102 protein-coding genes, 2 tRNA genes and 1 riboswitch (2 of these 105 running past the window's edge) are annotated in these 114,335 nt (G+C 72.3%); of the genes, 63 read left to right on the forward strand and 41 right to left on the reverse strand.

The annotated features are described in order from the left end of the window. From UIS43_RS13950 to UIS43_RS13985, 8 genes are all read left to right on the forward strand, one after another. Positions 1 to 847: the 3' portion of a Gfo/Idh/MocA family protein gene (locus UIS43_RS13950; RefSeq protein ID WP_370013251.1), read on the forward strand. Its footprint begins 296 nt before the window's first position; 847 of the gene's 1,143 nt are visible here — the last part of the coding sequence; its start codon lies off the left edge, out of view; its stop codon occupies positions 845 to 847. After that, a complete protein-coding gene (locus UIS43_RS13955; protein WP_370010246.1) occupies positions 844 to 2,463 on the forward strand; it encodes a sugar ABC transporter ATP-binding protein in 1,620 nt (539 codons plus the stop codon). The genes UIS43_RS13950 and UIS43_RS13955 overlap by 4 nt, the downstream gene beginning before the upstream one ends. Further along, the gene (locus tag UIS43_RS13960; protein WP_370010248.1) at positions 2,460 to 3,569 is read left to right on the forward strand and encodes an ABC transporter permease; all 1,110 of its coding nucleotides are present in this window, start codon (positions 2,460 to 2,462) and stop codon (positions 3,567 to 3,569) included. The genes UIS43_RS13955 and UIS43_RS13960 overlap by 4 nt, the downstream gene beginning before the upstream one ends. Then, positions 3,566 to 4,663 carry an ABC transporter permease gene (locus tag UIS43_RS13965; protein WP_370010251.1) on the forward strand — a complete coding sequence of 366 codons (1,098 nt, stop codon included), beginning with the start codon at positions 3,566 to 3,568 and terminating at the stop codon, positions 4,661 to 4,663. The genes UIS43_RS13960 and UIS43_RS13965 overlap by 4 nt, the downstream gene beginning before the upstream one ends. 2 nt (positions 4,664 to 4,665) lie before the next feature. Then, positions 4,666 to 5,865 carry a substrate-binding domain-containing protein gene (locus UIS43_RS13970; protein WP_013155061.1) on the forward strand — a complete coding sequence of 400 codons (1,200 nt, stop codon included), beginning with the start codon at positions 4,666 to 4,668 and terminating at the stop codon, positions 5,863 to 5,865. Then, positions 5,866 to 6,738, forward strand: coding sequence for a sugar phosphate isomerase/epimerase (locus tag UIS43_RS13975; protein ID WP_013155062.1), 873 nt, complete (start codon positions 5,866 to 5,868; stop codon positions 6,736 to 6,738). 202 nt (positions 6,739 to 6,940) lie between these two features. Next, on the forward strand, positions 6,941 to 7,669 hold the full coding sequence (locus tag UIS43_RS13980) for a hypothetical protein (protein WP_013155063.1): 729 nt from the start codon (positions 6,941 to 6,943) through the stop codon (positions 7,667 to 7,669). A gap of 34 nt (positions 7,670 to 7,703) precedes the next feature. After that, positions 7,704 to 8,708 (forward strand): sugar phosphate isomerase/epimerase, encoded by a 1,005-nt coding sequence (locus tag UIS43_RS13985; protein WP_013155064.1) that lies wholly within the window; start codon positions 7,704 to 7,706, stop codon positions 8,706 to 8,708. A gap of 64 nt (positions 8,709 to 8,772) precedes the next feature. Here the strand turns inward: UIS43_RS13985 and UIS43_RS13990 are convergent, their stop codons facing one another. The 4 genes from UIS43_RS13990 to UIS43_RS14005 form a co-directional block, all read right to left on the reverse strand. Next, the gene (locus UIS43_RS13990) at positions 8,773 to 9,018 is read right to left on the reverse strand and encodes a hypothetical protein (RefSeq protein ID WP_013155065.1); all 246 of its coding nucleotides are present in this window, start codon (positions 9,016 to 9,018) and stop codon (positions 8,773 to 8,775) included. A 106-nt stretch (positions 9,019 to 9,124) separates the two neighbouring features. Continuing rightward, a complete protein-coding gene (locus UIS43_RS13995; RefSeq protein WP_013155066.1) occupies positions 9,125 to 9,496 on the reverse strand; it encodes a hypothetical protein in 372 nt (123 codons plus the stop codon). 95 nt (positions 9,497 to 9,591) lie between these two features. Then, on the reverse strand, positions 9,592 to 10,080 hold the full coding sequence (locus UIS43_RS14000; protein ID WP_370010257.1) for a hypothetical protein: 489 nt from the start codon (positions 10,078 to 10,080) through the stop codon (positions 9,592 to 9,594). A gap of 407 nt (positions 10,081 to 10,487) precedes the next feature. Beyond that, positions 10,488 to 11,186 (reverse strand): carbonic anhydrase, encoded by a 699-nt coding sequence (locus UIS43_RS14005; RefSeq protein WP_013155068.1) that lies wholly within the window; start codon positions 11,184 to 11,186, stop codon positions 10,488 to 10,490. Between the two features lie 522 nt (positions 11,187 to 11,708). On the opposite strand from UIS43_RS14005, the gene UIS43_RS14010 reads away from it, so the two are divergent. The 3 genes from UIS43_RS14010 to rsgA all read left to right on the forward strand — a co-directional run bounded on the left by UIS43_RS14010 (position 11,709) and on the right by rsgA (position 14,712). Then, entirely contained in the window at positions 11,709 to 12,242 is a 534-nt protein-coding gene (locus UIS43_RS14010; RefSeq protein ID WP_049800319.1) for a TetR/AcrR family transcriptional regulator, read from the forward strand. Between the two features lie 208 nt (positions 12,243 to 12,450). Further along, a complete protein-coding gene (locus UIS43_RS14015) occupies positions 12,451 to 13,320 on the forward strand; it encodes an MHYT domain-containing protein (protein WP_013155070.1) in 870 nt (289 codons plus the stop codon). Between the two features lie 228 nt (positions 13,321 to 13,548). Then, positions 13,549 to 14,712, forward strand: coding sequence for a ribosome small subunit-dependent GTPase A (gene rsgA / locus UIS43_RS14020; RefSeq protein ID WP_370010260.1), 1,164 nt, complete (start codon positions 13,549 to 13,551; stop codon positions 14,710 to 14,712). Positions 14,713 to 14,838: 126 nt separating this feature from the next. Here rsgA and UIS43_RS14025 read toward each other — a convergent pair whose 3' ends face one another. After that, the gene (locus UIS43_RS14025; protein WP_013155072.1) at positions 14,839 to 15,762 is read right to left on the reverse strand and encodes a TatD family hydrolase; all 924 of its coding nucleotides are present in this window, start codon (positions 15,760 to 15,762) and stop codon (positions 14,839 to 14,841) included. Positions 15,763 to 15,841: 79 nt separating this feature from the next. Next, positions 15,842 to 17,659, reverse strand: coding sequence for a methionine--tRNA ligase (gene metG, locus UIS43_RS14030; RefSeq protein WP_013155073.1), 1,818 nt, complete (start codon positions 17,657 to 17,659; stop codon positions 15,842 to 15,844). 271 nt (positions 17,660 to 17,930) lie between these two features. Here metG and UIS43_RS14035 point away from each other — a divergent pair, with 271 nt between their 5' ends. Then, entirely contained in the window at positions 17,931 to 18,377 is a 447-nt protein-coding gene (locus tag UIS43_RS14035) for a hypothetical protein (RefSeq protein WP_013155074.1), read from the forward strand. A gap of 76 nt (positions 18,378 to 18,453) precedes the next feature. Next, complete coding sequence (gene secD, locus UIS43_RS14040; protein ID WP_370010262.1) at positions 18,454 to 21,111, forward strand: protein translocase subunit SecD; 2,658 nt, start codon at positions 18,454 to 18,456, stop codon at positions 21,109 to 21,111. A gap of 138 nt (positions 21,112 to 21,249) precedes the next feature. Here the strand turns inward: secD and UIS43_RS14045 are convergent, their stop codons facing one another. Together UIS43_RS14045 and rsmI are read right to left on the reverse strand one after the other, a co-directional pair. Further along, on the reverse strand, positions 21,250 to 21,912 hold the full coding sequence (locus UIS43_RS14045) for an AIM24 family protein (RefSeq protein WP_013155076.1): 663 nt from the start codon (positions 21,910 to 21,912) through the stop codon (positions 21,250 to 21,252). A gap of 88 nt (positions 21,913 to 22,000) precedes the next feature. After that, a complete protein-coding gene (rsmI, locus tag UIS43_RS14050; protein WP_013155077.1) occupies positions 22,001 to 22,879 on the reverse strand; it encodes a 16S rRNA (cytidine(1402)-2'-O)-methyltransferase in 879 nt (292 codons plus the stop codon). On the opposite strand from rsmI, the gene iscB reads away from it, so the two are divergent. From iscB to UIS43_RS14070, 4 genes are all read left to right on the forward strand, one after another. Next, on the forward strand, positions 22,815 to 24,647 hold the full coding sequence (iscB, locus tag UIS43_RS14055; protein ID WP_370010264.1) for an RNA-guided endonuclease IscB: 1,833 nt from the start codon (positions 22,815 to 22,817) through the stop codon (positions 24,645 to 24,647). The two genes, rsmI and iscB, sit on opposite strands and share 65 nt — an antisense overlap. A 28-nt stretch (positions 24,648 to 24,675) precedes the next feature. Then, complete coding sequence (locus UIS43_RS14060; protein WP_370010267.1) at positions 24,676 to 26,310, forward strand: dolichyl-phosphate-mannose--protein mannosyltransferase; 1,635 nt, start codon at positions 24,676 to 24,678, stop codon at positions 26,308 to 26,310. 310 nt (positions 26,311 to 26,620) lie between these two features. After that, a complete protein-coding gene (locus tag UIS43_RS14065; protein ID WP_013155080.1) occupies positions 26,621 to 26,824 on the forward strand; it encodes a cold-shock protein in 204 nt (67 codons plus the stop codon). A 255-nt stretch (positions 26,825 to 27,079) separates the two neighbouring features. Beyond that, positions 27,080 to 27,388 carry a sec-independent translocase gene (locus UIS43_RS14070; protein WP_013155081.1) on the forward strand — a complete coding sequence of 103 codons (309 nt, stop codon included), beginning with the start codon at positions 27,080 to 27,082 and terminating at the stop codon, positions 27,386 to 27,388. Positions 27,389 to 27,432: 44 nt separating this feature from the next. Here the strand turns inward: UIS43_RS14070 and UIS43_RS14075 are convergent, their stop codons facing one another. After that, positions 27,433 to 28,035 carry a hypothetical protein gene (locus UIS43_RS14075; protein WP_013155082.1) on the reverse strand — a complete coding sequence of 201 codons (603 nt, stop codon included), beginning with the start codon at positions 28,033 to 28,035 and terminating at the stop codon, positions 27,433 to 27,435. 1,130 nt (positions 28,036 to 29,165) lie between these two features. On the opposite strand from UIS43_RS14075, the gene UIS43_RS14080 reads away from it, so the two are divergent. Beyond that, complete coding sequence (locus UIS43_RS14080; protein WP_013155083.1) at positions 29,166 to 29,891, forward strand: response regulator transcription factor; 726 nt, start codon at positions 29,166 to 29,168, stop codon at positions 29,889 to 29,891. A 216-nt stretch (positions 29,892 to 30,107) separates the two neighbouring features. On the opposite strand, the gene UIS43_RS14085 is transcribed toward UIS43_RS14080, so the two are convergent. From UIS43_RS14085 to galU, 8 genes are all read right to left on the reverse strand, one after another. Next, positions 30,108 to 30,728, reverse strand: a complete 621-nt coding sequence (locus UIS43_RS14085) for a TetR/AcrR family transcriptional regulator (protein WP_019609854.1) — start codon at positions 30,726 to 30,728, stop codon at positions 30,108 to 30,110. Between the two features lie 354 nt (positions 30,729 to 31,082). Then, positions 31,083 to 31,156 (reverse strand) — tRNA-Ala (locus UIS43_RS14090). A 112-nt stretch (positions 31,157 to 31,268) separates the two neighbouring features. Next, positions 31,269 to 31,913, reverse strand: coding sequence for a hypothetical protein (locus UIS43_RS14095; protein ID WP_013155085.1), 645 nt, complete (start codon positions 31,911 to 31,913; stop codon positions 31,269 to 31,271). 395 nt (positions 31,914 to 32,308) lie between these two features. Next, on the reverse strand, positions 32,309 to 33,031 hold the full coding sequence (locus tag UIS43_RS14100) for a GNAT family N-acetyltransferase (RefSeq protein ID WP_013155086.1): 723 nt from the start codon (positions 33,029 to 33,031) through the stop codon (positions 32,309 to 32,311). A gap of 250 nt (positions 33,032 to 33,281) precedes the next feature. Beyond that, positions 33,282 to 33,794 (reverse strand): molybdenum cofactor biosynthesis protein B, encoded by a 513-nt coding sequence (locus UIS43_RS14105; protein ID WP_026338439.1) that lies wholly within the window; start codon positions 33,792 to 33,794, stop codon positions 33,282 to 33,284. Beyond that, complete coding sequence (gene moaC, locus UIS43_RS14110; protein WP_013155088.1) at positions 33,787 to 34,296, reverse strand: cyclic pyranopterin monophosphate synthase MoaC; 510 nt, start codon at positions 34,294 to 34,296, stop codon at positions 33,787 to 33,789. Before moaC ends, UIS43_RS14105 begins: the two co-directional genes overlap by 8 nt. A 138-nt stretch (positions 34,297 to 34,434) precedes the next feature. Next, the gene (glp, locus tag UIS43_RS14115) at positions 34,435 to 35,667 is read right to left on the reverse strand and encodes a gephyrin-like molybdotransferase Glp (RefSeq protein WP_013155089.1); all 1,233 of its coding nucleotides are present in this window, start codon (positions 35,665 to 35,667) and stop codon (positions 34,435 to 34,437) included. A 137-nt stretch (positions 35,668 to 35,804) separates the two neighbouring features. Next, on the reverse strand, positions 35,805 to 36,743 hold the full coding sequence (gene galU / locus UIS43_RS14120; RefSeq protein ID WP_013155090.1) for a UTP--glucose-1-phosphate uridylyltransferase GalU: 939 nt from the start codon (positions 36,741 to 36,743) through the stop codon (positions 35,805 to 35,807). 157 nt (positions 36,744 to 36,900) lie between these two features. Here galU and UIS43_RS14125 point away from each other — a divergent pair, with 157 nt between their 5' ends. The 4 genes from UIS43_RS14125 (at position 36,901) to UIS43_RS14140 (ending at position 39,492) form a co-directional block, all read left to right on the forward strand. Continuing rightward, positions 36,901 to 37,545, forward strand: coding sequence for a 5-formyltetrahydrofolate cyclo-ligase (locus tag UIS43_RS14125; RefSeq protein ID WP_358456012.1), 645 nt, complete (start codon positions 36,901 to 36,903; stop codon positions 37,543 to 37,545). A gap of 216 nt (positions 37,546 to 37,761) precedes the next feature. Continuing rightward, complete coding sequence (locus UIS43_RS14130; protein ID WP_013155092.1) at positions 37,762 to 38,124, forward strand: FmdB family zinc ribbon protein; 363 nt, start codon at positions 37,762 to 37,764, stop codon at positions 38,122 to 38,124. A 198-nt stretch (positions 38,125 to 38,322) separates the two neighbouring features. Further along, positions 38,323 to 38,979, forward strand: coding sequence for an SAF domain-containing protein (locus tag UIS43_RS14135; protein WP_013155093.1), 657 nt, complete (start codon positions 38,323 to 38,325; stop codon positions 38,977 to 38,979). Between the two features lie 105 nt (positions 38,980 to 39,084). Next, positions 39,085 to 39,492 carry an MscL family protein gene (locus tag UIS43_RS14140; RefSeq protein ID WP_013155094.1) on the forward strand — a complete coding sequence of 136 codons (408 nt, stop codon included), beginning with the start codon at positions 39,085 to 39,087 and terminating at the stop codon, positions 39,490 to 39,492. 62 nt (positions 39,493 to 39,554) lie between these two features. Here the strand turns inward: UIS43_RS14140 and UIS43_RS14145 are convergent, their stop codons facing one another. Further along, positions 39,555 to 40,661, reverse strand: coding sequence for a M15 family metallopeptidase (locus UIS43_RS14145; RefSeq protein WP_013155095.1), 1,107 nt, complete (start codon positions 40,659 to 40,661; stop codon positions 39,555 to 39,557). 420 nt (positions 40,662 to 41,081) lie between these two features. Between UIS43_RS14145 and UIS43_RS14150 the strand changes: the two genes are divergently transcribed. After that, positions 41,082 to 41,154 (forward strand) — tRNA-Arg (locus UIS43_RS14150). Between the two features lie 140 nt (positions 41,155 to 41,294). Here the strand turns inward: UIS43_RS14150 and UIS43_RS14155 are convergent. Then, the gene (locus UIS43_RS14155; protein WP_071622779.1) at positions 41,295 to 41,897 is read right to left on the reverse strand and encodes a TetR family transcriptional regulator; all 603 of its coding nucleotides are present in this window, start codon (positions 41,895 to 41,897) and stop codon (positions 41,295 to 41,297) included. Positions 41,898 to 42,033: 136 nt separating this feature from the next. Between UIS43_RS14155 and UIS43_RS14160 the strand changes: the two genes are divergently transcribed. Beyond that, positions 42,034 to 43,275: an FAD-dependent oxidoreductase gene (locus tag UIS43_RS14160; protein WP_013155097.1), complete on the forward strand. Its 1,242-nt coding sequence runs from the start codon at positions 42,034 to 42,036 to the stop codon at positions 43,273 to 43,275. A gap of 182 nt (positions 43,276 to 43,457) precedes the next feature. Next, positions 43,458 to 43,676 (forward strand): hypothetical protein, encoded by a 219-nt coding sequence (locus tag UIS43_RS14165; RefSeq protein WP_013155098.1) that lies wholly within the window; start codon positions 43,458 to 43,460, stop codon positions 43,674 to 43,676. Between the two features lie 63 nt (positions 43,677 to 43,739). On the opposite strand, the gene UIS43_RS14170 is transcribed toward UIS43_RS14165, so the two are convergent. Together UIS43_RS14170 and UIS43_RS14175 are read right to left on the reverse strand one after the other, a co-directional pair. Next, entirely contained in the window at positions 43,740 to 44,981 is a 1,242-nt protein-coding gene (locus UIS43_RS14170; protein WP_013155099.1) for a phosphatidylserine/phosphatidylglycerophosphate/cardiolipin synthase family protein, read from the reverse strand. A gap of 143 nt (positions 44,982 to 45,124) precedes the next feature. Then, a complete protein-coding gene (locus UIS43_RS14175) occupies positions 45,125 to 45,922 on the reverse strand; it encodes a class I SAM-dependent methyltransferase (RefSeq protein WP_358456018.1) in 798 nt (265 codons plus the stop codon). A gap of 362 nt (positions 45,923 to 46,284) precedes the next feature. Here UIS43_RS14175 and UIS43_RS14180 point away from each other — a divergent pair, with 362 nt between their 5' ends. The 9 genes from UIS43_RS14180 (at position 46,285) to UIS43_RS14220 (ending at position 55,223) form a co-directional block, all read left to right on the forward strand. Continuing rightward, the gene (locus UIS43_RS14180; RefSeq protein ID WP_370010277.1) at positions 46,285 to 47,301 is read left to right on the forward strand and encodes an STM4015 family protein; all 1,017 of its coding nucleotides are present in this window, start codon (positions 46,285 to 46,287) and stop codon (positions 47,299 to 47,301) included. 99 nt (positions 47,302 to 47,400) lie between these two features. Then, entirely contained in the window at positions 47,401 to 48,450 is a 1,050-nt protein-coding gene (locus UIS43_RS14185; RefSeq protein ID WP_071622781.1) for an STM4015 family protein, read from the forward strand. A 75-nt stretch (positions 48,451 to 48,525) separates the two neighbouring features. Then, positions 48,526 to 49,551: an STM4015 family protein gene (locus UIS43_RS14190; protein ID WP_013155104.1), complete on the forward strand. Its 1,026-nt coding sequence runs from the start codon at positions 48,526 to 48,528 to the stop codon at positions 49,549 to 49,551. Further along, a complete protein-coding gene (locus UIS43_RS14195; protein WP_013155105.1) occupies positions 49,548 to 50,663 on the forward strand; it encodes an STM4014 family protein in 1,116 nt (371 codons plus the stop codon). The genes UIS43_RS14190 and UIS43_RS14195 overlap by 4 nt, the downstream gene beginning before the upstream one ends. Beyond that, on the forward strand, positions 50,660 to 51,520 hold the full coding sequence (locus tag UIS43_RS14200) for an STM4013/SEN3800 family hydrolase (protein WP_013155106.1): 861 nt from the start codon (positions 50,660 to 50,662) through the stop codon (positions 51,518 to 51,520). Before UIS43_RS14195 ends, UIS43_RS14200 begins: the two co-directional genes overlap by 4 nt. Continuing rightward, positions 51,517 to 52,863 carry an STM4012 family radical SAM protein gene (locus tag UIS43_RS14205; RefSeq protein ID WP_013155107.1) on the forward strand — a complete coding sequence of 449 codons (1,347 nt, stop codon included), beginning with the start codon at positions 51,517 to 51,519 and terminating at the stop codon, positions 52,861 to 52,863. Before UIS43_RS14200 ends, UIS43_RS14205 begins: the two co-directional genes overlap by 4 nt. After that, complete coding sequence (locus UIS43_RS14210; RefSeq protein WP_370010282.1) at positions 52,860 to 53,792, forward strand: STM4011 family radical SAM protein; 933 nt, start codon at positions 52,860 to 52,862, stop codon at positions 53,790 to 53,792. Before UIS43_RS14205 ends, UIS43_RS14210 begins: the two co-directional genes overlap by 4 nt. 43 nt (positions 53,793 to 53,835) lie before the next feature. Beyond that, positions 53,836 to 54,654, forward strand: a complete 819-nt coding sequence (locus UIS43_RS14215) for an HAD family hydrolase (RefSeq protein WP_013155109.1) — start codon at positions 53,836 to 53,838, stop codon at positions 54,652 to 54,654. 71 nt (positions 54,655 to 54,725) lie between these two features. Further along, positions 54,726 to 55,223 (forward strand): DUF2087 domain-containing protein, encoded by a 498-nt coding sequence (locus UIS43_RS14220; RefSeq protein WP_013155110.1) that lies wholly within the window; start codon positions 54,726 to 54,728, stop codon positions 55,221 to 55,223. A 34-nt stretch (positions 55,224 to 55,257) separates the two neighbouring features. Here UIS43_RS14220 and UIS43_RS14225 read toward each other — a convergent pair whose 3' ends face one another. Then, complete coding sequence (locus UIS43_RS14225; RefSeq protein ID WP_013155111.1) at positions 55,258 to 55,941, reverse strand: GntR family transcriptional regulator; 684 nt, start codon at positions 55,939 to 55,941, stop codon at positions 55,258 to 55,260. 67 nt (positions 55,942 to 56,008) lie between these two features. Then, on the reverse strand, positions 56,009 to 57,097 hold the full coding sequence (locus tag UIS43_RS14230) for a molybdopterin-binding protein (protein ID WP_071622784.1): 1,089 nt from the start codon (positions 57,095 to 57,097) through the stop codon (positions 56,009 to 56,011). Between the two features lie 204 nt (positions 57,098 to 57,301). On the opposite strand from UIS43_RS14230, the gene UIS43_RS14235 reads away from it, so the two are divergent. The 5 genes from UIS43_RS14235 (at position 57,302) to fdhD (ending at position 64,491) form a co-directional block, all read left to right on the forward strand. Continuing rightward, positions 57,302 to 58,312 (forward strand): 2-dehydropantoate 2-reductase, encoded by a 1,011-nt coding sequence (locus UIS43_RS14235; RefSeq protein ID WP_370010287.1) that lies wholly within the window; start codon positions 57,302 to 57,304, stop codon positions 58,310 to 58,312. A 117-nt stretch (positions 58,313 to 58,429) separates the two neighbouring features. After that, on the forward strand, positions 58,430 to 60,373 hold the full coding sequence (locus UIS43_RS14240; protein ID WP_013155114.1) for a molybdopterin oxidoreductase family protein: 1,944 nt from the start codon (positions 58,430 to 58,432) through the stop codon (positions 60,371 to 60,373). 224 nt (positions 60,374 to 60,597) lie between these two features. Further along, positions 60,598 to 62,568, forward strand: coding sequence for an NAD(P)H-dependent oxidoreductase subunit E (locus tag UIS43_RS14245; RefSeq protein ID WP_013155115.1), 1,971 nt, complete (start codon positions 60,598 to 60,600; stop codon positions 62,566 to 62,568). Continuing rightward, positions 62,565 to 63,506 carry a 2Fe-2S iron-sulfur cluster-binding protein gene (locus tag UIS43_RS14250; RefSeq protein ID WP_013155116.1) on the forward strand — a complete coding sequence of 314 codons (942 nt, stop codon included), beginning with the start codon at positions 62,565 to 62,567 and terminating at the stop codon, positions 63,504 to 63,506. The genes UIS43_RS14245 and UIS43_RS14250 overlap by 4 nt, the downstream gene beginning before the upstream one ends. Before the next feature lie 103 nt (positions 63,507 to 63,609). After that, entirely contained in the window at positions 63,610 to 64,491 is an 882-nt protein-coding gene (fdhD, locus tag UIS43_RS14255) for a formate dehydrogenase accessory sulfurtransferase FdhD (RefSeq protein WP_013155117.1), read from the forward strand. A 173-nt stretch (positions 64,492 to 64,664) separates the two neighbouring features. Here the strand turns inward: fdhD and UIS43_RS14260 are convergent, their stop codons facing one another. From UIS43_RS14260 to sucC, 3 genes are read right to left on the reverse strand one after another with little or no spacing between them, the layout of a single operon-like run. Beyond that, positions 64,665 to 66,212 (reverse strand): aldehyde dehydrogenase family protein, encoded by a 1,548-nt coding sequence (locus UIS43_RS14260; RefSeq protein ID WP_071622785.1) that lies wholly within the window; start codon positions 66,210 to 66,212, stop codon positions 64,665 to 64,667. Next, positions 66,209 to 67,147 carry a succinate--CoA ligase subunit alpha gene (gene sucD, locus UIS43_RS14265; protein WP_013155118.1) on the reverse strand — a complete coding sequence of 313 codons (939 nt, stop codon included), beginning with the start codon at positions 67,145 to 67,147 and terminating at the stop codon, positions 66,209 to 66,211. The genes UIS43_RS14260 and sucD overlap by 4 nt, the downstream gene beginning before the upstream one ends. 38 nt (positions 67,148 to 67,185) lie before the next feature. After that, positions 67,186 to 68,373, reverse strand: a complete 1,188-nt coding sequence (gene sucC / locus UIS43_RS14270; protein WP_071622786.1) for an ADP-forming succinate--CoA ligase subunit beta — start codon at positions 68,371 to 68,373, stop codon at positions 67,186 to 67,188. Between the two features lie 152 nt (positions 68,374 to 68,525). Between sucC and UIS43_RS14275 the strand changes: the two genes are divergently transcribed. The 6 genes from UIS43_RS14275 (at position 68,526) to UIS43_RS14300 (ending at position 77,564) form a co-directional block, all read left to right on the forward strand. Then, positions 68,526 to 69,944 carry an MFS transporter gene (locus UIS43_RS14275; protein WP_370010292.1) on the forward strand — a complete coding sequence of 473 codons (1,419 nt, stop codon included), beginning with the start codon at positions 68,526 to 68,528 and terminating at the stop codon, positions 69,942 to 69,944. A gap of 101 nt (positions 69,945 to 70,045) precedes the next feature. Further along, on the forward strand, positions 70,046 to 71,752 hold the full coding sequence (locus UIS43_RS14280) for a thiamine pyrophosphate-binding protein (protein WP_013155122.1): 1,707 nt from the start codon (positions 70,046 to 70,048) through the stop codon (positions 71,750 to 71,752). 23 nt (positions 71,753 to 71,775) lie between these two features. Next, positions 71,776 to 73,005 (forward strand): formyl-CoA transferase, encoded by a 1,230-nt coding sequence (gene frc / locus UIS43_RS14285; protein WP_013155123.1) that lies wholly within the window; start codon positions 71,776 to 71,778, stop codon positions 73,003 to 73,005. A 4-nt stretch (positions 73,006 to 73,009) separates the two neighbouring features. Further along, positions 73,010 to 75,169 (forward strand): acetate--CoA ligase family protein, encoded by a 2,160-nt coding sequence (locus UIS43_RS14290; RefSeq protein ID WP_358170408.1) that lies wholly within the window; start codon positions 73,010 to 73,012, stop codon positions 75,167 to 75,169. Between the two features lie 236 nt (positions 75,170 to 75,405). Further along, a complete protein-coding gene (locus UIS43_RS14295; RefSeq protein ID WP_370010296.1) occupies positions 75,406 to 77,004 on the forward strand; it encodes an Nramp family divalent metal transporter in 1,599 nt (532 codons plus the stop codon). Between the two features lie 35 nt (positions 77,005 to 77,039). Further along, the gene (locus UIS43_RS14300; RefSeq protein WP_019609889.1) at positions 77,040 to 77,564 is read left to right on the forward strand and encodes a hypothetical protein; all 525 of its coding nucleotides are present in this window, start codon (positions 77,040 to 77,042) and stop codon (positions 77,562 to 77,564) included. 210 nt (positions 77,565 to 77,774) lie between these two features. On the opposite strand, the gene UIS43_RS14305 is transcribed toward UIS43_RS14300, so the two are convergent. Beyond that, on the reverse strand, positions 77,775 to 78,089 hold the full coding sequence (locus UIS43_RS14305; protein WP_013155127.1) for a multidrug efflux SMR transporter: 315 nt from the start codon (positions 78,087 to 78,089) through the stop codon (positions 77,775 to 77,777). Between the two features lie 36 nt (positions 78,090 to 78,125). Beyond that, a riboswitch (guanidine-III (ykkC-III) riboswitch) is annotated at positions 78,126 to 78,192 on the reverse strand. Between the two features lie 412 nt (positions 78,193 to 78,604). Between UIS43_RS14305 and UIS43_RS14310 the strand changes: the two genes are divergently transcribed. The 7 genes from UIS43_RS14310 (at position 78,605) to UIS43_RS14340 (ending at position 85,930) form a co-directional block, all read left to right on the forward strand. Further along, positions 78,605 to 79,003: a DUF485 domain-containing protein gene (locus tag UIS43_RS14310; RefSeq protein ID WP_013155128.1), complete on the forward strand. Its 399-nt coding sequence runs from the start codon at positions 78,605 to 78,607 to the stop codon at positions 79,001 to 79,003. Further along, positions 79,000 to 80,685 carry a cation acetate symporter gene (locus UIS43_RS14315; protein WP_117198556.1) on the forward strand — a complete coding sequence of 562 codons (1,686 nt, stop codon included), beginning with the start codon at positions 79,000 to 79,002 and terminating at the stop codon, positions 80,683 to 80,685. The genes UIS43_RS14310 and UIS43_RS14315 overlap by 4 nt, the downstream gene beginning before the upstream one ends. A gap of 377 nt (positions 80,686 to 81,062) precedes the next feature. Further along, on the forward strand, positions 81,063 to 82,079 hold the full coding sequence (locus UIS43_RS14320; protein WP_013155130.1) for a sensor histidine kinase: 1,017 nt from the start codon (positions 81,063 to 81,065) through the stop codon (positions 82,077 to 82,079). After that, positions 82,076 to 82,891, forward strand: coding sequence for a LytTR family DNA-binding domain-containing protein (locus tag UIS43_RS14325; RefSeq protein ID WP_013155131.1), 816 nt, complete (start codon positions 82,076 to 82,078; stop codon positions 82,889 to 82,891). The genes UIS43_RS14320 and UIS43_RS14325 overlap by 4 nt, the downstream gene beginning before the upstream one ends. Beyond that, complete coding sequence (locus UIS43_RS14330) at positions 82,888 to 83,346, forward strand: hypothetical protein (protein ID WP_071622791.1); 459 nt, start codon at positions 82,888 to 82,890, stop codon at positions 83,344 to 83,346. Before UIS43_RS14325 ends, UIS43_RS14330 begins: the two co-directional genes overlap by 4 nt. Next, a complete protein-coding gene (locus UIS43_RS14335; protein ID WP_013155133.1) occupies positions 83,340 to 84,995 on the forward strand; it encodes a cation acetate symporter in 1,656 nt (551 codons plus the stop codon). The genes UIS43_RS14330 and UIS43_RS14335 overlap by 7 nt, the downstream gene beginning before the upstream one ends. Positions 84,996 to 85,162: 167 nt before the next feature. Beyond that, the gene (locus UIS43_RS14340; protein ID WP_370010304.1) at positions 85,163 to 85,930 is read left to right on the forward strand and encodes a hypothetical protein; all 768 of its coding nucleotides are present in this window, start codon (positions 85,163 to 85,165) and stop codon (positions 85,928 to 85,930) included. 224 nt (positions 85,931 to 86,154) lie between these two features. Here UIS43_RS14340 and UIS43_RS14345 read toward each other — a convergent pair whose 3' ends face one another. From UIS43_RS14345 to UIS43_RS14355, 3 genes are all read right to left on the reverse strand, one after another. Then, entirely contained in the window at positions 86,155 to 86,928 is a 774-nt protein-coding gene (locus tag UIS43_RS14345) for a DUF4239 domain-containing protein (RefSeq protein WP_013155135.1), read from the reverse strand. 159 nt (positions 86,929 to 87,087) lie between these two features. After that, positions 87,088 to 87,858, reverse strand: coding sequence for an enoyl-ACP reductase FabI (gene fabI / locus UIS43_RS14350; protein WP_013155136.1), 771 nt, complete (start codon positions 87,856 to 87,858; stop codon positions 87,088 to 87,090). 175 nt (positions 87,859 to 88,033) lie between these two features. After that, the gene (locus UIS43_RS14355; protein ID WP_013155137.1) at positions 88,034 to 88,600 is read right to left on the reverse strand and encodes an ATP-binding protein; all 567 of its coding nucleotides are present in this window, start codon (positions 88,598 to 88,600) and stop codon (positions 88,034 to 88,036) included. Between the two features lie 181 nt (positions 88,601 to 88,781). Here UIS43_RS14355 and UIS43_RS14360 point away from each other — a divergent pair, with 181 nt between their 5' ends. From UIS43_RS14360 to UIS43_RS14375, 4 genes are all read left to right on the forward strand, one after another. Next, a complete protein-coding gene (locus UIS43_RS14360; protein WP_013155138.1) occupies positions 88,782 to 89,561 on the forward strand; it encodes a Scr1 family TA system antitoxin-like transcriptional regulator in 780 nt (259 codons plus the stop codon). After that, positions 89,558 to 89,734, forward strand: a complete 177-nt coding sequence (locus UIS43_RS14365) for a DUF397 domain-containing protein (protein ID WP_013155139.1) — start codon at positions 89,558 to 89,560, stop codon at positions 89,732 to 89,734. The genes UIS43_RS14360 and UIS43_RS14365 overlap by 4 nt, the downstream gene beginning before the upstream one ends. 338 nt (positions 89,735 to 90,072) lie before the next feature. Next, positions 90,073 to 90,600 (forward strand): hypothetical protein, encoded by a 528-nt coding sequence (locus UIS43_RS14370; protein ID WP_370010309.1) that lies wholly within the window; start codon positions 90,073 to 90,075, stop codon positions 90,598 to 90,600. After that, positions 90,597 to 91,079 carry an ATP-binding protein gene (locus UIS43_RS14375; RefSeq protein ID WP_013155141.1) on the forward strand — a complete coding sequence of 161 codons (483 nt, stop codon included), beginning with the start codon at positions 90,597 to 90,599 and terminating at the stop codon, positions 91,077 to 91,079. The genes UIS43_RS14370 and UIS43_RS14375 overlap by 4 nt, the downstream gene beginning before the upstream one ends. A gap of 54 nt (positions 91,080 to 91,133) precedes the next feature. Here UIS43_RS14375 and UIS43_RS14380 read toward each other — a convergent pair whose 3' ends face one another. From UIS43_RS14380 to UIS43_RS14405, 6 genes are all read right to left on the reverse strand, one after another. Continuing rightward, on the reverse strand, positions 91,134 to 91,352 hold the full coding sequence (locus tag UIS43_RS14380) for a hypothetical protein (RefSeq protein WP_013155142.1): 219 nt from the start codon (positions 91,350 to 91,352) through the stop codon (positions 91,134 to 91,136). A 318-nt stretch (positions 91,353 to 91,670) separates the two neighbouring features. Beyond that, complete coding sequence (locus tag UIS43_RS14385; protein ID WP_156910857.1) at positions 91,671 to 91,811, reverse strand: hypothetical protein; 141 nt, start codon at positions 91,809 to 91,811, stop codon at positions 91,671 to 91,673. 366 nt (positions 91,812 to 92,177) lie between these two features. Then, a complete protein-coding gene (locus tag UIS43_RS14390) occupies positions 92,178 to 92,591 on the reverse strand; it encodes an RHS repeat-associated core domain-containing protein (RefSeq protein WP_370010312.1) in 414 nt (137 codons plus the stop codon). Positions 92,592 to 92,943: 352 nt separating this feature from the next. Then, positions 92,944 to 96,105, reverse strand: a complete 3,162-nt coding sequence (locus UIS43_RS14395; RefSeq protein ID WP_370010315.1) for an RHS repeat-associated core domain-containing protein — start codon at positions 96,103 to 96,105, stop codon at positions 92,944 to 92,946. 500 nt (positions 96,106 to 96,605) lie between these two features. Beyond that, positions 96,606 to 98,414, reverse strand: a complete 1,809-nt coding sequence (locus UIS43_RS14400) for a phosphoenolpyruvate carboxykinase (GTP) (protein WP_041552886.1) — start codon at positions 98,412 to 98,414, stop codon at positions 96,606 to 96,608. 391 nt (positions 98,415 to 98,805) lie between these two features. After that, positions 98,806 to 99,729, reverse strand: a complete 924-nt coding sequence (locus UIS43_RS14405; protein WP_013155146.1) for a universal stress protein — start codon at positions 99,727 to 99,729, stop codon at positions 98,806 to 98,808. A 220-nt stretch (positions 99,730 to 99,949) separates the two neighbouring features. Between UIS43_RS14405 and UIS43_RS14410 the strand changes: the two genes are divergently transcribed. Further along, entirely contained in the window at positions 99,950 to 100,669 is a 720-nt protein-coding gene (locus UIS43_RS14410) for a hypothetical protein (protein ID WP_013155147.1), read from the forward strand. Between the two features lie 43 nt (positions 100,670 to 100,712). Here the strand turns inward: UIS43_RS14410 and UIS43_RS14415 are convergent, their stop codons facing one another. Next, complete coding sequence (locus tag UIS43_RS14415; RefSeq protein WP_370010318.1) at positions 100,713 to 102,866, reverse strand: ATP-binding domain-containing protein; 2,154 nt, start codon at positions 102,864 to 102,866, stop codon at positions 100,713 to 100,715. A gap of 291 nt (positions 102,867 to 103,157) precedes the next feature. Here UIS43_RS14415 and UIS43_RS14420 point away from each other — a divergent pair, with 291 nt between their 5' ends. Further along, positions 103,158 to 103,754, forward strand: coding sequence for a hypothetical protein (locus UIS43_RS14420; protein WP_013155149.1), 597 nt, complete (start codon positions 103,158 to 103,160; stop codon positions 103,752 to 103,754). Between the two features lie 44 nt (positions 103,755 to 103,798). Here the strand turns inward: UIS43_RS14420 and coaA are convergent, their stop codons facing one another. Next, on the reverse strand, positions 103,799 to 104,704 hold the full coding sequence (gene coaA, locus UIS43_RS14425; protein WP_041552888.1) for a type I pantothenate kinase: 906 nt from the start codon (positions 104,702 to 104,704) through the stop codon (positions 103,799 to 103,801). 332 nt (positions 104,705 to 105,036) lie between these two features. Here coaA and glmS point away from each other — a divergent pair, with 332 nt between their 5' ends. Further along, positions 105,037 to 106,884 (forward strand): glutamine--fructose-6-phosphate transaminase (isomerizing), encoded by a 1,848-nt coding sequence (gene glmS / locus UIS43_RS14430; RefSeq protein ID WP_013155151.1) that lies wholly within the window; start codon positions 105,037 to 105,039, stop codon positions 106,882 to 106,884. Positions 106,885 to 107,033: 149 nt separating this feature from the next. Here glmS and UIS43_RS14435 read toward each other — a convergent pair whose 3' ends face one another. Next, complete coding sequence (locus tag UIS43_RS14435; RefSeq protein WP_013155152.1) at positions 107,034 to 107,402, reverse strand: STAS domain-containing protein; 369 nt, start codon at positions 107,400 to 107,402, stop codon at positions 107,034 to 107,036. A 151-nt stretch (positions 107,403 to 107,553) separates the two neighbouring features. Next, positions 107,554 to 108,105, reverse strand: a complete 552-nt coding sequence (locus tag UIS43_RS14440; protein ID WP_013155153.1) for an ATP-binding protein — start codon at positions 108,103 to 108,105, stop codon at positions 107,554 to 107,556. A 370-nt stretch (positions 108,106 to 108,475) separates the two neighbouring features. Between UIS43_RS14440 and UIS43_RS14445 the strand changes: the two genes are divergently transcribed. Beyond that, the gene (locus UIS43_RS14445; RefSeq protein ID WP_071622799.1) at positions 108,476 to 109,312 is read left to right on the forward strand and encodes a helix-turn-helix transcriptional regulator; all 837 of its coding nucleotides are present in this window, start codon (positions 108,476 to 108,478) and stop codon (positions 109,310 to 109,312) included. A 528-nt stretch (positions 109,313 to 109,840) separates the two neighbouring features. Beyond that, positions 109,841 to 110,077, forward strand: coding sequence for a DUF397 domain-containing protein (locus tag UIS43_RS14450; protein WP_013155155.1), 237 nt, complete (start codon positions 109,841 to 109,843; stop codon positions 110,075 to 110,077). A 271-nt stretch (positions 110,078 to 110,348) separates the two neighbouring features. Here UIS43_RS14450 and UIS43_RS14455 read toward each other — a convergent pair whose 3' ends face one another. Then, positions 110,349 to 111,695 (reverse strand): KamA family radical SAM protein, encoded by a 1,347-nt coding sequence (locus UIS43_RS14455; protein ID WP_071622800.1) that lies wholly within the window; start codon positions 111,693 to 111,695, stop codon positions 110,349 to 110,351. Between the two features lie 346 nt (positions 111,696 to 112,041). Here UIS43_RS14455 and plsX point away from each other — a divergent pair, with 346 nt between their 5' ends. Then, positions 112,042 to 113,166 (forward strand): phosphate acyltransferase PlsX, encoded by a 1,125-nt coding sequence (gene plsX, locus UIS43_RS14460; protein ID WP_013155157.1) that lies wholly within the window; start codon positions 112,042 to 112,044, stop codon positions 113,164 to 113,166. A 214-nt stretch (positions 113,167 to 113,380) separates the two neighbouring features. Continuing rightward, on the forward strand, positions 113,381 to 114,335 hold the 5' portion of the coding sequence (argS, locus tag UIS43_RS14465; RefSeq protein ID WP_013155158.1) for an arginine--tRNA ligase. The gene runs 791 nt beyond the window's last position; 955 of the gene's 1,746 nt are visible here — the first part of the coding sequence; its start codon is at positions 113,381 to 113,383; its stop codon lies beyond the right edge, outside the window.

A 114,335-nucleotide genomic window follows, 5' to 3' on the forward strand; every position in this document is an offset into this window, starting at 1 on the left:
GGCCGCCCTGGCCGCCGGCAAGCACGTCGTGTGCGAGAAACCCCTGGCCACCGACGCCGACACCGCCCGCGAGCTGGTCCGGGCCGCGGAGGAGGCCGACCGGGTCGCCGTCGTCCCCTTCGCCTACCGCTTCCACCCCATGGCCCGCGAGGCGCGCGCCCGCGTGGCCTCGGGCTCCATCGGCCGCGTCAGCCTCGCCCACGGCGGCTACCTCCAGGACTGGCTCCTGTACCCGGACGAGGACAACTGGCGGGTGGACCCCGAACTGGGCGGCCCCACCCGCGCGTTCGGGGACATCGGCTCGCACTGGTGCGACATGCTGGAGTTCGTCACCGGCGACCGCATCACCTCGGTCAGCGCGCAGACCTCGCGGGTCAACGACACCCGCGCCGGACGCTCGGTGGCCACCGAGGACCTGGTGGCCTTCCAGTTCTCCACCGTGGGGGGCGTGGTCGGCGGCGCCGTCATCAGCCAGGTCTCCCCCGGCCGCAAGAACCGGCTCGTGCTGGAGGTCTCCGGCACCGAGGGCACCCTGCTGTTCGACCAGGAGCGGCCCGAGACCCTCTGGGCGGGCGGCCGGGGCCGCAGCTGCACCATCAGCCGCGACGACCCCGAGCTGAGCGCCGACGCCGCGCGCCTGTCCACGACCCCCGTCGGCCACCCGCAGGGCTACCAGGACTGCTTCAACGCGCTCGTGGCCGACACCGGAGCCGCCATCGCCGGGCAGACCCCCGAGGGCCTGCCGGTGTTCGCCGACGGTTTGCGCGCCGCCGTGCTGGCCGAGGCCGTCCTGACCTCGGCGCGGGAACGCCGCTGGGTCGACGTGCCGGAGGTGGACGGGGCATGAGCGGCCCGCCCCTGCTCCGGATGAGCGGCATCACCAAGTCCTTCCTGGGCGTGCGCGTCCTGCACGGGATCGACCTGGAACTCCACCCCGGCGAGCTGCACGCCCTGGTCGGCGAGAACGGGGCGGGCAAGTCCACCCTGATGAAGGTGCTGGCCGGGGTGCACCGCGCGGACGGGGGCACGGTCGAGCTGGAGGGCGGCACCGTCTCCTTCGAGCACCCCGTCCAGGCCCAGCGCGCGGGCGTGACCACGGTCTTCCAGGAGTTCAACCTCCTGCCCGACCGCACCGTCGCCGAGAACGTCTTCCTCGGCCGCGAGATCCGCCGCCGCGGCCTGGTGGACGCCCGGGCCATGGAGCGGGCCACCGCCGAACTGCTCGCCGAACTCGGCCTGGAGGGCATCGACCCCCGGGCCCGGGTGCGGTCGCTGTCGGTGGCCGAACAGCAGATCGTGGAGATCGTCAAGGCGCTCTCGCACGACGCGCGCATCATCTCCATGGACGAGCCGACCGCCGCGCTGGCCGACCACGAGGTGGAGGTGCTCTACCGGATCATCGGCCGCCTGCGCGAACGCGGCGTGGCGGTGCTGTACGTGTCGCACCGCATGCGGGAGATCTTCGACTTGGCCGACACCATCACGGTGCTCAAGGACGGCCATCTCGTGGACACCGTCCCCGCCGGTGAGATCGGTCCGGCCGAGCTGGTCCGCAAGATGGTCGGGCGTCCGGTCTCGGCGGTCTTCCCCGAGCCCCTGGAGCCGCACGGCGAGCACGTGGGACGGGTGCGGCTGTCGGTCACCGGAGGCGGCAACACCCAGCTGGACGGGATCGGCTTCGAGGTGCGCGGCGGCGAGATCCTGGGCCTGGGCGGGCTCCAGGGCAGCGGGCGCACCGAGGTCGCCCACGCCCTCTTCGGCGTCGAGCGCTTCACCCGGGGCGAGGTCCGCGTGGACGGGCGGCGGGTGGACCCGCGCTCGCCGCGCACGGCGGTGCGGGCGGGCCTGGTGCTGGTCACCGAGGACCGCAAGGCGCAGGGGCTGGCGCTGAACCAGTCGGTGGCGGCCAACGGCCGCCTGGTCCTGGACGCGGTCTGGCCCCTGGGCTCGGCGCGCGGGGCCCGGCGGCTGCCCGGCATCCTCTCCTCCCTGGAGCTGGTGGCGCGCGGCGGCCAGGACCAGGAGGTCCGGTACCTGTCCGGCGGCAACCAGCAGAAGGTCGTGCTGGCCAAGTGGCTGGCCGCCGAACCCGGCGTGATGGTGCTCGACGAGCCCACGCGCGGCATCGACGTGGGCGCCAAGCAGGCCGTCTACCGGCTCATGCGCGAGCTGGCCGCGGCCGGTGTGGCGATCGTGCTCATCTCCTCCGAGCTGCCCGAGCTGATCGGCATGTCCGACCGGCTGGTCGTCCTGCGGGACGGCCGGGTGGCGGGCGAGCTGCCCGGCGGGGCCGCCGAGGAGGCGGTCATGGCGATGGCCACCGGATCGCCGCACCCGGGCGGGTCCGCCGCACCGGTTCCCGGGCAGGACCCGGCCGCCGCTCCACCGGCCGCCGGGGGCGACCCGGCCGCCGGAACCGACAACGGCGGCTCCCCCGCACGGCACGAGGAGGCCGCCCCGTGACACCCCCACCGACCTCCGTCCTCCGGAGCCTGCGCGCCCGGACGGGCACCACCGGGCTGGTCTACCTGGCCCTGGTGCTGCTGCTCGCGGTCAGCGCGGCCTTCGTGGCCGCCCGGGGCGGCAACCTGTTCACCACCGCCAACACCGTCGACCTGCTCACCCGCAGCAGCCTGCTGGGCTTCCTGGCCGTCGGGATGACCCTCGTCATCCTGTGCCGCTCCCTGGACCTGTCGGTCGGCTACGTGGCCGCCCTGTCCACCGTGGTCGCGGCCACCACCATGGCGGGCGACCCCTCCCGGATCGTCCTCGGCGTGGCCGCGGCGCTCGGCCTGGCCGCGCTGATCGGCCTGGTCAACGGGCTGGTGGTCACGGGGCTGCGGGTCAACCCCTTCATCGCCACCCTGGGCATGGGGCTGGTGATCAAGGGCTACCTGGACACGAACTTCCAGGGCCCGGCCGGGGCGGTGCCCGCCGCCTTCCAGGCCTTCGGCTACACCCGGATCGGTGTGCTGCCCGTCTCCACCCTGGTCATGCTGGGCGTGGCGGTGGCGGCGGTGCTGTTCCTGAGCCGCACACGGATGGGCTACCACATCTACGCCGTCGGCGGCGACGCCGACGTGGCCCGGCTCTCCGGGGTCCGCTCCGGGGTGCCCACGGTCACCGCGCACGTGTTGTGCTCGGTCACCGCCGGTGTGGCCGGTCTGCTGCTGGCCGCCCGGTTCGGGACCGGCAGCGCCACCGTCTACTCCGGGGGCTACGAACTGGAGGCCATCGCGGCCGTGGTGCTGGGCGGGACCTACCTGCTCGGCGGGCGCGGCGGCGTGGCCGGGACGGTGGCGGGGGTGCTCATCCTCGCCACGCTCGACACCGTGTTCAACGTGCTGGCGGTCGACCCGTTCGTCAAGGACGTCCTGCGCGGCGTCATCGTCATCGCCGCCGTGGCCGTCTACGCCCGCGGCGGGCGCTCCGCCGTGCGGACGCGCTTCCCCTCCGGCGGCGCGCCGCCGTCCTCCCCCGTGCCGCGGCCCGCCCCGGACACCGGGACCGCCCCCGATCCGGACCCCGGGACGGGATCCGCACCGCAACCCCTCGGAGGCCGCCGATGACCCCGACCCCCACCCAGGACGCGCGCGGCCCGGTCGGGCCGCGCGGACCCGAGTCGCGCGGCCCGGGCCCGCTGGCGGCGCTGGCCGCGCTGGGCCGGGGCGGCACGGCGACCGTCGCGCTGCTGCTGGCGCTGATCTTCGTGGTGATCGCCACCCAGAACCCCTCGTTCTTCGAGGGGCCGCCGCTGATGGCCTTCGCCAAGAAGGCCGCGCCGCTGGTGATCCTGGCCATCGGCCAGTACCTGGTGATCGTCTCCGGGGAGTTCGACCTGTCGGTGGGGTCCCTGGTGGGCGCGCAGGTGGTGATCGCTGCCCGCCTCATCGACGGAGACGAGGCCATGACCTGGCCGGTGATCGGCCTCATGCTGGTCTTCGGCCTGGTCGTGGGCCTGGTCAACGGCCTGGTGACCACGCTGCTGCGGGTGCCGTCGATCATCACCACGCTCGGCACGATGCTGATCCTGTTCGGCGCCGTGCGCTACTGGACCGGCGGAGCGCCCACCGGGGCGCTGACGGAGTCCTTCCGCGTGTTCGGCCGGCAGGGGATCGAGGGCGTGCCCGTCCTCGGCGAGATCCCGTGGGCGCTGCTCATCGCCCTGGCGCTGGCGGCGGGCGCGGTGGTGCTCATGCGCTCGCCCTACGGCCGCTCCCTCGTGGCGACGGGTGACAACGACATCGCCGCCGCGTTCTCGGGGGTGCGGGTGTGGCGGGTGCGCACGATGGCCTTCGTCGGCTCCTCCCTCATGGCCACCGTCGCCGCCGTCCTCATCGGCGGCTACGCCGGGGTCACCGCGCAGGTCGGCGACGGGCTGGAGTTCACCGCGATCACCGCCGTGGTCCTGGGCGGGGTGGTGCTGGGCGGCGGGCGCGGCACCGTGGTCGCCGCCGTCCTGGGAGCCCTGACCGTGGAGGCCCTGTTCACGCTGTTCAACCAGCTGTACCTGCCCTCGACGCTCCAGCCCACGGTGCAGGGGCTCATCATCATCGCCGCGGTGGCCTACGCCGCCCGCCGGGGCGACCTTCGACTGCCGGAGCGCCTGCGACGGCGACCGGACCATCCGACCGAGCGGCCGCTCGGCACTTCCAGGAGGTAACCATGCGCGTCCCCCGCGTGCTGCTCGCCGGCGCCGCCGGCCTGACCCTGACGCTCACGGCGTGTACGACGGACGCCCCCACCGACGCCCCTGAGGAGGCGGGCTCCGAACTCACCCCCGACGGGGAGTGGTTCGACGAGGCCGAGTTCGAGGCGCAGCTGGCCCAGCGCGAGATCACCCCGGAGGGCCCCGAGGACCAGCCCTGGCTCCAGGCGATCGAGCCCGAGTGGATCGACACCTCGGAGTTCACGCACGACGCGCCAGAGGACGCGACGCTGTGCTTCTCCAACGCCTCGGTGTCCAACCCCTGGCGCGTCACCGGCTTCATCACCATGGAGCAACAGGTGGAGGCGCTCCAGGAGGAGGGGCGCATCGGCGAGTTCCGCGTGTCGGACGCCGCCGACGACGACAACCAGCAGATCTCCGACATCCAGGCCTTCGTGGACTCCGGGGACTGCGACGTCATCATCATCTCCCCCTCCACTACCGCGACCCTGACCCCGGCGGTGGAGACCGCCTGCGAGAGCGGCGTCCCGGTCGTGGTCTTCGACCGCGGCGTGAACAGCGACTGCATGGTCACGTTCATCCACCCGATCGGCGGCTACGCCTACGGCGCGGACGCGGCCGAGTTCCTGGTCGATGAGCTGGAGCCCGGCTCGACCGTGCTGGCGCTGCGCATCCTGCCCGGCGTGGACGTGCTCGAACACCGCTGGGCGGCGGCCCAGGAGGTCTTCGCCGACAGCGAGCTGGAGGTGCTCGGCCACGAGTTCACCGAGGGCGACGGCGCCATGATCAAGGACCTGGTCTCCCAGCACCTCCAGCGCGGCGAGGTCGACGGCATCTGGATGGACGCCGGGGACGGCGCCGTGGCCGCCCTGGAGGCCTTCGAGGACGCGGGCCAGCCCTACCCGGTGATCTCCGGTGAGGACGAGCTGAGCTTCATGCGCAAGTGGCAGGAGGAGGACCTCACCGCGATCGCGCCCGTCTACTCCAACTTCCAGTGGCGGACCCCGGTCCTGGCCGCCGGCATGATCCTCGCCGGCGAGGAGGTGCCCTCGGAGTGGATCCTGCCGCAGGAGCCGATCCGTCAGGACGAGCTGGACGAGTACCTGGAGCGCAACGCGGAGATGCCGTCCCTGCACTACGCGAAGTTCGGCGGCGAGGACCTGCCGGGCTTCCCCGAGGCCTGGACGGACCGGTAGGTGCGCGCGCTGGGGGTCAACACCTGGGTGTGGACGTCGCCGCTGACCGACGCCGCGTTGGAGCGGATCGCGCCCCGCGTGGCGGAGTGGGGGTTCGACGTGATCGAACTCCCCGTGGAGGACACGGGCGACTGGGACCCCCGGCGCGCCCGGGCCCTGCTGGACGGGCTGGGCCTGACGGCCAGCGTCGTGCTGGTCATGGGGCCGGGCCGGGAACTGGTCGCGACCGACGCGGCCACCCGCTCGGCCACGCAGGACTACCTCAGGCGGGTCGTGGACGCGGCCGCGGCGGTGGGCTCCCCCGTCGCCGCCGGTCCTGCCTACGCCTCGGTCGGCCGCACGTGGCGGATGTCCCCGCGTGAGCGGGCGGGGATCGGCGCGGAGCTGACCGAGGCGCTGGCCCCCGTGGTCGGGCACTGCTCGGCCGCGGGGGTCCGGCTGGCGGTGGAGCCGCTCAACCGGTACGAGACGAGCGTGCTCAACACGGTGGACCAGGGGCTGGAGATGCTGGCCGACCTGCCCGCGGAGCACTGCGGGCTGGCCCTGGACGTGTACCACATGAACATCGAGGAGCGGGACGTGGCGGCGGCCGTGCGGCGCGCGGCGGGCAGAGTGGCGCACGTGCAGGTGTGCGCGAACGACCGCGGCGCCCCCGGGGCCGACCACCTGGACTGGAGCGCGATCCTCGGCGCGCTCGGCGACGCGGGGTACGGAGGACCCCTGGTGATCGAGTCGTTCACGGCGGACAATGCCAGCATCGCCACGGCGGCCTCCGTCTGGCGACCGTTGGCGGCGACCCAGGACGCGATCGCCGTCGACGGCCTGGCCTTCCTTCGCGCCCTGAGCCGACGAGAGGAGCCGCCGTGCAGGTAGGCAGCGCTCCTCGGGAGCCGCGGTCCGCCCGTACGGGCGCGGCCGGGCTCCACGGGGGACGGGAGCCGGCCGCCGTGTCCGCACCACGGCCGCCGGTGCCCCCGGGCCAGGAGGAAACGTCCACCACCCCCGCTCGGTGCCGCGCTCGCCGGAAAGCGCTGACTGAGGTAGGGCGGCTCCATCCCCACGAGGAGACGTCACCATGCCCGCTCACAAGACCCCCTCCGCCGCCGGATCCGAGTTCCCGGACCCGGTGGCGGACACCCCCGCCACCTGGTGGCTGACCGGGGTGTCGTTCGCGGTGGCCGGTGCCGCCGTCGCCTCCGCCGTGTTCCTCGGCGGTGACGGCGCGAACGGCGCCTCCGCCGCGCCGCAGGCCCCGGCGGACCACCCCGACGCCGAACAGGTCGGTTCGCTGCTCACCCACACCCGCACGGCCCACGAGGGACTCGTCCCCGTGGTGGAGGACATGGAGGAGTTCCTGCCCACCGACGGATCACACCCGCCCCTGGAGTTGACCGAGGCCTCGGTGGTCAACTCCTGGCGCACCGAGGTGCAGGCCGCCTCGGTGCACTTCGGGGAGGTTCCCGAGTCCGGCGGCGCCCACCGGACCGCGCACGCGGGCCTGGTGTCCTCCGTCCGGCTGCTGTCCATGTCAGTCGACACCTACGCCAAGGCCGCCCTGGTCGAGGACGAGGACCTGCGCATGGACGTGCTGCACATCGCCATGGAACTGCGCGACGAGGCGGTCGTGTCGTGGTCGGTGGCGGCCACGCACCTGGACGCGGTGAGCGTGGACGCCGGGCACGGCCACGTCCACCTGTACCTGCCCGCCGCCCCCGACAGCGGCGCCCTCGCGCCCGACGGCGCCGGGGCGGACGCGGGACCGGAGGGCGCCGGGGAGGGCCCCGGCGGCGGACACGACCACTGACCACGAAACCCCCCTACTCCAGGAGGAGACGAACATGCCGCGACCAGTCACCCTGTTCACCGGACAGTGGGCCGACCTGCCCTTCGAGGAGGTGTGCTCCCTGGCCTCCTCGTGGGGCTACGACGGTCTGGAGGTCGCCTGCTGGGGCGACCACCTCGACGTCACCCGGGCCGCCGTGGACGACGACTACGTGCGCGACCGGCTGGACACGCTCAAACGCCACGGGCTGGGCCTGTGGGCGATCTCCAACCACCTGCTGGGCCAGGCCGTCTGCGACGACCCGATCGACCACCGCCACCGCGACATCCTGCCCGCGCGTGTGTGGGGCGACGGCGAGCCCGAGGGCGTGCGCCGGCGGGCCGCCGAGGAGATGAAGACCACCGCCCGCGCGGCCGCCAGGCTCGGCGTGTCCACCGTGGTGGGCTTCACGGGCTCGGCCGTCTGGAAGTACGTGGCGATGTTCCCGCCGGTGGGCGAGGACGTCATCGAGGCCGGGTACCGCGACTTCGCCGACCGGTGGAACCCGATCCTGGACGTGTTCGACGAGGTGGGGGTGCGTTTCGCGCACGAGGTGCACCCCTCCGAGATCGCCTACGACTACTGGTCAACCCAGAGGGCGCTGGAGGCGGTGGGGCACCGTCCGGCCTTCGGCCTGAACTGGGACCCCAGCCACATGGTGTGGCAGGACATCGACCCGGTCGGGTTCCTGTGGGACTTCCGGGACCGGATCTACCACGTGGACTGCAAGGACGCCCGCAAGCGGGTGGGCAACGGCCGCAACGGGCGGCTGGGCTCCCACCTGCCGTGGGGTGATCCGCGCCGGGGCTGGGACTTCGTCTCGACCGGGCACGGCGACGTGCCCTGGGAGGACTGCTTCCGCACGCTGAACTCGATCGGCTACCAGGGGCCGATCTCGGTGGAGTGGGAGGACGCGGGCATGGACCGGCTGGTCGGGGCGGCCGAGGCGGTGGAGTTCGTGCGCTCCCACGCCTACGACCCGCCGGAGGCGTCGTTCGACTCCGCCTTCGGGTCGGACTGACCCGGCTGCAGGCGCGGCGGCGGGGCGGCGCGTACCGGGGATCCCCCTCAACAGGGAGGCGGGGTCAGATCATCGGGGCGATGACCACCCGGTAGTGCCCCCCGTCCTCGGTGGAGACGTCGCAGCGGAAGTCGTTGACCCGGTTGACGGAGCCCTGCACCGCGCTGTCGCCGAAGGCCGCGGTGTCCACCCCGGGCAGGTGTTCGCGGATGAAGGACACCGCCTCCTGGACGGACATGGCGGTGTCCTTCTGCTCTGGGGTGACACGCAGTCCGTTGTCGGTGAGACGGCTGATAACGACCCGGAACATGTGCTGTCTCCCTAGGGTGCCGGGGGGCGGACACCGGCATTCTGCCCCATCGCCTCCCCGGCTGGGAATCCTCCGGGCGGGCGGGGCGCCGGGGCGGCCCGCCCGGTCAGACCTCCAGGTCCGCCTCGATGCCCTTGAGGCGGTGCCTGGCCAGGGCGAGGTTGCCCCGGGAGCGGTCCAGGGCCAGGTAGAGGAAGAGCCCCTGCCCCTTGCGGCTGGTGAGGGGCCGGATGATGTGGTACTGCCCGGACAGGGTGATGAGGATGTCCTCGATCACGTCGTTGATCCCCAACTGGTCCATGGTGCGCATCTTCGCGCGGACCACCTCGGTGTTCCCGGCGGCGGCCACGGTGAGGTCGAGGGTGTTGGTGGAGGCGAGGGTGCCCAGCGCCATCCCGCTGCTGTAGTCGACGACGGCGGCGCCCACAGCCCCCTCGATCTCCATCATCTCCTTGAGCCCGGCTTCGATGTTCGGCATGTCCTTCTCTCTCCTTGACGTGGGTCGGCGCGGCGCCCTGCGGTCGGCGATCCAGCGGCGCAGGCCGGAGGCGCCTCGGCGGGGCTGCCCACCGGTCACGCGGCCACCGGCCGGGGGCGGACGACGGACAGCGTCCGCAGCGCGGTGAGCACGCGTTCCAGCACCTTGCGGTCCACGGACGCGACCGCCGGCGCGGCGGGGCGGGGCAGGTCCCGCCGGGGCGGGCGGTCGGTGTCGTCGCGGGGAGGCGGCACCCTCGCCGTGCGCACCAGGTCGCGCAGCCGCCGCAGGGTGAAGCCGAGGCTGCCCTCCGTGCGGCCCATCCGCACCCGTACGCACAGGTCGGAGCCCTCCAGGACGGCGAACAGCACGTGGTGGTCGGCGTCGGTGACGACGACGTCCTCCACCCGCTGGTCGGCGCACAGGGGACCCTCCCTGACGGCTCTGAGGATCGCCGCCGCGTCCGCGGCCGGATCGTCGGCGCCGGCGTGGGCGAGGACGCGCCCGCGCCGCCAGTCCACGAGGCAGGCACTGCGCACCCCCGGCGTCTGGAGCATCTCCCGCAACTGCTGCTCGAAGCGCACGTCGGTCCTTTGCGAAGGCTGGGGCCGGGACTCGCGTCGGCCCGCGACGAATCAGGCTAACTGTCCTTTGCGGACATCACGAGAATAGGCGTCATGCGTTCGCAGCGCAGCCTTTTCAGTGATTTATTGTGTTATGCCTGACCGGAGGGGGTGGCGGAAAGCCGAAAGGAGGACGAGGGGGCACCGGAGCGTGTTTCGCCCCGCCGGGAAAGGTGATCGTCCCCGGTGTCGCGCGAGGTCACTTTTTCTCCCTTTCGGGAGTTTCGGGACCTCGGACCCGGGTGGTGTCGGTGCGGGGGGCGGGCGGAGCGGCCGCCCGGGGAGGGACGGGGGAAGGGGGCGGAGTGGTGAGCAGGGTTGACCGGGGGCACGGGTCCGTGGTGCGGCGAACGCGCGGCGGCGCGGGATCAGAGCCAGCTGACCTCGGAGGTCTCCAGGTCGTAGCGGGCGGGGACCACGTCCAGGCGGCCGGACTCGACCAGCTCGCGCAGGTCGGCGTCCACGCGGAGCTGGTCGGCGATGTACTCGGCGTTGGCCCGGACGCAGGCGTCCACGAAGTCGCCGCCCTCGTCGGGGGTGGCCTCGACCACCGGCAGGATCCCCTCCACCAGGTAGCCGACGTGGCCGTGCGGGACCTCCCCGGTCTCGTGGGCCTCCACGGCGGCGCTGACCGCGCCGCACGAGGAGTGCCCCAGGACGACGATGAGCGGGACCGCCAGGTGCTCGGCGGCGTAGCTGATGCTGCCCAGGACGGACTCGTCCAGGACCTGGCCCGCGGAGCGGATGGTGAACAGGTCGCCGAGCCCGCGGTCGAAGACCAGCTCGGGCGCCACACGGGAGTCCGCGCAGCCGAGGATCACGGCGAAGGGGCTCTGGCCGCGGGCCATCTCCTCCCTGCGGGCGGGGCCCTCGTTGGGGTGGCGGGAGTCGTACCGGCGCCAGCGCCTGTTGCCCCGCTTGAGGAGGCGCAGCGCCTCCGCGGCGTCCCCCGGCTGGGGCGCGGGCATGGGAGCCGACCAGGCTGGGGCGGAGACGGCGGTGGCGACCGCGGCCCCGACCCCTCCGGCGAGGGAAACGCGCAGGGCGTTACGACGGGTGATGGCCATGTGGGGTCTCATTCTTGACGTCGACAAATGTGGACTTTTGCCGCCAAACGAGGGCCAAATTACTCTTGCTCCACGAACCAGTTCAAGGGTTTTTAACGCGCTCCTAACGCCCTTCCCGGAGGCGCACACTCGGAACGGATGCGAAAAAAATCCCTTTCCGTGCCGCTGAACTCGCACAACGCCGCGCGCGGACGTTTTCCCGCGATTCGGCCCGCCCTCTCCGGGCGTGACGAGACGTGCTTCTCGCAGCACTCCGCGCGACCGGTCGGCGGGTGCGGTCCGGGGGCGTCCCGGGCCCGGGATAGGATGTATTACCAACCGACCGTTCGTTAAGAAATCCTCGTGGAACCCGGCGACGGCGGACGCGCCCGCGGCCGTCCCCACCCACGGAGCCGCTCCCACCAGGTAGATTCGACAACCGTGTCCAGATCTTCCCCTGTCGAACCAGCGCCCTCCCGCCGCGGGGCAGCGGGGCGGCGACGCTCCGGCCGCCCCGGCCACGACGCCGACTCCGTCCTGCGCGTGGCCGCGCGCGTGTTCAACGAACGCGGGTACGACGGCACGAGCATGGAGGACCTGGCGCGCGCCCTGGGCGTGACCAAGTCGGCCATCTACCACCACGTCACCGGCAAGACCGAGCTGCTGCGCCGCTCCCTGGACCTGGCCATGGACGCCCTGTTCGCGGTCACCCGCGAGGAGGCCTCGACCACCGGCCCGGCCATCGACCGCCTGGAGCACGTGCTGCGCGGCAGCGTCCGGGTGCTGGTCGAGGAGCTGCCCCACGTGACCCTGCTGCTGCGGGTGCGCGGCAACACCGAGGTGGAGAAGCGCGCGCTGGAGCGGCGCCGGGCGTTCGACCACCTGATCGCCGACCTGGTGCGCGAGGGCGCCGCCGACGGCGACATCCGCCCGGACGTGGACCCCGCCGTCGCGGCCCGCCTGCTGTTCGGCATGGTCAACTCGATCTCGGAGTGGTACAAGCCGGACCGCGGGCTGGACTCCGACGAGATCGCCGACACCCTGGCCAGGATCGCCTTCGCGGGTCTGCGTGCCTGAGGGCCTGAGAGCCTGAGGGCCCGGACGGAGCCGCCGCCGACGCGAGGGCCCGGCGGAACTGAGGGTCGCACCCCTGTTCCCTTGCGTTGCCGCTGGCCACATCAGGCCACACACGTTGGAAAACACCCCTGGCGCATCAGTCTCAGGCCTCCCTACTATCCATGGAACCCGTCCGAAATGGGACCAAGGTCATGGAAAGTAGTGCGCCGTGCTCGACCACCTCGCCCAGGACTGGCTGACCCCCTCCATCGCCTTCGCGGTCTCGGTGATCGGGTCGTTCCTCGGCTTGTCCTTCGCCTCACGCGCGCGCCGGACGAGCGGACTCGTCCGGTGGCAGTGGCTGTCCCTGGCCTCCCTCGCCCTGGGCGGGGTGGCCGTGTGGTCGATGCACTTCATCGCCATGATGGGCTTCTCCCCGCCCGGCACGGCCATCCGCTACGACGCCGCGCTCACCGTGGTCAGCGGGGTCATCGCCATCGCGGTGATGGCCGTGGCGCTCACCCTGACCATCCGCGGGAGGACGACCCCCCGGCTCCTGCTGGGCGGTCTCATCGCCGGGACCGGCATCATCGCGATGCACTACCTCGGCATGCTCTCGATGAACGTGCACGGGCAGATCCACCACGACCCGCTCTACGTCGCCCTGGCCTGCGTGATCGCGCTGGCGGCCGCCACCGCCTCCCTGTGGTCCGCCTCCCGGCTGCGCGGTCTCCCCGCGATCACCGCCGCCTCCGTGGCCATGGCCGTCGCGGTGACCACCATGCACTACACCGGCATGATGGGCGTCCACTTCACGCAACCGCGCTTCTCCCGGCACAGCCCCCCGGACGGTTCCAGCGCGCCGGACCTGGTTCTGCCCCTGCTCGCCGGCCTGTTCGTCTTCATGCTGATCTGCAGCCTCTTCCTCCTGCTGGGGGTGGAGGAGGAGCGCCCGGACTACTCCCGGCGCGCGCCCGCCCCCGCCGCGCCCGCCTCCGGGAGCGCACCGGAGGAGCCCGCCGCCGGGGAGTACGTGCCGCGGCACGCCACCGTCCCGAGGACCGTGCCGTCCGACGACGTGTGGACCAGGCGCCGCTGAGCCGCCCCGGCCCCGCCCCAGGGCCGGCGCCCGGAAAACCCGTGGTGCGCTCCGCCCCGGCGGTCCTACACTCGCGGAGGCGGAGCGCGCCGTGTCCTCGGCGCCGACGACGGAGAGGAAGCAGTGATGACCGTTCCTGCGCATGGTTCGAACCCGACCTTCCCGACCGTTCGCGAGCCCTGAGGGGCGCCTCCCCTCCTGACGGCTCGCCGCTCCAGAGAGTCCGTCGTGAACACGTACGACAGCACAGACACACCCGCCGCCTCCCCGCTGACCGCGCTGGGATGGAACCGCCGCGTCGAGCGGGCCTTCGACGCCGTCGCCGCGGCGAGCCCCCACCCGCTGCTCCCCGCGCGCGTCTCCTCCTCCCGCCGGGGCGGGGCGGTGATCCGCCTCCCCCGCGAGGCCGCCGCCGACTACTCCCCCGCCGTCACCAGGGCCGCGCAGGCCGACCCGTCCTCCGCCCCGTGCGGCGGCGACTGGGTCGCGGTGCGCCGCTCCGGCGACACCTGGGTCGTCGAGGCCGTCCTCGAACGCTCCGGCAGCCTCGTCCGCCAGGGCGTGGCCCGCGACTCCCACGACCAGGTCCTGGCCGCCAACATCGACGGCGTCCTGGTCTGCGAGGCCGCCGACCAGGGGCCCAACGTGGGCCGCCTCGAACGCTTCCTCAGCCTGGCCTGGGCGAGCGGGGCGACCCCGGTCGTGGCGGTCACCAAGGCCGAACTGGCCGGGGACCGCCTCCCCGAGGTACTCGAACTCGTCGGCTCGGTGACCGCGGGCGCCGACGTGCACACCGTCAGCGCGCACACCGGCCTCGGTGTGGAGGAACTGGCCGCGCGGTTCCTGCCCGGCACCACCTGGGTCCTGCTCGGCACCTCCGGAGCGGGCAAGTCCAGCCTGGTCAACGCGGTGGCCGGGCGGAAGCTGATGGACACCGGCGAGATCCGCCACGACCGGCGGGGGCGGCACACCACCACCCGCCGCCAGCTCCTCCAGCTGCCGGGCGGAGCGCTGGTCCTGGACATCCCCGGGGTGCGGCGCATCGACGTGCCCGGCGACGCGCGGGGCGTGGACCGGACCTTCGCCGACGTCTCCGACCTCGCCGAACAGTGCCGCTTCCGGGACTGCCGTCACGGCAGCGAGCCCGGCTGCGCGGTCACCGCCGCCGTGGACGAGGGCGAGCTGGACGCCCGGCGGCTGGAGCGCTGGAACCGGCTCCGGCGCGAGTCCGAGTGGAACCGCTCCCGGGGCGACGCGCGACTGCGCGCCGAGCGCCGCAGGCAGTGGAAGGCCGCCGACCGGCAGGGCCGGGAGAACTCCCACCCGTCACCCGCCACCACCCTCAACGGACGCGCTTCGCGCGCAGCCTTCCCGCGCAAGCGGGGCGGCTAGAGCTGGCGCGCCGCCTGCGGCGTGGGCGGCGCGCGGTCGCCAGGGCGGGGTCCCCGCGTTCCCGGCGGGACGCGCGGCCCCGCCGCCGTTCGTGACGGCGGGGGTCCGGATCCGCGGATCCCGGGGTCAGAACCCGAAGGCGCGTCCCGCGTTGCCCGCGATGATCCCGGCCAGTTCGTCCTCGTCCATGCCCTTGACCCCCGCCAGCGTCCGCAGCGTGTGCGGGATCAGGTAGGGGGCGTTGGGACGGCCCCGGTAGGGCTTGGGGGTGAGGAAGGGCGCGTCGGTCTCCACCAGCATCAGCTCCGGCGGCGCCGCCGCGGCGGCCTCGCGCAGGGATTCGGCGCTGGCGAAGGTGACGTTGCCCGCGAAGCTCATGAAGTACCCGTGCTCGGCGCACACCTTGGCCATGGCCGCGTCGCCGGAGAAGCAGTGGAAGACCACCCTGTCCGGCGCGCCCTCCTCCTCCAGGATCCGCAGCACGTCCTCGTGGGCGTCGCGGTCGTGGATCATCACGGCCTTGCCGTGGCGCCTGGCGATGTCGATGTGGCGGCGGAAGGACTCCTCCTGGGCCCGCGCGCCCTCGGGACCGGTGCGGAAGGTGTCCATGCCGGTCTCGCCGACCGCCACCACCTGGGGCAGAGCGGCCAACTCGTCGACGGCGGCCAGCTGCGCCTCCAGCTCCGCCGTCCCGCCGGGCTCGCGGAGCTTGCCCGCCCAGTCGGTGTCGTCCACCTCCACGCCCGGGGCGCCGTCACCGTGCACGATGCGCGGCGCCTCGTTGGGGTGCAGGGCCACCGCCGCCCACACCCGGCCCGGGTGCGCGGCGGCCACCTCGGCCGCCCACCGCGAGGAGGCCAGGTCCACGCCCACCTGGACGAGCGGGGTCACCCCGACGCCCTCGGCGGCGGCGATGATCTCCTCGACCTCCGGGGTCTGCATGTCCATGTGGGTGTGGCTGTCGGCGACCGGTACGCGCAGGGGTTCGGGTACCGGAGGGGGCGTCTGGTCGTTGCGCTCCCTGACCGCTCTGCCGCTGCGCTTTCCCATGCTCACGTTCCTCCACGAAGAAGCGCCGACGGGCGGTGCCCGCCGGCGCGGTCGTCCTTCTCCCCGCCGCGGCCGGGGCCTACCCGGCGGCGCCCTCCAGGCGGGCCAGCTCCTCGTCCACGACCGACTGGTCGAGCTTGGCGAACAGCGGCTCCGGACGGCCGAGCGGGGTGCCCACCGCGATCGGCCGCGACTCCCAGCGCGCCTCGTTGTCGGCGTAGTCCCCGGTGATGACCGGGTACTCCACCTCCTCCTCCGAGCCGCCGATCGTGTCGCGCCCGGCGTCGATGCGCGGCATGCCCGTCCAGGTGCCGGTGCCGCCGAGCATCGCGTACACCTTGTTAGCCGACTCGGGCAGGTACGGGGTGAGCAGCGTGTTGGCGTCCTGGACCAGCTGGAGCGCCACGTGCAGCACGGTGGCCATCCGCTCGGGGTCGGTCTTCTTCAGCGCCCACGGGGCCTGGTCGGAGATGTACTTGTTGGCCTCGGCCACGGTGCGCATGGCCTCCTGCAGGCCCGCCTTGAACTGGGACCGCTCCAGTCGCTCCCCCACCCTGGCGAACGCGGCCCGCGAGTCCTCCAGCACCCGGCGGTCCTCGTCGGTCAGCTCACCGGCCGCCGGGATCTCGCCCAGGTTCTTGGCCGCCATCGAGATGGAGCGGTTGACCAGGTTGCCCCACGCCGCCACCAGCTCGTCGTTGTTGCGGCGCACGAACTCGGCCCAGGTGAAGTCGGTGTCCTGCGTCTCGGGACCGGCGGCCATGATGTAGTAGCGCAGCGCGTCGGCGGAGTAGCGCTCCAGGAAGTCGCGCACGTAGATCACCACGCGCCGCGAGGAGGAGAACTTGCGCCCCTCCATGGTGAGGAACTCGCTGGAGACCACCTCGGTGGGCACCTTCAGCTCGCCCAGCGGGCCGGGCTCGCCGCCCCGGTCCCCCTCGCCGTTGTGGCCCAGCAGGATCGCGGGCCAGACCACCGAGTGGAAGACGATGTTGTCCTTGCCCATGAAGTAGTAGGACCGGGCCTCGTCGCCCTGCCACCAGCGGCGCCAGGCCTCGGGCTCACCGATGCGCCGGGCCCACTCCACCGACGCCGACAGGTAGCCGATGACCGCGTCGAACCACACGTACAGGCGCTTGTTGGCGTTGTCGCTCCAGCCCTCCAGCGGGACGGGCACGCCCCAGTTGAGGTCGCGGGTGACCGCGCGCGGCTGGAGGTCCTCCACCAGGTTCAGGGAGAACTTGAGGACGTTGGGGCGCCACTGCCCCTCCTTGCCCTTGAGCCAGGTGGTCAGGGCGTCGGCGAAGGCGGGCAGGTCGAGCATGAAGTGCTCGGTGTCCACGAACTCCGGCTTCTCGCCGTTGATCCGCGAACGCGGCGAGATGAGGTCGATCGGGTCGAGCTGGTTGCCGCAGTTGTCGCACTGGTCGCCGCGCGCGCCGTCGTAACCGCAGATGGGGCAGATGCCCTCGATGTAGCGGTCGGGCAGCGTACGGCCGGTGGACGGGGACACCGCGCCCTTGGTCGTGTGGGCGAACACGTACCCGTTCTCGTGCAGCGCGGTGAACAGCTGCTGCGCGACGGCGTAGTGGTTGCCGGTGGTGGTGCGGGTGAAGAGGTCGTAGGACAGACCCAGGCCCACCAGGTCCTCGGCGATGATCCGGTTGTAGCGGTCGGCCAGCTCCCGGGGGGTCACGCCCTCCTGGTCGGCCAGGACCTGCACCGGGGTGCCGTGCTCGTCGGTCCCGCTGACCATCAGCACGTGGTTGCCCGACATTCGCTGGAAGCGGGAGAAGACGTCGGAGGGGACTCCGAAGCCGGACACGTGACCGATGTGGCGCGGTCCGTTGGCATAGGGCCAGGCGACCGCGGTCAGGATGTGACGATTCGACGACATGACCCAAGCCTAAAGGTACTGCCGCGCCGTGCTGAACTCCATTTCCCGCGCACGGCCCCGGGGCGCGCACGCGGCGCCGCACGCGCCGCGCCGGGCCCGGCTTCCCCGCGCGCGGTCCGGGGCACGGCGGCCCGGCGGTGCGACAGGGGCCGAAGGGACATTCCCCGGGGCTTGCCCCTACCCGTATGCTCTGCTGGACGAGCCGTGCGCCACCGGGACGCACGGTCGGGCAGCACTTCCCTCCCGGTCCTTCCCCGAGGCGGTGGTCACCATGGTTACCGGTGCCCTACCCCGCCCTGCCCGGCACACGACCGCCCTGCTGACCAGCGTGGTCCTGCTCGTCATCCTGTCCTTCCCCGTCGCCTCCGGCGGCGGGCGGCCGGCCGGACCGCCCCTGCCTCCGCACGGCCTGCTCAGCGCCCCCGAGGGCGCCGTGGCCGCGGCGGCGGACCAGGAGCGGGTGACCCCGCGCGAACGCGCGGACCTGGCCGAGAACCCGATGGTCACCGTCGGGCCGCCCGCCTCCACGTGCGACCACCGGTCGGTGCTGCGCGACCTGCCCGACACCGTGCCCAGCAGCGCACTGCGCCTGGCGGTGTGGGACCAGCCCTGGTGGCCGCTCTCTCCCCCCGCGCCCGTTCCCGTCCCGGACCTGGACGCCCCCGGGGAGCTGCCGCCGACACGGGCTCCCCCTCCCACCGCGAACACCGCCATCTGACCATCCCCGCGCGTACCCCCCTGTCTCCGGCGTGCGTCGGGATCACCCGTATTCGCAGTGAAGAGGTACCAGGTCCTTGTCCAGTCAAACGGGAGCGGGCGCGCGTTGGACACGCGCCCTCATCTCCCTTCTCGTCATCCTCGTCGCGTTCGGCGCGGCGTGGTTCATCCCGCCGCGCCTGGGGCTCGACCTCAGCGGCGGCACACAGATCGTCCTGGAGACCCAGGACGGCCCCGAGGGCACACCCGCCAACTCCGAGAACACCGACCAGGTCGTCGAGGTGCTGCGCCAGCGCATCGACCGCCTGGGCGTGTCCGAGGCGACCATGTCGCGCTCGGGCGAGAACCGGATCATCGTCGAACTGCCCGGTGTGCAGGACCCGGCGGAGGCCGCGCAGATCATCGGCCAGACCGCCCAGTTGTCCTTCCACCCCGTGCTGGGCGTGGGCCAGGCCGGCGGCCAGGGCGTGCAGGCGCCCGCCCCGGGCGACTCCGCCAACGCCCCGCAGGCCACCGCGGACGAGGCGCGCGCCCCGTCCGACGCCGCGGCCGAGGGCGGTGACGAGGCCGCCGAGGGCGGCGGCGGGGAGATGACCCAGGAGCAGCTCGAAGAGCTCATGGCTCAGCAGGGCGGCATGGGCGGCCAGCAGCCCCCCGCCGGCCCCAGCGCGGAGAACCCCGAGGACGTCGTGATGACGCTCCCCGACTCCGACGGCACCCAGCTCCAGCTCGGCGAGACCGCCATCAAGGGCGACCAGGTGGCCAGCGCCGAGGCCGCGCTGGACAGCGTCAACCGCGCGCAGTGGACGGTCAACGTCAACTTCCGCGGCGAGGGCGCCGACCAGTGGACCGCGCTGACCGCCGACGCCGCCTGCTACGAACAGGGCGACCCGCGCCGCCGCGTGGCCATCGTGCTGGACGGGCAGATCATCTCCGCCCCGGAGGTGAACCCGGAGTTCTCCTGCGACGTGGGCATGCCCGGCAACACCACCACCATCACCAGCCCCGACTTCACCAGTGAGACCGCCAACGACCTGGCCGTGCTGATCGAGGGCGGCTCGCTGCCGCTGCCGGTCACCGAGGTCCAGCGCCAGACGGTCGGCCCGACCCTGGGCGCCGAGGCCATCCAGGCCAGCGCCGTCGCCGCGATCCTGGGCCTGGTCTTCACCACGCTCTACATCACGCTGGTCTACCGGCTGGTCGGCTTCCTGGCCGCCCTGGCCCTGGGCTTCTACACGCTCATCGCCTACGGCGCCCTGGTCGCCATCAACGCCACACTGACGTTGCCGGGCCTGGCGGGTTTCGTGCTGGCGATCGGTATGGCCATCGACGCCAACGTGCTGATCTTCGAACGCACACGTGAGGAACACCAGCGCCAGGCGAAGGTCTACGAGGCCAACAAGTCCGCCGGGCTGCGGGACGCCACCGAGGACGAGGCGGCCAAGGCCGAGTCCGGGGTGCTCACCCGCAAGCGGCGCCGGGCGGTGCCGCCGAGCCTGGAGAAGGCGTTCGTCGTGGGCTCCCGCAAAGCGTGGAGCGCCGTCCTCGACACCAACATCACCACGCTCATCGCCGCCGCCCTGCTGTTCTTCTTCGCCTCGGGCACCGTGCAGGGCTTCGGCGTGACCCTGAGCATCGGCACCCTCGTCTCGATGTTCTCCGCGCTGGTCATCGCGCGCGTGTTCGTCGAGTGGGCGGTGCGGCGCGCGGTCGTGCGCAAGCACCCGGCCGTCAGCGGCCTGAACCGCATCGGCGGCGTCCGCATCTGGCTGGTCGAGAAGAACCCCGACCTCATGGGCCACCGCGCCAAGGGTCTGATCGTGGCGGGTCTGATCGTGGCGGCCGCGGTCGCCGCGCCACTGATCCGCGACACCAACCTCGGTGTGGAGTTCACCGGCGGCCGCGTGCTGGAGTACGAGGTCACCAGCGGGGAGGGCGTCTCGGTCGACGAGGCCCGCTCCGTCATCTCCGCGCTGGACTTCCCCGGCTCGGACACGGCCGTGGTCCAGGAGTCCGGTGACGGCGACATCTCGGTGCGCACCGGCAGCATCTCCGACGACGACGCGGCCCGGATCGCCGACGCCCTGGGCGAGCAGACCGGCGGCGTGGAACTGGTCAGCGACGAGCTGATCGGCCCGAGCATGGGCGACGAGCTGCGCAACCGCGCGCTGATCGCCCTGGGCGCGGCCCTCGCGCTCCAGATGGTCTACCTGGCCTGGCGCTTCCGCTGGTCGTTCGGCGTGTCCACCATGCTGTCGCTGGCCTTCAACCTGGTCCTGGTGATCGGGCTGTTCATCTGGCTGGGCAAGCCGATCGACGGCGTGTTCCTCGCCGCGCTCCTGAGCGTCATCGGCTTCTCCGTCAACGACACGGTGGTGGTGTTCGACCGGGTGCGCGACGAGTGGGCCCGGGACGAGAGGTCGAAGTTCTCCGAGATCGCCAACCGCGCGGTGCTCAACACCCTGCCGCGTACCGTCAACACCTCCATCGGCGCTCTGATCATCCTGGGCTTCCTGACCTTCCTCGGCGGGTCCTCGCTCCAGGACTTCTCGATCGCCATGCTGGTGGGTCTGGTGACGGGCGTCCTCTCGACGATCTTCGTCGCCGTCCCGCTGGCCATCTGGCTCCAGAGGTGGGACAGGACCGACCCGCCGCACGTGGTCAAGGAGCGCAAGGCCAAGCAGAAGGTGGCCGCCAAGGCCGCCCGCGAGGCCGACGACGGCGCCGTCGTCTAGCGCCGCCCAGGATTCCCGGCCCCGCGGCCGGGAACCCGCCGCGTCTCACACGGCCCGCCGCGCCGCCCCCGGGTGGCGCGGCGGACCGGAAGGCGAAGGGCCCCGGGACACACGTCCCGGGGCCCTTCGCCTGTCGGGTCAGGCCGTCTGGGCCGCGACCGGCGCGCCCTCGGAGGCCTGCACCAGGACGAAGCCCTGGCCCTCGAAGGAGAGCTGGAGCGCCTCTCCGCTGCCCCGGCCGATGAGCGCGCCCGCCTTGACCGTGCGGCGCACGCCCGTGCTCAGCGAGCTGGACCAGGCGACCGCGGAGTCGGTGTCCACGAAGGTCGGCTGGTCGACGTTGATCAGCACCGGGGCGCCGTGGCAGGCGATGGCCACCCTGCCCCGGCCGCTGAAGACCGTGTTGAAGAGGCCGCCGGCGGCCATGCCCGCGCCCTCCACACGGCGGATGTCCCAGTTCAGCCCGGCCTCGAAGGCGAGCACGTTGTCGCCGTTGACCGTGAGGTGGTCGTCCTCCAGGTCCACCAGGTGCACGTCCCAGGCGTCGCGGGCCAGGAACACGTCGCCGCGCCCGGACACCTTCATCAGCGGCAGCCCCTCGCCGGTGAAGGCCTTCTTGAAGAACTTGCTGACGCTGCCGGACCCCTCGTAGGAGAAGTCGACCTGGCCCTGGTAGGCGACCATGGCGCCCTGACGCGCGAAGAACTCGCCGTTGAGGCCCACCCGGAGCATCTTGTGGTTCTGCAGGTGCATACCCGGCTGGCTGGTCTCCTGGGCCTGCTGGAAGAGGTGGCTTCGCATGAACGTGTTCCCCATCGACGGTCTGGCTGGTTCACCTGGTCAGACGCTCCAGAACCGGAAAGGTTCCGCCGCGGGCCGCCGTTTTCGGTCAGTCGGCGGACACGACCCCGTGCACCAGGTCGTAGACCCGGCGCTTGGGAACACCGAACTCCCTGGCCACACGGGTGATCGCCTCCTTGCGGCGCACGCCCTCCTCCTCCAGGTCCGAGACCGCGGCGACCAGGTCGGCGTCCCCGACCGTCCCTGGGTCGCGGCGGGCGCCCTCCACCACGAGGGAGATCTCGCCCCGCACGCCCTCGGCGGCCCAGGCCGCCAGCTCCCCGAGGCCGCCCCGGCGCACCTCCTCGTAGGTCTTGGTCAGCTCCCGGCACACGGCGGCGCGCCGGTCGGCGCCGAAGGCCGCGGCCATCGCCTCCAGGGTGGCGGCGACGCGGTGGGGGCTCTCGAAGAACACCATCGTGCGGCGCTCGGCCGCCAGGTCGGCCAGGTAACCCGACAGGCCCTTGCGGGGCGGGAAGCCCTCGAAGCAGAAGCGGTCGGTGGGCAGGCCCGAGACCACCAGCGCCGTGGTGACGGCGGACGGCCCCGGGATGGCGGTCACCGGGATGCCCTCTCCCGCGCAGGCGGCGGCCAGCCGGTAGCCGGGGTCGGACACCCCCGGCATACCGGCGTCGGTGACGACGAGGACGTCGCTGCCCGCGCGCAGGTCGCCGAGCAGCTCGTCCGTGCGGCGGCTCTCGTTGGCGTCGTAGTAGGACACGACCCGGGCGCCCGCCTCCCCGCCCAGGCGCACGTCCGCGCGGGAGGCGAACTGGCGTAGCCTTCGGGTGTCCTCGGCCGCGATGACGCGGGCGCCCTCCAGTGCGCGCAGCAGCCTGGGCGGCGCGTCCTCCACGTTCCCGATGGGCACACCGGCGAGCGTCAGGGTCCCCGTCCCTCCACTCGTCCCAGCTCCACCCTCAACCACTGTGATCCCCGTCCTGTCGCGCTACGGTTGGCTCGTCACGCCATCCGAAACCTGGTTTCGTGGTCCGTCCGCAAAGGACAACCATCTCCGACCCCAACCTACGAGCCGAGGTAACGCGTTCCCCGCTCGAAGGCGGGGCTTTCGACCCCCGGGTCGAGGGCCTGGCGTCACCAGCACCAGCCAACACCAGGGAGGTGACCAGTTGGCTACGTTCCACACAGGTGAGAAGACCCACCAGGCCGTGCTTCCTCAGCGGCCTGCTCTGGAATCCGCGTCAGCGGACATTCCAAGGAACGGGAACGAAACGGGGCGCGGAAGCCACGTGCGCGGGGCACCCGGTGTGGAACATGTGCGAGGGGAGACCACCGGCGGTTCACCTACCGCTGGTGGCGTCGCCCCCGTGTCCCCGGGGGCCGGGGAGCAGGCCCGTGAGGACCGTCCACCGAAGACCACGCCCCGCGAGGGGCACCCGTACGTGTTCGTGCCGGACCGCCACGGCACACCACTACAACCCACCCACCCCGCGCGGGCCCGCCGGCTCCTGGCCAGGGGCCGGGCGATCGCGGCCCGGCACACCCCCTTCGTCATCAGGTTGAAGGATCGCACCACCGCCGAGTCCGGGGTCGACGGGGTCGAGACAGGCATTGACCCAGGCAGCAAGCGCGCCGGCACCGCCGTGTTCACCGACCGGCGTGGAGAACGCCGAGGCCGCTGTGCGATACGGCCGGACCACCGAGGCGGTCAGATCGCCAAGAGGATGCGCCAACGCGCCGCCTACAGAAAGGGGCGCCGTTCTCGTAACCTGCGTTACCGGACGGCCCGGTTCGACAACCGCACCCGTCCACGCGGTTGGCCGCCACCCTCGCTCCGGCACCGGGTGGACACCACCCTGGCCTGGGTGGGTCGTCCGGCCCGGTGGGCTCCGGTCCTGGAGCGGGTCGCCTTCGACGTCCACGCCCTGGGCGCGGGGCGTCCTGCGGAAGGGGTGGAGTACCGACACGGCACCCTGCACGGCTACGAGGTGCGCGAGTACCTGCTGGCCAAGTGGGGACGGGCGTGCGCCTACTGCGGTGCCACCGGCACCCCGCTCAACGTCGACCACGTCCGTCCCCGTTCCCGAGGCGGATCGGACCGGGTGGCCGACCTCGCGCTGGCCTGTGTCCCGTGCAATCGGGCCAAAGCCGACCAGCCCGTCGAGGAGTTCGTGACCAACCCCCGCGCTCTCGCCGGGATCAGCGCGCAGACCAAGGCGCCGCTGCGCGATGCCGCAGCGGTCGACGCCACTCGGTGGGCGCTGTGGCGGCCCCTGGACGAGTGCCCGCCCACCCGTGTGGGATCGGGAGGTCGGACGAAGTGGAACCGCACCCGCGACCACCTGCCCGAGTCCCACACCCTGGACGCCCTGGCCGTGGGCAGGGTCGAAGCCGTCACCACGGCTGTTTCAACGGTCCTGGTCGTCGGGGCCGCTGGGCGCGGCCCCTATGCCCGTACCCGGGCGGACAGGCACGGTTTCCCCCGGTTGCGTCTGCCCCGCCGCAAACGGTTCTTCGGTTTCCAGACCGGGGATCTGGCCCGAGCGGCCGTGCCGTCGGACATGAACGCGGGGACGCGCACAGGCCGGGTGGCGGTGCGCAGCAGCGGGAGACACACCCTGCAAACCTCGTATGGGCCGATCAAGACCTCATGGAAGAACCTGTGTCTGCTCCAGCGAGCGGACGGTTACGGCTACACCACCCAGAAGGAGGCAGGGGCTCCCTCCACCGCCTGAGGGCGGGAGTATCCACCCCGTACACCCGATGACCACCACCGCACCTTTCTCCGAGGCAGAGCCCTCGCCCCCGCCGCGGTCGGCGCGGATACGCGCCCGCTTCCTGCCCGTCAACCCCGCGCCCCGCTGGCTGGGCTGGCTGGGCGCCTTCGCCGTCGCGCTGTTCGCCGGGGTGCTGAGGTTCTTCAACCTCGGCCAGCCCGACCGGATCTACTTCGACGAGACCTACTACGCCAAGGACGCCTACGGGCTCTGGAACTTCGGCTACGAGCACGAGACCGTCGAGGAGCCCGTCGAGGCCGACGACCTGCTCGCCCAGGGGTACCAGGACATCTTCACCGGCACGGGCGACTTCATCGTGCACCCGCCGGTGGGCAAGTGGATGATCGCCCTGGGCGACTGGCTGTGGTCGCTCCTGCCGTTCGGCACGACCATGACCCCCGAGGCCTGGCGGTTCGCCTCCGCCGTGGCCGGGGTGCTCTCGGTCCTCATCCTGGTGCGGCTGGCCACGCGGATGACCCGCTCGGTGCTGCTGGGCTGCACGGCGGGGCTGATCATGGCGCTGGACGGCCTGCACTTCACGCTGAGCCGCATCGCCATGGTGGACATCTTCCTGACCCTGTGGATCCTGGCCGGATTCGCGTGCCTGGTGATCGACCGGGACAGCACCCGGGAGCGGATGGCCCGCCTGGCGGAGGCGGGAGGGGACCTGGCGTCGGTGGGCTGGCTGGGGATGCGCTGGTGGCGGCTGGCGGCCGGTCTGTGCTTCGGCCTGGCGGTGGGCACCAAGTGGTCGGCCCTGTTCTTCGTCGCGGCGTTCGGCCTGCTCACGGTGGCGTGGGACTACGGGGCCCGCAGCAGCGTCGGCCAGCGCGGCTTCTTCTGGCGGTGGCTGGGCGTCGACGCCGTCCCGGCGTTCGTGCAGACCGTGGTGGTCGCGGGGGTCGTCTACCTGGTCTCGTGGTCGGGGTGGCTGTTCACCCGCGGCGGCTACAACCGCGACTTCGCGGACGGCATGGCGCCCGAGTGGGTGCCCGGGTTCCTGCGGGCGCCGGTGGAGGCGCTGTGGAGCCTGGTGGACTACCACCAGCGGATGATGACCTTCCACACCGACCTGACCAGCGACCACGCCTACATCTCCGCGCCGTGGGAGTGGCTGGTCATGCGCACCCCGGTGATGTTCCACTACAACGGCGAGGTCGCCTCGTGCGACACGGGCGACTGCGTCACCTCCGTGGTCTCCATCGGCACGCCGGTCATCTGGTGGTCCAGCCTGCTCGCGCTGGCGGTGATGCTCGGCTGGTGGGTGACCTTCCGCGACTGGCGGGCCGGGGCGGTGCTGCTGGCCGCGGCCGCGGGGTGGCTGCCGTGGTTCGCCTACCCGGACCGGCCCATGTTCCTGTTCTACGCCGTCCCGCTGCTGCCCTTCCTGGTCCTGGCGATCGTGCTGGCGCTGGGCCTGGCGATGGGGGCCGGGGAGGACAGTCCGCGCTTCGCCCCCTACACGCGTGCGGTGGGCGGCATCGTCTACGGCGTGGTCCTGCTGTTGATCGTGGCCAATTTCGCCTACTTCTACCCGGTGTTGTCGGCGTATCCGATCGACGAGGGTATGTGGCGTGAACGCATGTGGTTCGACGTGTGGATCTACGGCAGCGGCGGTTAGTGAACGGCGCCCCGGCGCATCCGTGTTCGGCCGCGCCCCATTAGTGGCCCGGCGAACGGAAATCAACAGTTGCGAGTAGCCGAAACAGGACAGGGAAAGAGCGCGATTCCCGTGTGGAAGGCCTCGGCAGGGCAGCACCCTCCCTGGTACTGTCAGCAACTGGTTGCTGTTGTAGTTTCCATGGATGCCCGGGGCGCCTCGCGGAACTTCACGTGGGCGCTCGCCGGTGCGGGATTCACCCGTCGGTCAGGCGCCCGGCGGCCCGGGGCCAGCAGGGTGCGGCCCCGCAGTAGTCCCCAAGGGAGTGCACATGGCTCAGGGCACCGTGAAGTGGTTCAACTCTGAGAAGGGTTTCGGGTTCATCGCCGTCGAGGGCGGTCAGCCCGACGTGTTCGTCCACTACTCGGCGATCTCGGGCACCGGCTTCCGGAACCTGGAAGAGGACCAGAAGGTCACCTTCGACATCATCCAGGGCCCCAAGGGCCCGCAGGCCGCTGACGTCAAAGCGGTCTAGAGCCGTCCTTTCCACGCGGTCGACGGAATTCCCGGTCGCCCGACGGCACCTTCCGCGTCCGCGTTCCCTTACTTGACGGCGCACCCGAGCAGCCGGGACCGGGTGGAGCGCCCGCGCCCAGCCCTCCGCTCGCAGAGCGGGGGGCTGGCCCGTGTCCACCCCCTTTGCGGACGACCGGGGTGAGGTTACCCAAGCCCCCCGATACCGGTTAACCTGCTTGAAGCCGGTCGGTACACCGAAGGACTGAGGTCGCGCATGTTCAACATCAGCGGAGGAGAGTTCGTCGTCCTCCTCCTGCTCGCGCTGCTGATCTTCGGTCCGGACCAGCTGCCCAAGGCGGCCCAGCAGGTGGGCAGGGTGCTGCGCCAGCTGCGGACGATGGCCAACTCCGCCTCCAACGACATCCGCGAGGGGCTGGGCCCGGAGTTCAAGGACTTCGACGTGCAGGACCTCAACCCCCGGCGCTTCGTGCAGAAGCACTTCTGGGAGGAAGAGGAGCAGGAGAGCAAGCCCGTGGCCCGGCTGAACGGCAAGCGCCCTCCCTTCGACGACGAGGCCACCTGACGCGGGCCCCGGCCCGCGCCCCTCCTCCGCCCCGGCCCGCGGCCTCAGCCCACGAGCATGAGCACGAACAGGGCCAGGCCCAGCAGGATCACCGAGCCCACGATGATCGCGGGCGACCCGAAGGCCAGCACCAGGACCTCCACCGCCAGCGCTCCGCCGAAGGCCCCGGCCAGCCAGGGCCAGCGCGGGCCCGGCTCCCAGCCGTGGCGGCGCTCGCGGTTGAGCGTGACCAGGAACGCGCCCCCGATGAGCAGCCAGAACACCAGGTGGGCGAGCGCGCGGGTCTGCGGATCGACGTAGTCCGCCATCCCGCCGACCACCATCACGTAGGTCGTCGTTCCCGCGAGCAGCCGCCAGTGCCCGCCGGTCCTGCGGGCGGGGATGACCTTGCGCCGGGCCGGTGTGGTGCGCCGGAAGCGCTCCGCCGCGACCGCGGGCTCCTCCTCCACCGGTTCGACCGTGGTCTCACGCGGCCCGGGAGGCGGGGGTTCGGGGGGCGGGGGCTCGTATCCCCCCACGGGTGCGGCCTCCGGCGGTGGCCGGTGCTCCTCCGTCGGGAACGCGGGGTCCCCCGGCGTGGCCGGGGGGTCCTGCGGCGGGAACTCTTCGGGGTGGTATCCGCCGGGGTACTTCGGGGAGTCGGACACGGTCCGCCCCTTCACGGTCGCGCGGTGGGCCCCTGCCGGGGCCGGGGTTCGGTGTCCGGATCCCTACCCGGTGCCGCGCTCGGTCAAATCCCCGCCCCGGTGCCTTCCGGGGGCGGTGCGGGCCGGGCGGCGGAGGCGGGGGACGAAGAAAGGACCCGACCGGTCCTCGGGGGTCCGGTCGGGTCCCTGTGCCGGGGTTCGGCGGAACCCTTTCGGCGGACTGGTTACAGCCAGGCCCACCCGTTGTCACGGGCAGTAATCACGCGCGTGGTCATGGCATCTACCTTTCGTGTGGCTTCCAGCCCATCCCACGACCACGATGGCGCAGAGCGCTCTCGGTCCGCAAGTCCCATGGGCGAATGTTCATCATTTTATGGCACGGGCACCACCGAAGCCCGCTGAAGCATGGTCCGAATAGCCGAATCCTGGCTCGTTTCCCCAGATCAGAAGGACTTTCATTACCGCAGACACAACAACTGCCAGCTTGGCGGCCTGCCAAAACAAGACATCAGCCAGGTCAAATCAACACCATGAATATAACGGAGAGCGACGGCGTTCGCATTTCCCCGGGACGGGAAATCGGGATATCCGGAGGCGCGTTTGGGCGCACCCCCGGAGATCAACACGGGCTGTTACCAGGGAGAACCTACTGAACCGAATGTCGGAAAGCAGAGCTATGCCAGCTTTGCACCATCACATCCGTTCTGTCTGAACGTGACTCTGCGTCATGGCGTCTTCGTTCCGGTCCCGCGGGCGCGCACACGGAGGGGGAGCCCCCAGAGCACCTGTTTCGGTCATGCACAAAACCACATATCCTACTTCCCTCTTCCCGGGCTCATGGTGGTGGCACCCTTCCACGCCGTTCCCGCGGTGTCGTTCGCACCGTTTCCCGCGGGTGCGCGCGGGGTACCGGGCGGTGCGTTCGTCCGTTACCACTCCGCTCACCGAGCGCACATGAGACAATGGGCAGCCCCAGCAGGAGGTCTCCATGCGCATCCGTCTCCCCCGGTCGGCCCTTCTCCTCCTGGCCGGCGGTTGGACACGCCCGCACCGCGTCCGCCCGGACAGACCCGGGTCCCCGGTGCGCGAGAGCCCGTCACACGGCCAGGGACGGGACGGGTAGGAGATCCATGAGCGCACACCCCCTCTTCCCCGCCCAGGCCCCCTGTCCCGGGGAGCCCGCCGCTCCGGCCGCCCCGATCCGCGCCATGGTCGTGGACGACCACGCGCTCTTCCGCCGGGGCCTGGTGTCGGTCCTGGACGAGGAGCCCGACATCGACGTGGTCAGCGAGGCCAACGACGGGGAGGAAGCCGTCCGCCTGGCCGCCGAGCTGCGTCCGGACGTCGTCATCATGGACGTGATGATGCCGCACACCAGCGGCATCGACGCCTGCTCGCGCATCCGCGAGGCGGTGCCGCACACCAGGTTCATCATGCTGACCATGAGCGACGACGAGAGCGACCTCTTCGACGCGCTCAAGGCCGGGGCCACGGGCTACCTGCTCAAGGCCATCTCGGTGACCGAACTCGCCGAGGCGGTGCGCGCCATCGTCAAGGGCGACTCGTTCATCAACCCGGCGATGGCGACCAAGCTCATCGGGGAGTTCGCCGAGCTGGCCAAGCAGGAGAGCGCGCCGCCCAGCCGCACGACCATCCCCGAGCTGACCCGGCGCGAGACCGAGGTGCTCAAGCTGCTGGCCCGCTCCCTGAACAACCGGGAGATCGGGGAGCGGCTGTTCATCACCGAGAACACCGTCAAGAACCACGTCCGCAAGATCCTGGAGAAGCTCCAGGTGCACTCGCGCACCGAGGCCGCCATCTACGCCGTCCGGGCCGAGTACGTCTCCGGGCGCTGAGGCCTTCCGGCCGGGTCGGGCTCCAGTGTCCGACGGACGGCCGCCAGCCGGACGCTGGAGCCCGTCCGGCACCAGCAGCACCACGAGTCCCAGGAGCACCGAGAACGCCCGCGTGGACGCGTCCTGCGCGTCACGGGCCGCACAGGGGCGCCGGGAGGGGGCGCGGCACCGTTCGGCGCACGCCCCGCGGCCGGTCGGGAGCCGCGCCGGGCGGACCTACTCCCCCGCGGAGGGGCCCCGGCCCGCGGCGGAGGGGCCGAAGAGCAGCCCGGCGCTGCGGCGGGTCACGGTGAGCAGGTCGGCGTCGCGGAACAGGTCACCGAACCCCGAGCCCTCCAGGTTCCCCGTGAGGGAGAGCGTGGCGATGCCGTGCACGACCGACCAGCCCGCGACCATGGCGGCGGCCGCGTCCTCGACCTCCCGGCCCTCCTCGGCCAGGGACTCCACACCGGCGCGGAGCTCGTCGAAGGCCGCCGTGCGCGCCGCGTTCAGCTCGGCGTCGTCGTCGCTCAGCAGGCTGGGGGTGAACATCACGTCGAAGTGCGCCGGGTGGCCGGTCGCGAAGCGCACGTACTCCACACCCGCCTCCAGGAAGCCCCCGCCGGACTCGCGGTTGGCCCGCAGCCGCGCGGCCAGTTCGCGGAAGCCCTCGGTGGCCAGGGCGTTGAGCACGCCCTCACGGCTGCCGAAGTGGTGCCGGGGGGCGGTGTGGCTGACCCCGAGTTCGAGTGCCAGAGAGCGCAGGCTGAAGGAGTAGGGCCCCTCCCTGGCGATGACCTCGGCCGCCTTCTCCAGGACGGCGGCCCGGAGGTTCCCGTGGTGGTATCCGTGTGCCATGGCTCCGCACCCTACGACGGGGGGTTGCCACTGTAAAGATTGCGGAGGCCTGCCCCGCCGCGAAGGCGGGGAGTACGCTGGACGGGTACCGGCCGCCCCGCGACAGGGGATAGCCGCTTCGCCGGTGACACTCGGGGCTCCGGTCCGGAAACGACCTCCCGCCGCAGGGAACAGCAGCACCGCCTCCGGACCGGAGCCCGCCCGGCTGTGCGCGCCGGGGCGCCGTGCGGGCCCCTCCGCGCCGGGGACGAGCACGGGTCCACCACCGGAGATCTCCCGGAAGCCTCCCGGGGATGTCCCTCAGAACACGGCGAAGGCCCCTCCCGAACCCGGGAGGGGCCTTGCTGTCTGCGGTGGAGCTATGGGGATTTGAACCCCAGACCCCCTCGATGCGAACGAGGTGCGCTACCGGACTGCGCCATAGCCCCGAAGACGAGATCCACATTAGCAGGAAACCCGGAGTGGTCCGAACCGGCTTCTCCCGGTTCGGTCCCGGAGCGGGCGCGGCCCCGGCCCGGACCGTTCCCGGTCCGGACCGGATCAGTCCCCGGCCGCCCGCAGCCGGGCGTCCGCGTACTGGTCGTAGACCTGGCTGCGCCGCTCCTTGAGAGCGATCACCTCGGCCTCGCGCTCGGCCTCGCGCCGCCGCTCCGCCTCGTCGCGGCGGGCGCGCAGGACCTCACGGCGGCGGGCCCGCAGGGCCGCCTCCCTGCGCTCGGCGTCGGCCTTGGCGGCCTCACGGAGCAGGACCAGGTGTCCGGCGAACAGCAGCGCCGGCGGGGCGGCCACCCACCAGGGCCCCAGCCCGAGGGCCACGGCCACGAGGGTGGCGGCGTTCACCAGGATCAGCGTCGTGGTGCGACGGCGGCGGCGGGCGATGACGCGGGCGCGCGGCCCGGACTCGGCGCGGTAGCGCCCCGGGCGCGGCGCGTCCCCGGCGGGCCCGGGGGCGTCCGCCGGGGCGATGCCGTGGTCGTCACGGCGCAGGACCCGGGTCTCGGTGGCGTCCGGGTCCTCCGCACGCCCCTCGGCGTCCTCCCCGGCCTCGTCGGCCTCGGTCCCCGCGGGTTCCTCGTCCTCCCGCGGGTCCTCGTGGAAGGTGTCGGGGTCCTTCCGCAGCAGCATCGGCACCAGGACTATGAGCCACACCACCACGATGGCCAGGTACAGAGGAGAGCTGCTCATCACCCCTCCTCACGATGACGGCCACTGGACGTTGATCGACACCTCGTCGACACCGCGCCGCGTGGTGCTCCCGGGGACGGAGACGTCCCGGCGGGGAGCGCCGCACCCGTCCCTCCCCGGACCCGGGGAGTTTCCGGTGCGCCATATCCACGCGTTGCCCGCATCGTCAATGCGTCTATGTTCCGCACGGTACGACCCCGTGTCCATAAATGCGCCACATTCTGACCGGAGTGTCGCAAGATTGTGGACTCTCAGTTTCGGACGCCCTGACCCCGGGGGTGAAAGCACAGGTCAGCCAACGACTGCGGAGTGCAGTCCCAATTCAACGCAAAGTAATGAGTCAATGTCACTAAAGTCAGGTTTAAGTTCCGGATGCTTCTGCGATGTTGGCACGTTCAGTTCGGCTCCGGGTACGGACTCGCCGGATCGTGTGGATCCCGGCCGCCGTTCGGGCCCTGTGGCCCCAAAGCGGAACCGGGGCCGGAACCGGGTTCCCCGGACGGTCCGGAAGAAGAGGACTCGTGGCGCCACCGGTACATCAGCCCCTGGGGGACCTCCTCAGCGGTGATCGCGTAGCAGATGTGGTCGCGCCAGGCCCCGTCGATGTGCAGCTGTCTCCTGCGCACGCCCTCGTCGCGAAAACCCAGCTTGGCGACCACGCGTCTGCTCGCCCGGTTCTCTGGCCGGACGTTGGCCTCGATCCGGTGCAGCCCGACGCGGAAGAAGGAGTGGTCCACGGCCAGCGCGACCGCGGTCGGGGTGATGCCGAGCCCGGCGTGGGCGCTGTCGATCCAGTACCCGACCTGCGCCGACCTGGCCGAGCCCCACACGATGGCCCCCACCGTGATCTGGCCGACGAACCTGTCGCCGTAGAGGATCGCCCAGGGCATGGACAGGCCCTGCCTGGCCTCGTGGCGGATGGACTGGAGCATCGAGACGTAGGGGGTGAGCCCGGTGGTGCGCAGCGGCATCTCCGGATAGGTGGGCTCCCAGGGGCGCAGCCACTCCTCGTTGCGCGAACGCGTGTCCCGGAGCGCCGCGGCGTCGCGGAGCCGCAGTGGCCGGAGTACGACCGAACCCTCCTGGAGGGTGACGGGCCACCCATGTCTGCGATTCACGACCGTCCCTTCGATGCCCTCGGCACCGTAGCCCAGCGCTGCGACACCGGACGCGGAGGCGTCGGGTTCCCGTCGCCGGTGACGGGCTCCAGTATTCCACTCCCGGGGACGCGGCATGGCTGCGGTCGCCCCCGCGGGCAAGAATCGGCTGATTCTTAACTCCAATACTCCCGTACCGAAAACCGGCCCCGCCCCAAGGAATTCTCAACGGTCGGAATGCCCGGGATGTGATTCCGGTCATTGTCCGGTGTCATTCGGAGCGGGCGTGGTCGCCTCCGCGCAGCTGGTCCACCGCGTGCCGCAGCACCGGCGCCAGCACCTCCATCCCGTCGGCGGCGCCGCCCCGGGAGCCGGGCAGGTTGACCACGAGCATCCGGTGCCCCGCGCGCTCGGCGACCCCGGCCAGGCCGCGCGACAGGATCGCCGTGGGCACGCCCTTGTCCCGGCCCGCCGCACGCAGCGCCTCGGCGATCCCGGGGATCTCGTAGGACAGCAGGGCGCGCGTCACCTCGGGCGTGTGGTCGTGCGGGGTCAGCCCGGTCCCCCCGGTGGTGACGACGGCGTCGAGCCGCTCGTCCAGGGCGCGGCCGATGGCCCGGGCCACCGGTTCGCCGTCGGGGACCACCCACGGCCCCACGACCTCGCAGCCGATCCCGCGCAGCCCCTCGGCCACGACCGGTCCGGAGCGGTCCGGGTACACTCCCGCCGCCGCCCGGTTGGACGCCGTGACGACCGCCACGCGGGGGACGGGGGCGTCAGTCACCACGCCTCCAGTGGCCCTTCCTGCCTCCGGTCTTCTCCTCGACGCGCACTCCGGTGACCTCGGCCGCGGGGTCGATCGCCTTGACCATGTCCACCAGCCCCAGGGCCGCGGCCATGACGCAGGTGAGCGCCTCCATCTCCACGCCGGTGCGGTCGGCGGTGCGGACCGTGGCCCGGATGTCCACGCCCGCGTCCACGACGGTGAGGTCCACGTCCACCCCGTGCACGGCGATGGGGTGGCACAGGGGCACCAGGTCGGGGGTGCGCTTGGCCGCCTGGATCCCGGCGATGCGGGCGACGGCCAGGGCGTCGCCCTTGGGCACCCCTCCCCCGCGCAGGGCGGCGACGGCCTCGGGGCCGAGCAGCACCCGGCCCGACGCGGTGGCGGTGCGCGCGCTCACCGTCTTCTGCGAGACGTCGACCATGCGGGCGGCGCCGGATCCGTCCAGATGGGTGAACCCGGAGGGGTGGTCGGCCCCCTCCCGCCGTGGGGTGTCGGTCATGGGTCCGCCAACTCCTCCGCTCGGAACGCGGGACGCGGCCGGTCGGCCGCGTCCGGGCGCGCCGGAGCGCGCCACCACGACCGTACGGCACTCCCGGGGCCCCCGCTCCACGGGTCCGCGGACCCGGTCGGGCGCGGCTCAGGCGGGTTCGGGCAGGCGCACCACCTCGACGCGGCTGCCCGCGGCCAGTTCTGTCACCTCCTCGGGCACCACCACGAACGCGTTGGCCCCGGCCAGGGCGGACAGCTGGTGCGAGCCCTGGTGCGAGGCCGGGGACACCGTGGGCTCGGCGTCGCGCCCGTAGGGGGACTCCTCCAGCACCGCACGCAGGAAGGAGCGGCGCCCGGGCGGGGAGGTGACCGGCGAGGTGAGCAGGGCGCGCATGCTCGGCAGCGGCCGGGGGTCGAGCCCGCGCAGGCGGCGCAGCGCGGGCCGGACGAAGACCTGGAAGGACACGAAGGCGCTCACCGGGTTGCCGGGCAGCGTGATGATGGGGGTCCGGTCCGGGCCGATCACGCCGAAGCCCTGGGGCTTGCCCGGCTGCATCGCCACCTGGACGAACTCCACGGTGCCCTCGCGGGTGAGCACCTCCTTGACCACGTCGTGGGCGCCCATGCTCACGCCGCCCGTGGTCACCACGATGTCGGCGCGCACCAGCAGGTCGTCCAGCGTGTCGCGCACCGTCTGAGGGTGGTCGCCCACGAACCCGTGGCGGTGCACCTCGCACCCGGCGTCACGCGCGGCGGCGGCGATCATGAAGCTGTTGGACTCCCAGATCTGGCCGGGGCCGAGCGGGCGCCCGGGCTCGACCAGCTCCTCGCCGGTGGAGAGCACCATCACGCGGGGGCGGGCGTAGACCGGGACCGAACGGCGCCCGACGGCCGCCAGGACTCCCATCTCCCCCGGGCCGATGCGCACGCCCGGCCGCAGCACGGTGGCGCCCGCGGTGACGTCGTCCCCCGCGCGGCGCACGGCGTTGCCCTCCTTCACCGGCCGGTCGAAGGTCACGCTGGCCGTGCCGCCGTCGGTCCACTCGACCGGGACCACCGCGTCCGCGCCCGAGGGCATGGGCGCGCCGGTCATGATCCGGGCGGACCTGCCCGGCAGGACCGCGGTCGGGGAGGGGTCGCCCGCCGGGATGTCGGCCACGACCGGCAGCCGCACGGGGTGGTCCGGCGAGGCCGACTCCAGGTCCGCGGCGCGCACCGCGTACCCGTCCATGGACGAGTTGTCGAAGCCCGGCAGCGACACGGGCGAGGTGACGGCCTCGGCCAGCACGGCGCCGTGTGCCTGGAGCAGGTCCAGCTCGGTCGGCACGGGGTCGGGGATCAGTGCCAGGACATCGGCGATGTGCTGTTCGACGCTCTTCACGGGGGTTCCTCCCGGTTCGCGGTTCCTGTGGTGGCCCCGCCTCCCCTCCCTCAGGAGACGGCTCGCGCCCCATTCTTGCCGCGTCCGGCCCCGTATGCGGTGCGCCGGGCCCCGGTCGGGGCGCTCGGGAGTCCCGGTCAGGGGCGCTGGGCCCGCGCGCGGTCGACGAAGTCGCTCAGCCAGGGCAGCAGTTCGTCGGCGAGGTCGGGGCGCCGGCAGGCGAAGTCCACGACCGTGCGGATGTAGTCGGCCTTGTTGCCGGTGTCGTAGCGGCGGCCGCGGAAGAGGACGCCGTGCACCGTACCGCCGTCCTCGGGCTTGCGCCGGGCCAGCTCGCGCAGGGCGTCGGTCAGCTGGATCTCACCGCCCCGGCCGGGCGGGGTCTCGTGCAGGACGGGGAAGACCGCCGGGTCGCAGACGTAGCGGCCGATGATCGCCCAGCGGCTCGGCGCCTGCTCGGGGGCGGGCTTCTCGACCAGGTCGGTAACGGTGACGACGTCGTCCTCGTCGGTGGGCTCGATGCCCGCGCACCCGTACAGGGACACCTGCTCGGGCTCCACCTCCATGAGGGCGACGACGCTGCCGCCGTGGCGCTCGCGCACCTCGATCATGCGGCGCAGCAGGTCGGCGGACTCGATGAGGTCGTCGCCCAGCAGGACGGCGAAGGGGTTGTCACCGACGTGCGCCTCCGCGCACAGCACCGCGTGGCCCAGGCCGCGCGGCTCGCCCTGGCGGACGTAGTGCACCTGGGCGAGGTCGCTGGACTCGCGCACCGAGCGCAGCCGGGCGTCGTCGCCCTTGGCCTCCAACGCCTCCTCCAGCTCGTAGGCCCGGTCGAAGTGGTCCTCGATGGAGCGCTTGCTGCGTCCCGTGATCATCAGGACGTCCTGGAGGGAGGCGGCCACCGCCTCCTCCACGACGTACTGGATCGCGGGCTTGTCCACGATCGGCAGCATCTCCTTGGGCGTGGCCTTGGTCGCGGGCAGGAAGCGCGTGCCCAGGCCCGCGGCGGGTACGACCGCCTTCGTGACGGACACGGAACCGGAGGGTCGCTTGTGGTCGGTGGAGTCGTTCATGTCGGCACTTTAGGCCAGCGGTCGGCCGTCTCCGCGCCTGCACACACAGGAGGGCGCCAAGAAGTACGGATGGTTTCGGGTGGCGGAGGGTGGACCGCCACCGCTTGTTCACCGCACGGGGCAACCGGCCGGGTCGGGGCGGTGCCACACTGGGGCCATGGGCGAGAGCGGACTGCGTGAGGCCAAGGCCGGGCTGCGGAGGGGTTTCCTGGAGCGGCGGCGCGCCCGGGGCCCCGAGGAGCGCGCCCGGGCCGGGTCGGCGGTCCGCGACGCGCTGCTGGACGTCCCGTGGCTGGCCATGGGCGGGACGGTCGCCTGCTACTACTCCGTGGGCGGCGAGCCCGACACCCGCAAGCTGGTGGCGGCGCTGTGGAAGCGCGGCGCCTACGTGCTGCTGCCCGTGTTCCTGCCCGGCGGCGAACTGGACTGGGCGGCCTTCGACGGGCCGGACTCCCTGGCCCCGGCCGGTCACGGGCTGCTGGAGCCCGTGGGCCGCCGCTACGGGCCCGACGCGCTGGCCCGGGCCGACGCGGTGGTCTGCCCGGCCGTGGCCGTGGACCGGCGGGGGACGCGCCTGGGGCGCGGCGCGGGGTGCTACGACCGCGCGCTGGCCCGCAAGGGCCCGCACACCCCGGCGATCGCCCTGGTCCACGACGAGGAGTTCGTGGAGTCGCTGCCCGCCGAGCCGCACGACCTGCCGGTGGACGCGGTGGTCACCCCGTCCGGCGGGGTGCGGGTCCTCGGCGCGGGCGTGTGGCCGGGCGGACCGGACGAGCGGGAGCGGCTGAGCCGGAAGGACTGAACGGGAGCGGCCGGACCGCGGGGCGGGACCGGGGCGGGATTAACCCGGGCCCCGGGGGCGTTGTCGCTGGCGGTCGCGCTCCGGCGGCGCCCGGCGTCCGACCGCCCGCGCCCCCGCACCGGTCCCCGTGGGCGAGGCCCTGTCACGGCTCCGGTCGGCGAGCGCGTACTATTTAGCAGTCAACGGGCGAGAGTGCCAGCAAGGAGGACCCGAACAGTGCCTACGTACCAGTACGCGTGCACCGAGTGCGGCGCCCAGATGGAGGTCGTGCAGAGCTTCAGCGACGACGCGCTGACCGTCTGCCCCGAGTGCGAGGGCCGCCTGCGCAAGGTGTACTCCGCCGTGGGCATCGTCTTCAAGGGCTCCGGCTTCTACCGCACCGACAGCGGCAAGTCCTCCAACAGCTCCGTGCTGACCGGCTCGGGCTCCACCGAGAGCAAGGACAGCGGGAACTCGGGCTCCACCGACTCCTCCGCCGCGTCCTCCGCCTCCTCGGACACCAAGGGCTCCTCCTCGGACACCAGCAGCAGCACCACGGCCAAGGCCGGCAGCACCAGCGCCACCGCCGCGACGAGCTGACCGCCGGGCCGTTGACCGCCCACCGCGCCGCCGACCCCTCGGCGGCGCGCGGCATGTCCGGCTCCGCTGCGGGTGCGCCGGGCAGCCGCCCGCCCCTCCACGCCCGGGCGCCCCGACCGGACGCCCCGGTGCGCGGCCCGCGCGATCGGGCCTGTGGACAACCTCCGAACGGGCCCTCCGCGGCCTAGCGTTGAGGTTATGACCAACGCCGCACCCCCGCCCTACCGGCACCGGCGCGCGCTCACCCGGCTCCTGGACCGGCACCGGCGCGTCGTCGCCGCCCTCCTGGCCGCCGCCGCGCTCCTCAGCGCCGTCCTGGCCGTACGCCCCGCACCCGTACCCGTCACCCGCGTCCTGGTCGCCTCCCGCGACCTCGGCGCCGCGGACCCCCTCACCGAGGGCGACCTCACCGCCCGGGACCTGCCCGCCGGGTCCGTGCCGGGCGGCGCGCTCGCGGCCGACACCGCGGCCGCCGGGCTCCGTCTCAACGCTCCGGTACGCCGGGGAGAGGTGATCACCGACGCCCGGCTCGCCGACCCTCCCGCGCGGGCCTACGGCCCCGGCCTGGTCGCCGTTCCGGTGCGGGTGGCCGACCCCGGCGCGGTGGGCCTGCTCTCCCCCGGCAGCCGGGTGGACGTCCTCGCCGCCGGAGGCAGCGACGACCTCGCGCCCGCCCGGGCGGGCCCCGCCGTGGAGGTGGTCAGCGACCGCCCCGTCCTGGCCCTGCCGGAGGAGGAGTCCTCGGGCGGCGGGGAGGGCGGCGCGCTGATCGTCGTCGCGGCCACGCCCGTCGAGGCCAGGAGTCTGGCGGGCCACGCGGCCGCCTCCCGGCTGTCCATCACCATCCGCGGTTGACCGGCGACGTCCGGTGGGCAAAGCTGTCCGGGCGCCGCGGGCTCCCACCCGGGGATCCCGCTCCGGCGCCCGTACGGACACCACGAGTATGTAGGGCTTGTATCCATGCAAGGCTTCAAGAAGTTCCTGCTCCAGGGCAACCTGGTGCAGCTGGCGGTCGCGGTCGTGATCGGCGCGGTCTTCGCCAACCTCATCACCGCGTTCACCGAGGGGTTCATCACCCCGCTGATCGGCATCTTCGGCGGGGTCCCCACCTTCGGCGACCTCTACTTCGAGATCAACGGGAGCCGGTTCCTGTACGGGGCGTTCGTCGACGCGCTGATCTCGTTCCTGATCACCGCAGCGATCCTGTACTTCTTCGTGGTCCTGCCCGTGGCCAAGGTGGTGGAGCGCTTCGTCAAGGCCGAGGAGGCCACCACGCGCGAGTGCCCGCACTGCCTCAGCGAGATCAGCAAGAAGGCGTCCCGCTGCGCCCACTGCACCAGCGAGGTGGTGCCCGAGACGGCCGCCTGAGGCGGTCGGACGCGTCGGGGCGGCCCCGTGCGGGGCCGCCCCCGGCAGGCACCGGCCGAAGGTCAGCCGGTGTACTCCCAGTGCCAGGGCTCGAAGGGACTGGACTTGGCCCAGGCAGGGTGGTGCCAGCCGAAGTCGGCGCCGTTGGCCTCCATCCAGAGCCAGCGGTCGGACCGGTAGTTCTGGATGCCGCAGCCGAGGTCGATGGCCTGTCCCAGGCCGTGGTTGCTCGTGCCGGGGACGGCCGCGAAGCCCGGCGCGACCTGTCCGTAGACGCGGTGCTGGTTGGGCAGGTCGCGGTAGGCGCTGGTGATGCAGATGTTCTCGCCGAACTCGTCCACGTACCTGGCGTTGAGCTGGAGGAAGTCCACGGCCGCGTCGGCGCGCAGCTTCTTGTCGTCGTAGAGGTCGCACAGGGAGTTGGCCGGGAGCAGGCCGTTGGCCGCCCCCTCGGCGTTCGCGGCGGCGGACGGGTCGCAGTCCCCGGCGGCCATGTAGGCCTCCGGGTCGATGCCGCGGTCCTCCAGCTCCTGCACCAGCTCGTTCGTGGTCTGCTCGGACCGCTCGCGCAGGGCCTCGATGTCCGCGGCCAGCTCGACCTGTTCGAGCTGGGTGGTGGTCTGGAGCTCCTGCGCCTGGCTCGCCAGCTCGACCTGCTCCTCACGCAGGTCCGTGGCGTCCTGGATGAGCATCTGGTTGTCCTCGGAGATCTTCGCCGCGTAGGACTGGATCTGCAGGTCCTCGGTGAGGGACCCCGACGCCAGGACGGCGAGCATGCCGCCGTCGGGCTGCTTGTACAACGTGCTGGCCAGCTGGGCCAGCGGTTCGCGCATCTCGTTGAGTTCGAGTTCGGTCTGCTGGAGGTCGTAGATGGTCTGGACCAGCTCCGACTGGGCGTCCTCCAGCGCGTCCTGGCGGTCGACGAGGTCCTGGTTGGCCTCCTCCAGCTCCTGGGAGGCGGTCTCGGCCCTCTCCCGGAACTCCTCCAGGCTCGCCTCGGCGGGTTCCAGCGCGCCGGTGTGCACCGGCGCCACGAGGAGCGCGGTGACGAGCGTGAGCGTCAGCGCCTGTGCGAAGCGGACCCGGTAGGACAGGGCGAAGGCGGTGAGCGCCCCGCCGCCACCCGGTACGCGGGACCTGCGCCGCGCCGCATCAGAAGTGAACGGCACGAATGATCCTCCGGCTGCTTTTCCTCGAACACCTACCCGTGGCCGCAAGGCAACGTACTACATGTCCACATGCGGCCACGCGAGATCGGTCCACCGGACGGAGCGGGTCGCGGACGGGCCCCACCCCGCCCCGCCGCCCTCCGCTCCGGGCTTCGGTGAAACACCTGGTCACCGCCGGGCTGGTCAACGCCGAGCCCGCGCCCCCATCGTTATCGAGGGCACATATGCGGCCATAACACGACATGCGTCATGAACAACGTCACACCGCACCAGGACAACCAATCGTAGGTCAGCGTACTCCGCCATGCACGCAGAGTCCCCCAACCGCCCCCGCCGGAGGCGGACCGACACCCCATCCACGTCCATCCTGGGTTAGGCTTGGTCCGGTGGCGGGGTAAGACATACCCGCGCCAGACCCATGGCTCCGTAGCTCAGGGGATAGAGCACCGCTCTCCTAAAGCGGGTGCCGCAGGTTCGAATCCTGCCGGGGCCGCATGGGATGACCTGCGATGATCTCGCAGAGCCATCAGGGTGAGAGCCCCGTGGGTTGCGACTACGGTTGCAGCCCACGGGGCTCTGCTCGTCTCCACACGTCGTCTGGGAGCGCGCGCCCGCCCGGCCGCCCGCCTGCGGTCACCGTCGGTCGGCCGCCTCCGTGAAACCCGCGAGCAGCGCGGCCACCGTCCGCCGGACCCGGCCGCCGACCACGGAGTCCCGCGCGCCGGTGAGCACGAGGTGGTGGACCGCGCCGACCACCGCCAGCGCCAGCGCCTCGGGGTCGGCGCTCCCGTGGAGGCGCCCCAGGCGCCGCTCCGCGGTGAGGTAGTCCGCGGCCGCGGTCTCGACCGCCTCCAGACCGGCCGTGCGGTCGCCGAGGACCGCGCGCACGCGTCCGGCCAGCTCCGGCCGGGAGGCCATGAGCCTGGTCAGCGCCAGGAGGACCGTCGGCGGGGTCGCCAGCACGGCCTCGGCCAGGTTGTCCGCGACCGCGCCCGTACCGGCGCGCCCCGGCAGGGACGCGGCCCCGGCGCAGACCTGGAAGCCCCGGTCGACGGCGTAGGCGGCCAGGAAGTCGTCGGTGTCCGCGAAGTGGGCGTAGAGCAGCCCGGTGGCGACACCGGCCTCGCGTGTGACGGCCCGGCCGCTGAGTCCGCCCGGCCCCTCCCGGACGATCACCCGCTCGACCGCGGAGAAGAGCCGCTGCCTGAGTTCGGGGATGGCGACACCACGTGGCATGCCAGGAAGTCTAGGTCCTCGAACGACCTTGGCGCGGTCGGCCGCCGCACACCGGGCCACCGGCTTGCGCTTGGTATGAACACATGCTCATACTTGAATGAACGCTTGCTCATACCAATGTGGTCCGGAGGTCGCGGTGACGAACGACGGGGACTCCTCCCAGCGTGCCGGTGGCGGAGACGGCGGCTCGCCCCCGGGGCGGGCGGTGATCGTCGGCGCGGGCATCGCCGGGCTCGCCACCGCGCTACGGCTCCACCGGGCCGGTTGGGAGACGCTCGTGGTCGAGCGCGCTCCGGCCCGCCGCAGAGGCGGCTACATGGTGAACCTGGTCGGGTGGGGATACGACGCCGCCGAGCGCCTCGGCCTCGTCCCCGCGCTCTCGGCCAGCGACATCGGCCTGTTCTCCACGGTCCTGGTGAGGGCCGACGGTCGGCGCAAGTTCTCCGTCCCTCCCGAGATCGCCAGGGCCGCCCTCGGCGACCGGGCGCTGACCGTGTTCCGGGAGAACCTGGAATCGGCGCTGTACGAGGCCGTGCGCGGCAGCGCGGTCCTGCGATTCGGCACCACCGCCGTGGACGTGGCCCAGGACGCCGACGGCGTCCGGGTCGGGCTCAGCGACGGCACCACCGAGCGCGCCGACCTGCTCGTCGGCGCCGACGGGCTGCGCTCCGGCGTCCGCGCCGCCGTGTTCGGCCCCGAGGCGGACTTCCGCGTCGACCTGGACCACGTCGTGGGTGCGCTCCCGCTCGACCGGCTCCCCGAGGACGTGCCCGAGGGGACCGGCACCACGTTCATCGGGCCGGGGCGCACGGCGGCGGTGGTCAACCTCGGTCCGGGCCGGTCCTCGGCCTTCTTCGCCTACCGCTGCGCGGATCCGGACGCCGAACTGGCCCGGGGACCGGTCCGGGCGCTCACCTCGGCGTTCGGCGACCTCGGCGGGGGCGTGCCCGACGTGCTCCGCCAGTTGCGCGCCGACCCGTCCGGCGCCTACTTCGACTCCGTCAGCCAGGTCCGCGCGGACCGGTGGAGCCGCGGCCGGGTCGTGCTGCTGGGCGACGCGGCCTGGTGCCCCTCCCTGTTCGCCGGGTACGGCGCGGCCCTCGCGCTCAGCGGCGCCGACCGGCTCGGCGACGCCCTGGAGCGGCACGGCGGCGACGTCACCGGGGCCCTGGCGCGGTGGGAGGCGGGCCTGCGCCCCGAGACCCGCAGGCGGCAGGCGCTCGCCCGGCGGGGGACGCGCCAGTACGCCCCCTCCAGCCGCGCGCACGTGTGGATGAACGACCTGGCGATCCGGGCCGTCCTGCTTCCGGGCGTCCGCGGCCTCGTCCAGCGCCGCATCCGGCGCGCCGGTGAGCGGCACGCCGCGGCGGACGGGTGACGGGCGCGCGACCCGGCGGCCGTCCGGCGCGGCCCCGGAGCCGACCGACCCGTGACCGGGCCCCGCGCGTCCGCGTTCTCCCCGGTCATCGGTGCCGTTTCCCCCACGTGTCGCCATGACACCGGGGGCAGCTCGTCCGATCATGGGGTGGGAGCAGGTACCGGACGGGGGAGGTCACACGGATGGCGCACGCGGAGCACTTCCGAGACGGGCAGGCGGAGGAACCGGACAGAACACCCGCCCGGCAGCGGGGCGGCTCGCCCGCCGCCATCGCCGGGGCGCTCCACCGCACCCCGCACCCGGGCCCCCAGCACTGGGGCGGGCCCCGGCCCCGCAAGACCGACCCGGACCCGTTCTTCCCCAACCGGCTGGGGCCGCCGCCCAAGCGACGCCGCTCCTGAGCGGGCGTTGGCCCGGCGGTCCGCCGAACACGGTCCAACGCCGCGGCCGGAGCACCTGGCCGATCACAGGAAGGGCCGCCAGGGCGCCAGCACGGCCTCGCCGAACTTGGCGTACCAGGGGCGGTCCCGCCACTCCCACTCGGTCAGCTCGCGGGCGTTGGCGAGGTCGTTGGCGAAGACCTCCTCCAGGTGTGCGGCCACGCCCTCGTCGAAGATCTCCACGTTGATCTCGTAGTTGCCCGTCAGGCTCAGCCGGTCCACGTTGGCGGTGCCGATCGTGGACCAGCGGCCGTCCACCGTCGCCGTCTTGGCGTGCACCATGGCGTTGCGGTACAGCCACAGGCGCACGCCGCCGCGCAGCAGCACCGAGTACTGGCTGCGGGAGATCCAGTCCGCGACGACGTGGTTGGACTCCTCCGGTACGAGGATGTTGACGTCCACGCCGCGCTCCACCGCCCCGACCAGGGCGTTCTGGAACTCCCGGTCGGGCATGAAGTAGGCCTGGGTGAACAACACCCGCTCCTTGGCCCGGTCGATGGCCTCCAGGAACATCGCCCGGATGGGATAGATGAGCATCTCGGGCACGTTGCGGTGCACGCGGAAGTGCGCGTCCCAGTCGGGGTCGCCGAAGTTCTCCAGCTCGGGCTGGAGGGACCGCCGGTTCATGTTCCAGAAGTCGCTGAAGGCGTTCTCCAGCTCCCACACCGCCGGGCCGGTCACGCGCATGTGCGTGTCGCGCCAGTCGGTGGCGTAGAGCGAGCCCACGTTGTACCCGCCGACGAAGCCCACCTCGCCGTCGACGGTGAGGATCTTGCGGTGGTCGCGGCCGGACTTGCGGATGTTCAGCAGCAGCACGCCGGGCCGGAGGGCCGGGTACTCCAGCACGTGGACGTTGGGCGGGAAGCGGAAGAAGGACCGGGGCACCACCAGGTTCGCGAAGCCGTCGTAGACGACGTACACCTCGACGCCCCGGTCGGCCGCCTCGATGAGCGCGCGCTTGAACCGCTGGCCCACCCGGTCGTCCTTGATGATGTAGGACTCGAACAGGACGCGGCGCCGGGCCCCCCGGATCGCCGCGATCATGTCCTCGAACAGGTCCTCGCCGTAGGTGTACACGGTCGCCGTGGTCCCGGTGTCGCCCACCGGCAGCTCGGCGGGCGCCGTGCGGGGGAAGAAGGCCCGGCGCGGCCGCACCTTCCTGCGCCAGTGGTTGACCCCCATGAGGGTCGCGGCCACGGCGACCTGCGTGGTCACCAGCCCGACGAGCCCCCACTTGGCCACCGAGGTGATGGTGGAGCGTCGCACAGTCGCCTCCCGGGCAGGGACCTCCGCGGTGCCGGGCCCGACCGCGGACGCCCCTGGTACAAAGTGGACGTCAACCGTATCCCGGGGCACCGGCGGACGGCGGCGCGTCCGCCCCGTGTCTCCCGTGACACAGGACTCTCCTCCTACCCCCGTTCCCGGCGGCGGAACGCCACCAGCTCCGTGGTCGGGCTCTCACTGCGGCCCCGGACCAGGCGCCGCTCCAGCGGGTAGAGCGCCGCGCCCGCGAGCCACCCGGTCGGCGCGGTGAGGGTGGCCGCGCGCAGGGCCCCGCCCCACGCCTTGCGCCAGGGCGCGGGGGCGTCCACCTGGGCGTTCATCAGCATGAGCATGGGCACCCGGCGGACCAGGTCGAACCCGGTCCGGTCCGCGGTGTCGGTGATCCACTCCAGGGTGCGGTTGACCTGGTGTTCGCCGCGCTGCTCGGGGCGGCGCAGGCAGTTCTCGGAGATGACGAGGAGACCGCCGGGGCGCAGCACCCGGGAGAACTCGCCGAGGGCCCGGGTGTAGCGCTCGTCGTCGGTGATGTGGAAGAGCACGTCCATGCAGGACAGCGCGTCGAAGGAGTCGTCGTCGAAGGCGTCGAGGTCGGCGGCGTCCTGGCGGACGAACCTGTGGTCGGGGAACCTGCCGCGCAGGCGCTGCACGGCGGCGTCGGTCATGTCGCACCCGGTGACGTCGCCGACGCCCATCCGCTCCCACAGGCGCACGTAGAAGCCGGTGCCGCTGCCCACGTCGAGGACGCTGGCGCCGGACCGGCCGGGGGTCAGCCGTGCGGCCTCGCGCAGGAACACCTCCTCGCGCACCTTGTACATCCACGTGTTGAAGGGGCGGCCCAGGGCCCGGTAGCCGACGCCGCTCTCGGTCCAGTCGCCTTCGAGACGGCGTTCCCAGAAGTCTCGCAGTTCGCTGTGCGTAGCCATGGGACCACTGTCACACCGCGCCCGCGGGAAGTCCCGCCGAAGCGCCGCAACGGCCCCGGAGAGCCGCGTGCTCCCGGTTTTCGGACAACCCCCTGCCCCCGAGGCGAAGGGCCGGATCTCGCGACCCCGCCCGGCCGCAGGACGCGGTGCGTCCCGGACAGGGCGCGGTACCGGTCGGGGATGGCGCGCAGGGCGAGCGCGCACGGGACGGTGACGAACTCCCCGTCGCCGAAGGGCGGGTCCTGCGGGGCGCCGGACGTCCTGGAGTGCCCGACCACGAGGGCGGTGCTGGAGGAGGCCTCGGTGTCGGAGTGCGCTGCTATGCATGGCCGCACACACCCTCCGAACCTCCGGGAGACCCCTTGACCTTCCACGACCACCTGACCGAGTTCGCCGGAATACCCGTCCTGGACTACGCGGAGGCCCGTCGCCTGGAACGGCAGGGGGAGACCGTCCCGCCCGGCGCCCGGTCCCCGCTGCGGGACGGCCTGGCCGATCCCGGATCGGTGGCCTGGCGGTTGGACCGGTACGGGGACGACCTCCCGGAGGACCCCCGGGAGTACCTGGAGGGGTTCCTGGAGTTCGTCGGCGACCCGGCCGCGGTCCGCGCCCTCGTCGTCGGCGGCCTGGTGACCGGTTTCGAGGTGGAGTCCTCCGACGCCGTCCGCGACGCCCTCGCGGAGGCCGCCCCGCGCCTGCCCGGCCTGCGCGACCTCTTCTACGCGGACCTGACCTTCGAGGAGTGCGAGGCGTCGTGGATCCGGCACGGGGACCTGTCCCCGCTGGTGAACGCCTTTCCCGGGCTGACCGGGTTCGCCGCGCGCGGCACCATGGACCTGGGCCTGGAGGCGCTGGAGCACGACGGGCTGCGCCGCCTCACCCTCCAGGGCGGGGGACTGCCCGCGCGGCTCACCCGGGAGGTCGTCTCCGCACGGCTCCCCGCCCTGGAGCACCTGGAGCTGTGGCTGGGAGTGGACGACTACCACGGCGACACCACGGCGCTGGACCTCGCCCCCGTCCTGTCCGGCGGGACCTTCCCCGCGCTGCGCTCGCTGGGCCTGCGCAACGCCGAGCACACCGGCGCGTGGGTGCGCGCGCTCGCCGAGGCCCCCGTCACCTCCCGCCTGCACACCCTGGACCTGTCCCTGGGCACCCTGCGCGACGAGGACGTCCCGCACCTGCTGGAGTCGCCCGTGTTCCGCGGCCTCAGGCGTCTGGACCTGCACCACCACTACCTGTCCGAGGACGCGGAGAAGGAGGTCCGCGCGCTGTTCACCCGGGCCGGGGTGGAGACCGACCTGTCGGACGGGCAGGTGCCGGAGGTCGACTCCTATGACGGGGAGACCGTGCTCCACTACTACACGGCCGTGTCGGAGTAGTCCCGGGAACCGCCGGGGCCCGGACGCGGACGGCCCGGGCTGTCGGGGCCCACTGGTAGGTATGGACGCAACACCCCGTCGCACCCCCTGGGAGATCCCGTGGCCTTCGACGCCCACCTGACCGAGTTCGCCGGACTGCCCGTCGTGGAGTACCGCTCCTCAGAGGGGTGGACCCGGGAGGCCGAGAAGGAGCGCGAGAGGGCGAAGTGGCGGGGCGGGAGCTTCACCGACCCCGGCCCGTACCCGCCCCCGGCGCTGGCCTCGGCCCTGGCCGACCCCGGGTCGGTGGCCTGGCGCCTCAGCGACGACGAGGAGCCCCTGGACGACTACCGGCGGTTCATCGCGCAGGTGGACCAGGACCGGGTCTCCGCCGTCGTGCTCGGGGACATGCGGGAGACCTTCTCCGTGCAGTGTCCCGACCCCCTCAAGCGCGCCCTCCTGGAGGTGGCGCCGGACCTGACCGGGCTGCGCTCCCTCTTCTACTGCGACGTGACCTTCGAGCAGATCGAGGTCTCGTGGATCGAGCTGGGCGACATGGCCCCGGTCCTGGCCGCCCTCCCCCGGCTGACCGAGTTCGGGGTTCGCGGCACGGGCGAGATGAGCCTGCACGTGCCCCGGCACGACTCACTGCGCCGCCTCACCCTCCAGGGCGGCGGACTGCCCGCGAAGCTCACCCGCGAGGTCGTCTCGTCCGGACTGCCGAACCTGGAGCACCTGGAGCTGTGGCTGGGCGTGGAGGACTACGGGGGCGACACGACCCCGGAGGACCTCGCCCCGGTCCTGTCCGGGGAGGCCTTCCCCGCACTGCGCTCGCTGGGCCTGCGCAACGCCGAGCACACCGACGACTGGGTTCCGGTCCTCGCCGCGGCATCCGTCACCTCCCGCCTGCACACCCTGGACCTGTCCCTGGGCACCCTCACCGACAAGGGCGCTCGTGCCCTGGTCGAGGCCGCGCCCGCCTTCGCGCACCTGAAGCGGCTCGACCTGCACCACCACTACCTGTCCGAGGAGATGAGCGAGCACGTCCGGGCCGCCTTCGCCGGGACAGGGGTGGACGTGGACCTGTCCGACCGCGAGGTCGGCAGTGACTGGGAGGACGAGGACTTCGACTACGACTCGGCCTGCTACTACACGGCCGTCGCCGAGTAGGGCCCGCGCCGTCCGTCCTGTCACTCCGGGCTGCTAGATATGTTCCTGCCCGAAACCCCGAGGTAGGAGCCCCCTGTGCCGAACAGCCACCACATCACCGAGTTCGCGGGCCTGCCCGTGGTCGAGTTCCCCGCGGTCGAGACCGAGGAGGGCGGCATCTACTCCGAGGACCCGCCCCAGTCCCCCGAGGCGCTGACCGCGGCGGTCGCCGACCCCGGCTCGGTGGCGTGGCGGCTGCGCGTCTCGTCGGTCTACCCGGCCGAGGACTTCCGGGACTACTTCGCCCGCTTCCTCGCGGCCGTGGACACCGGCCGGGTCCGGGCCCTGATCGTCGGCGGCTGGGGCGACTTCGAGGAGGAGCCGCCCTCGACCGTCCCGCGCGACGCGCTCATCGCCGACGCCGACGCGTTCCCCGAACTGCGGGCGCTGTTCTTCGGCGAGATCCTCCAGGAGGAGTACGAGATCTCCTGGATCCACCAGACCGACCTGGCGCCCCTGGTGGCGGCGTTCCCCCTGCTGGAGGAACTGACCGTGCGCGGCACCGGCGACCCCTACCTGGGCGACGGCAAGCTGGAGCTGGCCCTGGCCGAGCACACCGGCCTGCGGACCCTGGTCCTGCAGACCGGCGGCCTGCCCGGCCAGGTCTCGCGCGAGATCGCCGCCTCGCCGCTGCCCTCCCTGGAGAACCTCGAACTGTGGCTGGGCGTGGAGAACTACCGGGGTGACACCACCCCGGACGACCTGGCGCGGGTGCTCTCCGGCGAGGCCTTCCCCGAACTGCGCTACCTGGGCCTGCGCAACGCCGAGGGCGTGGACGAGTGGATCCCCGTCCTGGCCAAGGCCCCCGTCCTGGCCTCCCTGGACGTCCTGGACCTGTCCCTGGGCATCCTCACCGACAAGGGCGGACAGGCCCTGGTGGAGTCCGCGTCCGCGTTCGCGGGGCTGCGCCGCCTGGACCTGCACCACCACTACCTGTCCGAGGGCGTGCAGGCGCGGATCCGCGCCGCCCTGCCGGGGGTGGAGGTGGACCTGTCCGAGCACCGGGAGCCGTACACCCACGGGGGCGGCGAGCCGTACTACTACACCGCGGTCGCGGAGTGACCCCGGGACGGCCTCTGGTCGTCGTCGGGGTCCCCGGCCACCGGCGCCTGGAACTGTTCGCCGCCGCGGCCGGGGCCCTCGGCCTGCCCGGACCGGTGGTCGTGCCGTGGCGCGATCTGGCCGCCGGGCCGGTGGAGCTGCCGCGTGACGCCCTGGTCCGGGTGGACTCCCCCGGCGGCGACGCCGAGACCGAGCGCCTGCTGCGGGGCTGGGAGCACACCCCCGACCTGTACCGGGCCGAGGGCACCGGCGACCAGCACGCCGGGTTCCGGGCCGCGCTGGACCGGCTCGCCGAGGCGGTGCGCGCCACGCCGGGCGCGGCCCTGCTCCAGGAGCCCGCCGACCTGGTGGACATGTGCGACAAGCGGCGCTGCCACGCCCGCCTGGCGGCGGCCGGGGTGCCGGTGCCGCCCGCCCTGCCCGGACCGGTCACCGGCTACGCGTCGCTGCGCGCGGCGATGGAGGCCCACCGCTGGCCGAGGGTGTTCGTCAAGCCCGCGCACGGTTCCTCGGCCTCCGGCGTGGTGGCGCTGGCCACCGCCTCGGGCGGACGGGTCCGCGCGGTCACCTCGGCCGACCTGGTCCGGGGCGCCGACGGCTCCGTGGAGCTGTACAACAGCCTGCGGCTGCGCACCTACACCCGCGAGGAGGACGTCGCGGCGGTGGTGGACGCCCTGGCCCCCGACCACCTGCACGTGGAGCGGTGGGTGCCCAAGGCGGGGTTCGCGGGCAGGGCCGTGGACCTGCGCGTGGTGGTGGTCGCGGGCCGGGCCGCCCACGTCGTGGTGCGCTCCTCGTCCTCGCCCATGACCAACCTGCACCTGGGCAACGCCCGGGGCGACCTGGCGGCCCTGCGGGAGTCGGTGGGCCCCCACGCCTGGGAGCAGGCGATGGCCACGGCCGAGGCCGCCGCCGCGTGCTTCCCGCGCACCCTGTACGCCGGGGTGGACCTGCTGGCCTCCCCGGGGTGGCGGGAGTTCGCCGTGTGCGAGGTCAACGCCTTCGGCGACCTGCTCCCCGGCGTCCTGCACGAGGGCCGCGACACCTACGCCGAGCAGCTGCACGCCCTGACCACCGGCCGTTTCCCCGTCCCCGAACCCGAGAGCGTATGAACAGCACCGCACCCGACATGAACGCCGTGGTGGGCACGCACGACATCCTGCTGCTCACCCTGGACACCCTCCGCCACGACGTGGCCGCCGAGCTGGCCGAGGCGGGACGCACCCCGAACCTGGCCCGGCTGCTGCCGGACGGGCGGTGGGAGCGCAGGCACGCGCCCGCGAGCTTCACCTACGCCTCCCACCTGGCGATGCTCGCCGGGTTCCTGCCCACCCCCGCCTCCCCCGGGCCGCACCCGCGCCTGTTCGCCGCCGCGTTCCCCGGCAGCGTGTCCACCGCGCCCGGAACCTGGACCTTCGAGGCGCCCGACCTGGCCTCGGGGCTGGCCCGGGCCGGGTACCACACGGCCTGCGTGGGGGGCACGGGCTTCTTCAACCGGCGGTCGGCGGTGGGCTCGGTCATCCCGGACATGTTCGCCGAGAGCCACTGGGAGGAGTCCTTCGGCGTGACCGACCCCCGCTCCTTCGAGAACCAGGTGGCGTGCGCGGCCCGGATCGCCGGGGAGCGCCCCGCGGACCAGCCGCTGTTCCTGCTGCTCAACGTGTCGGCGCTGCACCAGCCCAACTGGTTCCACCTGCCCGGCGCCGTCCGGGAGGACGGCGACACCCGGGAGAGCCACGCCGCGGCCCTGGAGTACGTGGACCGGCACCTGCCACCGCTGCTGGCCGCGATGTCGGCCCGCCGCCCCTGCTTCGCGATCGTGTGCTCCGACCACGGCACCGCCTACGGGGAGGACGGCTACACCGGCCACCGGATCGGCCACGAGACCGTGTGGACGGTCCCCTACGCCCACGCGTTCCTGCCCCGGGGACGCACCGCTCCCGCCGACGCACAGGAGGCGACCGCGTGACCACCACCCTGACCCCGCGCCCCGAACCGGTGCGCGCCGACTCCCCCTACCAGTCCTACGTCTACGCCTACCCGCACAAGAGCGCCTACCGGCCCTTCACCGAGCGCCCCGCACTCGCCGACCTGTGGCGCGGCGAGGACGTCGGCGCGCTGTCGCTGTACGCGCACATCCCGTTCTGCGAGATGCGCTGCGGGTTCTGCAACCTGTTCACCCGCTCCACTCCCCCGGCCGAGCAGGTCACCGCCTACCTGGACGCGCTGGAGCGCCAGGCGGAGGCGGTGGCCGGGGCGCTGCCGGAGGGCGCCGCCTTCGCCCGGGCCGCCCTGGGCGGCGGCACCCCCACCTACCTGACCGCCGAGGAGCTCACCCGGGTCTACGACCTCACCGAGAGCGCCTTCGGGGTGGACCTGTCGGCGATCCCGGTGTCGGTGGAGACCTCTCCGGCCACGGCCACGCCCGACCGGCTGGCGGTGCTCGACGCGCGCGGCGCCACCCGGATCAGCATGGGCGTGCAGAGCTTCCTGGACGCCGAGGCGCACGCGGCCGGGCGTCCGCAGAAGCGCGCCGAGGTGGACCGGGCGCTGGCCGCGATCCGCGAGCACGCCTCGGCCGACCTCAACCTCGACCTCATCTACGGCATCGACCGCCAGGACGCCCGCACCTGGGCCTACTCCCTGGACACGGCGCTGGAGTGGGAGCCCGAGGAGGTCTACCTGTACCCGCTGTACGTGCGCCCGCTCACCGGGCTGGGCCGCCGCGCCCGCGCGTGGGACGACCACCGGCTGGGCCTGTACCGGCAGGGCCGCGACCACCTGCGCGAACGCGGCTACGAGCAGGTGTCCATGCGCATGTTCCGGCGGGCGGACGCCCCGAAGACGCAGGCCCCGGACCACTCCTGCCAGACCGACGGCATGGTGGGGCTGGGCTGCGGGGCGCGGTCCTACACCTCCGCCGCGCACTACTCCTTCGACTACGCCGTGGGCGTGGGGCAGGTGCGGTCGATCATCGCCGACTACACGAGCCGCCGCCAAGCGGACTTCGGACGGGCCGAGGTGGGGTTCCGCATGGACGAAGGCGAGCGGCGCCGCCGCCACCTGCTCCAGTCGCTGCTGCTCGCGGAGGGGATGGACACCGCCGCCTACGCCGACCGGTTCGGCTCCCGCCCCGAGGAGGACTTCGCCGCGACCCTGGCGGTGCTCGACGGGCGCGGCTGGCTGGAGCGGGACGGCGCGCCGGACCTGCTGCGGCTGACCCCGGAGGGGCTCGCGCACTCCGACGCGGTGGGGCCGATGTTCTTCTCCGCCGGGGTGGCGGCCCTGATGGCCGACTACGAGGCCCGGTGAGCGCGGTGACCCCTTCCTCCTCGTCCCCGGCCCGGGCCTCCGCGCTCCCGCCGCACCTGACCCTGCTCTACCGCGGCCCGCTGGCCAGCTGCGACTACGACTGCCCGTACTGCCCCTTCGCCAAGCGGCGCGACAACCCCGAGACGCTGCGCGCCGACCGCGCCGCGCTGGAGCGCTTCACCGGCTGGGTGTCCGCGCTGGAGGCGGAACACCCCGGCACCCGGATCTCGGTGCTGTTCACCCCGTGGGGCGAGGGGCTGGTGCGGTCCTGGTACCGGACCGCGATCATCCGTCTCAGCCACCTGCAGCACGTGGAACGGGTGGCCATCCAGACCAACCTGAGCGGCCGCCTGGGCTGGCTGGCCGACTGCGACACCGGCACCGCCGCGCTGTGGACCACCTACCACCCCGGTCAGGTGACCCATGAGCGCTTCCTGGCCAAGGCGCGCGAGCTGGACGGGATGGGGGTGCGGTTCAGCGTCGGCGTGGTCGGCGAACCGGAGCACCTCGAAGCGGCCCGGCGGATGCGCGCCGAACTGCCCGAGCGGGTGTACCTGTGGGTGAACGCCGCCGAGGGGCGCACCTACACCGACGCCGAGGCCGAGCTGTGGCAGGCCCTGGACCCCCACTTCCACTACAGCCGCAACCCCCACCCCAGCCGGGGTCTGCCCTGCCGTACCGGTGACACTGTGCTGTCCGTGAACGGCGACGGCGACGTGCGCCGGTGCCACTTCGTGGACACGCCGATGGGCAACCTCTACGACGGCTCGTTCGCCGCCGGGCTCGGCCCCCGCGCGTGCCCGCTGACCAGCTGCGACTGCCACATCGGCTACGTCCACCTGGAGTCCCTGGACCTGTACGACGTGTTCCGGGGCGGGGTGGTGGAACGGGTCCCGGCGGCCTTCGGCTCCCTGCTCCCGCTCGTGTGAGACGGGTCAAAACCGCTTCGCAACGTCACCGGGAACAGACATAATGCCCACCATGGTCTTTCCCCGGGTTATCGCGACCGATCTCGACGGCACACTCCTGGACGCGGGGGGCCTGGTCTCCGAACGCAACCGGCTGGCGCTGGTCGCCGCCGCGGAGGCGGGCGTCAGGGTGGTGGTCTCCACCGCGCGACCGCCGCGGACCACGCAGCACATCGCCGAGCAGCTCCCCTGCGCCGCCGTGCTCTGCGGCAACGGCTCGCTGGCCCACGTGCCCGGCGACGAACCGCTGGTACGCGCCATCTCCCCGGAGACCGCCCGTTCGGTGGTCGAGAAGGTCAACGCGGAGCTGCCCGGGATCGGCTACGGCATCGAGACCGGCACCGACTTCTTCCACGACGCCGACTACCACCTGGAGCCGTGGCTGTCCGGCGAGTGGGTGCGCGAGGTGCTGGAGGACACCGAGACCCTGTTGAGGCGGGCCACCCCGATCACCAAGATGCTCGTGCGCTCCCGCGACATGCGGGTGGAGGAGCTGCACGAGACGGTCGCGGCGGCGGTCGGGTCGCTGGCGGAGGTGACCTTCTCGGGCAGCTACAGCCTGCTGGAGCTGAGCGCGCCGGGCGTGAACAAGGGCAGCACCCTCGCGATGGTCTGCGAGCGGTGGGGGGTGGCCGCCGAGGAGGTGGTGGCCTTCGGCGACATGCCCAACGACCTGGCCGCGCTGTCCTGGGCGGGCGGGGGTTACGCCATGGCCAGCGGGCACCCGGACCTGCTCGATCCGGCGCTGGGGCTGCGGGTGGCCCCGTCCGCCAACGAGGACGGTGTGGGCCGGGTGGTCGAGCAGCTCCTGGCAGAGCGCTGAAAAAACGCCTGGACCCCCGCCGGGTCCGCCTCCTAGGGTCGCCTCACACGTACCCGGAGGAGGGCCCGCCGTTGCCGCACCCCACCCAGATCGTCTCGTCCCTGGCCGACCCCGACCGCCTGGAGCTCTACGCCCGGGTGGTCGGCGCGGGAGCCGGCGGGCTGCCCGCCGAGGAGGTCCGCGCGCGGGGGTCGCGGGGGCGCCGGGACATGTCCCGGCTCGTGGAAGCGGGGCTGGTGCGCGAGGAAGGCGACCGCCTGGTGTGCGTGCCGGAGGTGTTCTCCGCCGCCCTGGAGGAGCACCGGCCGGTGCGCCGGGACCCGGTGGACGCGCTGTTCCACGAGGGGCGGCTGAGCGCGCTGCCCGCCAGGCGCGAGCTGCGCGCGCGGGTGTTCGCGCGGATCACCGACCGGTTCTTCGCCCCCGGGGCGACCTACACCGAGAAGCAGGTGAACGCCGCCCTGCGGTCCTGCTGCGACGACCACTCGGCCATGCGCCGCCACCTCGTGGACGAGGGCTACCTGACCCGCGACGACGACGGCAGCGCGTACCGGGTCGTGGAGGCCTGAGCCGCCGCGGGTGAGGGGATGGGCGCGGGGCGGCTCAGCCCTCCACGCCGTCCACCTGCTCGTGGTAGGTACGGCGGGTGCGCTCGGTGTGCTCGCTCATCAGCCGCAGCGCCGCGTCCGCGTCACGGCCCTCGATGACGTCGACGAGGGCGGAGTGCTCGTCCCAGGAGGCGGCGCCGCGGACGCGGGCGACCGGGGCGTAGTACCAGCGCACCCGCCGGTCGACCTGCGCGGCCAGCTCGGCGAGCACCCGGTTGCCCGAGGCCTCGGTGACGGTGCGGTGGAAGTCGGCGTTGGCCTGGACGACCGCGTCGGTGTCGGCGCGGTCGGTGGCCGCGCGCCCGGCGGCGACCAGGTCGCGCATCGTCCCGATCTGCTCGGTCGAGGCGTTCTGCGCGGCCAGGCGGGCCGACTCCGTCTCCAGCAGGGCGCGCACGGCCAGGAGCTGGTCGGCCTCGCTCTCGGTGGGCGTGTGCACGAACGCCCCGTACCCGGGCCGCAGGTCCACCCACCCCTCGTTGCTGAGCCGCTGCATCGCCTCGCGGACCGGCTGGCGCGAGACGCCGAGGGTCTGGGCCAGCTCGGTCTCCACCAGGTGCTGACCGGGTGAGAGCGACCGGTTGGTGATCAGGTCGAGGATGGCCTCGTACACGGCTTCACGCAGCGGCACGGGGCGCTGGACCCGTCCCGCGACGGCGTTCAACCCCTGTGGGGACATAGGGCGGCTCCATCCGGATGCGTGGGCTTTGTAGACAGTGTACAAAAGGCGGCGGCCACGTGTGCCCTCACGGCAGCTCCACGAGTTCGACGCGCCCCGTCCGGCGGCCGGGCGGCACGACCGCGAGGGCGTCGGCGACGGCGGCGGCGCGCAGGTCGGCCGAGCCGGTGCCGGGCAGTTCCACCGCCAGGTCGCGGCTGACGCGCACCGGCACCAGGCGGGTGTCGGTCGGGTGCGGCCGGGTCGGCCCGATGAGCCGGACCCGTCGGCCGAGGTGGGCGGGGTCGCGCCGGTCCGCGCGACCGGCGAGCACCGGGACGAGCAGGGTGAGCGCGGCGGCCAGCGCGGCGCCGGGGTTGCCCGGCAGTCCCACGACCACGGTTCCCGAGGGCAGCACGGCCAGCACCTGCGGGTGCCCCGGGCGGCAGGCCACCCCGTCGACGACCATCCGCGCGCCGAGCGCGGTGAGCACCGGGCGCAGGTGGTCGGCGGGCCCGGCCGAGGAGGAGCCGCAGACCGCGACGACCTCGGAGGGCCCGGACGCCTCCAGGGCGCGGGCCGTGTCCCGGCCCCGGTCGGCGACCGCCAGCGGGGGCAGGCAGCGCCCTCCGGCCCAGGCGACCAGGCCGGGGAGCAGCGGGCCGATCGCGTCGCGCACGGTGCCCGGGCGCGGTCTCCCCTCGCGCACGACCTCGTCCCCGGTGACCAGGACGCGCACCGCGGGGCGGACCACGGGCAGCGTGTCCAGGCCCAGGCTCGCGGCCAGCCCCAGGAGGGCGGGGGTGACGGGGCTGCCCCGGCGCGCGGCCAGCGCCCCGGCGGGGGTGGTCTCGCCCTTGCGGCGGATGTGCCTGCCGGCCTCGGCCGCGCCGCGCACGCGCCCGGAGGAGGCCGCCGCCCGCTCCCAGGGGAGGACGGCGGTGGTGCCCTCCGGCACGACGGCGCCCGTGGCGACCTCCACCGCCTCCCCCGGGTTCAGGCGGACGACGGGCCCCCGCCGCCCGGCGAGCGAGCGGCCGAGGACGGTCCAGGGGCCCTCACCGGCCACCGCGTACCCGTCCATGGCCGCGCTGTCCAGCACCGGGACGTCGACCGCCGAGACGAGGTCGGCGCCGAGGGTGGCACCGAGGGCGCCGTCGAGCGGCTCCTCGGCCATGGGCTGTCCACCCTCGGCGCCGGTCGCCCACGCCAGCTCCCGCGCCCTGGTCCAGGGCAGCGGTGCGCGCGGGCGGCTTTTTCCGGGAAGAAGCGGAGAAGTTTCCGGGGCAACCGGGTCGGGCATTCCTTCTCTCCCTGTCGTCGGGTGAAGAACGCTGCCCCGAAGCATACTGTATACAGTATTTTATGGAAAGGAGTCCTCATGCGAATCGCCGTACTCGGCGCCGGAGCGATCGGCGCCTACGCGGGAGCCGCGCTGCACAGGGGCGGGGCCGACGTGCACCTCATCGCGCGCGGCGAGCACCTGCGGGCCCTGCGCGAGCGGGGAGTCCGGGTCCTCAGCCCGCGCGGGGACTTCGACGCGCACCCCCACGCGACCGACGACCCCACCGAGGTCGGGCCCGCGGACGCCGTCATCCTCGGCCTGAAGGCCCAGCACTACGCGGCCTGCGGCCCGCTGCTGCGCCCCCTGATGGGCCCCTCCACCATGGTCGTCGCCGCCCAGAACGGCATCCCCTGGTGGTACTTCCACGGGATCGAGGGGCCCCTGGCCGGGCACCGGATCGAGAGCGTGGACCCCGGCGGCGCGGTCAGCCGGACGATCCCGGTCGAGCGCGCCGTGGGCTGCGTGGTCTACGCGGCCACCGAGATCGCCGGACCCGGCGTGATCCGGCACATCGAGGGGACCCGGTTCTCCATCGGCGAGCCGGACCGCTCCTCCTCCCGGCGCTGCCGCGACCTCCAGGCCGCGATGGAGGCGGGCGGGCTCAAGTGTCCGATCGAGCGGGACCTGCGCGAGGACATCTGGGTGAAGCTGATGGGCAACATCGTCTTCAACCCGCTGAGCGCGCTGAGCCGCTCCACCATGGTGCAGATCTGCCGCAACCGCCCGACCAGGGAACTGGCCCGCACCATGATGGCCGAGACCCTGGACGTGGCCGCGCGGCTGGGCGTGCGCCCCGCCGTCTCCATCGACCGGCGCCTGGCAGGGGCCGAGCGCGCCGGCGACCACCGCACCTCGACCCTGCACGACCTGGAACGCGGCCGCCCCATGGAACTGGACGTCATCCTGTCCGCCGTGGTGGAGCTGGCCGACCTGACCGGCGCCCCCGCCCCCGCTCTCCGGGCGGTGGACGCCGTCGCGGGACTGCTCAACGCCCGGATGCTCGACGCGCCCGCCCCCGCGCCCGCGGCACCCTCCGTCGCCGCCTAGCGCGCCAGCGCACCCTTGACCCTTGCCCACACCGTCTCAATACTGTATGCAGTATCCGCACAATATCGCCGCCCGGCGGCCCGGACGAATCCGGCCACGAACACCATGCGAGGCCACATGCGATCCGACGAACCCTCCGCACCCCTCACCCGACTCACCCGACCCCTCGTCCGTGACGGCGGCGAGCTGCGCCCGGCCTCCTGGGAGGAGGCCCTGGACCGCGCGGCCGCCGGGTTCCGGCGCGGGGTGGCCGAGCACGGCCCCAACTCCTTCGGCATGCTCTCCTGCGCCCGCGCCACCAACGAGATGAACTTCATGGCGCAGAAGTTCACCCGCGTCGTCGTCGGCACCAACAACGTCGACTCGTGCAACCGCACCTGCCACGCGCCCAGCGTCGCGGGACTGGCCGCGGCCTTCGGCTCGGGCGGGGGCACCTCCTCCTACACCGAGATCGAGGACACCGACCTCATCGTGATCTGGGGCGGCAACCCGCGCTTCGCCCACCCGATCTTCTTCCAGCACGTGCTCAAGGCCGTGCGGCGCGGGGCGCGCCTGTTCGTCGTGGACCCCCGGCGCACCCCCACCGCCGAGTGGGCCGACCGCTGGCTGGGCCTGAACGTGGGCACCGACATCCCCCTGGCGCACGCCATCGGCCGCGAGATCCTGCACGCCGGGCTGGCCAACGACACCTTCGTCCAGCGCGCCACCACCGGTCTGGAGGAGTACCGGGCGCTGGTCGAACCGTGGACGCTGGCCGCCGCCGAGGCCGAGACCGGCGTGCCCGCCGAGGCCATCCGCGAGCTGGCGCACGCCTACGCCCGCGCCGAGCGCGCCCAGATGTGCTGGACGCTGGGCATCACCGAGCACCACAACGCCACCGACAACGTCCGTTCGCTGATCAACCTGTCCCTGCTCACCGGGCACGTGGGGCGGTACGGCTCCGGGCTCAACCCGCTGCGCGGCCAGAACAACGTGCAGGGCGGCGGCGACATGGGCGCAATCCCCGACCGGCTGGTCGGGTTCCAGGACATCCTGGACGCCCGGGTGCGCGCGCCCTTCGAGGCCGCCTGGGGACGCGAGATCCAGCCCGTCAAGGGCCTGAACCTGACCCAGATGTTCGAGGCGATGGACGAGCGCGAGCTCAGGACGCTCTACGTGATCGGGGAGAACCCCGTCCAGTCCGAGCCCGAGACGCACAAGACCACCCGACGCCTGCGCGGCCTGGACCACCTGGTCGTGCAGGACATCTTCCTGACCCGCACCGCCGAACTGGCCGACGTGGTGCTCCCGGCCAGCGCGTCCTGGTGCGAGTCCGACGGCACCTTCACCAACAGCGAGCGCCGCGTGCAGCTGGTGCGCAGGGCGCTGGACCCGCCGGAGGGCGCCCGCGACGACATCGAGATCATGTGCGACCTGGCCACCCGGCTGGGCCACGACTGGACGCGGCCCTCGGCCGAGGAGATCTGGGACGAGGTCCGCTCGCTCTCCCCCATGCACCGGGGCATGAGCTACGCGCGCCTGGCCGAGCTGCACGGCATCCAGTGGCCGTGCTACTCCGAGGACACCGTGGAGCCGAGCTACCTGCACGCGCGGCTGTGGTCGGAGGACCCCGCCGAGCGCGGCGAACCCGCGCCGTTCGGGATCGTGGGCCACTCGCCGCCGGTGGACCTGCTGGACGAGGACTTCCCCTTCCGCCTGACCACCGGCCGACGGCTGGACGACTACAACACCGGCGTGCAGACCAGCGGGTTCTCCTCGCCGCTGCGCCGGGGCGAGCTGCTGGACCTGTCCCCCGAGGACGCGGCCAAGCTCGGCGTCGCCGACGGGGAGACGGTCCGGGTCACCTCCCGGCGGGGCTCGGTGCTGGTCCCGGTCTCGGTCACCGAGGCCATGCGGCCCGGCCTGGTGTTCATGACCTTCCACTTCCCCGACCAGGTGGACACCCAGCTGCTGACCATCGACGCCACGGACCCCATCGCGGGGACCGCGGAGTACAAGGCCGCCGCCGTGCGGATCGAACGGGTGGAGCGCTCCGCCCGCCAGACCGCCGCCGCGGGCTGAGGGAGGGAAAGAGGGAGGGCCGTGCCGTCGCCCCAGCCCCCTGCGGCGGCGGCACGGCCCGTCATGCCAGGTCAGCGCCCTGCGATCGCGACCCGAACGCTCGGACGCATCCTTACGCGATCTTACCGCTTACAGGGGTTGTCAACCCGAACACCGCCATCATACTGTTCTCTGTATACAGAATCCTGTGATCTGGATTACACTCGATATGAGGTGACCACGGCGTGGACCTGCGATTCCTGGACGAGACGCCCACCACCGCCGAACGCGAGGCCGTCGAGAGCGTACTCGGGCCGCCCGAGTCCGGCTGGGACGGCGGCACCCGCCAGGACGCCGACCTGCGCTACGCGCGGGGCGGCCACTCCGCCCGCGACCGGCGCGACCTCCTCCTCCCGGCCCTGCACGCGGTGAACGACCGCGTGGGCTGGATCAGCCGCCCCGCCCTCGACCACATCTGCCGCAGGCTGACCGTCCCCCCGGCGGAGGCCTACGCCGTCGCCTCCTTCTACGCGATGTTCGCCCTGCGCCGCAGGCCCCGCCGGGTCGTGCACCTGTGCACCGACATCGCCTGCGCGGCCGCGGGTTCGGACCGGATGCGCGCCCGGCTGACCGAGCGACTCGGCCCGCCCGGCGGCCACGACGGGGAGGCCGCCTGGCACGAGAGCCCGTGCCTGGGCATGTGCGAGCGCGCCCCCGCGGCCCTGGCCCTGGAGGCGGGCGCCCCCGCCCGGTACGCCGTCGCCGCCCCCGCCACGCCCGAGGCGCTGGACGCCATGGCCGCGCGGGACCTGCCCGAGAACGGGGCGCCGAAGACCAACGGCCACCGGCCCTCCACCACCTTCGGCGCGGACCCGCTGCCCGGGACCGCGCCCGAGCCCGACCCCGCGGCGGCCGTGCCCGACGCGGGCTCCCCCGACCACGTGCTGCTGCGCCGGATCGGCACCGTCGATCCCCTGAGCCTGGACGACTACCGCGCCGCGGGCGGGTACGCCGCGCTGCGCCGGGCGCTGCGCCTGGGCCCCGCCGGTGTCATCCGGGAGGTCTCCGACTCCGGCCTCGTCGGCCGGGGCGGGGCCGCCTTCCCGACCGGGCGCAAGTGGCAGGCCACGGCCCAGCAGCCGGACGGCCCGCACTACCTGGTGTGCAACGCCGACGAGAGCGAGCCCGGCACCTTCAAGGACCGGGTCCTGATGGAGGGCGACCCGTTCTCCGTCGTCGAGGCGATGACCATCGCGGGGTACGCCGTGGGCGCGCGGACCGGCTACCTCTACATCCGGGGTGAGTACCCCCGGGCGCTGCGCCACCTGGAGAACGCCGTCGCCCTGGCCCGCGGGCGGGGCCTGCTCGGCCCGGACATCCTGGGCTCGGGTTTCGCCTTCGACATCGAGATCCGGCGCGGCGCGGGCGCCTACATCTGCGGCGAGGAGACCGCGATCTTCGGCTCCATCGAGGGGCAGCGGGGCGAGCCGCGCAGCAAGCCGCCCTTCCCCGTGGAGAAGGGGCTGTTCGGCAAGCCCACCGCCGTGAACAACGTCGAGACGCTGGTCAACGTGCTGCCCGTCCTGCTGATGGGCGGCCCGGCCTACGCGGCCGTGGGCACCGGCCAGTCCACCGGCCCCAAGCTGTTCTGCCTGTCGGGCGGCGTGCGCCGCCCGGGACTGTACGAACTGCCCTTCGGCGCCACCCTGCGCGACCTGATCGAGGCGGCCGGGGGGATGCCCGAGGGGCGCACCATCCAGGCGGTCCTGCTCGGCGGCGCGGCCGGGACCTTCGTGCGCGGGGACGAGCTGGACATCCCGCTGACCTTCGAGGGGGCCCGCGCGGCGGGCACGTCCCTGGGCTCGGGGGTGGTGCTGGTCCTGGACGACACCGCCGACCTGGTCGCGACGCTGGTCCGGGTGGCGGCCTTCTTCCGCGACGAGTCCTGCGGCCAGTGCGTGCCCTGCCGGGTGGGCACCGTGCGCCAGGAGGAGTCGCTGCTGCGGATCAGGGCCGGGGGCGACGCCGCCGCCGAGGTGCCCCTGCTGCGCGAGGTCGGCCTGGCGATGCGCGACGCCTCGATCTGCGGCCTGGGACAGACCGCGTGGAACGCCGTGGAGTCGGCCATCGACCGGCTCGGCCTGTTCGACGCGACCGACGACACCCACCAGAGCACCGGCCCGGGCACCCGGGCGGCTACCGAGGAGGCCCGATGACCGTCCCCGTACTCCTGGCCCCGCCCAAGCGGCTGATCGACGCGACCATCGACGGGCGCACCGTGCGCGTTCCCGAGGGCACCACCATCCTGGAGGCCTGCGCCGGGGAGGGGACCGAGATCCCCACCCTGTGCTACGGCGACACCCTCACCCCCCGCAACGCCTGCCGGGTGTGCGTGGTGGAGGTGGAGGGCGCGCGCACGCTCGCCCCCGCCTGCTCGCGCAAGCTGGAGCCCGGCATGAGCGTGGCCACGGACTCCGAGCGGGTGCGGCACAGCCGCAAGATGGTCCTGGAGCTGCTCGGCTCCTCCGTGGACCTGTCCACCACGCCCAAGGTGGACGGGTGGATGGAGCGCTACGAGGCCGAGCCCGGGCGGTTCGGCCCGCGCGCCGAGGCCGCGGCGCTGGGCGTGCGCGACGCCCGCCACGCGGGCGACCACGAGCCCGGCGACGGCGCGGTCGCGGAGACGGTCGAGCAGCCCGCCAAGGTGGACAACGACCTGTACGTGCGCGACTACTCCAAGTGCATCATGTGCTACAAGTGCGTGGACGCCTGCGGCGACCAGTGGCAGAACACCTTCGCCATCGGGGTGGCCGGGCGCGGCTTCGACGCCCGCGTCTCCACCGAGCACGACGTCACGCTGCCCGACTCCGCCTGCGTGTACTGCGGGAACTGCATCGAGGTGTGCCCCACCGGCGCCCTGTCCTTCCGTACCGAGTTCGACATGCGCGAGGCGGGCACCTGGGACGAGGAGGCGCAGACCGAGACCACCACGGTGTGCACCTACTGCGGGGTCGGCTGCAACGTTACGCTGCACGTGCAGGAGAACGAGATCGTCAAGGTCACCTCGCCGCACGACAACCCGGTGACCCACGGGAACCTGTGCATCAAGGGCCGGTTCGGCTTCCAGCACGTACAGCGGCGCGGCGGCGGCTGACCCCCCGTGGGCCCGCTCGGGAGCGGGCCCACCTCCGGAGATGAGAAACCGGACGAAATCAGATAGAACCGGGACAGAGGTACACCGGAAGGCGGTGGAACGGATGGGACGGGTCACGGTCCGGGAGAAGGTGCTCCGGATCAGGGACGGGTCCGCGACCGAGCGCGTGGACACGCTGGTCGTCGAGGAGCCCCTGGAGATCAGGCTGGACGGGGACCCGCTGAGCGTCACCATGCGCACCCCCGGCAACGACTTCGACCTGGCCGCGGGGTTCCTGGTGAGCGAGGGCGTGGTCTCCCGGGGCGAGGAGGTCACCGCGATCCGCTACTGCGCCGGGGCCACCGAGGACGGCTCGAACACCTACAACGTGCTCGACGTGTCCCTGGCCCCGGGGGTCCCCCGCCCCGACACCTCCCTGGAGCGCAACTTCTACACCTCCTCCTCGTGCGGCCTGTGCGGCAAGGCGAGCCTGGACGCCGTGCGCACCCAGGCCGTGTGGCAGGTGGACGGGGACGGGCTGCGCGTCGAGGCCGAGACCCTGACCTCGCTGCCCGACCGGCTGCGCGAGGCCCAGCGGGTGTTCGAGCGCACCGGAGCCCTGCACGCCGCCGGCCTGTTCACCGCCGACGGCGAACTGCTGGCCCTGCGCGAGGACGTGGGCCGCCACAACGCGGTGGACAAGCTGGTCGGCTGGGCCCTGCGCTCGGACCGGCTCCCGCTGCGCGAGACGGTGCTGATGGTCTCGGGGCGGGCCTCCTTCGAGCTGGTCCAGAAGGCGTGGATGGCCGGCATCCCCATGATGGCCGCCGTCTCCGCGCCCTCGTCCCTGGCCGTCGACCTCGCCGCCGAGGCGGGCATCACCCTGGTCGGCTTCCTCCGGGGAACCTCCATGAACGTCTACGCCGGACGGCACCGGATCCTCCTGAAGAAGGCGCACACCGCGCCTTCGGCGGCCACGGGAGGCGTCCGCGGTCCGGGTCGGTAGACGCGGGAGCGGCCGGTGCGCTCCAGCCCCCTGCACCGACCGCTCCCGACATCCGGTCCTCCCGGGGGAGGACCCGCCCAGGCTTCCCCGGAGGCCCTCCCGCTCCCGGGGAGGGCCGCTTCGCGGTGTCGGCTCCGGGGGCGCCCGGTTCCGGACGCCCCCGGAGGAGCTGCCTAGACGCGCCCCTCGGGGCGCAGGGTGTAGTGCGGGAAGTTGCCGGGCAGGCGCTCGGCCGCCGGTCCCCTCGTGACCGCGTGGACCAGCAGCTCGCCGCCGACGAAGGCGCCCCGCCAGGAGTCGCCCCAGCCGCCGAACAGCTCCTCGCGGTCCCCGCGCGAGCGCGGCCGGTTGACGCCGACCTTGAAGGCCCGCACCCCGGCGGCCAGGCGCGCGGCCGTGTCGGTGTCGTCGCACGAGACCGTGGCGACCAGGGCGCCGTTGCTGGCGTTCATGGCGGCCAGCAGTTCGGCCTCGGTGTCCACCAGCACGATCGAGTCGACCGGGCCGAAGGGCTCGGCGTGGAAGAGCGGCGAGGAGCGCGGCGGCTCCAGGAGGGCCACGGGGGCCACGTAGGCGTCGGTGTTCTGGCCCGGCAGCAGGAGGGCGTCCTCCAGCCCGCCGCGGTACAGCGGCACGGCCCCGCCCGCGACGGCCTCGGCCACCCGGTCGGTCAGCTCCTTGGCCTTGGCCGCGTTGATCACCGGGCCGAAGTCCAGCTCGGGCGGGTCGTCGGCGGCCGACTCCACGGCCAGGGGGTGGCCGAAGCGCACGGACCGGACGGCCGCGAGGTAGGCGTCGAGGAAGGCGTCGAAGCGGGAGCGCTGCACGACGAACCGGGGGTAGGCGGTGCAGCGCTGCTTGGCGTAGTCGAAGGTCCTGCGGATCTGCCCGGAGAGGGTCTCCCAGTCCCCGAACTCCCACACGCCCCAGCAGTTGAGCCCCTCCTGTTCCAGGACGTGCGGCCGCCCCAGGTCGGCGAGGTCGGCCGCCACACGGCCGCCGGTGTCCCGGCCGCCCACGAAGGACACGCAGCCGATCTCGGGCCCGCGCACCAGCGCCGGGGAGAGGTCGCTGCCGCCTCCGCTGACCAGCGTGAACGGCAGGCCCTCGCGGACCGCCAAGGCCACGGCCAGGGTCAGGCAGACCAGCCCGCCGTCGGTGGGGGTCTTGGCGATCACGCCGTTGCCCGCCAGCGCCTGGACGCACATCGCGTGCGCCAGCACGCTCATCGGGTAGTTCCAGCTCGCGATGTTGCTGACCGGGCCGTCCAGGGGCAGGCGGCCCTCCAGCATGGGCTCGACGCCGTCGAGGTACCACTCGACCCCCGAGATCGCCCGGTCCACGTCCTGGCGGGCCAGCCGCCAGGGCTTGCCGATCTCCCAGACCAGGGCCAGGGCGAGGGTGTCGCGGTGCCGCTCCCAGGACCGGACCGCGGCGCGCACCCGCTCCCGGCGCTCGGCCAGGGGCAGCGCGCTCCAGCGGCGGTGATCCTCGGCCGCCCCGGCGACCGCGCGGGCCGCGGTGGCGCCGTCGAGCATGGGCGGGCCCGCGATCTCCGAGCCGTCCACGGGCGAGTACGCGGTCCGGGGCTCGCCGTCGGCGCGCCACCGGCCGCCCCAGTGGTTGTGCGTCCGGTCGGGGCCGAAGGCCTCCGGTGCCTCCTCGCGGCAGCGGGTGTACAGGGTCGCCCAGTCGGTGCCGGGCTTGAGCATCGCCGTCATCGCGCCGTGGGCGCCGCCTCGGAGAGGGCGCCCGCCTCCTCTCCGAGGGGAGTCCCGGCCAGGACGGCGCGCACCATCCGGGCCGCTTCGCTGGGAGTGGTGCCGACCTTGACGCCGACGGCCTCCAGCGCTTCCTTCTTGGCCGCGGCGGTGCCCGAGGAACCCGAGACGATCGCGCCCGCGTGCCCCATCGTCTTGCCCTCCGGAGCGGTGAAGCCCGCCACGTACCCCACCACGGGCTTGGTCACGTTGTCGCGGATGAACTCCGCCGCCCGCTCCTCGGCGTCACCGCCGATCTCACCGATCATCACGATCACGTCGGTGTCCGGGTCGGCCTCGAAGGCCGCCAGGGCGTCGATGTGCGTGGTGCCGATGATCGGGTCCCCGCCGATGCCCACCGCCGAGGAGAAACCGATGTCGCGCAGCTCGTACATCATCTGGTAGGTCAGCGTCCCGGACTTGGACACCAGCCCGATCCGGCCCGGCTTGGTGATGTCGGACGGGATGATGCCCGCGTTGGACTGGCCCGGCGTGATCAGCCCGGGGCAGTTGGGGCCGATGATGCGGGTCTTGTTGCCCTTGGCCTGGGCGTGGGCCCAGAACGCGGCGGTGTCGTGCACCGGGATGCCCTCGGTGATGACCACGGCCAGCCCGATCCCGGCGTCGATGGCCTCGAAGACCGCCTCGCGCGAGAACTTGGGCGGCACGAAGATGACGGTGACGTCGGCGCCGGTGGCGGCCATGCCCTCGGCCACCGATCCGAAGACGGGCACCTCGGTGCCGTCGAAGTCGACCTTCTGGCCGGCCTTGCGGGGGTTGACCCCGCCCACGATGGTGGTGCCCGAGGCGAGCATGCGCCGGGTGTGCTTGGTGCCCTCAGAGCCCGTCATGCCCTGCACCAGGACTCTGCTGTCGCTGTTCACGAAGATGGCCATGTGTGTTCGTCACTCCCGTCGAGGGTGTCCGGCCGCTGTCAGTTGGCGGCCGCGAGCTCGGCGGCCCGGGCGGCGGCGCCGTCCATGGTGTCCACCTGCTGCACGGCCGGGTGGGCCCGCTTGGTGAGGATCTCGCGGCCCAGCTCGGCGTTGTTGCCGTCCAGGCGCACGACCAGCGGCTTGCCGAGCTGGTCGAAGCCCTCGTCGCCGCTGCGGCCCTCCAGCATGTCCAGGGCCCGGACGATGCCTTCGGCCACCGCGTCGCAGGCGGTGATGCCGCCGAAGACGTTGACCAGGACGCTCCTGACCGAGGGGTCGCCCAGGACGATCTCCAGGCCGTTGGCCATGACCTCGGCCGAGGCCCCGCCGCCGATGTCCAGGAAGTTGGCCGGTCGCACCCCGCCGTGCGCCCCGCCCGCGTGGGCGACCACGTCCAGGGTGGACATGACCAGACCCGCGCCGTTGCCGATGACGCCGACCTCGCCGTCGAGCCTGACGTAGTTCAGGCCCCTGGCCCTGGCCATGCGCTCGCGCTCGTCGGTGTCGGCGCCGTCGGCGAACGGGGTCCGCTCGGGGTGGCGGAAGGCGGCGTTGCCGTCCAGGGTGACCTTGCCGTCCAGGGCGATGATCCGCCCGTCGGCCGTGCGGACCAGGGGGTTGACCTCGACGAGGGTGGCGTCCTCCCCGACGGCGACCTGCCAGAGCCGGGTGACCACCTGGGCCGCGCAGTCGCGCACCTCCTCGGGCAGCCCGGCCGCGCGGCAGATCGCGAGGGCGGCCCCGTGGTCCACGCCCCCGGGGCCGACCGGGGTGCGCACGACCGACTCGGGCCGGGTCCGGGCGACCTCCTCGATGTCCATGCCGCCCTCGGCGGAGCAGATCGAGAGGAAGGTGCGGTTCGCGCGGTCCAGCAGGAAGGAGAAGTAGTACTCCTCCGCGATGTCGGAGGCCTCCTCGATGAGGACGCGGCGGACGGTGTGGCCCTTGATGTCCATGCCGAGGATCTGCTCGGCCCTGGCCCCGGCGTCCTCGGGGCCCTCGGCGACCTTGACGCCGCCGGCCTTGCCGCGACCACCGGTCTTGACCTGCGCCTTGACCACCACCCGGTGGCCGATCCGTCCGGCCGCCAGCCGGGCCTGTTCGGGGGTGTCCGCGATCTCGCCCTCGACGAGGGGGACGCCGTACTCCCCGAAGAGCTGTTTGGCCTCGTACTCGTACAGATCCACCGGGCCTCCTCACGTGCGTGGTTCTCGGTCACCTCCAGTGTTACGCCATACTGTATGCAGTATGCAATAGCCCCTCGGGCAGAAATGTGTTCCCGGTCACCCCTTTCCAGATCGGCGCGCTCTTTGCATACTGCATACAAGGAGGTGTCGTCATGCGCAGCCGCCGCCCGGCCCCCGATTCGTCCCCCTCCACCCCCTCCTCCGCGCTCCCCCTCCCGGAGGAGGTGCGCGACTGGCGCGGCAGGAGCTACACGGTGGGCCCCTCGGCCCGCGCGCTCACCGGCCGGTCCCGCCGCGCGATCCTGCTCCGCGCGCTGACCGCCGCGGCGGCGGTCGGCGGACTCCAGTTCGGCTACGGCGCCGCGGTCCCCTCGCTGGTGGCCGCGCACGGCTGGTCCCCCGCCCAGGCGCTGGTCCCCTTCCTGGCGTGGACCCTGGTGCAGGGCGCCTGCGCACCGGCGCTGCACCGGCTCCGGGCGCGGGGAGCGGTGCGGGCCGGACCGGCCGTCCAGGCGGGCGCGCTGCTGTGCGCCGCCGCCCTGGTCTCACTCGGCGTCCTCCCGTCGCTCCCCGCCGCCGTCCTGGGCTACGGCCTCCTGGGCGGCCTGGGCGCGGGGCTGGTCTACCACTCCTGTACACACCTGGTGGACGGCTGGTTCCCGGACCGGCGCACCGTGCGCTCGGGCGCCGTGGGCGGCGCCTTCGCCCTGGGCTGGGTGCCCCTCCTGCCCGCCGTCGCGGTCGGGGTCTCCCCCTCCGCCCTGCCCGTCGCCTGCGGGGCGCTCGCCCTGCTGGTCGCGGTCCTGGGGCTGGTGGGCGGGGCGGGGCAGCGCCCGGCCCCGCCCCGGTGGTGGCCGCCCGGCTCCGACCCGCGCGCGAGCGCGCTGCTGGCGGGCGCCGACCCGCCGTGGGCCCGCGACCTCACCCCGGCCCAGGCGTGGTCCTCCGGCCGCTCCCTGCCGCTCCTTCACGCGGTGGTCGCGCTGTCCGGGGCGAGCGCGCTGTCCACCCTCGCCGCGCTGCCCGTCCTCCTGGCGGACGGCGGCCACCCGGGCTCGGCGGCCGCCCCGGCCGTGACGGCCTTCGCCGCGGGCAGCGGCCTGGGACGGCTGGCCGCGGGCACCGCGGCCGAGCGGGCCGGCCGCAGGCGCACCCTCACCGCGCTACTGGGGGCGGGGGCGCTCGCCCAGGCGGGACTGGCCGCCACCGTCCCGGCCGGGCAGAGCGCCGCGCTGGTGCTCCTCGCGCTGACGGCGGGCGCGTGCACCGGTTCGTGCTACCCGCTGACCCGGGCGATCACCGAGGGCCACTTCGGGCCGCGTTGGACGGCCGACATCCACGGCCTGGTCTACAGCTCCAAGGCGGTCGGCGGCCTGCTCGGCGTCGGCGGGACCGCGCTGTTCCTGGCCCTGGCGCCGACCTCCGCGTGGCCCGCGGGCCTGGCCGCGTCCGGCGTGCTCTGCGGCGCGGCGGCCGTTCTGTCGGCCCTGCTCAGGCGCCCGCTTCCGATCCGGACCACACCCGCCCCACACGGGGTCTGGACAGCGACGCGGCACCGTGCTCCAATGTGATGCACACGGTATACAGTATCCCGCCTACAGAAGACGGTCGCACCACACAAGCCACCGCAGGACACATCCCGCACACCCGCACGAAAGGGGTCGGCGTACCGATGGCCGACAAGGCAACCAGCGAGTCCACCAGCAGCGAGAAGACCACGATCTCCGGCGGCCACCTGGTCGCCAAGGCCCTCAAGGCCGAGGGGATCGACGTCATCTTCACGCTCTGCGGCGGACACATCATCGACATCTACGACGGATGCGCGGACGAGGGCATCGACGTGGTCGACGTGCGGCACGAGCAGGTCGCCGCGCACGCCGCCGACGGCTACGCCCGCGTCACCGGCAAGCCCGGGTGCGCCGTCGTGACCGCCGGACCGGGGACCACCGACGCGGTCACCGGCATCGCCAACGCCTACCGCGCGGAGAGCCCGATGCTGGTCATCGGCGGCCAGGGCGCCCTGAGCCAGCACAAGATGGGCTCGCTCCAGGACCTGCCGCACGTGGACATGATCAACCCGATCTCCAAGTTCGCCGCCACCGTGCCCCACACCGAGCGGGTCGCCGACCTGGTCTCGATGGCCTTCCGCGAGGCCAACAGCGGCGCCCCCGGCCCGGCCTTCCTGGAGATCCCCCGGGACGTCCTGGACGCCGAGGTGCCCGTGGAGCGGGCCCGCGTCCCCGCCAAGGGCCGCTACCGCGCCTCCACCCGGCAGGCGGGCGACCCCGCCGCGATCGAGCGGCTCGCCGACCTGATCGTGCGCTCCGAGAAGCCCAGCATCCTGCTCGGCAACCAGGTGTGGACCACCCGGGCCACGCAGTCCGCCACCGACCTGGTGCGCGCGCTCAACATCCCCGCCTACATGAACGGCGCGGGCCGGGGCACCCTGCCGCCCGGGGACCCGCACCACTTCCAGCTCTCCCGGCGCTACGCCTTCACCAACTCCGACCTGATCATCATCGTCGGCACCCCCTTCGACTTCCGGATGGGCTACGGCAAGCGCCTCTCGCCCACCGCCACGGTGGTGCAGATCGACCTCAACTACGCCACCGTCGGCAAGAACCGCGACGTGGACCTGGGGCTGGTCGGGGACGCCGACGTGATCCTGTCCTCGGTGCTCCAGGCGACCTCGGGCTACGGGGACAACGGTGCCCAGAGCCGCAAGACCTGGCTGGAGGAGCTGCGCACCCAGGAGCAGGCCGCGTTGGACAAGCGGGCGCACCTGCTCACCTCCGACTCCACGCCCATCCACCCCTACCGGCTGGTCAGCGAGATCAACCAGTTCCTCACCGAGGACTCCATCTACGTCGGCGACGGCGGCGACATCGTCACCTTCTCCGGCCAGGTGGTCCAGCCCAAGTCGCCGGGCCACTGGATGGACCCCGGGCCCCTCGGCACGCTGGGCGTGGGCGTCCCGTTCGTGATGGCGGCCAAGTACGCCCGCCCGGACAAGGAGGTGGTGGCCCTCTTCGGCGACGGCGCGTTCAGCCTGACCGGCTGGGACTTCGAGACCCTGGTCCGGTTCGACCTGCCCTTCGTCGGCATCGTGGGCAACAACTCCTCGATGAACCAGATCCGCTACGGCCAGATCGCCAAGTACGGCGCGGACCGGGGCGAGATCGGCAACACCCTGGGCGACGTCAACTACGCCGAGTTCGCCCGGATGCTGGGCGGCCACGGCGAGGAGGTCCGGGACCCGGCCGACATCGCCCCGGCGCTGCGCCGCGCCCGCGAGTCCGGCAAGCCCTCGCTGATCAACGTCTGGATCGACCCCGAGGTCTACGCCCCGGGAACGATGAACCAGACCATGTACAAGTAGCCCTGACCAGGAAGGAGAGAGTCATGGGCAAGGCACTCGACGGGGTCCGCGTCCTGGACATGACCCACGTCCAGTCGGGCCCGTCGGCGACGCAGATACTCGCCTGGATGGGCGCCGACGTGGTCAAGGTGGAGGCGGTCACGGGTGACATCACCCGGCGCCAGCTCCGGGACAAGCCCGGTGTGGACAGCCTCTACTTCACGATGCTCAACTCCAACAAGCGCAGCGTCACCCTCAACACCAAGAGCCCCAGGGGCAAGGAGATCTTCCTGGACCTGGTGCGCCGCAGCGACGTGCTGGTGGAGAACTTCGCCCCCGGCGCGCTGGACCGTATGGGCTTCACCTGGGAGGTGCTCGCCGAGGCCAACCCGCGGCTGGTCTACGCCTCCATCAAGGGGTTCGGCCCCGGCGCCTACGCCGACTTCAAGGCCTACGAGGTGATCGCCCAGGCGATGGGCGGCTCCATGAGCACCACCGGGTTCGAGGACGGCCCGCCGCTGGCGACGGGCGCCCAGATCGGTGACTCGGGCACAGGGATGCATACAGTAGCCGGTATCCTCGCCGCGCTGTACCAGCGCACCACCACCGGCCGGGGCCAGCGCGTCCAGGTCGCCATGCAGGACGCGGTGCTCAACCTGTGCCGGGTCAAGCTGCGCGACCAGCAGCGCCTGGCGCACGGGCCGCTGGCGGAGTACCCCAACGACGACTTCGGCGACGAGGTCCCCCGCTCCGGCAACGCCTCCGGCGGCGGCCAGCCCGGCTGGGCCGTGCGCACCTCCCCCGGCGGCCCCAACGACTACGTGTACGTCATCGTCCAGCCCACCGGCTGGGAGCCCATCACGCGGCTCATCGGCCGCCCCGAACTGGCCGAGGACCCCGAGTGGGCCACCCCCGAGGCCCGGCTGGACAAGCTCGACAAGATGTTCGCCCTCATCGAGGAGTGGGCCAGCCAGCTCCCCAAGTGGGACGTGCTGGCCGCGCTGAACGCGCACAACATCCCCTGCGGGCCGATCATGTCCACACGCGAGATCATCGACGACCCCACCCTGCGGGCCAACGGGGTCGTCACCACCGTCGAGCACCCCGAGCGGGGCTCCTACGACACGGTCTCCTCGCCGATCCGGCTCTCGGACTCACCGGTGGACGTCGTCCGCTCCCCGCTGCTCGGCGAGCACAACGCCGAGGTCTACGGCGGCGAGCTGGGGCTGTCCGACGAGGACCTGGCCGAACTCGCATCGAACGGAGTGATCTGAACACATGGCCGCCTACACCCCCGACCGCCCCGACCACGACCGCGCCGCGGTCCGCGAGGTGCTCGACCGCGCCAGGGCCGAGGGCAGGACCGCCCTGACCGCCCCCGAGGGCCGCGTCCTGGCCGACGCCTACGGCATCCCCGTCCCGGGCGAGGCCCTGGCGCACTCCGCCGAGGAGGCCGCCGAACTCGCCGGTGAGCTCGGCCTGCCGGTCGTGGCCAAGATCGTCTCCCCCGACATCCTGCACAAGACCGACGCGGGCGGCGTCGAGGTCGGCCTGGACAGCGCCGAGAAGGTCGCCGAGGCCTACCACCGCATCACCGCCAACGCCCTGGCCCACACCCCGGGGGCGCGCATCGACGGGGTCCAGATCCAGCAGCAGGTCGGCGGCGGGCCGGAGGTCGAGGTCCTCGTCGGCGCGACCACCGACCCCACCTTCGGCAAGATCGTGGTCTTCGGGCTGGGCGGCGTCCTGGTCGAGGTGCTGCGCGACGTCACCTTCCGGATGGCCCCGGTCTCCCGCGAGGAGGCGCTGACCCAGATCGACGACATCCGCGCGGCCGAGGTCCTGCGCGGCGTGCGCGGCCGCCCCGCCGTGGACCGGGAGCGGCTGGCCGACGTGGTCAGCAGGCTGTCGGACCTGGTCACCGACTTCCCCGAGATCGCCGAGGCCGACCTCAACCCGGTCTTCGCCGGACCGGCCTCCGCCGTGGCCGCGGACCTGCGCTTCGTCCTGGACTTCGCGCCGCCCGAGCCGCCCGCGCGGTTCGAACGCGACGAGATCCTCGCCGCGATGAACCGGGTCTTCAAGCCGCGGTCGATCGCGATCGTCGGCGCCTCCAACGAGCCCGGCAAGATCGGCCACTCCGTCATCAAGAACATCGTCGACGGCGGGTACGCGGGCGAGGTCTACCCGGTCAACCCCAAGTCCCCCGAGGTGTACGGCCGCACGGCCTACGCCAGCGTCCTCGACATCCCCGGCGAGGTCGACGTGGCGGTCTTCGCGATCCCCGCCAAGTTCGTGGCGGGCGCGCTGGAGGAGGTCGGCACGAAGGGGGCCGCCGCGGCGGTCCTCATCCCCTCCGGGTTCGCCGAGACCGGCGAGCAGGAGCTCCAGGACGAGGTGCTCGCCGTCGCCCGCAGGCACGGCGTGCGCCTGCTCGGCCCCAACATCTACGGCTACTACTACACGCCCGAGAAGCTGTCGGCGACCTTCTGCACCCCCTACGACGTCAGCGGAGGCACCGCCCTGACCTCGCAGTCGGGCGGGATCGGCATGGCCATCCTCGGCTACAGCCGCAGCACGAGCACCGGCGTCTCGGCCATCGTCGGCGTCGGCAACAAGGCCGACATCGACGAGGACGACCTGCTCACCTTCTTCGGCCAGGACGAGAACACCAACGCCGTCGCCATGCACCTGGAGGACCTCAAGGACGGCCGCGCCTTCGTCGAGGCCGCCCGCGAGGTCGTGCCGCACAAGCCCGTCATCGTGCTCAAGGCCGGGCGCACCGACGCCGGGGCGCGCGCGGCCGGGTCGCACACCGGCGCGCTGGCGGGCGACGACAAGGTCTACGACGACATCCTGCGCCAGGCGGGCGTGGTCCGGGCCCCCGGGCTCAACGAGCTGCTGGAGTTCGGCCGCGCGCTGCCGGTCCTGCCCACCCCCAAGGGCGAGAACGTCGTCATCATCACCGGCGCGGGCGGATCGGGCGTGCTGCTCTCCGACGCGGTGGTGGACAACGGGATGAGCCTCTACGAGATCCCGCCGGACCTGGACGCCTCGTTCCGGGCCTTCATCCCGCCCTTCGGCGCCGCCGGGAACCCGGTGGACATCACCGGCGGCGAGCCGCCCTCCACCTACGAGGCCACGATCCGCCTGGGCCTGGAGGACGAGCGGGTGCACGCGCTCATCCTGGGCTACTGGCACACCATCATCACGCCGCCGATGGTCTTCGCGAAGGTGGTCGCCGACGTGGTGGCCGAGGCCAGGGCCAAGGGGATCGACAAGCCCGTGGTCGCCTCGCTCTCGGGTGACACCGAGGTCGAGGAGGCCTCCCGGTACCTGTTCGACCACGGCGTCGTGGCCTTCCCCTACACCACCGAGAAGCCCGTGCAGATTCTCGGCGCGAAGTATCGCTGGGCCCGCGCCGCGGGACTACTCTGACCCAGTGCCCGGTCGGTGCTCCGGCCCCGACCGGGCCCCGCAGCAACGCGCACCACCCCTGAACCCGGCGGCCACGGAGCCGCCGCCACACGGCCGCCGGGTCCCCCACCGCGCGACGCAGCCACGACGTCGCGGTGACCTCGCCCGTGCGTCCGGCAGAGAGGAGTCCGCACCATCCGGGGGCGCCATGCCAGCAAGCAGCTCGCATCCGCACAGCCCACAGGGAGTTCCCAGCCATGGATTCCTCACGCCCCGAGACCGGCGGCACGCCCGAACCGGTCCGCCAGTCCCCCACCGACGCACAGCCACCCTTCGTCCCCGCCCAGAGGCAGGCCGCTCCCCCCGAGGCCGAGGCCGCCTCCGGTACGGCCGCTCCCGGCGGCGCTCCGCCCGAGGAGCGCGTGTGGAAGGCGGGCCGGCTGGAGCCGATGCCCATCCGCCCCCTGCCCAAGGCGCCGCCCTCGATCCACATCCTGGGCCCCACCGTGTTCCTCGTCGCCCTCGGCGTGGGCATGGGCGAGTCCTACATGTGGCCGAGGCTGGTCCTCGTCTTCGGCCCCGAGATCCGCTGGCTGTTCCTGGTCGGCGTCACCCTCCAGGCCGTGGTCATGCTGGAGATGTCGCGCTACGCGATGGCCACCGGGGAGAGCATCTTCTACGGCGCCGCGCGCGTGTTCAAACCGCTCATGTGGTTCTTCTTCATCACGGCGATGCTGGTCTACATCTGGCCGGGCCACCTCTCGGCGGGCGCCTCCGCCTTCGAACGGGTGACCGGCATCCCCTGGCAGGCCACGGCGGTCGCCGGGATGCTCCTCGTCGGTGTGGTGTTCACCCTGGCGAAGGTCATCTACAACCTGCTGGAGAACGTGCTGTCGATCTGCATCGGCATGCTGGTGGTCGGCAGCGCCGTGATCGCGGCCATCGTGGGCGACCTGTCCGACCTGACCTCCACCCTCACCGGGATGTTCGCGTTCGGCTACCTGCCGGAGGAGGCCACCACGGCCCTGTGGTTCCCCGTGATCGTGGGCTCCATCGCCTTCGCCGGGCCCTCGGGAATGCAGCAGATGTGGTACACCCTGCACCTGCGCGACAAGGGCGCCGGGATGGGCTCGCACATCCCCAAGATCCGGGGCCTGCGGCACGCGGGCGAGCAGGAGGCCATGCCCACGCGCGGCTTCATGTTCGACACCTCCGACGCCTCGGAGATGGAGAAGTGGAAGGGCTGGCGGCGCTGGGTCACCTTCGACGCGATGGTCCTGTTCTGGGGCATCACGATGCTGGTGACGATCTCCTTCACCGTGCTGGCCCAGGCCTCGGCCCGCTTCGACCCGAACGTGACCGACCTGCTGCGCGACGGCGACCGCGACGCCGCCCTGGACGCCATGGCGGCCTCCTTCTCGGCGGCCGGGAGCCCGGTCCTGGGCATGGTGTTCTTCTGCTTCATCGCGCTCATCGGCCTCAACGCAACGCTGGGGCTGTTCGACTCCTTCTCGCGCGGCCAGGCCGACATGACCTTCAACTTCGTGCCGGGCGCCAAGAAGGTCGGCATGTCGAGGCTGTACGCCCTCTTCCTGTGGGGCCTGATCGCCTTCGGCATCGTCATCCTGCTCTTCGGCCCCGCCGACGGCCCGGCGGCGATCCTGGACGTGCTGGCCTTCCTGTCGGCGTTCGCGATGGGCGCCTACTGCGTGGTGCTGCTGCTGGTCAACAACCTCACCCTGCCCAAGCCGATCCGGCCGGGCATCCTCTCCAACGCCGTCATCGCCTTCGCGGCGGTGTTCTACCTCGGCGCCCTGTTCTACTCGCTGTTCGCCTTCGGGGTCGTGATCGACTGATGGGCGCTCGGGAAGTCCTCCCCACCGGGAGGCCCGTGCTCGACCACGTGGAGATCACGCTGCCGGGCGCGCTGATCGGCCTGGTGGCCGGTCTGTTCGCCACGGCCGTCGCGGTGATGGCCGGGCTGTCCCCGGTGGTCACCCTCGCCCTCGCGGCCGGACTGGGGATACCCCTGGCCCTGTTCGGCGCCGGGTACTGCGTGCTGCTAGCGCGCGGTGTCTTCCAGGTCGGCGCGGTGGCGCCCATGGCGCTGTACTGGCTGGTGGGGTTCCCCGTCTCCCGGCTGATCGACTCCTACGCCGTGGCGTGGGCGCTGGGCGACGACACCGTGCTGGGGGAGCCGCTCCTGTCCTTCCTGGCCCTCCAGGCGATGCTGAGCCTGGGGTTCACGATCGGCTTCCTGTGGCTCCACGAGCGGATCGCGCCGCACTGGCTGCTCCGCGTCCGGGGCCACAACCCCGTGGCGGCGTCCCTGGTCGAACGCTACCTGGAGCACGCCGTCCACCTCGACCGGCGGCGGGGCGGTTCCCGCCGGGGCGCCCCCCGGGCCCCGTCCTAGCCACCGCGGCCCGCCCGGTCCAGGGGATCCGCGCGGCACCGCCGCTCCCCCGTAACGGCGTAGGGGCCGGACACCGCACGGTGTCCGGCCCCCGCCGCGCGCTGGCGGGCCACGGGCGGAGCGGAGGACTCGACGCCGCCCCCGCGCCGGTCGCCCGTAGCGGCTGGGGAAGCCCTCGCCGGGGCGGGGGCGCCCGCGCAGGGACGGGTCCTAGTGCAGGAGCTTGAGCCCCACCACGCCCGCGACGATGAGCACGAGGCACAGCAGCTTGGCCCAGGTGAAGCCCTCACCGAGGAAGAACATGCCCACCAGCGCGGTGCCGACGGCACCGATGGCCACCCACACCGCGTAGCCGGTCCCGACGGGGATGGTGCGCAGGGCGTAGGCCAGACCGGCCATGCTCAGGAACAGGGTGACCCCGAAGGTCACCGACGGCCACAGTCGGGTGAAGCCCTTCGAGGCGCTGAGCGAGAGGGCCCACGCGGTCTCCAGGAACCCCGAGACCACCAGAACGATCCAGGCCATGATGCCTACCTCCGTGACGTGTGACGTGCGTCTTCCAACGCGCCGTCTTGTCGTCACCGGGTACGGCGCACCTCGTCCGGGGTATCGCGGAACGCGCCGACGCGGATGCCCGCGACGGCGGTGATGGTGCACAAGCTACAACGCCCCGAGCCGGACGGGCGTTCCGGGTCCGGTGGAGGCGTGTCCCACCGCCGGGACGGCCCCCGGCGGGGCGGAGGCCGGACGCCCCCGGGCCCTTCCCCGGGTGCCGGAGTCCCTGCGAAACGGGCTCCGCGGGCGTGTGCGCTCGGGGCCCGTGGTCTGGACCGGAGCCGTTCGGCGGCCGTTCGGCGCGTCAGACGACCGCTCACCGCGCGCTGGGCGACCGTTCGACGCTCCTCCCCCGCGTTCGGCGCGCGTGCGCACGAGCCCCCTCCTTCGCGGTAGTGCCGCTCCTTACAGTTCCCCGTAACGCAGATCACACCAGAGCGGCGCCGTCGCCGCCGGACGCACGGCAATCCCCCCGGAGGTAGAGCATGTCAACAGACCGGCCGACGAAGGACCCGGCCCCGCCGCCCGACGGCGACGGAGGCGGCGACGCGATCCCGACCGAGGCCTACGTCACCATGCACGGCGACCCGCGCTTCGTGGAGCTCAAGCGGCGGCTGTACAGGTTCGTCTTCCCGATGAGCCTCGCCTTCATGGCGTGGTACCTGCTCTACGTGCTCATGTCCGCGTTCGGCCGCGACCTCATGGGCGTCGTGCTCTTCGGCAGCGTCAACGTGGCCCTGGCCTTCGGTGTCCTCCAGTTCGTGTCGACCTTCGGGATCGCCGTCCTGTACACGAACTACGCGCGCCGCAGGCTCGACGCCCAGGCGGTCGAGCTGCGCGACGAGCTCCACTACACCGCGGCGAACAAGGAGGGCGGCCGATGAACCTCGCCCAGGAAGCTGTCGAGACGGTCAGCGACAGCAGCCGCATCATCACCATCGTCCTCTTCGTCCTCATGATCGCGGCCACGCTCGGCATCACCGTCTGGGCCGGCCGCAGCACGCGCTCCGCCACCGACTTCCATTCGGGCGGGCGCGGCTTCTCCCCGCTCCAGAACGGCCTGGCGATCGGCAGCGACTACATGTCCGCCGCGTCCTTCCTGGGCATCGCGGGCATGATCGCGCTGTTCGGCTACGACGGCTTCCTCTACTCCATCGGGTTCCTCGTCGCCTGGCTCGTCGCCCTCCTGCTGGTCGCGGAGCTGCTGCGCAACTCCGGCCGCTACACCATGGGTGACGTGCTGTCCTACCGGATGCGGCAGCGCCCGGTGCGCACCGCCGCGTCGGTCTCCACGATCGTGGTGTCGATCTTCTACCTGCTGGCGCAGATGGTCGGCGCGGGCGCGCTCATCGCCCTGCTGCTGGGCATCCAGCCCGGGCAGACCTTCATGGGCATGGACGCCGCCACCGCCAAGATCGTCGGCATCGTGGTCATCGGTCTGCTGATGACCATCTACGTGACCTTCGGCGGCATGAAGGGCACCACCTGGGTGCAGATCATCAAGGCCCTCATCCTCATGCTGGGCGCCGCCCTGCTCACCGTGCTGACCCTGTCCCTGTACGGGTTCAACCTCGGCGCGCTGATGAGCGACGCCGCCGCGGCCAGCGGCCAGGAGGGCTTCCTGGAGCCCGGCCTGCGCTACGGGGTGGAGGTCGCGGGCGACCCGCTCCAGACCCTGTGGAACAAGCTGGACCTGATCAGCCTGGGCCTGGCCCTGGTGCTGGGCACGGCCGGCCTGCCGCACATCCTCATCCGCTTCTACACCGTCCCCGACTCCCAGAGCGCCCGCAAGTCGGTCAACTGGGGCATCGGCCTCATCGGCACCTTCTACCTGATGACCCTGGTGCTCGGCTTCGGCGCGGCGGCCATCGTCGGCCACGAGGCCATCACGGCGCAGGACGCCGCGGGCAATACCGCGGCCCCGCAGCTGGCCCAGGTGGTCGGCGAGCGCATCGGCGGCGAGATGGCGGGCGCGGTCCTGCTGGCGATCATCGCCTCGGCGGCCTTCGCGGCCATCCTGTCCACGGTGGCGGGCCTGGTCATCGCCTCCTCGTCCTCCATCGCGCACGACTTCTACAACTCGGTCCTGCGCAAGGGCAGGGCCACGGGCGCCGAGGAGGTCCGGGTCGCCCGCCTGTCCGCCCTGGGCGTCGGCGTGGTCTCGATCCTGCTGGCGGTGTTCGCACAGAACCTCAACGTGGCCTTCCTGGTCTCGCTGGCGTTCGCGATGGCGGCCTCGGCGAACCTGCCGACCCTGCTGCTCAGCCTGTTCTGGAAGAGGTTCAACACCCGCGGCGCCCTCGCGGGCATCTACGGCGGCCTGATCAGCGCCGTGGGCCTGGTGTTCTTCTCGCCCGTGGTCTCCGGCAGCGAGACCGCGCTCATCCCGACCGCGGACTTCGCCTGGTTCCCGCTGCCCAACCCGGCCCTGGTGTCGGTGCCGATCAGCCTGCTGTGCGCGATCGTGGGAACCCTGTCGTCCAAGGAGCGCGACTTCGACAAGTTCGCCCAGCTCCAGGTCCGCGCCCTGACCGGCGCGGGCGCGGAGAAGGCGGCCAACCACTAGACAGTGTTTTCTCTGGGCCTCCGCTTCGCTTCGGCCCGTGTCCGGGCCCGCGCTCCGCGCGTGGGCCCGGAGGATTCCCGAACCACCTGCTCGGGGGCCGTCGGCGGCCCGCTCCGCCCGGGAGCCCACCCTTCTCCCGGCACGGCCGCCGCCCCGAGCGCTCCCCCGGGCCCGCCACCGCTCCCGGTGGCGGGCCCGGCTCCTGCCCGCGACGCGAGCGCGCATTTGCGTCACGATTCGAAAGGTGACCCCGACCACGTGAGCACCGACACAGTTCGCTGGGATAGGGTCGTTCCGTGTCATACCGGTGGCTGTCGCGGGTGTCCCCCTCCCGACGTCGCCCAGCGTCCTCGGAGCAGCGGGCGAGCGTCGAGCTGATGCGCCAGGTCCACGCCCTCGGCGTCGACCTCCGGGACGGGCTGCACGGCCGGAGGGTCCCCTCGGCCGCCAGGCGGCTGCGCCAACTCCTGGCCGTGGACGGCGTCGTCCTGGCCGACCTGGACGGTCCGGTCGCCGCGCACGGAACCAGCCCCGCGCCCTCCGAGGTCGAGGGGCTGCTCTCCCAGGTCTTCGAGTACGGGAGCAACGCCCGGGTGCGCCTGCCCGACGGCACGTCGGTGTGCGCGGTCCCCCTGACCGTGGCCGACGAGCTGTCCGGCGCCCTGGTGGCCTCGGGCCACCCCGTGGAGGCCGACGTGGAGGCCGCCGCCGCGCTGGTCTCGGACTGCCTGGACCACGCGGCGCTGCGCCGGGCCCGCGCCCGGATCGCCGCCGCCGACCTGCGCACCCTGCGGGCGCAGATCTCCCCCCACTTCGTGCACAACGCCCTGGCCGTGATCGCCGCCCTGGTGCGCACCGACCCCGACCGGGCCCGCCACCTGCTGTCGGACTTCGCCGACTACCTGCGCTACGGCTTCTCGGAGAAGGGCGACTACGCGACCCTCTCCGAGGAGCTGGAGGCCACCCAGACCTACCTCGAACTCCAGCGGGCCCGCTTCCACGACCGTCTGGACATCACCGTGCGGATGGCCCCCGAGGTGCTGCCGGTGGCCATACCGTTCCTGGTCGTGCAGCCGATCGTGGAGAACGCCATCCGGCACGGGCTGGAGCGCAAGGAGGGCCGCGGCCACATCAGCGTCTCCGGTTTCGGCGAGGGCCCGCTGTGCGTCATCGAGATCGAGGACGACGGGGTGGGCATGCACCCCGACCTGGCCCGCTCCCTGCTGGCGGGCACCGGCCCGGAGTCGCGCAGCGTCGGCCTGGCCAACGTGGACCAGCGGCTGCGCGCCGTCTACGGACCCGAGTACGGTCTGGTGATCGAGACCGCGCTGGGGGAGGGGACGAAGGTGACCGTGCGCGTGCCCAGGTTCACCAGGGGGGTGGTGGCGCGTTGAAGCCCGAACTGCGGGTGCTGGTGGTCGAGGACGAGGCCTCCACCCGCCAGGAGATGGCGTCCCTGCTCGGTGACATGCCCGAGGTGGCGGAGGTCCTGGTGGCCGACAACGGCGCCACCGCCGTGCGGCTGCTGGGCACCACCACCATCGACGCCGCGTTCCTGGACATCCTCATGCCCGGTCTGGACGGCATGGACGTGGCCCGGGTGCTGAGCGTGCTGTCCGAGCCCCCGTCCATCGTGTTCGTGACCGCCTCCGAGGCCCACGCGGTGGAGGCCTTCGGCATCGGCGCCGTGGACTACCTGCTCAAGCCGATCCGGCCCGAGCGGCTGGCCGAGGCGGTGGGCCGCATCGCCCAGCTGCGCAGGCCCGGGGGAGGGGCCCCGCCCGCCGAGGACCTGCACGTGGTGCAGATCGACACCGGCAGGCGCACGGTGTTCGTCAAGCGCGACGACGTGCAGTTCGTGGAGGCCCAGGGCGACTACGTGCGCCTGCACACCTCCGACGGGGGCCACCTCATCCGCCTGTCGCTGTCCTACCTGGAGGAGGTGTGGGCCTCGGCCGGGTTCGTCCGGGTCCACCGGGGGTTCCTGATCGCCATCCCGTGGGTGCGCGACCTGCGGGTGACCTCCTCGTCCGGCCTGGTGGCGGGAACCCCGGCCGGGGACGTGCCGGTGAGCCGCCGCCACGGCCGCCACCTGCGCGCCCAGCTGCTGGAGGCGGCCCGGCGCGACCAGCTCGGCCGGTCCGCGAACGCCCAGGGCGGCCCCGCCCCCCGGTCGCGGGACGGTGAGGGGGAGCAGGCGCCGTGAGCCCGCGCCGCGAGAAGCTGACCAGCCCGCAGACCCGGATCGCGCTGGCCCGGGGCAACCGGCCCGCGCAGCACCTGCTGCCGATCCCGGAGCCGGTGGACACCGAGGCGGCCCGCGCGCTCTTCCGGGCCCAGCGGCGGACCGCCGTGCGCACCGTGGCGGTGCTGTCGGCGCTGCTGTTCGGGATGAGCGGCGCGTTCGCGCTCTTCCCCGCGCTGGGGGAGGTCCGCCCGGGCGGGGTCCCGCTGTCGTGGCTGCTGCTGACGGTGGCGATCTACCCGATGCTGTTCGGGCTGGCGCTGTGGCACGTGCGCTCGGCCGAGCGGATCGAGGACCGGGCCGAGAGCGCCGCGGACCGGGCGGAGGCCGCGCGGGTGCCGGAGTACGACCGGAAACCCGGAGGCGCGAGGGGACCGGGATCCGCGAGCGGTGAGGACACGGGGCGCACGTGGTGATCGCGGTCCTGGCCATCGGGCTGGTCCTGCTCACCAGTCTGGTCATCGGCGTCTACGGGGTGCGGGCGGCCCGCTCGACCTCCGACTTCCTCGTGGCCTCGCGGCGGATCTCCCCCAACTGGAACGCGATGGCGATCGCCGGGGAGTACCTGTCGGCCGCCTCGGTGCTGGGGCTCGCGGGGCTGCTGCTCAAGAACGGCCTGGGCACCATGTGGTACGCGGTGGGGTTCGCCGCGGGCTACGTGGCGGTGGTGGCGCTGGTGGCCGGGCCGATGCGCCGGTCGGGGGCGTTCACCGTGCCCGACTTCGCCGAGTACCGCCTGGGTGCGCCGCGTCTGCGCAAGCTGTGCGGCTGCGTGGTGCTGGTGATCATGCTGCTGTACCTGGTGCCCCAGTTCAAGGGTGCCGGTGTCGTGCTGGCCCTGGTCAGCGGCACGCCCTACTGGGTGGGGGTGCTGCTCGCCGGGCTGGTGGTGAGCGCCTCGATCGCGGCCGGGGGGATGCGGTCGGCGACCTACGTGCAGGCCTTCCACTACGTGGTCAAGCTGGCCTTCATCGCCATCCCGGCGGTCTACCTGGTGGTGCACGCCGGTCCCGGGACCCGGGCGGAGGCGCTCAACCCCGAGTGGGGCACGCACTTCCCCGAGACGACCCCGGTGGAGTTCACCGTGGGGACCCGGTTCAGCCTGGACGAGCCGGTGACGGTGACCGCCTCCGGGGGCGAACGGGTGGAGTTCGCGGCCGGGGAGCACACCGTGGAGGCGGGCGCCGAGTACGTGTTCCCCGAGGGCGCGCCCATCCCGCACCCGGCGGGGCTGCCGGAGCTGGGCAGCGAGCGGTGGAGTTCGCCGCTGCTGGACGTGGGCGGGTACCCCCTGTTCGAGACGTGGTCCACGCTGCTGGCGATCACGCTGGGCTGCATGGGGCTGCCGCACGTCATCATGCGCTTCCACACCAGCCCCACGGCGCGGACGGCGCGCCGGGTGGCGGTGGGCGTGATCGCCCTGCTGGGGCTGTTCTACCTGTTCCCGACGGTGTACGGGCTGCTCGGGCGGGTGCTCACCCCGCACCTGGTGCTGCTCCAGGGCACCGACACGGTCGCGGTGGTGCTGCCCGCCCAAGCGGTGCCGGGCTCGGTGGGGACGGTGCTGACGGCGCTGGTGGCGGCGGGGGCGTTCGGCGCGTTCCTGTCCACCTCCTCCGGACTGCTGCTGGCCCTGGCGGGCGGGCTGTCGCACGACCTGTTCCAGGGCAGCGTGCCGCGGCTGCGCCTGGCGGTGGCCGTGGGCGCGTGCGTGGCGGTGCTGCTGGCGCTGCCCGCGCAGCTGATCGACATCAACGTGCTGGTGGTGTGGGCGTTCACGGTGGCGGCCTCGACGTTCTGCCCGCTTCTGGTGCTGGGCATCTGGTGGCGGCGGCTGACGCTGGCCGGGGCCGCGTCCGGGCTGGTCGTGGGGGCGGTGACCGCGACCGGCGCGGTGGGGTGGTCGATCCTGCTGCCGCCCCCGGCCGGGTGGCTGGCGGTGCTGCTGGCACAGCCCGCGGCGTGGACCATCCCGCTGGCCTTCGGGACGATGGTGCTCGTCTCGCGGCTGACCAGGCCGCCGGACTGGGCCGAGCACGCCGTGCTGCGCCTGCACTCCCCCTGACCCGCGTGGCCGTGGACCTGCTGCCGACTCCGGTGCCGGCTCCGGCGGTGGCGCTGGGAGCAGGGACGTCCGTGCCGGGCGGGCCACTGGGGGCGCGTTCCCGGGTGCAGGGTCCGGACTGAGCGCGTACGATCACCCGTAGTGCCGACAGCGACACGAGGAGTCCCATGCCCCCCTCACGCCGTGCTCTGCCCGCGCTGCTGGCGGCGGGCGCGCTCCTGATCGTCTGCGGTGCCTCGCCCTCGCTCGCCCCGGACGACCCGCCCGCCCGACCGCTGGACACGGCCTCCCTGGTCGGCGCGGTGGACACCGTCCCGCAGGTGAACGCGGACGGCACCGGCGTCAGCGTGGACGACGGGAACTCCCGCGTGGAGGTGGGCCCCGGCGGGGTCCGCGTGGAGACCTCGGGCGCACTGGTGGACGTCAACCCCGGGTCCTACGTCCTGGTGTGCGCGAACGGCGTGCGGGTCGTGGTGCGCGCGGGCGAGGCGCCGCCGTGCGCGCCGGGCCCCGAGCAGCCGGAGCCCCCCGCACCTGAGGAGCCCGGTTACCCCGAACCCGAACCGCCCGCGCCCGGGGAGCCCGGTCAGCCCGAACCGCCCGCGCCCGGGGAGCCCGCACCGCCCGTCCCCGGCGAACCCGCTCCCCCGGCCGCGGAGGAACCCGGAGCGGCGCCGCCCGGGGCGGAGGCCGCCGGCTCTGCCGAGCCCGCCCAGGAGCGCGCGGCCCAGCCCGAACCGCCGTCCGAGTCCCCGTCGGCCCCGCCCCCGGTGGAGGGGGTCGTCCGGGAGCAGGTGCTCGCCGACCTCTCCCCGAACTCCGCGCCGCAGGCCGCCGGAGCCTTCACCCCCATGCGCACCATGGTGGTGCTCATGGTCGTCATCGCCGTGGTCGCCGCGGGCGCGGGCCGCGCCGCCACGCGCTCCTCGGGCTGACCGGCTCCGGGGGCGGCGCCGTGACGGGCGCCGCCCCCGGAGTGACCGGTCCCGGGTGAACGCCCCGGAGCGGCCCGCGCCCGACCCGACCGCGCCCGCATCTGCCCCGACCGCGCCTGGCCCGACCCGGCCTGACACGGCCGTCCGCCAGCGCCCGGAGGCGGCAGACGGGCCCCGCACGCGGCCCCCGAGGACGCGTCCGGGGCCCGTCGGCCCGCTTCCCCCTACTGAGGACTGAGTGAGGCGTCGATCCGCTCGAACCCGGCCAGCGCGTCCTGGATCGCGCCCGCGTCGTGCGCCAGGGCCCCGTTGTAGGGGTTGCCCAGGTAGAACAGCAGCAGGATCGTGGCGAACACGAACACCAGGTTGGCCGACGCCCAGAAGTAGGCCACGGTCGAGCCCCGCCGGATCATGGCGAAGGGCAGCACCGCCACCGCGATGGCCGACAGGGCCGCGATGCCGTTGAGGACGGACGGGATGCCGTCCCCGGCCGCGTCGGCGCGCTCGATGCGCGCGTCGCTGAGTTCGGCCAGCTCCTGGCGGGCGGTCAGGCGGTCCAGGCCGTCGCCGGTGTCGGACACCGACAGCGCCCGCACCGACGCGGCCAGGTCGGCCAGGGCCTCGTCGCCCTCCTCGCTCAACTCGCCCTCGGCGCGCATCATCGGCCAGTCCTTCTCGGCGACCGCGCTCATGTAGGCGCGCAACTGCTGGCGCACCGTCTCCGCCTCCTCGGCGGGGAGGGTGGTGGTGCTCCAGTACAGGGCGTCGGCCGCGCTCGTCTCCTCGGTCAGCCCGTCCCCGGCACCGGTGAAGTTCTCCCAGCCGATCACCACACCCATCGCCGCCGCCGCGAGGTAGAGCGCGAGCACACAGGGGGCGACGACCACGCTGACGGCGCCCCCCGAGGATTCGTCGTCGACGCGGAACCTGCCTACGGCGAGGACCGCGCCGCCGACCATGGCGGCCAGGACGGCGAGGACGGTCAGCATTGTCATCATGGGGATTCCCAGCGAAGAAGGAGGAGGGACCGGCAGCGAACGCGTCCATCCGTAGCACGCGCGGGGCGGCCTTCCCAGCGCAAAGCAGGAACGTCCGCAAATGTCCCCCCGGCGTGGTGACCAGCGCGGACGTCCTCCCCTCCCGGTCGGCTCCCGGGGTTACAGCGGCGCTCCCATCGCGTGGTACCCGCCGTCCACGTGCAGCGTCGTGCCGGTGACGGCGCGCGCGGCCGGGGACATCAGGAACAGCGCGGGACCGGCGACCACGGAGGCGTCCTTGGTGTCCCAGCCCAGCGGCGCGGACTCGGCCCAGCCGTCCGCGATCTGGTCGAACCCGGGGATCGAGCCGCCCGCGAGGGACTTGACCGGCCCCGCGCTGATGGCGTTGACCCGGATGCCGTCGCCGCCGAGGTCGCGGGCCAGGTACTTCGTGGAGTTCTCCAGCACGGCCTTGGCCGACCCCATCCAGTCGTAGACCGGCCAGGCCCGGGAGGCGTCGAAGGTCAGGGAGACGACCCCGGCGCCGTGCGGGGCGGCGGCCATGAGCTCCCGGAAGCCCACGGCGAGCGCCTTCAGGGAGTACCCCGAGACGTGGATCGCGGTGGCCACGTCCTCCCAGGAGGTGTTGAGGAAGTTGCCGCCCAGCGCGTCGCCCGGGGCGTAGGCGATGGAGTGCAGCAGCCCGTCCACGTGGTCCCAGTGGGCGGCGACCTTGCCCGCCGTCTCGGTGACCTGCTCGGGGTCGGTGACGTCCATGGGAAGGATGTCCACGGGTTCGGCGGGGAGGCGTTTGGCCACCCGCTCCAGGATGGACAGCTGCCTGCCGGGCGGGTTGGTCAGGATCACCTGGTGGCCCTGCTCCATCGCCTCCTCGGCGATCGCGTAGGCGATCGAGGACTGGGTGGTGATGCCGGTGATGAGGAGGTTCACCTGGGTTCCTTCCGCGCGTAGGTGCTGGCAGGAGGAACGTACCGGTGCGCAGGAAGGGCCGTCACCGGCGAATCGGTACAAGGTTCGGGCCCGGATTTTGAAACCCCGGGAGGCGGGCGGTACCCGTCGGCCCCGGGACCCGCCGTGAGGAGCGCGTCCAGGTCGGGAGAGGTGTTCACCGCCCGGCGTGCCCGTCGGACCGGCCGGAAGCGCGGTCGGGGCGGTCGATCTCGAACCAGACGGTGGTCCGGCCGCCCTCGTGGAGCGTGCCCCACCGGCTGGCCTGCGCGGCGACCAGGCGCATCCCCAGCCCGCCCACGCGCAGCGGGTCGGCGGGCCGCACGCACGGTGTGGTGACGGCGTCCTCGCCGATCGGCCCCTGGTCGGTGATCTTGACCTGTACGCGGCCGGGGAGCCGGTGCACGCTCACGATGACCTCGCCCCCGGACAGGCCGCTGCGCGTGTGCGCGATCGCGTTGTTGAACACCTCGCCGGCCAGTTCCTGGGCCGCTTCCCTCGCCAGCGGCGGCAGGGCGGAGAGGGCCGAGACCCTGTGGCGCACCAGGGCGGCCTGGTCGGGACGCCCCGCGACGATGAGCGCGGTGCCGAGGCTGCTCCAGCGCTGGTCCAGCACCAGGGGTGCCCTGTCGCGGGGTTCCACTCCCCTGCGGGGCAGGGGGAAACGCCCGGTGCCGCCGCCGTCCTGGAAACCGGAACCCGAACCGCCGCGACGCGATTGCATGCTTGTCACTGATCCCAACTGAAATCACCATCCTCCGGAACATAGTCACGAACAGCCCGCAATTACCTGCGGGTTCGTGACCTGTATCCACCCTCGCCACAGGGCCCGGGATATCTCCAGCGTCTGTCGTTTTCCGGAGAACGGATGACAGGGGGCGCAACGGCTCTGTAAGTTGTGCAGGGTGACGCAAGATCACTTCTCCTCCCTGCTCACAACGTTTCGCGATTTCTCCGGGAGAACGCAGAAACAGCTGGCCTTCGACATGGGCACGTCACCCGCGTCCGTGTCCCGGTGGGAGTCGGGGAAGTTCACGCCCAGGGTGGAGACCGCCGAGGCCCTGGACCGGATGCTCAAGGCGGACGGCAGGCTCCTCAAGGCGTGGCGCAAGCAGACCTCGGGGACGGAGCTGCCGGTGTGGCAGCTGAACGTGGCCCGGTTGCAGGAGCAGGCCGTGGCCATCGACTGCCTGTCACCAGTGCTGGTTCCGGGTGAACTCCAGTGTTCCTCCTACGCCGAAGCCGTCTTCAAGGACGGACAGCCGCTCGTTGGCGACGCAGAGGTGGACCGCTGGGTCAGCGCTCGTTGCGGACGCCTCAAAACACTTCGCGAGCACCACCACGACCCGGTGGTGACCTCCGTCTTCCCGCACAGCGCTCTGACCTGCATGCCGGATCACATCCGGAAGGAACAGGCAGGGCATCTGTTGCGGCTGGTGGAAGACGTGCGCGTCGAGGTTCACTTGCTGTCGCCGGGAACGTCTCTCATCGGAGTGACCGCGCCAGTCAACCTGTACCGACTCCTTGATGGCGGCCTGGCCGTCTCCAGCGACTACATCGCGGGGAACGTCATCCTGGAATCCGACAGCCATCCGCGCATGGAGGCGCTGGTAAGAAAGTGTCTGGCGTCCGCGCTGCCCGCTAGAGAGTCCCGGCAGCTGTTGAGGGAATTGGAAGCAGCATGAGCAACGAGTGGCACAAGAGCAGCTACAGCAACACCGGGAGCCAGTGCGTCGAGGTCCGCGAACACGCCTCCGGCGCTGACGTCCGCGACACCGTTCACCGCGAGGCCGGGCACCTCACCGTCCCCGGGGACCAGTGGGTGGCGCTGCTCAGCGGCCTGCGTTCCGGCCTGTAGCCGCCTCTAACCGCCTCCAGCCCCCGCGCCCGCTCCGGCCGGGGGCTTTTTCCTACCCAAAAGACCCCAGGAAAAAATCCTCAAAACCAATCATTCCGGACAATGGAAAAACCTGGCCAGCCAGATTTTTCCCTCCCCATCCAAGCCGCTGACCAGCGCATACGCACCCCCCACGCACCTTTTCCGAACCCTACTCCCCCGTAGCGTCCTCCACCCCTCCATCAACCCCCTAACCTTTCTCCGAACACACAACTGAACACGAAAGACCCCGCGACGGTCAATTACCGCCCGGGGTCGTGGCCAGCAACATTCACCCTTTAACCGAAGGAACTGCCAGCATGCGCCAGTTTAGCGCTGCCCTTCTCACCCGTGCCCTGGCTCTGGTGACATCCCTCTTCGTTCCCGCGCGCGGACGCCACTCGGCCGCCGTCCGCCGCCGTTCCACCCGGGTCCGCCGCTACGCCCCGGCCCCCGCACCCGCTTCCGCGCGGTCCGGCAGGCCCCCGACTCCACAGCGCGGGGCCCCGCGCCCCGCTCCGCGCCCGGTGCCCCCTCCCCGCCTGGCCCCCGCCCCGGAGATCTTCCCGGCCGACGACATCGCCCTGGTCAGGCCCTACTACACCGCCCGCGAACACGAGCGTGAGCGCGGCCTCTCCCGTGTCCAGGCCGAGGCCGTCATTCGACTGCGCGCGTGGTCGCACGGCTCCGTTCACGTCCCGGCCCAGGCCCCGCCAGCGGTTCCGACCCCGACCCCGACTCTGACCCGGGCCCCGGCACCGGTCCCGGCCCCCGCGCCCGCTCCCGTCGGCGACCTCCTCGCCGCCGCACCCGCCCGGGCCCGGTACGCGGACGGGGTGACGGTATGACCGGCACGCCCGCGCACGACCCGGCACCGGTCCCCGGCCCGTTCGCCTTCTGGGGATACCTCGACTACGCCTGTGACCTGTCCGAACTCTCCCGGGTCCGCTCCGAACTCGCCCGCGACCTGGCCGGGTTCGACCCCGACCTGGTCGCGACCGTCCAACTCGTGGCCAGCGAACTCGTCGCCAACTCCTGCAAGTACGCCCGTTCGGAGGAGGGGGTCACCCGCACCCTGTCCATGCCCGACGAACGCACGCTGCGCCTGACCGTCAGCGACGCGGGCGGCCCCACCCTGCCCCGCATTCCCAACGAGCGCACCGACGAGGAGTGGGAGGCGGCGGAGGGCCAGCGCGGACTCCTGCTGGTGCGCCAGCTCTCCCGCACGTGGGCCAGCTTCGCCTTTCCGCGCCGCTACGGCCTCGGCACCCACGTCTGGGCCGCCTTCGACGCCGAGCCGCCCCGGAGCCTGCGCGGCGCCTGGTGACCGCAGGACAAGGGGGCGCGGGCGCCGTCGTGCCCGCGCCCCCTTTCCCGGAGGTCACTCCTTCTTCTTGCGGCGCAGTTGCAGCATGCGAGGGGCCACATAGACCGCGAAGAGAATGGCGGCGAGGACCACGGTCAGAGCGGACCACAGGTAATCGCCCTCCCACGCGCGCCATACCGCCATACCGAGGAAAAAGGCTATGCCAACAAGCCTGAACCCGATGAGAGTGCGAAGCTCCTTCTTGGTCGGGTCCTTCGGAAACCTTCCCTCCATGCGCCCTGCTCCCTTCCTTGGTCGTCGATCCGCCACAGCAAGTCCAAGCACAGTTACCCAGTTCCGACCGGGAGGGTTCCGGGCGGGTGAAGCCCATCGTGAACGTGCTGTGGAAGCGGTGGTTCAGGCGCACCGTGCCGTCCTGGAACTGGTAGGCGCCGGTGAACCCGAACGGGCTCAATGAAGAAAAAGTCATCATGAAAATTCATGGCATTTCAAAGGGGACTCGGCAGCAAATTGCAGACATGTGAAATTTCACCAGCTCCTGGCGAATTTAGACTGCCTTTGCCTGGGAATCATCTTTGACATGGAAAAACATCATCCCCCGAAGAAGCTGGCGGCCAAGCGCCCCGACTTGCTCATATTTTCAACCATAGGCATCCTTGGTGTCTGTTCGACTTTTTTCATGTTCTGACCACCTGATGCTTCAAGATTTATCTGGGCGGCATTTTTGCTCATTCCTTCTATTGCAATGTTTGCAGCTTCCCCTAGAAGCCCGGAGGCCGACTAGGAGAAATATCGAATAGATATCGGGCGGCACCAGAGGCTGGCGCCGCCCGATGTGTTCACTAAGCCTGACTAGGTGCCTAAATGGGACTCCCCCTGCAAGAGCGCCAGGACTAGTCCAATACTCGCATGATTAACTGTAGGTGAGGATGGAAAATATCAGGAAGATCACGAAAATCACACCCATGAGTGCCGCCAAGGCGCTCGTGATGTTCTTTTGTCTAGAACTTGATGCCCTCTTTTGCCTTACCATAAGCAGTACGCTCATTGACAACAAGGATAGGCAGGCAATGGAAAAAGGGGTCATCTCTGTTCCTATCAGGTGGAGACAGTCATGTCATAAGCCAGGCATCCGACAGTCACTACAGCTGTAGCGATGTGCACTGGTGTTCCCCACACATTGAGAACCAAGGATGCGGTAGACAGCTTCAGCATGTAGATGGTTGCACCCCAGCACGCTGCCTGTGGCCACGGAACGGCAGAAAGCCCGGTGGGGTCGGTGTTGTTGATGGGGTCGCAGGCCGCGTAGGCGTAGTTGTTCAGCTCCTGCCGGGACGGGTCCGGCTGGGTGAAGCCCATCGTGAACGTGCTGTGGAAGCGGTGGTTCAGATGCACCGTGCCGTCCTGGAACTGGTAGGCGCCGGTGAACCCGAACGGGCTCAACACCGCCGCCTCGGTCCCCTCCAGGCTCTCAGAGGTGCGCTCACCGTAGGGGCTGTAGTCGTAGACCACGTCCGGGGACTCAGCCTCCGAACCCTCGACTGTCAACGCCAGCACACATGAGAAATCAGGTTCCAGAAAATTAGAATATTACATTATTCTCTATTCTTTCTAATTGCCCCACGCGCAGCCCAGAATATCAGGCCAGACACAGACATTACCGCCAATAGCCCAAGGGTGACCAAAGTAGCCCCCCAGACATTGCCACTCTGTCTAAAGTTTATTATAAAAAACAGGACAAGTATTGCCAATGCCACAAAGGCGAGATAAATATTCCGCATTCGTTCTTTCTTCACATCATCCTTCCTTTGCAGAGGAGCTTCTGCCTCCACTTCCCCGAAGAGAGGTGGAGGCAGAAACCATACTAGGTTGTCATGCTAGCCGAGATTCGACCGCCGCATGCCCGATCGATTGCCTGCACTTGACTGATCACGATGAGCCCGGATCCAATCGCAGCGACAAACCCCATCGGGGTGGCGGCAAAGGGAAACGAAAGCCCCGTGACGATAAGCCCCAGGATGAAACCATTGATCGCTTCGTTGCAAGAATTGAGCCCGGTGGGGTCGGTGTTGTTGATGGGGTCGCACTGGGCGTAGGCGTAGTTGTTCAACTCCTGCCGGGACGGGTCCGGCTGGGTGAAGCCCAACGTGAACGTGCTGTGGAAGCGGTGGTTCAGATGCACCGTGCCGTCCTGGAACTGGTAGGCGCCGGTGAACCCGAACGGGCTCAACGCCGCCGCCTCGGTCCCCTCCAGGCTCTCAGAGGTGCGCTCACCGTAGGGGCTGTAGTCATAGACCACGTCCGGGGACTCAGCCTCCGAACCCTCAGCCGTCAGCGCCAGCACGGTGTTCTGCTGGTCGAGGGTGTAGTGGAACCGCTCATCACCGTCCCAGGCCACCATGGACACCAACCGCCCGTCGGGGTCGCGCACGAAGCTGGTGCGCTCGCCCTCGGAGGCGATGTTGGTGACCCCGAGCGCGGTGTTGGACAGCTGCCGCTCCACCCGGGTGCCCTCGTGCACGTCGGTGACGCCGCGCATCTGGGTCTGGTCGGTGGTGTCGTAACTCAGCCACGAGGTCAGCTGGCCCTCACCGTCGTTGGAGCGCAGCGTCTGGTTGGTCACCGAGTACTCGTAGACGTACTCACCCCGCGAGGTCATGTTCCCGGCCTCGTCATGACCCACCTCGGCCCCGCGCGCGCTGGTGACCTGGTCGGCGTCGTTGTAGGCGAACTCCTCGCCCCCGGCGCTCAGCAGGTTGCCGACGTCGTCGTAGGTGTAGTCGGTGGTGCCGTCGCTGGTGAGCCGGTCCAGGCCGTCGTAGGTGAAGGTCTCGGTCTCACCGTTGACGGTGCGCGACTGCAACTGGTCGCTGTCGGCGCCGTCGTTGTCGTAGGAGTAGACAGCTTGCACCAGAGCCTGGTCGGCGGCCCCGGTGGTGGTGATGCCGGTCAGGCGCCCGGAGTCGTCGTAGGTGCGCTCCTCCACCGCCCCGTCGGGGTGGGTGATGCTGGTGCGGCGGTTGTTCTCGTCGTTGGTGAAGGTGGTCTCGGCCCCGGTGTGGTCGGTGAGCGAGGTGAGCCGGAACGCGGCGTCGTAGCCATAGGAGGTGGTCTTGCCGTGCTCGACCATCTCGGTGACGTTGCCAGCGGCGTCGTAGGCGTAGGTGGTGGTCTCGCTTCCGGCCGAGTCGGTGCGCACGGTTTCGAGCAGGTCGCCGCGGCCGTTGTAGGAGTGCTCCACACTCGCCTGGTCGGTGTGCGTCGTGATCTGGCGGCCGTTGCCGTCGTAGGCGATGGCCTGGAGCAGGTCGCCGCCCTGGGAGATGGACACGATCCGGTCGAGGCGGTCGTAGCCGTACTCCAGCCTCACACCGTTGCCGTCGGTGACCGAGGTGACCCGTGACAGCGCGTCGTAGCCGTATTGGGTGGTGCCCATCGGCCCCGGCTCGTCCATCGCCGTCATGTTCCCGGCGCGGTCGTAGGAGTAGCTGGTGGAGTTGCCGTTGGCATCGATGACCTGGTTGACCAACCCGTTGGAGTGGTAACGGATGTCGGCCACCTCGATGTCCATCTCCTCCTGGACGGCCGAGGTGAGGTTGCCGGCGTCGTCGTAGGACATCTGAAGCGTGTCCCCGTCCGGGGTGGTCACGCTGGTGGGCTTGGCCGGGTTGGCCGTGTCCGCGAACCCGACCGAAGTGGCCGCCCCTGTGGGCAGTTCGGTGCCGATGAGGTTGTTGAACTCGTCGTAGTCGTAGGTCACCGAGGCTTGCAGGGCGTCGGTGGTGGTGGCCACGTCCGAGTTCGCCGTCCAGGTCTGGGAGCGGGTGTTGCCGACCTGGTCGGTCGCGGAGGTCTGTCTTCCCTGGTCGTCGAACTCCAGGGTGGACTCACCGCCGCCCGGATCGGTGACCGTGGTCTGGGTGTTGGACCAGGCACCGTCGGCGTAGGAGTAGGCGGTGGTGGCTCCGTCCTCGGTGCCGTCTGGCACGGTCAGGCTGGAGACCTGGTCGTCGGCGTTGTAGGCGATCTCCCACACCGCGCCGGTGGCGTCGGTGATCGAGGTCAGCAGGCCGTCACCGTCGTAGCCGAACTCGATGCCCTGGCCCGCGCGGTCGGTCAGCGCGACCATGCCGCCGTCGCCGTTCCAGGTGAAGGCCGTGGCGGTCTCGCCGACCGGGTCGGTGATCCGGGTCGGCTGCTCCCAGGCGTCGGGGTCCCACTCGAAGGTGGTGACCCGGTCCTGGGTGTCCACGATCGAGGCCAGGTCTCCCTCGGTGTCGTAGCGCATTCGGTGGGTGTGGCCGTTGCGGTCGGCCTGGGAGTACAGCCACCCGTTGGCGTTGAAGGTCCACACCTGGTCGGCGTACTCGCCTCGGTGGAAGGTCAGCGCGTAGTGGCCATTCGACAGCTCCTCCAGTTCGGCGTTGAGCCCCGCAGGCGGGGTGAAGGAGCCGTCCTCGGCGATGTCGAAGCGTTCGCAGTAGCCGGAGGGGCCCTGGAAGATGATGCTGTTGCTGAAGATGCTCAGTCCCACGTCCTGGCCGTGGGAGAGGGTCCAGCCGTCGTAGGAGGGCGCGGAGTTGTAGAAGCTGGACACCGACAGGTCCAGCCCCGTTCCGGCCACGGTCAGGTCCCGGTGGCGCACGACGAGGTTGCCGCCCTGGGTGTTGACCGCCAGTTCCATGCGGTCGCTGATCTGGTGGCGTTCCAGCGGGTACCAGGACTGGATACCGCGGTTGACGCCGTCCGCGCAGGTGCCGACCCGGGTTTCGGGTCCTTCCGAACGGTTCTGGGCCTCGGGTGCGCTCTCGGCCCCCGGCGGAGCCCAGGGTTCGTCGGGTGGTTCTCCGCCCACGGGTTCGGTGTTGGCCTCGCCCGGCTCCCAGGTGTCGGGGACCGGAACGGTGCGGTCGGCGGGTGAGTGGGGGTCGGTGTCGGCCAGGGCCGGGGGCGCGGACAGCAGCCCCAGCACGAGGGTGGAGGCGGCCGTCGCGGCCGTCAGGGACCAGGGGATGTGCTTTCTCACGAGGGGGATCGCTCCCAGGGGTGGGGATGTGCACAGGGAACACCCGGACATGACGGCCCTGGTCTGAGGGTCCGTCTCCGGGTGGCTCAGGCACCCGGTACGTTACGGAACCCCGACGCGAGAGCACCATGAGCCCAGGGTGAAGAGCGTGACCCTGGGTGAGAGGGACCTTCGGGAAGTTTGACCACGGGTGCGACGGAGAGTGACCGCGTTCGCGCACGTGGACACGTACGCCCGCGGAAACGGAGCGTTGCCCGCGCCGGACGGCGTCCCCGCGACCCGCTGGCCTCGGTGGCCGAAACCGGCCCCGACGACAACAATTGCCCTAGGGAAACGATCGCGTTCCCTGGCACCGCCGACGGTGCGCGGCGCACGGCGACCGCACGATCCACCACACGGGGGAGGGGCGCGGGCACCGTCGTGCCCGCGCCCCTCCCCCACGGGCCCCGTGCGCGGAAGGGGGCCCTGGTCAGGGGGCCGTCAGGCCCCCGTCGCGGTCGTTACCGGCTCTCCAGACGGTCCAGCAGGGCGTGGTACTCGTCCCACAGCTCGCCGGGCAGGTGGTCGCCGAAGGTCTTGAAGAACTCCGGTACCAGCGCGGCCTCCTGCTTCCACACCTCGCGGTCGACGTCGAGCACGAAGGCCATGTCCTCGTCGGAGACGTCCAGCCCCTCGGTGTCGATGCCGCCGGCCACGGGCAGGCGGCCGATCGGGGTCTCGACCGCCTCGGCCTCGCCCTCCAGCCGCTCGACGATCCACTTGATGACGCGGCTGTTCTCACCGAACCCGGGCCAGACGATGCGGCCCTCGGCGTCCTTCTTGAACCAGTTGACGTAGAAGATCCGGGGCAGCTCGGCCTGGTCGGCCGCCTGGCCCAGCTTCACCCAGTGGGCGAAGTAGTCGCCCATGTTGTAGCCGCAGAACGGCAGCATGGCGAAGGGGTCGCGGCGCAGCTCGCCCACCGAGCCCTCGGCGGCGGCGGTCTTCTCCGAGGAGACGTTGGCGCCCAGGTAGACGCCGTGCTGCCAGCTGAAGGACTCGGTGACCAGCGGCACGGCGGTGGCGCGGCGACCGCCGAACAGGATGGCCGAGATCGGCACGCCCGCCGGGTCCTCCCACTCGTCGGCGATGGTCGGCGCCTGCCCGGCCGGGGTGGTGAAGCGCGAGTTCGGGTGGGCGGCGGGCTCACCCGACTCCGGGGTCCAGGGACGGCCCTTCCAGTCGGTGAGGCCCGCGGGCGGCTCCTCGGTGAGGCCCTCCCACCACACATCGCCGTCCTCGGTCAGGGCGACGTTGGTGAAGATGCTGTTGCCCCAGAGGGTCTGCACGGCGTTGGCGTTGGTCTTCTCGCCGGTGCCGGGCGCGACGCCGAAGAACCCGGCCTCGGGGTTGATGGCGCGCAGTCGGCCCTGCTCGTCGAAGCGCATCCAGGCGATGTCGTCGCCCACCGTCTCGACCTTCCAGCCGGGGATGGTCGGCTGGAGCATGGCCAGGTTGGTCTTGCCGCAGGCGCTCGGGAAGGCGGCGGCGACGTAGTGCGACCGGCCCTTGGGCGGGGTGACCTTGAGGATGAGCATGTGCTCGGCGAGCCAGCCCTCGTCGCGGGCCATCACCGAGGCGATGCGCAGCGCGTAGCACTTCTTGCCGAGCAGGGCGTTGCCGCCGTAGCCCGAGCCGTAGGACCAGATCTCACGGGTCTCGGGGAAGTGCGAGATGTACTTGGTGGAGTTGCAGGGCCAGGCGACGTCCTGCTGGCCGGGCTCCAGCGGGGCGCCCACGGAGTGGACCGCCTTGACGAACTCACCGCGCTCCTCGATCAGGCGCAGGGCGGCGCTGCCCATGCGGGCCATGATGCGCATGGACACCACGACGTACGGGGAGTCGGTGATCTCGACCCCGAGCTGGGAGATGTCGCCGCCCAGCGGTCCCATGCAGAAGGGAACGACGTACATGGTGCGCCCGCGCATGGCGCCCCGGAAGACCTCGCCGAAGGTGGCGCGCATCTCGTCGGGGGCGATCCAGTTGTTGGTGGGGCCCGCGTCGCTCTCGCGCTCGGAGCAGATGAAGGTGCGGTCCTCGACCCGGGCGACGTCGCTCGGGTCGGACTTGCAGTAGAAGCTGTTGGGGCGCTTGTCCGGGTTGAGGCGGACGAAGGTGCCCTGCTCGACCAGCTGGTCGGTCAGGCGGGTCCACTCCTCCTCGGAACCGTCGCACCACACGATCTCGTCCGGCTGCGTGAGCTCGGCGACCTCCCGCACCCAGGAGACGAGCTCCTCGTGTTTGGTCGGCGCGTCCACGTCGGTATCCACGGCAGTCACAGCGGCTCCTTCTCAAGGTCGAGATCTCTCGCATCATGAACGACGATCCCCCGCAGTGACCAATTGGTTTAGGCCAATGGTCTATAGAAGTTGTGCCGGAAGAACGGATTCCCCTGCACAGCAGGGGATCCGCGTGGTCTACCACCGGGTACGTACGCGCACGAACCGGGACCGGTCGGAGACCGTTCCGGTGCTGTTGGGAGCGGGTTCCCCTGTCAGGAGGGGAACCGGGTGCCACGACCGACACACCGTGCTGTTCGTCACACCGCGTGTCCGGGGCCCGGTCGCGGACTCCGGACGGGCACTAGACCTGTGCTGCCGCGCCCCTGGCACGGAGGCGCTTCTTCGCAGGTGGGAGCGGTGGAAGCGGGGCCGGTCCGGATCAGCGCAGGATGGCGACGGGCCCCCTGGCGCCGTGCAGGACGGAGTGGCTCACCGATCCGAGCAGCAGCCCGCGAAAGCCCCCGCGTCCGCGCGAGCCGACCACGATGAGGTCGGCGGGGGTGGCCTCCTCCAGCAGGGCGATCACGGGGTGGGCGCGCACGACCCGGGTGCGCACCGGCACACCGGCGTGGCGCGCGCGGGGCCCGGCCAGCTCCTCCTCCAGCGCCTGCCGGGCGGCCTCGGCGGCGGTCGCGTCGTCGAACAGCTCGGGCGGGATGGGCCCGGTCGCGGCGGCGAAGGCCACCAGCGGCTGCCAGGCGCTCACCGCGACCAGTTCGGTGTCGGCGAAGTCGGCCTGCGCGAAGGCAAAGTCCACCGCGCGCCTGCTCGGCTCGGACCCGTCGATGCCCACGATCACCCGGCCCCGCACGCCGTGCGCGGAAGCGTGCTCCCGGGGCAGCACGATCACCGGAACGGGCGCGCGGGCGGCCAGTTCGATGCCCACGGAACCGACGAACGCGGCCACGATCCCGCTCAGCCCGCGCGAGCCGACCACCACGGCGACGGCACCCTCCGCGGAGGCCTCGGCGAGCAGGGCCTCCACCGGGCGGTCGTAGGACAGGCGTTTCTCCACCCGCAGCTCGGGGAAGAGCCGCGCCACCCAGTCCCCGGCGTACTCCAGCAGGGACTCGGCCCCCTGGGCGTCGGCCTCGTCGGGGAACACGTCCGGGGCGACGTCGGGGTCGGCGTGCCCGTGCCCCGCGAACACGCCGACCGAGGCCAGCGGCCCCGCGGCCGCGACGATACGGACCCCGAGGCCGCGCAGCATCGCCTGGTGCGCCGACCACTCCAGCGCGTGGCGGCTGGATTCCGTGCCGTCGACCCCCACGATCACCCATCGCGTCGTGGATGCGCCGTCCATGCGTGCGCCCTTCTCGTCGGCCGTCCCTGCCCCGCGTATTCCGCCGGTGTCCCCCGATGATGCCGTGTGAACACGCACCCGTGGATAACGGTGCCGACGCGAGTTGGGTGAGACAGGGCACCCCGGGTAGGGGTTGGCGACACAGGGGTGGGTTCGACCACGCGCCCTTCGGAGGACGACTCAGCGGGGGCGTGGGAACTCGTGGAAGGCAGGGGGCACGATGTCGCACTCCGCGCAGATGCACTGGGACTACAGGGACGGGAGGGTCGCGGCCGTGGTGGCCGCGCTCGTGTACAGCCTGTGGGTCGTGGAGGTCATGCTGCCCGACAGCAGCGCGGCCCAGGGGGCCCTGGCCGTCCAGAGCTCGGACTTCGCCAGGTTCCTGGAGAGCGCGCACCGCATCGCGGCGATCCTGGTGATGATCGCCGCCGGGATCGGTCTCGGGCTGGGCGCGAGGGAGAGGACGGGCCACCTGCTGGCGGTGTCGTGGTGGTGCATGCTCGTGTTCGGCACGGCGTCGCTGGCCGCCACGTTCTTCCCCGGGCCCTGCACGGTGTCCACGGACGTCCCGTGCGCGGCGGAGTCGCTGGCGGAGGGGCTGGAGGGGGCCACGGCGGCCCAGGCCGTCGTCGCGGCGGTGGCGCTCCTGGCCGCGCTGGCGGGCGCGATCGTGCTGGCCGTGGACCGGCGCAGGATGGGTGACGGCAAGTGGCCGCTGGTGGCCGTCGTGGCCGCGCTCCAGCTGGTCACCGCCGTCGCCGTCCTGGTCGCGGCGGTACGGGTCTACGCGGGCGGGGGCGACGGCGACCCGGGGGTCGTGTTCAGCGCCCTGCAACGGATCCACCTGGTGGCGGTGGCCCTGTGGCTGCTCACCGCGGGCCTGCTGCCCAGCCTGTGGAAGCGGAACTGGACGCCCCGGCGCGCCCGCGTCGAGCGCTGAGGGACCAGGGCGGGAGCGGCTCCCGGCGCGCTCCCGCCCGTCGTCACGCCCCGGTGTCGCGCAGGGCCTCCGGCAGGGGGCGCGCGTGCACCACGTGCAGGGTGCTCACCGCGCGGGTGAGCACCACGTAGAGCCGGTTGACGCCGCGCTCCTCGGCCTCGGCGATGGCGGCGGGCTCGGCGACCACCACGGCGTCGAACTCCAGGCCCTTGGCCAGGCTCGCGGGGACCGCGACCAGGCGGCCCGCGTCCGGCCCGGCGCCCGCCTTCCCCAGCAGCGGCGCGCTCAGCCCCCCGGCTTCGACGGCCTCGCGCAGGGCGGGCAGGTCGGCGTCGGCGGCGATGAGGCCGACCGAGCCCTCCCCCCTGAGCGCGGTGCGGCAGGCGTCGGCGACCGACGCCGCCAGGCCGCCCTCGGCGGGGGTGATCCGCAGCGCCCCTGGCGCGCGGCGCACGGCCACGGGCGCGCCCAGCCCGGGCGCGATCGCGGGCAGCAGGCGGGCGGCGAAGTCGATGATCTGGGCGGGGACGCGGTAGCCGCGGTCCAGGACGCTCAGGTGGCCGGTGGGCTTGCCCAGGTGTTCCAGGAGCGTGGACCAGTTGACGGCCGCCGAGGGGCTGGTGCCCTGGGCGATGTCGCCGAGCACCGTGAGCGAGCCGGACACGCAGCGGCGGCCGATCGCCCGGCACTGCATGGGGCTCAGGTCCTGGGCCTCGTCCACCACGATGTGGCCGAGCCCGGCGGGGCGCTCGATGAGCGCGGCGGCCTCGTCCACCAGGGCCAGGTCCTCCTCCGACCACAGGGCCGCCTTGGGGCCGCGGGGTTTTCCCGGCAGCAGGACGGCGGCCTGCTCCTCCGTACTGAGCAGCCCCTCGGCGGCGCGGGCCAGGCGTTCGGGGTCGGTGAGCAGGCCGAACACCAGCTTGAGCGGGTCGGCCTTGGGCCACATGGCGGTGACGGCCGACTTCACGGCGGGGTCGCGGCGCACCTGCGCGTGGGTGCGGTCGTCGCAGACCTCGCCCTGGGCCTCCATGAGGGAGAGCACGGCGTGGGCGATGCGGTGGGAGAGGAGTTCGCGCCCGGAGCCGTAGGCGACGCCGCGTTCGGCCAGCTCGTCCAGGAGGGGGCGCAGGTCCTCGGGGTACAGGCGCCAGCGGCGCGACCCGCGGCGGACCATGACCGCCTCCTCGGGCGTGCGCAGGTGCGACCACAGGTCGCGGCGGACCACCTCGGCCATGCGGGCCTGGCCCTTGATCCGGGCGGCGCGGGGCTCCTCGGTGCGGCGCACCCACCCGGCGGCGGGGCGGGACCGCTCGGGCAGCCCGGCGGTGAGCATCTCGGTGACGGTGGTCTGCTGGACGTCCACCTCGCCGAGGGCTGGCAGGACGTCGCGGATGTAGGAGAGGAAGGAGCGGTTGGGGCCGACGATCGCCACGCCGGAGCGGGAGAGGCGTTCGCGCTCGGTGTAGAGCAGGAACGCGATGCGGTGCAGGCCCACGGCGGTCTTGCCGGTGCCGGGCGCGCCCTGCACGCACAGGGTGGTGGCGAGCGGGGCCCGGACCAGGCCGTCCTGCTCGGGCTGGATGGTGGCGACGATGTCGCGCATGGGCCCGGTGCGGGGGCGTTCGATCTCCGCGTCCAGCAGGGCGCTGGCGCGCTGGCCGCTCCCGGTCGGGGCGGTGGTGAGCGGCTCGTCCTCGAAGGCGGTGAGCACCACCTCGGGGTCGGCGTCGCGGCCGTGGTCGATCGTGGTGAAGCCGTAGCGGCGGCGCAGGCGCACGTCCATCCGGTCGCCGGGCGAGGCCCGGTAGTAGGCGACGCAGATGGGGGCGCGCCAGTCCAGGACCATCGGGCGCCCCTCGGCGTCGTGGACGTGGCGGCGGCCGATGTGGATCCGGTCGGGCCCGGCGCCGTCGGACACGTCGTCGTCCAGGAAGACGGTGCCCGGCTCGAAGTCGAGGCGGCCGAAGAACAGCGGGGCCCCGGGGACGTCGGCCAGGGCCGCGAGGCGGCGCTCGCGGCCCCGGCGCAGGGCGGCGTTGGTGACCTTGTCGTTGACGACGTCGCCCAGGACGAGTTCGCTGCCCTCGACCTCCGCGCGCATCCGGTCCAGGGCGGCGCGTGCGGCGGCGAGGCGGTCTCGCTCGGCCCGGAGTTCGGGGCTCACGGGCACGGCGGGGGAATCGGTCGTGGACATGCGGCGACCTCGGAAGGGATCGGCGGGACAGGAACGCGGCAGCGCGCGTGCGCGGGTCCCGCCCCGGTCGCCGCGAGGGCCCGGTTCGTTCCGATCCGTGAGAGCGCACAACACCCGTTGAGGGAGCGCCGCCGAAAAGAGCCACCAGCCTAACCCGCTCCGGGGCCCTCACCAAACCGGCCGGGACCCCGGCCCCCGGCCGTGCCGCCGCCGGTGCGCGACCGCCCGGAGGGGACGAGAACCAACGCGGGCCCGGGAGCGTCCGAGGAACCGGGAGAGGACGGTACTCACATGCACCACGTTCAGGGCGACCTCGTACTACGGCCCGGCCTCCGGGCGGGATGGGCCAGGCTGGGTGTCGGGGTGGTGACCGGCGTGGTCACGACCGCCGGCATCGCGTTCCGCGTCGGCCCGGGAGCGGCCCTGGCCACGGGCGTCGCGTGGACCGTGCTGGTCGCGGCGGTGGCCCTGCACCTCCACCGAGCCAGGATCGTGCTGACCGCGCACGAGATCGTCCTCAAGGGGGCGTTCTTCCAGCGGCGCCGGTCGCGGTCGCGCGCCGTGTGGACGATCCGCGCGACCGTCGTCCAGCCGCGCGGGGGCCCCTGCGACACACTGTTCGTCCTCGACCAGCACGGCGGCGTGCTCGTCCGGGTGTACGGCGCCAACTACACGACCGAGGACATGGACCGGCTGGTGAGCGCGCTCGGACTGCCGTGCAGCGGCCCGGAGGGGCCTGTCACCCCCAAGGAGCTCGACCGGTTCCGCCCCGGTCTCGTGACGTGGGCCGAGCAGCACGCCTACCTGCTCGGAATGGCGTTCGCCGTCGCCCTGACCCTGGCCATCGTGGCGGGCGTACTGATCGGCCTGGCCCTGACGGAGGGGTAGCCGCGGCGGGCGCGCGGCGGCCCGGCGCGGCGCCGCCGGGCCGGTTAGGTCTTGCGCAGCCGCACCCGCCGCACGCGGTGGTCGTCGCCCTTGTACAGGACCAGGGTGGCCCGCCCCCGGGTGGGGCGGATGTTCTCCACGAGGTTGACCTCGTTGATGGTGCGCCAGGTGTTGGCGGCGAACTCCAACGACTCCTCCTCACTGATGGCGGTGGCCATGTGGTGGAAGTAGGAGCGCGGGTCGGAGAACGCGGTGCGGCGCAGCTCGCGGAAGCGGTCGAGGTACCAGCCGCGGATGTTCTCGACCTTGGCGTCCACGTAGATGGAGAAGTCGAAGAAGTCGGCCACGGCCAGGCGCCCCGCGGAGGGGGCCTGGAGGACGTTGATGCCCTCGACGATGAGGATGTCGGGGCGGTGCACGGTCTGGCGCTCGTCCGGCACGATGTCGTAGTTCAGATGGGAGTAGACGGGGATGTCGATCCGGTCGGCCCCCGCCTTCATCTCCGAGACGAAGCGCACCAGGGCGCGGCGGTCGTAGCTCTCGGGGAAGCCCTTGCGGCGCATCAGGCCGCGCGACTCCAGCACCGCGTTGGCGTGCAGGAAGTTGTCGGTGCTGACCAGTTCCACGTCCGGGTGGTTGGGCCACTGGGCGAGCAGGGAGCGCAGGAGGCGCGCGGTGGTGGACTTGCCGACCGCGACGCTGCCCGCGACCCCGATGATGAACGGCGACGGGCGGTCGGACTCGCCGAGGAAGGCGCGCACGGCGGCGTGCCGCTGCTGGGTCGCGCCCACGTAGAGGTTGAGCAGTCGCGACAGCGGCAGGTAGACGTCCCGCACGTCGTCCAGGGAGGTGGGGTCGGTGGTGCCGCGGAGCTCGGCGAGGTCCGCCTCGGTCAGGGACAGGGGTGTGGAGGCCCGGAGCGCGGCCCAGGCCTCCCGGTCCATCTCCACGTACGGCGTGGAGAAGCCGTTCTTCGTCGTGTGAGACACGAATGACCACCCTAGAGCAGGGGGTCGACCGCGCCGGGCGGCCGGTCCCCACAAGTCCCGCCATGGGACCGTAAACGTGCCGGAAACCACATGTTCACGACACGCACCCCCAAAATTTTGCTTCTCCTTCCCTGGGGGTGGAATCGGTTCCACTCGTTGCCTCCCCATGCCCCCGACCTGCGCGGTCTACTCCCCATGCACCAAATGGTCTATACCGCTACCTGGGAAAACGACCAGTGGTATGGATGCCTGGTTGGTCGATTCGACCGGCTTCTTCGCTTACGCTGGCGGCCATGTGCGGAATCGTTGGCTACGTCGGGCCGCAACCGGCGCTTGAAGTCGTCGTGGACGGCCTCGCAAGGTTGGAGTACCGCGGATATGACTCCGCGGGTGTGGCTGTGCTGGGCGACGGCGCTCTGCGCACCGAGAAGCGCGCGGGCAAGCTCGCGAACCTGCGCCGGGCGCTGGAGGAGCGGCCCGTCAGCGGCGACGGCGCCGGGATCGGACACACGCGCTGGGCCACGCACGGCGCGCCGAACGACGTCAACGCCCACCCCCACGTGGACAACGACAACCGCGTCGCCATCGTCCACAACGGCATCATCGAGAACTTCGCCGCGCTGCGCCTGGAGCTGGAGGAGCAGGGCTGCAAGTTCCTCTCCGAGACCGACACCGAGGTCGCCGCGCACCTGCTCAACGCCGAGCTGGCCCGGACCGGCGAGCTGCCCTCGGCCATGCGCGCGGTGTGCAAGCGCCTGGAGGGCGCGTTCACCCTCGTGGCCGTCTCCGTGGACGACCCCGACCTGGTCGTGGCGGCCCGCCGCAACTCCCCGCTGGTCGTCGGCCGCGGCGAGGGCGAGAACTTCCTGGCCAGCGACGTGGCGGCGTTCATCGCCCACACCCGCGAGGCGGTCGAGCTGGGCCAGGACCAGGTCGTGGAGCTGCGCGCGGACTCGATCACGGTGACCGACTACGACGGCAACCCCGTCGACGTGCGCGAGTACCACGTGGACTGGGACGCCTCCGCCGCCGAGAAGGGCGGTTACGACTACTTCATGCTCAAGGAGATCGTCGAGCAGCCGCGCGCGGTGGCCGACACCCTTCTGGGCCGCGTGACGGTCGACGGCCAGCTCACCCTGGACGAGATGCGCCTGTCCCCCGAGGACCTGCGCTCGGTCGAGAAGATCGTCATCATCGCCTGCGGCACCTCCTACCACGCGGGCCTGATCGCCAAGTACGCCATCGAGCACTGGTGCCGCATCCCGTGCGAGGTCGAGGTGGCCAGCGAGTTCCGCTACCGGGACCCGATCCTGGACCAGCAGACCCTGGTCATCGCCATCTCCCAGTCCGGCGAGAGCATGGACACCCTGATGGCGGTCCGCTACGCCCGCGAGCAGCGCGCCCGGGTGCTGGCCATCTGCAACGTCAACGGGTCCACCATCCCGCGCGAGTCCGACGGCGTGCTGTACACGCACGCGGGCCCCGAGGTCGGCGTCGCCGCCACCAAGACCTTCCTCACCCAGCTGGCCGCCTGCTACCTGATCGGCCTGTACCTGGCGCAGGTGCGCGGGCTGAAGTTCGGCGACGAGATCAACGCCGTGATCGCCCAGCTGGCCACCATGCCCGAGCAGATCGAGCGGGTCCTGGAGACGGCCGAGCCGGTCCGCGAGCTGGCCCGGTCGCTGGCCGACGCGGACACGGTGCTGTTCCTGGGCCGCCACGTGGGCTACCCCGTGGCGATGGAGGGCGCGCTCAAGCTCAAGGAGCTGGCGTACATGCACGCCGAGGCGTTCGCCGCCGGTGAGCTCAAGCACGGGTCGATCGCGCTGATCGAGGACGGTGTGCCGGTCGTCGTGGTGGTGCCCTCCCCCGAGGGCCGCAGCGTGCTGCACGACAAGATCGTGTCCAACATCCAGGAGGTGCGCGCCCGCGGTGCCCGCACCATCGTCATCGCCGAGGAGGGCGACGAGGTGGTCCGCCCGTACGCGGACGTGCTCATCCCCATCCCGGCCGTGCCGACCCTGCTCCAGCCGCTGGTGTCCACGATCCCCATGCAGGTGTTCGCCTGCGAGCTGGCCCTGGCCAAGGGCAACGACGTGGACCAGCCGCGCAACCTGGCCAAGAGCGTGACGGTCGAGTAGTAGCGGGACCGCAGGAAGGGGGCGTGTCCGGCGCGCGGCGCCGGGCGCGTCCTCCTTCGTACCCGGGGACCGGCGTGTCCGGGGTCGGCCCGTGTGCGGAGCGGGCTGCGTACGGGGCGGGTCCGCTCCCCCTCGTGGGAACGCTCCCGTCAGCGCGGTGCGCCGTGCCCCGACCCGTCGTGGGCGGAGCGGGCGGCGGAGACGTCGGGGTGGGTCGGCAGGACCGCGCCCAGCGCCAGGACGTCGAGGATGCGGGTCAGCTGGCGCGGGGGGCAGGCCAGGAGAAGGTGGTGCCGGGCCCCCGTGGCGAAGCGCAGGGCCCGCACGAGGGCGTTGACGCCCGAGGCGTCGATGAACTCCACCGCTGACAGGTCCACCACCACGCAGCCGTCGGCGGCGGCGGCCGTGATCCGGGTGAACGCCTCCTCGGCGGTGGCGATGTCGATCTCGCCGCCCAGCTCGACGACGGTGATCCCGTCACAGACGAACTGGTCCTGTTCCGTGTCCAGCACGGTCACGCCTCGCTCCGGGATCGGGTGTAGGGAACTCTGCTCAGGACGCGGTCGGCCAAATGCCGACATGCGTTGACAGCCTACTCTTCCCGGACGGCCCGTCCGGTGCCGTCCACAGCCCCGGAGTCCTTTTCCGGCGTCGCCTCACAGGCGCGCGTCAGCCCTCACCACCGCATATCGCCCACACGATTTTTCCGCGGTTACGCACCGGTTCCCAGCCCCATTCCCGGCTGAAAGCGGAGACGAGACCGAGACCCCGACCCGACTCCGCGAAATGGTGGGCGTCCACTCTGACCGGGGCTTTCACGCTGGAATCGGCGACCATGCACACCACTCCGCCCCGGCCGCCGTCGAGGCGGCGCAGCTGGACCACGACGCGGCCGTGCGGGACACCGCGCTCGGGGAGGGCGTGTCGGCAGGCGTTGCCCACGAGTTCGGAGACGATCAGCCGGACGTCCTCCAGCTCCTCACGGAACCCCCATCCCTCCAGGGCCCCGGAGGCGAACTCGCGCGCCCGGCGCACCGACTCCGGCGAGGCCGCGAACGCGCCCGCAGCCGCGTCCCTCGTCCGCGCGCGCTCCCCGACCGAGAGACGGCCCAGTGGGTCGTCCCACCAGCCGCCCAGGAGTGCCTGGGAGGCCTCCGCGAGAGAGGGGCGGCTCCAGGAGGGCTCGGAGTCGGTCTCCGAGGACACCAGCTCTGCGTTCATCACGGTCCTCACGAGTGCGCTGTCGGTTGACCCGTCCGCGGGGCCATCGTGGCTTACATCTGTAAGACACAGATGCACGTGCAGCTCAACGTCCGGGCTAGCGTATAGGACGAAGCACCCTTATTGGTAGATCCCTTGCGCAGAATTCACAGACAGGCATCCGTGTTTACTTCAGGCCCGTAAGGGGCTCATAGGCCCCAGCCCAATCCATGTCCTCCCCTGTCCGTAACGGAACCCCGTGGGTATACTGAGCGGTCGCCCGCACCAAAGCCGTTACAGTCGTTGCACAGGAGGCGATGTGGTCGCCGAAGAGGCACAGAATCTACAGGTCACCCAGGATTTCCTGGCCAATTCCAGCGGTGGCCCCACCGTGCTGCGCATTCTCCTGGGAACGCAGCTGAGGCGGCTGCGGCAGGAGAAGGGGATTTCGCGGCACGACGCCGGGTACGCCATCCGCGCCTCCCACGCCAAGATCAGCCGCATGGAGCTGGGCCAGGTCAGCTTCAAGCGCCGCGACGTGGACGACCTGCTCAAGCTCTACGGCGTGGACCGGGCGGACCAGCGCGAGGCCCTCCTCGGGCTGGTCTCCAGCGCCAACGCCCAGGGCTGGTGGCACAAGTACGGCGACGTGCTGCCGAACTGGTTCGGCGTCTACGTCGGCCTGGAGGAGGCCGCGTCGGTCATCCGCACCTTCGAGGTGCAGTTCGTTCCGGGCCTGCTCCAGAGCGAGGACTACGCGCGCTCGGTCATCCGCCTGTCCCGGACCGCCACGTCCGACGATGACGTGGACAGTCGTGTGCAGATGCGCATGCGCCGCCAGCGCAGATTCGTCGAACCGGACGCGCCCAGACTGTGGGCGGTCATCGACGAGGCCGTGCTGCACCGCCCCTACGGCGACACCCGGGTGATGCGCGGGCAGATCGAGCACCTGATCGAGATGGCCCGCCGCCCCAACATCACCCTCCAGATCGCCACCTTCGCCATGGGCGGCCACCCCGCCGCGGGCGGCCCCTTCAGCATCCTGCGCTTCCCCACCCCCCAGCTGCCCGACGTGGTCTACCTGGAGCAGCTGAGCAGCGCCCTGTACTTCGACAAGTACGACGACACCCACCGCTACGCGCAGACGATGGACCACCTCGCCACCCAGGCGCCGCCGCCCTCCGCCACGGAGGAGATCCTCCGCGGCTTCCTGGAGCGCTACTCCTGACCCCCGCCCACGCCCACCGGTTCCCGAGCCCCTGACCGGGGTGCCCGCCTCGGGACGCCCCTCCCCCGCCCCCGGATCGCACCACCGGATCCCCGCCCCGGAAGCCTCCCCGCCCCACCGGTCGCTCCCACCGCCGCCCCACGCCTGGTCGCCCTCCGCGCCCGGGCGTTCGCTTTGCGCACACGAAACCGGTCCCCCGATGGTCGCCTTCGGCCACGACCGGACAACGATCCGCGCGGGCCGAACCCCCCGCTTCCCCCGACGCGTTAGGCGTGACGTGCGGTTCTGTCTCCGAACCGCCCGACGCGCTTGCATAAGTACTTACCGCCGTAAGTACGAATGCACGTGCATAAGCTACGCTTTGGCTCGCACCGGGGATGAAACAGCCCAACGGGGGACAGGGCCACCCATGCCCGGGGGTCGTCTTCCCGGTGGGGACCGGGGGTTCGACACAACGGGCGCGGCGGACTGGACCGCCGCGTGTGGACACACCCCGCTCACGCGTCCCCCACGTTCCAGGAGGTTGAGATGCATCCGATCTACAACGGCGTTCCCGCCAGCCGTCTGCCGAAGGTCGTCTGGACCAAGAGCAGCTGGAGCAACCCGGACGGGAACTGCGTCGAGGTCGCGGCGCTGCCGGACGGGGACATCGCCGTGCGCAACTCGCGCGACCCCCAGGGACCGGCGCTCGTCTACACCCCCGCCGAGATCGAGGCCTTCGTGCGCGGCGCCAAGACCGGAGACTTCGACGCCCTCCTGAGCTGACCCGACTCCCCCGCCCCTCAGACCATCCCGGAAAGGGTCCGCGTCGAGGGCCGCCGCGACCACCCGAACCCGTCCGGCGGCCCGCACTCCGTCCACGACGCGGACGCGAGCGGAGCCCGGCACCACCGCGGTGCCGGGCTCCGTCTTCGTGTCCGGGGTTGCGCGCGGCGGACGGAACCCGCCCCAGGGACGCTCCAATTCCCCTGGGACGGGACCGCCGTCCGCCCCTCCCCCGGCCCCGGGGCCGGGGACGCGCGGCGCCGGTTCGTGGCTACAGGCGGGTGGGGTCGACCAGGCCGCCGGGAGCGCCGACCGGGGACTGCTCCCACGGCAGGTGGGTCGCGCCCAGGGCGGGCTTGAGGTCGAACAGCCACGCGGCCTTCTCGTCGTACTCGGCGAAGAAGGGCCTGCCGACCAGTTCGGGGTCGCGCGCCTGGATGAAGTGCAGGACGAAGACCTTCTGGCCCGCCACCTCGGTGACGCCGTCCACGCAGACCTTGCCCGGGGTCGCCGACATCGACGGGCCGCGCACCGTGCGGGCCAGTCCCGAGACGCTCTTGTAGGCGCCGCGGAAGATCTCGTAGGCCTCCGCCAGCGGCACCGCGAAGTAGTCCTGCGGACCCGTGTCACGCTCGACGAACATGTAGTACGGGACCATGCCGTGCCGCAGGTGGGTGCGCCACATGCTCTCCCACACGGCGGAGTCGTCGTTGATCGTGCGGATCAGCGGCGCCTGCGTGCGGATGACGGCGCCGGTCGCGCGGATGCGGCGCACCGCCTCCTGGACCAGCTCGGGCCGCATCTCGTTGGGGTGGGAGAAGTGGGCCATGAACGCGAGGTTCTTGCCCGAGGCCACGACCTTCTCGAACAGGCGCAGGGTGTCGTCGGCGTCCGGGTCGGTGACGAAGCGCTGCGGCCAGTAGGCCAGCGCCTTCGTGCCGATGCGGATGGCCTCCAGGTGCTCGATCTCCAGCAGCGGCTCGATGTACTTGGAGATGACCCCCTCGCCCATGATCATCGGGTCGCCGCCGGTGAACAGGACGCTGGTGACCTCGGGGTGCGAGCGGACGTAGTCGACGAGCTGGTCGATCTCGCTGGAGGCGAACTTCAGGTCGGCGTCGCCGACGAACTGGGCCCAGCGGAAGCAGTACGTGCAGTACGCGTGACAGGTCTGCCCCTGCTTGGGGAAGAAGAGCACGGTCTCCTTGTACTTGTGCTGGACGCCGGGGATGGGCTCCTCGTTGGCCAGCTTGGGCACGTTGAGGTCCATCTGGCCCGCGGGGTGCGGGTTCAGGCGTGCGCGGATCTGGTTGGCGGCCTCGTTCAGCTCCTTGCGCTGGGCGCCAGAGCGCAGCAGGTCGGCGATCCGGGACACGTCGTCCTGGGGCAGCATGTCCGCCTGCGGGAAGACCAGGCGGTAGATCGGATCGTCGGGAGCCGCGTCCCAGTCGATCAGCTCGTCGACGACGTAGCTGTTGACCCGGAACGGCAGCACGGTGGCCACCGCCTGCACCGCGAGCCGCTCGTCGGCGGCGAGCCCGGCTCGCGTGGTGAGCTCGTCGAGGTGTTTCGTGGTGTAGGCACGAAACCGACGTCCGGCGGACGGGGAAGTTGCCACGTCTGGCGTAACGCTCACGCCTCTCCTCTCTGCGGGTGAGCAGGGTGCCCGGCGGGTTGGTGCGGGCAGCCCTGAGCCGGCGGTTCCGGTGCGCGTGCGCACCGGCGGACCACCGGGAAGGTGTTCGATGTGGTTGTCGCGTGCCGCCGGAGGGTGATCACACCCCGGGGCAGCGAGCGGATATACCCCGTTTGGGGACTTTTATCCATCATGCGGGAAGTCCAGTCCTGACCTGGACATACGGGAAGTATCCTCGCATGAGTAGACGAAAGTGCCCGACGGCGCCGCCACGGCGCGACCCGATACCGTGTCACCGCGTCCGCCCACCACACCCGTGAGGGAACAGTTGACTGGTACACCCGACGCGGAGGCCTCCGTCGCGCGGCGCTCCTCCCCGCCGATCATCGCCGTGGACGCGATGGGCGGCGACAACGCGCCCGCCGAGATCGTGCGGGGGGCCGTGCTGGCCGTCCGCGAACTCGGCCTGCGCGTCCTGCTGGTGGGGCGGCGCAGCGAGATCGCCGCGCTGCTCGCCGAGGAGGGCGCGCTGCGCGACATCCCCATCGTGCACGCCGAGGACAACCTGGCCATGCACGAGGGCGCCCTGGCCAGCTGGCGGCGGCCCCGCTCCAGCGCGGCCGTCTCCTGCCGCCTGATCCGCCGGGGCGACGCCGACGCCCTGGTCTCGGCCGGTTCCACCGGCGGGATCGTGGCCACCTCCACCGTGCGGCTGCGCACCCAGCCCGGGGTGCTGCGCCCGGCGCTGGCTGTGACCCTTCCCACCGGCGAGACGCCCACGATCATGGTGGACGCCGGGGCCAACGCCGACGCCAAGCCCGAGATGCTGGTGCAGTTCGCGCACCTGGGCTGCGCGTACGCCCAGACCGCGTTCGGGGTGCGCAGGCCCAGGGTGGGCGTGCTCACCATCGGCTCGGAGCCGGGCAAGGGCAACAAGCTCGTGCGCCGGGCGACGGAGCTGCTGGCGGCCACCGCGGAGGGGCCCCCGGCGATGGACTTCCGGGGCAACATCGAGGGCCACGACCTGCTCGCGCGCAAGGTGGACGTGGTGGTGACCGACGGCCACACCGGCAACGTGGCGCTGAAGTCGGTGGAGGGCACGGCCGCGTTCGCGATGGAGGCCGTGCACGCGGCGCTGACCTCCTCGACCGCGGCCAAGGCGGGCGCGCTGTTGCAGCGCAGGGCGCTGCGGAGCCTGCGCGAGCGGCTGGACAGCGAGACCTACGGCGGCGCCGCGCTGCTGGGCCTGAACGGGACCGTGGTGATCGCGCACGGCGACAGCCGGGCCAAGGGCGTGGCCCGCGCCTGCCAGCTGGCCAACGACCTGGCGGGCGGCCGCATCGGGGAGCAGATCCGCCGCCGGGTGCACAGCCGCCCGCCGAACTGGCTGCACCGCCTGGCCCAGTCCGAGGCGCCGGGGCAGCGGGGCGCGGAGCAGACCGAGGAGCGCTGACAGGGCGAGGGGAAGCCCGAGGAGCGCTGACGGCGGCCCGGGACGGGGCGCCGGTAGGCGGGCAGCGCGAAGCGGACGGCGCCTGGGGACCCCCTTGTATCCAGGTTATTTCCGGCCGACGCACCGCGCCCAGCCCTTCCGGGGGCCTGTGGACAACCGCCCGCTCCGACCCGTACGGGCCGGGAGGGGCGGCTCCGGTCGGTACGCTTGGGGCATGGCCGACCCGCAGGAAGTACTCTCGCGACGGGTCCAGTCCGCCCTCGGCGCCGCCTTCGGCCCCGAGTTCGCCGACACCGACCCCGTCATCCGCCCGTCCCAGTTCGCCGACTACCAGGCGAACGCCGCGCTCGCGCTCGCCAAGCGACTGGGCCGAAAGCCGCGTGAGGTGTCCGCGGCGATCATGGAGCACCTGGACGTGGCCGACGTCTGCCGCGACGTCGAGGTCAGCGGGCCGGGCTTCATCAACCTGACGCTGCGCGAGGACTGGATCGCCGGGCAGACCCGCCGGCTCCTGGACGACCCGCGGCTGGGCGTCCCCGAGCAGGAGCGCCAGAACATCCCGCTGGACTACTCCGCGCCCAACGTGGCCAAGGAGATGCACGTCGGGCACCTGCGCACCACCGTGGTCGGCGACGCGCTCGCGCGCACCCTGGAGTTCCTGGGCCACAACGTCATCCGCCAGAACCACATCGGCGACTGGGGCACCCCCTTCGGCATGCTCATCGAGCACCTGCTGGAGGTGGGCGAGGACTCCCCCGAGGCGGACCTGGTCACCACCGACCCCAACGCCTTCTACCAGGCGGCCCGGACCAAGTTCGACTCGTCGGGCCCCGGCCCCGACGACTTCGCCGCGCGCGCCCGCCGCCGCGTGGTCTCCCTCCAGAGCGGCGACGAGGAGACGCTGCGCCTGTGGCGCAAGCTCGTCGGCCTCTCCAAGGTCTACTTCAACAAGGTGTACGCCAAGCTCGGCGTGACCCTCACCGACGAGGACCTGGCCGGGGAGAGCAGCTACAACGCCGCGCTCGCCGACGTGTGCGAGGAGCTGGAGGCCAAGGGCATCGCCGAGATCAGCGACGGTGCCCTGTGCGTGTTCCTGGAGGGCTTCACCGGCCGCGAGGACAAGCCCGTCCCGCTGATCGTGCGCAAGAGCGACGGAGGCTACGGCTACG

The sequence above is a fragment of the Nocardiopsis sp. LDBS0036 genome (assembly GCF_041228755.1).
GTDB classification, from domain to species: Bacteria; Actinomycetota; Actinomycetes; order Streptosporangiales; family Streptosporangiaceae; genus Nocardiopsis; species Nocardiopsis dassonvillei.

Excerpts from the sequence above, each read along its gene's own strand:
- UIS43_RS13955 (WP_370010246.1), top strand. The coding sequence starts at position 844 with ATGAGCGGCCCGCCCCTGCTCCGGATGAGCGGCATCACCAAGTCCTTC.
- UIS43_RS13965 (WP_370010251.1), top strand. The coding sequence starts at position 3,566 with ATGACCCCGACCCCCACCCAGGACGCGCGCGGCCCGGTCGGGCCGCGC.
- UIS43_RS13970 (WP_013155061.1), top strand. The coding sequence starts at position 4,666 with ATGCGCGTCCCCCGCGTGCTGCTCGCCGGCGCCGCCGGCCTGACCCTG.
- UIS43_RS13980 (WP_013155063.1), top strand. The coding sequence starts at position 6,941 with ATGCCCGCTCACAAGACCCCCTCCGCCGCCGGATCCGAGTTCCCGGAC.
- UIS43_RS13985 (WP_013155064.1), top strand. The coding sequence starts at position 7,704 with ATGCCGCGACCAGTCACCCTGTTCACCGGACAGTGGGCCGACCTGCCC.
- UIS43_RS13990 (WP_013155065.1), bottom strand. The coding sequence starts at position 9,018 with ATGTTCCGGGTCGTTATCAGCCGTCTCACCGACAACGGACTGCGTGTC.
- UIS43_RS13995 (WP_013155066.1), bottom strand. The coding sequence starts at position 9,496 with ATGCCGAACATCGAAGCCGGGCTCAAGGAGATGATGGAGATCGAGGGG.
- UIS43_RS14005 (WP_013155068.1), bottom strand. The coding sequence starts at position 11,186 with ATGGCCATCACCCGTCGTAACGCCCTGCGCGTTTCCCTCGCCGGAGGG.
- UIS43_RS14025 (WP_013155072.1), bottom strand. The coding sequence starts at position 15,762 with ATGGGAAAGCGCAGCGGCAGAGCGGTCAGGGAGCGCAACGACCAGACG.
- metG (WP_013155073.1), bottom strand. The coding sequence starts at position 17,659 with ATGTCGTCGAATCGTCACATCCTGACCGCGGTCGCCTGGCCCTATGCC.
- UIS43_RS14035 (WP_013155074.1), top strand. The coding sequence starts at position 17,931 with ATGGTTACCGGTGCCCTACCCCGCCCTGCCCGGCACACGACCGCCCTG.
- UIS43_RS14045 (WP_013155076.1), bottom strand. The coding sequence starts at position 21,912 with ATGCGAAGCCACCTCTTCCAGCAGGCCCAGGAGACCAGCCAGCCGGGT.
- iscB (WP_370010264.1), top strand. The coding sequence starts at position 22,815 with ATGGGCACACCGGCGAGCGTCAGGGTCCCCGTCCCTCCACTCGTCCCA.
- UIS43_RS14060 (WP_370010267.1), top strand. The coding sequence starts at position 24,676 with ATGACCACCACCGCACCTTTCTCCGAGGCAGAGCCCTCGCCCCCGCCG.
- UIS43_RS14065 (WP_013155080.1), top strand. The coding sequence starts at position 26,621 with ATGGCTCAGGGCACCGTGAAGTGGTTCAACTCTGAGAAGGGTTTCGGG.
- UIS43_RS14070 (WP_013155081.1), top strand. The coding sequence starts at position 27,080 with ATGTTCAACATCAGCGGAGGAGAGTTCGTCGTCCTCCTCCTGCTCGCG.
- UIS43_RS14080 (WP_013155083.1), top strand. The coding sequence starts at position 29,166 with ATGAGCGCACACCCCCTCTTCCCCGCCCAGGCCCCCTGTCCCGGGGAG.
- UIS43_RS14085 (WP_019609854.1), bottom strand. The coding sequence starts at position 30,728 with ATGGCACACGGATACCACCACGGGAACCTCCGGGCCGCCGTCCTGGAG.
- UIS43_RS14095 (WP_013155085.1), bottom strand. The coding sequence starts at position 31,913 with ATGAGCAGCTCTCCTCTGTACCTGGCCATCGTGGTGGTGTGGCTCATA.
- moaC (WP_013155088.1), bottom strand. The coding sequence starts at position 34,296 with ATGACCGACACCCCACGGCGGGAGGGGGCCGACCACCCCTCCGGGTTC.
- galU (WP_013155090.1), bottom strand. The coding sequence starts at position 36,743 with ATGAACGACTCCACCGACCACAAGCGACCCTCCGGTTCCGTGTCCGTC.
- UIS43_RS14125 (WP_358456012.1), top strand. The coding sequence starts at position 36,901 with ATGGGCGAGAGCGGACTGCGTGAGGCCAAGGCCGGGCTGCGGAGGGGT.
- UIS43_RS14135 (WP_013155093.1), top strand. The coding sequence starts at position 38,323 with ATGACCAACGCCGCACCCCCGCCCTACCGGCACCGGCGCGCGCTCACC.
- UIS43_RS14140 (WP_013155094.1), top strand. The coding sequence starts at position 39,085 with ATGCAAGGCTTCAAGAAGTTCCTGCTCCAGGGCAACCTGGTGCAGCTG.
- UIS43_RS14155 (WP_071622779.1), bottom strand. The coding sequence starts at position 41,897 with ATGCCACGTGGTGTCGCCATCCCCGAACTCAGGCAGCGGCTCTTCTCC.
- UIS43_RS14165 (WP_013155098.1), top strand. The coding sequence starts at position 43,458 with ATGGCGCACGCGGAGCACTTCCGAGACGGGCAGGCGGAGGAACCGGAC.
- UIS43_RS14175 (WP_358456018.1), bottom strand. The coding sequence starts at position 45,922 with ATGGCTACGCACAGCGAACTGCGAGACTTCTGGGAACGCCGTCTCGAA.
- UIS43_RS14200 (WP_013155106.1), top strand. The coding sequence starts at position 50,660 with ATGAACAGCACCGCACCCGACATGAACGCCGTGGTGGGCACGCACGAC.
- UIS43_RS14215 (WP_013155109.1), top strand. The coding sequence starts at position 53,836 with ATGCCCACCATGGTCTTTCCCCGGGTTATCGCGACCGATCTCGACGGC.
- UIS43_RS14225 (WP_013155111.1), bottom strand. The coding sequence starts at position 55,941 with ATGTCCCCACAGGGGTTGAACGCCGTCGCGGGACGGGTCCAGCGCCCC.
- UIS43_RS14230 (WP_071622784.1), bottom strand. The coding sequence starts at position 57,097 with ATGGCCGAGGAGCCGCTCGACGGCGCCCTCGGTGCCACCCTCGGCGCC.
- UIS43_RS14235 (WP_370010287.1), top strand. The coding sequence starts at position 57,302 with ATGCGAATCGCCGTACTCGGCGCCGGAGCGATCGGCGCCTACGCGGGA.
- UIS43_RS14240 (WP_013155114.1), top strand. The coding sequence starts at position 58,430 with ATGCGATCCGACGAACCCTCCGCACCCCTCACCCGACTCACCCGACCC.
- UIS43_RS14250 (WP_013155116.1), top strand. The coding sequence starts at position 62,565 with ATGACCGTCCCCGTACTCCTGGCCCCGCCCAAGCGGCTGATCGACGCG.
- fdhD (WP_013155117.1), top strand. The coding sequence starts at position 63,610 with ATGGGACGGGTCACGGTCCGGGAGAAGGTGCTCCGGATCAGGGACGGG.
- UIS43_RS14260 (WP_071622785.1), bottom strand. The coding sequence starts at position 66,212 with ATGACGGCGATGCTCAAGCCCGGCACCGACTGGGCGACCCTGTACACC.
- sucD (WP_013155118.1), bottom strand. The coding sequence starts at position 67,147 with ATGGCCATCTTCGTGAACAGCGACAGCAGAGTCCTGGTGCAGGGCATG.
- UIS43_RS14275 (WP_370010292.1), top strand. The coding sequence starts at position 68,526 with ATGCGCAGCCGCCGCCCGGCCCCCGATTCGTCCCCCTCCACCCCCTCC.
- UIS43_RS14280 (WP_013155122.1), top strand. The coding sequence starts at position 70,046 with ATGGCCGACAAGGCAACCAGCGAGTCCACCAGCAGCGAGAAGACCACG.
- frc (WP_013155123.1), top strand. The coding sequence starts at position 71,776 with ATGGGCAAGGCACTCGACGGGGTCCGCGTCCTGGACATGACCCACGTC.
- UIS43_RS14290 (WP_358170408.1), top strand. The coding sequence starts at position 73,010 with ATGGCCGCCTACACCCCCGACCGCCCCGACCACGACCGCGCCGCGGTC.
- UIS43_RS14295 (WP_370010296.1), top strand. The coding sequence starts at position 75,406 with ATGGATTCCTCACGCCCCGAGACCGGCGGCACGCCCGAACCGGTCCGC.
- UIS43_RS14305 (WP_013155127.1), bottom strand. The coding sequence starts at position 78,089 with ATGGCCTGGATCGTTCTGGTGGTCTCGGGGTTCCTGGAGACCGCGTGG.
- UIS43_RS14310 (WP_013155128.1), top strand. The coding sequence starts at position 78,605 with ATGTCAACAGACCGGCCGACGAAGGACCCGGCCCCGCCGCCCGACGGC.
- UIS43_RS14315 (WP_117198556.1), top strand. The coding sequence starts at position 79,000 with ATGAACCTCGCCCAGGAAGCTGTCGAGACGGTCAGCGACAGCAGCCGC.
- UIS43_RS14320 (WP_013155130.1), top strand. The coding sequence starts at position 81,063 with ATGCGCCAGGTCCACGCCCTCGGCGTCGACCTCCGGGACGGGCTGCAC.
- UIS43_RS14340 (WP_370010304.1), top strand. The coding sequence starts at position 85,163 with ATGCCCCCCTCACGCCGTGCTCTGCCCGCGCTGCTGGCGGCGGGCGCG.
- UIS43_RS14345 (WP_013155135.1), bottom strand. The coding sequence starts at position 86,928 with ATGATGACAATGCTGACCGTCCTCGCCGTCCTGGCCGCCATGGTCGGC.
- UIS43_RS14355 (WP_013155137.1), bottom strand. The coding sequence starts at position 88,600 with ATGCAATCGCGTCGCGGCGGTTCGGGTTCCGGTTTCCAGGACGGCGGC.
- UIS43_RS14365 (WP_013155139.1), top strand. The coding sequence starts at position 89,558 with ATGAGCAACGAGTGGCACAAGAGCAGCTACAGCAACACCGGGAGCCAG.
- UIS43_RS14370 (WP_370010309.1), top strand. The coding sequence starts at position 90,073 with ATGCGCCAGTTTAGCGCTGCCCTTCTCACCCGTGCCCTGGCTCTGGTG.
- UIS43_RS14375 (WP_013155141.1), top strand. The coding sequence starts at position 90,597 with ATGACCGGCACGCCCGCGCACGACCCGGCACCGGTCCCCGGCCCGTTC.
- UIS43_RS14380 (WP_013155142.1), bottom strand. The coding sequence starts at position 91,352 with ATGGAGGGAAGGTTTCCGAAGGACCCGACCAAGAAGGAGCTTCGCACT.
- UIS43_RS14385 (WP_156910857.1), bottom strand. The coding sequence starts at position 91,811 with ATGAGCAAAAATGCCGCCCAGATAAATCTTGAAGCATCAGGTGGTCAG.
- UIS43_RS14405 (WP_013155146.1), bottom strand. The coding sequence starts at position 99,729 with ATGGACGGCGCATCCACGACGCGATGGGTGATCGTGGGGGTCGACGGC.
- UIS43_RS14410 (WP_013155147.1), top strand. The coding sequence starts at position 99,950 with ATGTCGCACTCCGCGCAGATGCACTGGGACTACAGGGACGGGAGGGTC.
- UIS43_RS14415 (WP_370010318.1), bottom strand. The coding sequence starts at position 102,866 with ATGTCCACGACCGATTCCCCCGCCGTGCCCGTGAGCCCCGAACTCCGG.
- UIS43_RS14420 (WP_013155149.1), top strand. The coding sequence starts at position 103,158 with ATGCACCACGTTCAGGGCGACCTCGTACTACGGCCCGGCCTCCGGGCG.
- glmS (WP_013155151.1), top strand. The coding sequence starts at position 105,037 with ATGTGCGGAATCGTTGGCTACGTCGGGCCGCAACCGGCGCTTGAAGTC.
- UIS43_RS14440 (WP_013155153.1), bottom strand. The coding sequence starts at position 108,105 with ATGAACGCAGAGCTGGTGTCCTCGGAGACCGACTCCGAGCCCTCCTGG.
- UIS43_RS14450 (WP_013155155.1), top strand. The coding sequence starts at position 109,841 with ATGCATCCGATCTACAACGGCGTTCCCGCCAGCCGTCTGCCGAAGGTC.